Origin of the sequence: Flexithrix dorotheae DSM 6795, assembly GCF_000379765.1 — a bacterium.
Classification (GTDB): Bacteria; Bacteroidota; Bacteroidia; order Cytophagales; family Flammeovirgaceae; genus Flexithrix; species Flexithrix dorotheae.
On sequence record NZ_KB903431.1, the window covers coordinates 57672 to 173014 of the forward strand.

Annotated in this window: 92 protein-coding genes (2 of these 92 cut by a window edge); 41 read left to right on the forward strand and 51 right to left on the reverse strand. The window is 36.4% G+C overall.

The annotated features are described in order from the left end of the window. The 3 genes in view from A3EM_RS0104105 to A3EM_RS0104115 are tightly spaced (each overlapping or abutting the next) and all read left to right on the forward strand, a layout consistent with a single transcriptional unit that may run on beyond the window. Window positions 1-1152: the 3' portion of an oligosaccharide flippase family protein gene (locus A3EM_RS0104105; RefSeq protein ID WP_020526901.1), read on the forward strand. The gene continues 276 nt to the left of window position 1, outside the view; only the last 1152 of its 1428 coding nucleotides appear in the window; its start codon lies off the left edge, out of view; its stop codon occupies window positions 1150-1152. Further along, the gene (locus A3EM_RS0104110; protein WP_020526902.1) at window positions 1149-2054 is read left to right on the forward strand and encodes a hypothetical protein; all 906 of its coding nucleotides are present in this window, start codon (window positions 1149-1151) and stop codon (window positions 2052-2054) included. The genes A3EM_RS0104105 and A3EM_RS0104110 overlap by 4 nt, the downstream gene beginning before the upstream one ends. Beyond that, window positions 2054-3271: a glycosyltransferase gene (locus A3EM_RS0104115; protein WP_020526903.1), complete on the forward strand. Its 1218-nt coding sequence runs from the start codon at window positions 2054-2056 to the stop codon at window positions 3269-3271. Before A3EM_RS0104110 ends, A3EM_RS0104115 begins: the two co-directional genes overlap by 1 nt. Here the strand turns inward: A3EM_RS0104115 and A3EM_RS0104120 are convergent. Then, a complete protein-coding gene (locus tag A3EM_RS0104120; RefSeq protein WP_020526904.1) occupies window positions 3261-5306 on the reverse strand; it encodes a T9SS type A sorting domain-containing protein in 2046 nt (681 codons plus the stop codon). The genes A3EM_RS0104115 and A3EM_RS0104120 overlap by 11 nt on opposite strands. Before the next feature lie 206 nt (window positions 5307-5512). On the opposite strand from A3EM_RS0104120, the gene A3EM_RS0104125 reads away from it, so the two are divergent. The 5 genes from A3EM_RS0104125 to A3EM_RS0104145 are packed head-to-tail and all read left to right on the forward strand — an operon-like array spanning window position 5513 to window position 10197. Then, a complete protein-coding gene (locus tag A3EM_RS0104125; protein WP_026210088.1) occupies window positions 5513-6226 on the forward strand; it encodes an FkbM family methyltransferase in 714 nt (237 codons plus the stop codon). After that, window positions 6219-7052: a glycosyltransferase gene (locus A3EM_RS41475; protein ID WP_020526906.1), complete on the forward strand. Its 834-nt coding sequence runs from the start codon at window positions 6219-6221 to the stop codon at window positions 7050-7052. The genes A3EM_RS0104125 and A3EM_RS41475 overlap by 8 nt, the downstream gene beginning before the upstream one ends. Window positions 7053-7062: 10 nt before the next feature. Next, on the forward strand, window positions 7063-7953 hold the full coding sequence (locus A3EM_RS41480; protein ID WP_020526907.1) for a glycosyltransferase family 2 protein: 891 nt from the start codon (window positions 7063-7065) through the stop codon (window positions 7951-7953). A 14-nt stretch (window positions 7954-7967) separates the two neighbouring features. Beyond that, window positions 7968-9344: an O-antigen ligase family protein gene (locus A3EM_RS0104140; RefSeq protein ID WP_020526908.1), complete on the forward strand. Its 1377-nt coding sequence runs from the start codon at window positions 7968-7970 to the stop codon at window positions 9342-9344. Then, complete coding sequence (locus tag A3EM_RS0104145) at window positions 9337-10197, forward strand: glycosyltransferase family 2 protein (protein WP_020526909.1); 861 nt, start codon at window positions 9337-9339, stop codon at window positions 10195-10197. Before A3EM_RS0104140 ends, A3EM_RS0104145 begins: the two co-directional genes overlap by 8 nt. Before the next feature lie 2 nt (window positions 10198-10199). On the opposite strand, the gene A3EM_RS41485 is transcribed toward A3EM_RS0104145, so the two are convergent. Then, window positions 10200-12383, reverse strand: a complete 2184-nt coding sequence (locus A3EM_RS41485; RefSeq protein WP_020526910.1) for a PQQ-dependent sugar dehydrogenase — start codon at window positions 12381-12383, stop codon at window positions 10200-10202. A 601-nt stretch (window positions 12384-12984) separates the two neighbouring features. Between A3EM_RS41485 and A3EM_RS47445 the strand changes: the two genes are divergently transcribed. The 6 genes from A3EM_RS47445 to A3EM_RS0104175 all read left to right on the forward strand — a co-directional run bounded on the left by A3EM_RS47445 (window position 12985) and on the right by A3EM_RS0104175 (window position 21235). Beyond that, on the forward strand, window positions 12985-13773 hold the full coding sequence (locus A3EM_RS47445; RefSeq protein WP_281169803.1) for an O-antigen ligase family protein: 789 nt from the start codon (window positions 12985-12987) through the stop codon (window positions 13771-13773). An 85-nt stretch (window positions 13774-13858) separates the two neighbouring features. Continuing rightward, window positions 13859-14365 carry a glycosyltransferase family protein gene (locus A3EM_RS48115; protein ID WP_020526912.1) on the forward strand — a complete coding sequence of 169 codons (507 nt, stop codon included), beginning with the start codon at window positions 13859-13861 and terminating at the stop codon, window positions 14363-14365. An 87-nt stretch (window positions 14366-14452) separates the two neighbouring features. Next, window positions 14453-14998 (forward strand): glycosyltransferase, encoded by a 546-nt coding sequence (locus A3EM_RS48120; RefSeq protein ID WP_020526913.1) that lies wholly within the window; start codon window positions 14453-14455, stop codon window positions 14996-14998. A gap of 73 nt (window positions 14999-15071) precedes the next feature. Then, window positions 15072-15473 (forward strand): hypothetical protein, encoded by a 402-nt coding sequence (locus A3EM_RS0104165; RefSeq protein ID WP_020526914.1) that lies wholly within the window; start codon window positions 15072-15074, stop codon window positions 15471-15473. Between the two features lie 196 nt (window positions 15474-15669). Further along, a complete protein-coding gene (locus tag A3EM_RS0104170; protein WP_020526915.1) occupies window positions 15670-20007 on the forward strand; it encodes a CusA/CzcA family heavy metal efflux RND transporter in 4338 nt (1445 codons plus the stop codon). Between the two features lie 76 nt (window positions 20008-20083). Further along, entirely contained in the window at window positions 20084-21235 is a 1152-nt protein-coding gene (locus tag A3EM_RS0104175; RefSeq protein ID WP_020526916.1) for an efflux RND transporter periplasmic adaptor subunit, read from the forward strand. A 10-nt stretch (window positions 21236-21245) separates the two neighbouring features. Here the strand turns inward: A3EM_RS0104175 and A3EM_RS0104180 are convergent, their stop codons facing one another. Both A3EM_RS0104180 and A3EM_RS0104185 read right to left on the reverse strand, forming a co-directional pair. After that, window positions 21246-25334 carry a two-component regulator propeller domain-containing protein gene (locus A3EM_RS0104180; RefSeq protein ID WP_020526917.1) on the reverse strand — a complete coding sequence of 1363 codons (4089 nt, stop codon included), beginning with the start codon at window positions 25332-25334 and terminating at the stop codon, window positions 21246-21248. 36 nt (window positions 25335-25370) lie between these two features. Continuing rightward, a complete protein-coding gene (locus A3EM_RS0104185; RefSeq protein WP_020526918.1) occupies window positions 25371-26354 on the reverse strand; it encodes a hypothetical protein in 984 nt (327 codons plus the stop codon). A gap of 397 nt (window positions 26355-26751) precedes the next feature. Between A3EM_RS0104185 and typA the strand changes: the two genes are divergently transcribed. Both typA and A3EM_RS41495 read left to right on the forward strand, forming a co-directional pair. Further along, entirely contained in the window at window positions 26752-28548 is a 1797-nt protein-coding gene (gene typA, locus A3EM_RS0104190; protein WP_020526919.1) for a translational GTPase TypA, read from the forward strand. Between the two features lie 386 nt (window positions 28549-28934). Then, window positions 28935-29579: a porin family protein gene (locus A3EM_RS41495; protein ID WP_020526920.1), complete on the forward strand. Its 645-nt coding sequence runs from the start codon at window positions 28935-28937 to the stop codon at window positions 29577-29579. Window positions 29580-29663: 84 nt separating this feature from the next. Here A3EM_RS41495 and galU read toward each other — a convergent pair whose 3' ends face one another. Both galU and A3EM_RS0104205 read right to left on the reverse strand, forming a co-directional pair. Further along, window positions 29664-30533, reverse strand: a complete 870-nt coding sequence (gene galU / locus A3EM_RS0104200) for a UTP--glucose-1-phosphate uridylyltransferase GalU (protein WP_020526921.1) — start codon at window positions 30531-30533, stop codon at window positions 29664-29666. Between the two features lie 87 nt (window positions 30534-30620). After that, the gene (locus A3EM_RS0104205) at window positions 30621-31616 is read right to left on the reverse strand and encodes a mevalonate kinase family protein (RefSeq protein ID WP_020526922.1); all 996 of its coding nucleotides are present in this window, start codon (window positions 31614-31616) and stop codon (window positions 30621-30623) included. A 257-nt stretch (window positions 31617-31873) separates the two neighbouring features. On the opposite strand from A3EM_RS0104205, the gene A3EM_RS0104210 reads away from it, so the two are divergent. Beyond that, window positions 31874-33208 carry a PhoH family protein gene (locus A3EM_RS0104210; protein WP_020526923.1) on the forward strand — a complete coding sequence of 445 codons (1335 nt, stop codon included), beginning with the start codon at window positions 31874-31876 and terminating at the stop codon, window positions 33206-33208. Window positions 33209-33976: 768 nt separating this feature from the next. On the opposite strand, the gene rsxA is transcribed toward A3EM_RS0104210, so the two are convergent. The 12 genes from rsxA to A3EM_RS0104290 all read right to left on the reverse strand — a co-directional run bounded on the left by rsxA (window position 33977) and on the right by A3EM_RS0104290 (window position 47771). Beyond that, a complete protein-coding gene (gene rsxA / locus A3EM_RS0104225) occupies window positions 33977-34549 on the reverse strand; it encodes an electron transport complex subunit RsxA (protein WP_020526926.1) in 573 nt (190 codons plus the stop codon). Between the two features lie 280 nt (window positions 34550-34829). Then, window positions 34830-35456: an electron transport complex subunit RsxE gene (rsxE, locus tag A3EM_RS0104230; protein ID WP_020526927.1), complete on the reverse strand. Its 627-nt coding sequence runs from the start codon at window positions 35454-35456 to the stop codon at window positions 34830-34832. A 6-nt stretch (window positions 35457-35462) separates the two neighbouring features. Beyond that, on the reverse strand, window positions 35463-36041 hold the full coding sequence (locus A3EM_RS0104235) for an RnfABCDGE type electron transport complex subunit G (protein ID WP_020526928.1): 579 nt from the start codon (window positions 36039-36041) through the stop codon (window positions 35463-35465). Window positions 36042-36053: 12 nt separating this feature from the next. After that, complete coding sequence (locus A3EM_RS0104240; protein WP_020526929.1) at window positions 36054-37055, reverse strand: RnfABCDGE type electron transport complex subunit D; 1002 nt, start codon at window positions 37053-37055, stop codon at window positions 36054-36056. Window positions 37056-37059: 4 nt separating this feature from the next. Beyond that, entirely contained in the window at window positions 37060-38397 is a 1338-nt protein-coding gene (gene rsxC / locus A3EM_RS0104245) for an electron transport complex subunit RsxC (protein ID WP_020526930.1), read from the reverse strand. 13 nt (window positions 38398-38410) lie between these two features. Beyond that, window positions 38411-39334, reverse strand: coding sequence for a Fe-S cluster domain-containing protein (locus A3EM_RS0104250; protein ID WP_020526931.1), 924 nt, complete (start codon window positions 39332-39334; stop codon window positions 38411-38413). A 42-nt stretch (window positions 39335-39376) separates the two neighbouring features. Further along, the gene (locus A3EM_RS0104255; protein ID WP_020526932.1) at window positions 39377-39796 is read right to left on the reverse strand and encodes a SoxR reducing system RseC family protein; all 420 of its coding nucleotides are present in this window, start codon (window positions 39794-39796) and stop codon (window positions 39377-39379) included. A gap of 1644 nt (window positions 39797-41440) precedes the next feature. Then, on the reverse strand, window positions 41441-42511 hold the full coding sequence (locus A3EM_RS0104260; protein ID WP_020526933.1) for a response regulator: 1071 nt from the start codon (window positions 42509-42511) through the stop codon (window positions 41441-41443). A 211-nt stretch (window positions 42512-42722) separates the two neighbouring features. Beyond that, window positions 42723-44321 (reverse strand): sensor histidine kinase, encoded by a 1599-nt coding sequence (locus A3EM_RS45505; RefSeq protein WP_020526934.1) that lies wholly within the window; start codon window positions 44319-44321, stop codon window positions 42723-42725. Between the two features lie 513 nt (window positions 44322-44834). Continuing rightward, entirely contained in the window at window positions 44835-45479 is a 645-nt protein-coding gene (locus A3EM_RS0104275) for a hypothetical protein (protein ID WP_169513324.1), read from the reverse strand. Window positions 45480-45793: 314 nt separating this feature from the next. Continuing rightward, window positions 45794-46249, reverse strand: coding sequence for a response regulator (locus A3EM_RS0104285; RefSeq protein WP_044237547.1), 456 nt, complete (start codon window positions 46247-46249; stop codon window positions 45794-45796). Window positions 46250-46271: 22 nt separating this feature from the next. Next, entirely contained in the window at window positions 46272-47771 is a 1500-nt protein-coding gene (locus A3EM_RS0104290; RefSeq protein WP_020526938.1) for a sensor histidine kinase, read from the reverse strand. A gap of 208 nt (window positions 47772-47979) precedes the next feature. Here A3EM_RS0104290 and ispG point away from each other — a divergent pair, with 208 nt between their 5' ends. Both ispG and A3EM_RS0104300 read left to right on the forward strand, forming a co-directional pair. Further along, the gene (gene ispG, locus A3EM_RS0104295; RefSeq protein ID WP_020526939.1) at window positions 47980-49977 is read left to right on the forward strand and encodes a (E)-4-hydroxy-3-methylbut-2-enyl-diphosphate synthase; all 1998 of its coding nucleotides are present in this window, start codon (window positions 47980-47982) and stop codon (window positions 49975-49977) included. A gap of 21 nt (window positions 49978-49998) precedes the next feature. After that, on the forward strand, window positions 49999-50628 hold the full coding sequence (locus tag A3EM_RS0104300) for a chloramphenicol acetyltransferase (RefSeq protein ID WP_020526940.1): 630 nt from the start codon (window positions 49999-50001) through the stop codon (window positions 50626-50628). A gap of 19 nt (window positions 50629-50647) precedes the next feature. Here A3EM_RS0104300 and A3EM_RS0104305 read toward each other — a convergent pair whose 3' ends face one another. Then, a complete protein-coding gene (locus A3EM_RS0104305; RefSeq protein WP_020526941.1) occupies window positions 50648-51034 on the reverse strand; it encodes an ACT domain-containing protein in 387 nt (128 codons plus the stop codon). After that, window positions 51034-51624: a DUF4202 domain-containing protein gene (locus A3EM_RS0104310; RefSeq protein ID WP_020526942.1), complete on the reverse strand. Its 591-nt coding sequence runs from the start codon at window positions 51622-51624 to the stop codon at window positions 51034-51036. Before A3EM_RS0104310 ends, A3EM_RS0104305 begins: the two co-directional genes overlap by 1 nt. Before the next feature lie 227 nt (window positions 51625-51851). Here A3EM_RS0104310 and nifJ point away from each other — a divergent pair, with 227 nt between their 5' ends. The 11 genes from nifJ (at window position 51852) to A3EM_RS0104375 (ending at window position 68512) form a co-directional block, all read left to right on the forward strand. Beyond that, complete coding sequence (gene nifJ, locus A3EM_RS0104315) at window positions 51852-55058, forward strand: pyruvate:ferredoxin (flavodoxin) oxidoreductase (protein WP_020526943.1); 3207 nt, start codon at window positions 51852-51854, stop codon at window positions 55056-55058. 94 nt (window positions 55059-55152) lie between these two features. Next, the gene (locus tag A3EM_RS0104325) at window positions 55153-56196 is read left to right on the forward strand and encodes a dihydroorotate dehydrogenase-like protein (protein WP_020526945.1); all 1044 of its coding nucleotides are present in this window, start codon (window positions 55153-55155) and stop codon (window positions 56194-56196) included. Between the two features lie 153 nt (window positions 56197-56349). After that, a complete protein-coding gene (locus tag A3EM_RS0104330) occupies window positions 56350-56859 on the forward strand; it encodes a flavodoxin (protein WP_020526946.1) in 510 nt (169 codons plus the stop codon). Window positions 56860-57087: 228 nt separating this feature from the next. Then, window positions 57088-58146, forward strand: a complete 1059-nt coding sequence (locus A3EM_RS0104335; protein ID WP_020526947.1) for a hypothetical protein — start codon at window positions 57088-57090, stop codon at window positions 58144-58146. 253 nt (window positions 58147-58399) lie between these two features. Beyond that, window positions 58400-58900: a hypothetical protein gene (locus tag A3EM_RS0104340; protein ID WP_020526948.1), complete on the forward strand. Its 501-nt coding sequence runs from the start codon at window positions 58400-58402 to the stop codon at window positions 58898-58900. 78 nt (window positions 58901-58978) lie between these two features. After that, window positions 58979-59173, forward strand: coding sequence for a hypothetical protein (locus tag A3EM_RS0104345; RefSeq protein WP_020526949.1), 195 nt, complete (start codon window positions 58979-58981; stop codon window positions 59171-59173). A 62-nt stretch (window positions 59174-59235) separates the two neighbouring features. Next, complete coding sequence (locus A3EM_RS0104350; RefSeq protein WP_044237465.1) at window positions 59236-59850, forward strand: RNA polymerase sigma factor; 615 nt, start codon at window positions 59236-59238, stop codon at window positions 59848-59850. Between the two features lie 132 nt (window positions 59851-59982). Next, window positions 59983-61044 carry a FecR family protein gene (locus A3EM_RS0104360; RefSeq protein ID WP_020526952.1) on the forward strand — a complete coding sequence of 354 codons (1062 nt, stop codon included), beginning with the start codon at window positions 59983-59985 and terminating at the stop codon, window positions 61042-61044. Window positions 61045-61322: 278 nt separating this feature from the next. Continuing rightward, complete coding sequence (locus tag A3EM_RS0104365; protein ID WP_020526953.1) at window positions 61323-64694, forward strand: SusC/RagA family TonB-linked outer membrane protein; 3372 nt, start codon at window positions 61323-61325, stop codon at window positions 64692-64694. Between the two features lie 141 nt (window positions 64695-64835). Beyond that, window positions 64836-66410, forward strand: coding sequence for a RagB/SusD family nutrient uptake outer membrane protein (locus A3EM_RS0104370; RefSeq protein ID WP_020526954.1), 1575 nt, complete (start codon window positions 64836-64838; stop codon window positions 66408-66410). A gap of 248 nt (window positions 66411-66658) precedes the next feature. After that, window positions 66659-68512 carry a glycoside hydrolase family 13 protein gene (locus A3EM_RS0104375; protein WP_020526955.1) on the forward strand — a complete coding sequence of 618 codons (1854 nt, stop codon included), beginning with the start codon at window positions 66659-66661 and terminating at the stop codon, window positions 68510-68512. 264 nt (window positions 68513-68776) lie between these two features. Here A3EM_RS0104375 and A3EM_RS41505 read toward each other — a convergent pair whose 3' ends face one another. From A3EM_RS41505 to A3EM_RS45510, 7 genes are read right to left on the reverse strand one after another with little or no spacing between them, the layout of a single operon-like run. After that, window positions 68777-69961 (reverse strand): hypothetical protein, encoded by a 1185-nt coding sequence (locus A3EM_RS41505; RefSeq protein WP_020526956.1) that lies wholly within the window; start codon window positions 69959-69961, stop codon window positions 68777-68779. 13 nt (window positions 69962-69974) lie between these two features. Further along, window positions 69975-71066, reverse strand: a complete 1092-nt coding sequence (locus A3EM_RS41510; RefSeq protein WP_020526957.1) for an adenylate/guanylate cyclase domain-containing protein — start codon at window positions 71064-71066, stop codon at window positions 69975-69977. Window positions 71067-71087: 21 nt separating this feature from the next. Continuing rightward, a complete protein-coding gene (locus A3EM_RS0104390; RefSeq protein ID WP_020526958.1) occupies window positions 71088-71783 on the reverse strand; it encodes an ABC transporter ATP-binding protein in 696 nt (231 codons plus the stop codon). A gap of 34 nt (window positions 71784-71817) precedes the next feature. Then, window positions 71818-73032, reverse strand: a complete 1215-nt coding sequence (locus A3EM_RS0104395; RefSeq protein ID WP_020526959.1) for an ABC transporter permease — start codon at window positions 73030-73032, stop codon at window positions 71818-71820. A gap of 55 nt (window positions 73033-73087) precedes the next feature. Beyond that, window positions 73088-74314 carry an ABC transporter permease gene (locus A3EM_RS0104400; RefSeq protein ID WP_020526960.1) on the reverse strand — a complete coding sequence of 409 codons (1227 nt, stop codon included), beginning with the start codon at window positions 74312-74314 and terminating at the stop codon, window positions 73088-73090. A gap of 27 nt (window positions 74315-74341) precedes the next feature. Beyond that, complete coding sequence (locus A3EM_RS0104405; RefSeq protein WP_020526961.1) at window positions 74342-75088, reverse strand: outer membrane lipoprotein-sorting protein; 747 nt, start codon at window positions 75086-75088, stop codon at window positions 74342-74344. Window positions 75089-75090: 2 nt separating this feature from the next. Beyond that, complete coding sequence (locus A3EM_RS45510) at window positions 75091-75687, reverse strand: TetR/AcrR family transcriptional regulator (protein WP_020526962.1); 597 nt, start codon at window positions 75685-75687, stop codon at window positions 75091-75093. Window positions 75688-75994: 307 nt separating this feature from the next. Here A3EM_RS45510 and A3EM_RS0104415 point away from each other — a divergent pair, with 307 nt between their 5' ends. After that, window positions 75995-77386: an MATE family efflux transporter gene (locus tag A3EM_RS0104415; protein ID WP_020526963.1), complete on the forward strand. Its 1392-nt coding sequence runs from the start codon at window positions 75995-75997 to the stop codon at window positions 77384-77386. A gap of 35 nt (window positions 77387-77421) precedes the next feature. Then, window positions 77422-78582: a DUF819 family protein gene (locus A3EM_RS0104420; RefSeq protein WP_020526964.1), complete on the forward strand. Its 1161-nt coding sequence runs from the start codon at window positions 77422-77424 to the stop codon at window positions 78580-78582. Between the two features lie 431 nt (window positions 78583-79013). Here A3EM_RS0104420 and A3EM_RS0104430 read toward each other — a convergent pair whose 3' ends face one another. From A3EM_RS0104430 to A3EM_RS45515, 7 genes are all read right to left on the reverse strand, one after another. Continuing rightward, window positions 79014-79943 (reverse strand): helix-turn-helix domain-containing protein, encoded by a 930-nt coding sequence (locus tag A3EM_RS0104430; RefSeq protein ID WP_020526966.1) that lies wholly within the window; start codon window positions 79941-79943, stop codon window positions 79014-79016. A 198-nt stretch (window positions 79944-80141) separates the two neighbouring features. After that, window positions 80142-80471, reverse strand: a complete 330-nt coding sequence (locus A3EM_RS0104435; protein WP_020526967.1) for a tetratricopeptide repeat protein — start codon at window positions 80469-80471, stop codon at window positions 80142-80144. A gap of 109 nt (window positions 80472-80580) precedes the next feature. Beyond that, the gene (locus A3EM_RS0104440; protein ID WP_020526968.1) at window positions 80581-81306 is read right to left on the reverse strand and encodes a PspA/IM30 family protein; all 726 of its coding nucleotides are present in this window, start codon (window positions 81304-81306) and stop codon (window positions 80581-80583) included. A 78-nt stretch (window positions 81307-81384) separates the two neighbouring features. Beyond that, on the reverse strand, window positions 81385-81777 hold the full coding sequence (locus A3EM_RS0104445; RefSeq protein ID WP_020526969.1) for a YbjN domain-containing protein: 393 nt from the start codon (window positions 81775-81777) through the stop codon (window positions 81385-81387). A 213-nt stretch (window positions 81778-81990) separates the two neighbouring features. After that, entirely contained in the window at window positions 81991-84378 is a 2388-nt protein-coding gene (locus A3EM_RS0104450) for a S9 family peptidase (RefSeq protein WP_026210092.1), read from the reverse strand. Window positions 84379-84487: 109 nt separating this feature from the next. Next, window positions 84488-84745 carry a Rho-binding antiterminator gene (locus tag A3EM_RS0104455; protein WP_020526972.1) on the reverse strand — a complete coding sequence of 86 codons (258 nt, stop codon included), beginning with the start codon at window positions 84743-84745 and terminating at the stop codon, window positions 84488-84490. 247 nt (window positions 84746-84992) lie between these two features. Next, window positions 84993-86564: a LamG domain-containing protein gene (locus A3EM_RS45515; protein WP_020526973.1), complete on the reverse strand. Its 1572-nt coding sequence runs from the start codon at window positions 86562-86564 to the stop codon at window positions 84993-84995. A 519-nt stretch (window positions 86565-87083) separates the two neighbouring features. Here A3EM_RS45515 and A3EM_RS41525 point away from each other — a divergent pair. Next, the gene (locus tag A3EM_RS41525) at window positions 87084-87638 is read left to right on the forward strand and encodes a ferritin (protein ID WP_020526975.1); all 555 of its coding nucleotides are present in this window, start codon (window positions 87084-87086) and stop codon (window positions 87636-87638) included. Window positions 87639-87824: 186 nt separating this feature from the next. After that, window positions 87825-88589 (forward strand): S1/P1 nuclease, encoded by a 765-nt coding sequence (locus tag A3EM_RS0104480; RefSeq protein WP_020526977.1) that lies wholly within the window; start codon window positions 87825-87827, stop codon window positions 88587-88589. 37 nt (window positions 88590-88626) lie between these two features. Here the strand turns inward: A3EM_RS0104480 and A3EM_RS0104485 are convergent, their stop codons facing one another. Both A3EM_RS0104485 and A3EM_RS47450 read right to left on the reverse strand, forming a co-directional pair. Next, on the reverse strand, window positions 88627-89214 hold the full coding sequence (locus tag A3EM_RS0104485) for an RNA polymerase sigma factor (protein WP_020526978.1): 588 nt from the start codon (window positions 89212-89214) through the stop codon (window positions 88627-88629). Between the two features lie 230 nt (window positions 89215-89444). Continuing rightward, window positions 89445-89603, reverse strand: a complete 159-nt coding sequence (locus A3EM_RS47450) for a hypothetical protein (RefSeq protein ID WP_020526979.1) — start codon at window positions 89601-89603, stop codon at window positions 89445-89447. 16 nt (window positions 89604-89619) lie between these two features. On the opposite strand from A3EM_RS47450, the gene A3EM_RS0104495 reads away from it, so the two are divergent. Both A3EM_RS0104495 and A3EM_RS0104500 read left to right on the forward strand, forming a co-directional pair. Next, window positions 89620-89973, forward strand: coding sequence for an MmcQ/YjbR family DNA-binding protein (locus A3EM_RS0104495; protein ID WP_020526980.1), 354 nt, complete (start codon window positions 89620-89622; stop codon window positions 89971-89973). A 153-nt stretch (window positions 89974-90126) separates the two neighbouring features. Continuing rightward, window positions 90127-90990, forward strand: a complete 864-nt coding sequence (locus A3EM_RS0104500; RefSeq protein WP_020526981.1) for an alpha/beta fold hydrolase — start codon at window positions 90127-90129, stop codon at window positions 90988-90990. Here the strand turns inward: A3EM_RS0104500 and A3EM_RS41530 are convergent. Genes A3EM_RS41530 through A3EM_RS0104520 form a run of 4 tightly spaced genes read right to left on the reverse strand, consistent with a single transcriptional unit; the run spans window position 90987 to window position 93899 of the window. After that, complete coding sequence (locus A3EM_RS41530) at window positions 90987-91415, reverse strand: gamma-glutamylcyclotransferase family protein (protein WP_083925175.1); 429 nt, start codon at window positions 91413-91415, stop codon at window positions 90987-90989. The two genes, A3EM_RS0104500 and A3EM_RS41530, sit on opposite strands and share 4 nt — an antisense overlap. A 7-nt stretch (window positions 91416-91422) precedes the next feature. Continuing rightward, window positions 91423-91965, reverse strand: a complete 543-nt coding sequence (locus A3EM_RS0104510) for a protein N-terminal glutamine amidohydrolase (RefSeq protein WP_020526983.1) — start codon at window positions 91963-91965, stop codon at window positions 91423-91425. A gap of 25 nt (window positions 91966-91990) precedes the next feature. Continuing rightward, entirely contained in the window at window positions 91991-93031 is a 1041-nt protein-coding gene (locus A3EM_RS0104515; protein ID WP_020526984.1) for a glycosyltransferase family protein, read from the reverse strand. Window positions 93032-93035: 4 nt separating this feature from the next. Beyond that, on the reverse strand, window positions 93036-93899 hold the full coding sequence (locus tag A3EM_RS0104520; RefSeq protein ID WP_020526985.1) for a histidinol-phosphatase: 864 nt from the start codon (window positions 93897-93899) through the stop codon (window positions 93036-93038). 249 nt (window positions 93900-94148) lie between these two features. Between A3EM_RS0104520 and A3EM_RS0104530 the strand changes: the two genes are divergently transcribed. Beyond that, window positions 94149-97514, forward strand: coding sequence for a VCBS repeat-containing protein (locus A3EM_RS0104530; RefSeq protein ID WP_169513325.1), 3366 nt, complete (start codon window positions 94149-94151; stop codon window positions 97512-97514). 71 nt (window positions 97515-97585) lie between these two features. After that, complete coding sequence (locus A3EM_RS0104535; RefSeq protein ID WP_020526987.1) at window positions 97586-98596, forward strand: FAD:protein FMN transferase; 1011 nt, start codon at window positions 97586-97588, stop codon at window positions 98594-98596. On the opposite strand, the gene A3EM_RS0104540 is transcribed toward A3EM_RS0104535, so the two are convergent. From A3EM_RS0104540 to A3EM_RS0104575, 8 genes are all read right to left on the reverse strand, one after another. Beyond that, window positions 98593-99372, reverse strand: coding sequence for an SDR family NAD(P)-dependent oxidoreductase (locus A3EM_RS0104540; protein ID WP_020526988.1), 780 nt, complete (start codon window positions 99370-99372; stop codon window positions 98593-98595). The two genes, A3EM_RS0104535 and A3EM_RS0104540, sit on opposite strands and share 4 nt — an antisense overlap. Before the next feature lie 88 nt (window positions 99373-99460). Further along, window positions 99461-100477, reverse strand: a complete 1017-nt coding sequence (locus A3EM_RS41535; protein ID WP_020526989.1) for an SIMPL domain-containing protein — start codon at window positions 100475-100477, stop codon at window positions 99461-99463. Window positions 100478-100765: 288 nt separating this feature from the next. Then, window positions 100766-103036, reverse strand: a complete 2271-nt coding sequence (locus A3EM_RS0104550) for an NADP-dependent malic enzyme (protein WP_020526990.1) — start codon at window positions 103034-103036, stop codon at window positions 100766-100768. 119 nt (window positions 103037-103155) lie between these two features. Next, window positions 103156-103893 carry a hypothetical protein gene (locus A3EM_RS0104555; RefSeq protein WP_020526991.1) on the reverse strand — a complete coding sequence of 246 codons (738 nt, stop codon included), beginning with the start codon at window positions 103891-103893 and terminating at the stop codon, window positions 103156-103158. A 43-nt stretch (window positions 103894-103936) separates the two neighbouring features. Then, window positions 103937-104515 (reverse strand): DUF6940 family protein, encoded by a 579-nt coding sequence (locus A3EM_RS45520; RefSeq protein WP_020526992.1) that lies wholly within the window; start codon window positions 104513-104515, stop codon window positions 103937-103939. Window positions 104516-104656: 141 nt separating this feature from the next. Continuing rightward, window positions 104657-105733 (reverse strand): hypothetical protein, encoded by a 1077-nt coding sequence (locus A3EM_RS0104565; protein ID WP_020526993.1) that lies wholly within the window; start codon window positions 105731-105733, stop codon window positions 104657-104659. A 163-nt stretch (window positions 105734-105896) separates the two neighbouring features. Further along, a complete protein-coding gene (locus A3EM_RS0104570) occupies window positions 105897-107057 on the reverse strand; it encodes an RtcB family protein (protein ID WP_020526994.1) in 1161 nt (386 codons plus the stop codon). A gap of 337 nt (window positions 107058-107394) precedes the next feature. Further along, window positions 107395-108486 (reverse strand): slipin family protein, encoded by a 1092-nt coding sequence (locus A3EM_RS0104575; RefSeq protein ID WP_020526995.1) that lies wholly within the window; start codon window positions 108484-108486, stop codon window positions 107395-107397. A 982-nt stretch (window positions 108487-109468) separates the two neighbouring features. On the opposite strand from A3EM_RS0104575, the gene A3EM_RS0104585 reads away from it, so the two are divergent. Together A3EM_RS0104585 and ttcA are read left to right on the forward strand one after the other, a co-directional pair. Then, window positions 109469-111202 carry a phytanoyl-CoA dioxygenase family protein gene (locus tag A3EM_RS0104585; RefSeq protein WP_020526997.1) on the forward strand — a complete coding sequence of 578 codons (1734 nt, stop codon included), beginning with the start codon at window positions 109469-109471 and terminating at the stop codon, window positions 111200-111202. A gap of 78 nt (window positions 111203-111280) precedes the next feature. Next, window positions 111281-112075: a tRNA 2-thiocytidine(32) synthetase TtcA gene (gene ttcA / locus A3EM_RS0104590; protein ID WP_020526998.1), complete on the forward strand. Its 795-nt coding sequence runs from the start codon at window positions 111281-111283 to the stop codon at window positions 112073-112075. An 8-nt stretch (window positions 112076-112083) separates the two neighbouring features. On the opposite strand, the gene A3EM_RS0104595 is transcribed toward ttcA, so the two are convergent. After that, entirely contained in the window at window positions 112084-113319 is a 1236-nt protein-coding gene (locus A3EM_RS0104595) for a serine hydrolase domain-containing protein (RefSeq protein WP_020526999.1), read from the reverse strand. Window positions 113320-113977: 658 nt separating this feature from the next. On the opposite strand from A3EM_RS0104595, the gene A3EM_RS0104600 reads away from it, so the two are divergent. Then, a complete protein-coding gene (locus A3EM_RS0104600; protein ID WP_020527000.1) occupies window positions 113978-114586 on the forward strand; it encodes an RNA polymerase sigma factor in 609 nt (202 codons plus the stop codon). A gap of 119 nt (window positions 114587-114705) precedes the next feature. On the opposite strand, the gene A3EM_RS0104605 is transcribed toward A3EM_RS0104600, so the two are convergent. Together A3EM_RS0104605 and A3EM_RS0104610 are read right to left on the reverse strand one after the other, a co-directional pair. Then, window positions 114706-115278: a gluconate 2-dehydrogenase subunit 3 family protein gene (locus A3EM_RS0104605; protein WP_020527001.1), complete on the reverse strand. Its 573-nt coding sequence runs from the start codon at window positions 115276-115278 to the stop codon at window positions 114706-114708. A gap of 53 nt (window positions 115279-115331) precedes the next feature. Continuing rightward, window positions 115332-115343 carry the 3' end of a GMC oxidoreductase gene (locus A3EM_RS0104610; protein ID WP_020527002.1) on the reverse strand. It continues 1665 nt past the right edge of the window, so 12 of the gene's 1677 nt are visible here — the last part of the coding sequence; its start codon lies beyond the right edge, outside the window; its stop codon occupies window positions 115332-115334.

A 115343-nucleotide genomic window follows, 5' to 3' on the forward strand; every position in this document is an offset into this window, starting at 1 on the left:
TTTTTTTTCTTAGCTTCTCTTATCGTCTTTATAATAATTCCCAAAGAGGCGGAATCAAACACTAAATTAATTATTTTTTTGACTTGTTCCCCTTATCTTTTTACTCCTAGTCTGGATATTGTTAGTATCAGGTATTTTCACTATAAGGAAAAACCATTACAGATTACCTTAAGGTCAAGTATTTTAGGGTTTATTGGTATTTCTATTCAGTTATATACCATTGTATTTTTAAAGTTAGGGTATCTTGGATGGTTTTGGAGCCAGTTTTTTGTTACCATACTGAACTATATCTCTTATTGCTATCCTGTGATTATAAAAGGAAAGTTATTACCTATCCTAAATTTTAAATGGTATAGAATAAAAAAATCTTTAAAGCTTTCATTACCACTAATTCCCCATAACTATTCCTTTTATATTTTGAATTCAAGTGACAGGTTGGTAATGCAAGGCCTAAATGTGGGAATTAATCAAATTGGTAAATACAATGCGGCAGGTACACTATCAAATTATTTTTCCCAGTTTAGTGATGCCTTAAGTTTTGCCATTTCTCCAACTTTTATGAAGTTTTACGCTAAAGGTGACGATATTTCTAAAATTAATTATAGGAAATTATTATTTATACTTCAATTTGGAATGATACTAATAACTTTCCTTACCAGTATTTGGCTAAAAGAAATTTTTATTATCCTTATTAAAAATGAGGAATTACAGCAGGCTTACCAAATTGGAATTATTTTAATTATGAGCTTTAGCTATAGACCTATGTATATTGCTATTAATTCCCTTCTTTTTTTTGCAGAGAAAACAAAGTCATTCCTTAAAATTTCATTAGTTGGGGCATTGATCAATATAATTCTTAACCTAATTTTTATTCCATATTTTGGAATTTTGGCGGCAGCTTTAACAACTTATCTATCTCTTCTTTATGTTGGTTATTCCGGGTATTTTTTGAAAGAATACAAGCAGCAAAAACAATTAAAGGTTTATCCTGAATTTTTAATTGTTTTAACTTTAATTATTACCATAGCTGCGTATTTTTTGGGTAGTATGGATATACATGTGAAATTATTAGTTACAGCCATTATATCCCTTTGCCTGGGATTTTTTCTGATAAAAAACTATAAGAAAATCATTCAAATAAAAAAAGTATGAGTGAGCAGGAATTAATTGACTTATCGAATGGAAGCAAGACTGAATTAAAGCAATTTAGTCAATTATATGGTTACGGAATTGAGCTAAAAAAGTATGGGTTATATCCCAATTTATTACCCTTGCCTGTGCATTGTAATCATGGGATAACTTTTCTTGACTACCCCGTGAAAACTGATTTGGAGAATGGTTTACCCGTAATGTTGGTTTTCTCAGAAAGAATGCAAAAAATCTGGCTTAGGTATTCTAAAAAGCCCTGTTATGTTGTTAAGAATCCTTTTGCTATTTATAAGGATAGGAATAATATTAAAAAAGATGTGAATGCTAAAGGATCAGTTTTCTTTTTTTCTCATTCGACTGCCCATACTAATGTAGAAATAGGATTAGAAAATATAATATATGAACTAGAAAAACTTCCTGAAAAATTCAAACCAATTACTATTTGTTTTTATTACCTTGATATTCTTAAAGGAGCTCACAAATATTTCATGGATCGGGGATTTGAATGCGTGACAGCAGGGAATCCCTTACATCCAGATTTTATTAAAAGGTTTTACAACATTATAAAATCCAGGAAATACGGTTTGTCAAATTCAATTGGATCTCATTTATTTTACCTTGTCGATTTAGGATTACCATTTTCTCTTATAGGTAATCCGCCAATATATAAAAATATTTCAGATCCAAATTTTAATAAAGGAGTTTTAATAAATAATTCAGACCATAAATCATATGTAATAAAGCTGTTTACTGGATTATTTGATAAAATTTCACCAGAACAAAAGGAGCTTGTAAATAGCGAGTTGGGTTTAAAAAACAGTATAGGTCGTTTGTCTTTTATTTTTCTTATTTATAAAACCCTCCTGTTTCATTCAATGAATAAAATACTTAATAGAAAAATCTGATGAAAATTTTACATATTAATACCTATGATAGAGGAGGAGCAGGGATTGCGTGTATCAGGTTGCATAAGGGTTTATTGAGTTTAGGATTAGATTCTAAACTTTTGGTTTTAGAAAACCCGATTTATAAGGAAATTCCTCGTATAGAAAGCTTTCAGGGACAGCTAGGTGGTGCTTTTGATAAGTTTTTATTTAAGCAAAAACAAATATTTTACAGGGCAAAGCTTAAGAGGAAACTGAAGGATAAGCCAAGAGGTAATGAAGATTTTATTTTCCCAAATACACCTTTTGATATAACTAAAAATAAGGCTTATCAGGATGCTGATATTATTAATTTACATTGGGTGGAGCATTTCTTAGATTTTAATTCATTTTTTGTTAATAATACGAAGCCAATAGTTTGGACCCTTCATGATATGTATCCTTTTTCAGGAGGATATCCATATAAAAAGGGATTTCCAAAGTCAAGTTATATCAGGCAGATTGCCAAAAACGAAATTTTGAAAAAGAAAGCATTAAAGCAAACTAAATATCCTCCCATTATTGTTACCCCCTCCCAATGGCTTGGAAATGAATCTAACTCTAGTGAGTTATTTTCAGGGTTTGATCATAAAGTTATACCATATGGCCTTGATACAGAGGTTTTTAAACCTTTAGATAGTCAAATTGCGAGGAAAATATTAGACCTTCCACAGGATAAAAAAATTGTTTTATTCGTTTGTGAATCCTTATCTAATCAGAGGAAGGGCTTTAATTACTTAAAGAAAGCTATAAAAAAATTAAGTAATGAGGATGTAATTTTATGTGCTTTAGGTGAAAACGATGGTTTAAAAAATGAATTGAAAAACTTTTTTTCATTGGGTTTGGTGAGAGATGAACGATTCATAAGAATCGTATACAGTGCAGCTGATGTTTTTGTTATCCCATCTATTGAAGATAATTTACCAAATACCGTTTTAGAATCCTTAGCTTGTGGAACTCCTGTGGTGGGGTTTAATATTGGAGGTATTCCAGATATGGTAATTCCAAATGAAAATGGCTTAATATGCGATGAAACTTCACCAGAAGGGTTATTGAAATCAATACGAAAGATTATTTCAGGTGAAGTTGTATTCAATAGAGAAGTAATAAGGAAAAAGGCAATCCAAAATTATGAAATGAAAAAGCAGGCATTAGCCTACAAAAATATTTATGAGTCTCTGATAAAAGTTAAACCTTAATTAGTTTTGTAATTCCATAATCTTTCCCAGTGGATAACCTTACAATGTACATTCCATTTTTTAAAGGTAAATTACTTAATTTAATATAACCTAAAAAGCTGAAGTCAAAAACATTTTCTAATACTTTGGCTCCATTTAAATCAAAAAATTCACAAATTATCTTTTCGTTATTGTGGGGGAAATTATAAATTATTGTAACGTCTTCTTTTACTGGATTAGGGAAAGGAAAAATTTCAAATTGGTGGGCTTCGTCAAATGAAAATGGACAATTATCAATTATTAATTTGCCTTGGGATAAAAATTTATATTCTTTTTCAAGCCCACTTGATTTTAATATATCTCCAGAATTAGTAGTAAATAAGCTTAAAATATTATTTTCACCAAGTGAGGGGCTGAAATGGTAATCTTGATCAGCATTAATTATTAAGTTGTCATAAACGGATATTAGATCAGATCTTTCGTCCAGATAAATTCCTGCAACGGGCCAACCTTCAAGGCCTCCCACGGACCACTCGGATTTATTTACATTTTTTATCAGATTACCATATATTTTTGTTCCAGGCTGTTTGGAAAGCGTATATATGCCTGCTCCATCACTTAGCAGAGTTACTGCATTTTCAATTCTATTATTTCTAATGATGTTATCTTTTAGGTTAGTGTCATCACTCGTCCATCCCCACCCCACACTTATTGCAGAGTAAGGCACATTAAATATATAATTATTTTCAATAGTAACAGAATCAGCGTAGCCAACGAATACACCTACTCCGGATTTATAATCACTTCCCACTTTCGTAATGAAATTATTTTTAACTAAAACATTTCCTGAATAAATGCCATTTATATCCATTTTTTCCAAGTCCCAGTCTATTACTATCCCGTTACTTGCAATTTCTTCAATTTGATTAGCCAGAATTTTGGATTCTCTAACCCCACTGTGAAAGATAATGCCTGATCCTCCGAGGTTTTTTAAAGTATTTCCTTCCAGTACCAGTTTCCTTGTATCTTTTACAAATATAGCCCCATTGGAAGGTTGATTTTTTCCATATTTTGTATAATTACTTGCCTGACTGGTTACAAAACCAATTTCAGTAGGTAAATTCCAGTTAGAATGAGAAAATGTCAATCCTTTAATTGATAAATTGTTTACAGGCTCTTCAAGGCTTCCAATGATAGACAATAGTGTGTCTGTGGCAGGAATGATAAAATTGTTTTCCAAACTATCAGTCTGATCAAATTCAGGAAGGAAATATAAGGTGTGTGTGGTTTTATCAAAATACCATTCATTTGCCTGATCCATAAATTGATAATTATTCTCAAAATGATACGAAACATTTCCAGATCTTTGAGGAAAATCAAATTTAAATGTTTCTTCTCTTTCTCTATCAAAAGGTGTGACGTAAATTGTACCCCAATTATTTTCAATCTCGTTAAGCCTGTAAATCTGTAAACCCCAGTGTTTCTGGACAAACATTTCTGTTGGATTATTATCAGACAGGAATTTAACGTTGGCCACATCTGGTTCATTAACAATAATTTTCTTAATATTTTCATCCCAGTCAACAATTCTGAAGAAGGCACAGGGATTGGGGGTTCTGGCCCTTATTGCTTTTTGATCTTTGAAATAAAGTTGTCTGAAATTGCTAATTGGAACCGTTGCTTTATAAATTCCTTTCTCATGTTTTTTCCATCCATTCACTGGAATGCCACCACTGATTACTGGTCTGTCTCCAGGGAATGCTTCCAGGCTAAGTATTCCATTAGGTAAATTGTGGGAAGAATTTATATGAATTGGTTTATTAATAAAATAATGTCCTTCTTTAATATAGATGGTTAGGTCTCCTTTTATACTATTTTTGTTGAACTTTACCCATTCGATTGCTTTATCAATTGTGTTAAATGGGTTTTTCAATGTACCAGTTCCTTGTATATTGTTGGATTGATTGACATAAATATGATCTTGGCTAAAAAGAATCTGAGAGTAAAAAAGAAGGAGAATAAGCAGTGATTTTTTAATATTGAAAATGGCTTTCATAAGTTATTGTTAGTTAGAAACCTTGTAAAAAAGATAGCAATATAAATGAATTGAAAAATTTTTATACTGATGCTCTTTCATGGGAGAGTTTTATCTTACAACACTTTGTTTAAAAAGTGGTGAATAAGTTCAATTATTATCAAAGAAAATAAATTTTCTGTTAATTTTGGGACTTCATCATTTTTTTGCTACCAATTTTATTTGTATTGAAAAATCTTATAAAGAAATTCCTGATTAAGTCTGGCTTAAGCAACAAACTTATTTTTACGGCTCTTTCCACCGAGTCTGCTTTACAAAGGATATCAAAAAGAAAAATTGAAATTAACGCTGTGATTGATATAGGAGCATCAAATGGTTCATGGTCGAAAGTTGCCATGGAATATTTTTCTGATGCAGAATATTTTTTGATTGATGCCTCCGATGAACATATTGAAGGTTTAAAAAAGTTTAAGAAAAGCCATAAAAATGTAGATTATATTATTGCAGCAGCAGGGGAGAAAGATGGGGAAATATATTTTGATAATTCTACCTTATATGGAGGAAAGGCCTCAAAGGAAGCGCTTAACGAAAACTTTAAAAAAATAAATGTTAGAAGTGTTGACAGTCTGGCAGGAGAATATGATTTAGAGGGACCATATTTATTAAAACTGGATACTCACGGGTTTGAGCTTCCCATATTTGATGGTGCTACGGAAGTATTAAAGCATACCAATTTAATTGTAGTAGAAACCTACAATTTTAATATTACCAGTGAAAGCATGTTGTTCCACGAAATGTGTGCCTTTTTAAAGGAAAAAGGGTTTAGGTGTATTGATATATCTGAACCTTTATTCAGGCAATATGACAAATCTTTGTGGCAGTTTGACTTATTTTTTATTCCTGAGTCAAGGAAGGAGTTTGAGGTAAATACTTATGAATAAAGTTGGAAAAATTACGATACTCACCCCTTGCTATAATAGTGAAAAATATATAGAGGAGACTGTTGGTTCTGTGATCAATCAGAATGCTGTTATTAAGGGTAAGGTAGAGCTGGAATATATTATTTGCGATGGTAATTCAACAGATAAAACTATAGCACTAATTAAATCTTTCAATTCCAGTCAGATAAAGATTATTTCAGAACCTGATAACGGGATGTATGATGCACTTGCAAAGGGATTGCAATTGGCTACAGGTGATATAATAGCCTATTTAAATGCAGGGGATTATTACCAGAAATATGCTTTTGATACTGTTATTGAAGTATTTGAAAGTAACCTGGACATCAAATGGATTTCTGGATTAATTGTCTATTATAATGAAAATTCCCAAGTTATTGATGTAAAGACTCCGTTTAGGTATAGGAAGAGTTTAATAAAAAGTGGTATTTATGGAGAAGTACTTCCCTATATTCAACAGGAATCGGTTTTCTGGAAATATTCTTTAACTAATGGTATAAATTTAGAAAAGCTAGGAAGCTTTAAACTGGCAGGTGATTATTTTTTATGGTATTCCTTTTCCGAAATGGCAGAACTATTTATTGTTAATTCTTATTTGGGAGGATTTAAAGTCCATGAAGGACAGCAGTCGGAACTGATACAGGAATATAATAATGAGAAAAGTAGCTTTTGTGAAAGGAAAACGGTTTCCAGTTATTTAATGGCTTTAATCGATCTGGTTTGTTGGCAATTTCCCTCTTTTTTGAAAAAAAAACTAAATGCATCTTATTTTATTTCCTTTGATTTAGAAGCGAAAAAATGGATTTAAAAAAAATAAAATGATTGATTCGGTAATTGGAAGTGTATATAATAAGGTAATTGATGAAAATCCTATAATTTCATTTATAATTGCTGTTTACAATGGCGAAAAATACCTTGAAAAAGCTATTGAGAGTGTCCTGAAACAGTCCTATAAAAACATCGAATTAGTTGTAATTGATGGTGGATCACATGATAAATCTGTTGAGATAATTAAAAAATATGATTCATCTATAAAATATTGGGAAAGTAAGCCAGATAAAGGCATATACAATGCATGGAATAAAGGTCTGAAAAAAATAGATGGTGATTGGGTTTGCTTTGTTGGGGCAGATGATTTTTTATGGGATGAAAAAGTGGTTGAAAATTTAATTCCCTCACTTCAGGAAGCTGGCATGAAGCAAATAAGGTATGTGTACGGCAAAATAAAATACCTGTCGGCAGATAGTCTTGAATTAATTGAAGAACTTGCTGAACCTTGGGAAAATTCTAAACGGAAAATCCGTGATAAAATGACCCTTTCACATTGTGCATCCTTCCATCATAAAGACATGTTTGAAGAGCATGGGTACTTTAATGAAGACTTTATTATCGCTGGAGATTATGAGTTTTTGCTTAGGGAATTTGGAACTCTGGAAAAAGAAGCGCTATTTGTTGATTCTTTAACTATTGCAGGTATGAGAAGCGGAGGAGTTAGCGGAGATTTAAATAAAAGATTAACCTTAGCAAATGAGTTTAATTTAGCAAGAAATCTAAACGGAATAAAAGGATTTTCTAAAGATATTTTTTTGTGGAAAATAAGGATTTGGGGGATAATAATCCTAGAAAAAATCTTTGGTAAAGGGGTTTCTAACCAATTGGCTGATATTTACAGAATTATTAACGGTAAAAAAAGAAGATGGTCTAAATAATTTCAAATAATAAAATGATTTTATTTCCAATTGGCTGGATAATAATCCCTTTAAGCATATTCTTTTTTGTGTATTTTCCAAAAAGGCTTCTTTATCTTACCGTTTTTTTCATTCCCTTCACGGGTACTTCGGTATTCAAAATTTCATTATCAGGTATCGATGCTGATGGTATCCGGGTTTCCATGTTTCTGGGAACGCTTTGCTTATTACAGTTCATTTTAACAAATCTTAAAAAGTTTCGGAAAGTAAATGAAAAAATAAAATCTACTACTTTTATATTAATTCTAATTTCTTTATCAGTAACTATTTCAGCCTTTATGCCTGCTATCATTAATGGTTCCTTGAAGGTACTTGATCCTTATGGGGAAGGTCTAGTTTATTACGCCAAAGAAGTACCTTTAACTTTTAGATTTCAGTATATTACGCAATATTTATTTTTTCTTTTTGGATTACTTTTTTCACTTTATCTAAATAAAATAACAGTAGGCAAAGACCTGCTTACTAATGTGATTAAAATTTACTTGATATCAAGTATTTTTGTAAGCTTTTGGGGGTGGTTTGAATACTTTTGTTTTTTTACAGGGATAAAATACCCCGGGTTCTTATTCAATCAAAATTCAGTGAATTTTTCTAGTATTCTGTTAGATGACAATGGTTTTCCCAGGATTACTTCAGTAGCTCTGGAGCCTTCTATAATGTCTCAACAATTACTCACAGCGCTGCCATTTCTTTTTTGGGCATTTTACTTTAAAGAAAAGATACTTTCAAGAGTATTTGACTTTATCGGGGTATTATCAATTTCACTGGTGTTGGTGTTTTCATTAAGTACTACAGCATATGTAGGGTTAGCCTTAATGTTCCTATTCGCCATAATTATTCTATTCAGGGAGGGAAAAATAAAAAGATGGTTTGTTTTTTTGCTTTTCACTATAATTACAGGAATTGGGTTTGTTTCTCCTGTTTTAGTTGAAAATGTATTACTTAAACTTGGTAGTTATTCGGGGATTGAAAGGTTCAAGTCACTAGAATATGGGTGGAAATATTTTTTAGAATACCCAATATTTGGAATAGGCTGGGGGGTATTTCCAAGTTGGGATTTAATAACATGTACTTTGGCTGGAGGTGGATTAATTACCTTTTTCCTATTTGTTTTACTTTTTACAAAAAACCTGTTTAAACAATCAAAAATTGTGAAAAAAGTAGGCGATTACAGTAATTCAAATTTTTCAAGACCTATACTTACAGGAATTTTTCAATCTACAATAATGCTTTTAATTGTTAGCCAAATTTCCGGATTCACTTATTATGCTATGTATTTTTGGTTTATTCTTGCTATTTCCATTTCAATGAATCAACTAAATTTAATTTCTAAAAATAAAATAAATGGATAGGTTTAAATTTTCATTAATCATTCCTACTCTGAATAGATCAAAAGAACTGATAATCCTACTTCATTCCTTAAAAAAACAAAGTTTTGATGATTTTGAAATAATCATAATCGATCAGAATAAAGATGATAAAGTAAATCAAATTATTACAAAACACGGTGATGGTTTAAATATAAATATTAAAAAAATATCAAAATCGGGAGCCTCTATAGCAAGAAATGAAGGAATAAATTTGGCAAAAGGCGATATTATTACATTTCCCGATGATGACTGTGAATACGCTGAAGGCTTGCTTAATGAAGTAAGTGATATATTTAAATCTCGAAGAGATTTGGATGGCATTACTTTAAGCTCAAAAGATAAATCAGGAGAGGGGGCAATGGTGAGGTTTTCTGATGAACCAGGTGTTATTAACAAGTTCAATGTGCTTAAAAAAATGGTTGAATTTACTGTTTTTGTGAGGAAAGAGAGCCTTAGTGAAATACGGTTTGATGAGACTTTTGGACCTGGAGCAAAAAGTGGATACTGGTGTGATGAAGGGCCTGATCTAATACTTCGGCTGTTGGAAAAAGGCTGTAGATTCGAGTTTTTCCCTAACCTTGTTATTTATCACCCCAATCCTACAAGAAAGTTCAATAAAAAAATATTTAAAAGGTCCTACAGATATGGATTAGCGAGAGGGAGATTTATTAGGTTACATAAATATCCTATTTGGTTCGCCTTTTATATTTGGGGATTATATTTAGCAGGAGTAATTCTGGGTTTATTGCATTTCAATCTTAAGGAATCATATTATTATATAATTGGTCTAAAAGGACGGGTTTTAGGCTACTTTTTTCATAATAGGAATATTTAAAATTATTCAATAACAATTTTTTGTATCATATTAATATCTTTATTTTTTAATTGCAAAATATAAAGTCCTGAAGGGATTTTAGAGACATCAATAAAAAAATCGCTAATTCCTGCTGGAATTAATTTAGTTTCATTTACAATTTCTTTCCCTGAAATACTAATTAATGAAAAAACTAAGGTTTTAAATGTTGTTGAATTGAAATCGAAAATCAATTTGTCAGTAACTGGATTAGGGTAAATTTCAATTTCATTTGGCATCTCTTTAAATACTGCTGTAAATGTTTGAGCAGTTGGAGGTGTTGTTATTTCCTGAATGATTTCTCCACCATGTTCCCAATGATCAAAAATATACGCAATACTATCTACAATTTGTGGGGAAAATGATCCTAGCTCACGGATTACTCCAGAAACGCCATCAAATGTAATTGGCGATTTTAGCTCTTTATGGCCATCTAAAGAAAGCCATAGGTTTACTGGTTTAGTATTTAATGTTATGGTTGAAATATTGGGGAAATACTCCTTATAAACCCGATCTGTTAACCCCCCAGAATCTTCCACTTTCAAATATAATCTATACCAAACATCACTATCTACTTCTCCTACTGTGGGAATTACAAAAGACCCTTCTTTAGATCCCGTGGCTATTGGGGGACCATCATGGGTATGATCTTCATGATGAAATACTACAGACCAGGAAAAAGTACTATCTGCCATTTCCCCATCTTCTAAATCTATTCCTTTACCAGAAAAATAAATTGTATCTCCCGCAGTATAAAGTGTATCCATTCGTGGTATCATGATCTTGGCAGTTGGTCTGGCATTAAACCCAACAACAGAAATTGAACTTTTCTTACTTTCAATTTCTCCCCATTCATTGCTAATTACTACGGAATATTTCCCTGCATCAGAAAAAGAAGCCGATGCTATAATTAGATCACTCGAAGTCTCCCCAGGAAGAATTACTCCATCCTTTTTCCATTGATAGGAAATTGGTTCTTTGCCAGATACATAAACACGTAATGAAAAATTTTCTTTTTCAGAAGTTTGGAAGGAGTCGGGATTTCTTAAAACCTGTGGTTTTTTTTCCTCAGTATAAATGATCTTGTGCAATTTGCCCGCTGACCTTTCGAGAAAGTACAAATTCCCATCAGAACCTGTAGTTAAAGAAACATTACTTCCTCCAATATTTTCAGCAAATGTGGAGACAGAAGAATCTGCTAAATCCAGCAGTTTAATCCACCTGTTACAATAGTCCATAAAATAGTATTTATCCTTGTAATCTGATGGATAATTAGAACTTTCACCTAAAAAAAATGTTCCACCAGAGATGGCGCAGCCTTTTGTGCTAGACTCTTCTGATTCATGTGGATATGCATAAAGTGGATTTTTATATTTATCATCATTTCCATTCCCTTCAAATATTGGCCACCCAAAATTTTGATCTGGTTCGGTAATGTCATTTATTTCTTCCCAGCTTTCTTCCCCAACATCATTCACGAATATTCTTCCAGTTTTGGGGTGGATATCCATGGTATATGGATTTCTAAGTCCCCAACTCCAAATATATTTAAGGTTTTCATTGCTGTGGTTATTATAAGGATTGTCCTCAGGAATAGAACCGTCAGAGTTTATTCTAATCACTTTCCCATGATGATTCCAGTATTGAGAAGAAGGTCCATGGCCGTTTTCCCCATGTGCAATATATAATTTTCCATCTAGTCCAAATCTCATTCCTCCACCATTGTGGATTGTAGAAGGGCCCAATGGGGTAAAATCGAGCAAGTTTTCTATTGTTGACACATCTGCGGTGTCATTTACTGCTTTTACTTTGATTAACCTGTTATTTACTCCTTTTGGAAGTGTATAAAAAAGATAAACAAAACTGTTTTTTTCAAAATTAGGATCTAGAGTTATACTTTCAAGACCTTGTTCAAAAGGAACCAGATTGGCATCTAATTCAATAAAAGGCTCTTTTTGTAAAATTCCATTTTTTATTACTCGTACAGTACCTTTCTGCTCCCCTATTAAAATTCTATTATCAGGTGTAAAAACCATCGAAGTGGGTGAACTTAATCCATCCACCAAAGGAAAAGTGAAAAAATTTTCGAGGAGTTGTTGTCCAAAACAGGTTGTGGAAAAAAACACAAGTAATACAAAAAATATTTTTTTTAATAATAATATTTTCATTTGAAAAAAATGAGATTAAAAAGGAAAAAACAGTTATTGCTTAGGGCTTTTAAAAGTATTATATACTTTGATTTTGTTTAAATATTAGGTATGCTTGCGACCAAATTATCGGTAAAAATACATCATCAAAATTTAATTTTTATATCATTTTTTTAACTTGTTCAAATTGACCTGGAATTTTGACTTTAGAAAAGATTTTCAAAAACTGGAGATTTTAACCCTTTTTTTAGTGGTTGTTACATTACCACTTCCTTTTGATAATCTTATAAGCAGGGTTATAATCGCGTATGTTATTTTTGGTTTGATAAAATTTTTTTATTTCAAACTGAAGGTTAAAAAGATCCCTTATTTATTTTACCTTTTGATTGGATTATATTTGGTTCATTTAATACCTTATTTCACCTCCGAAATCTTCCGTCCTGTTAATTTTGATCTGGAAAAAAAAGCTTCCATTCTGGCTTTTGCCATTATTCCAGGATTATTACTTCCATATAATAAAAAAATACTAGACAGATTGTTGCTTTTATTTTTGCTTACTACTACAATTTTGGCATTGATTACATTTAAGGATGGTTTTCAAGTGGCTTGGAACAATGTGGAAATGCAGGAAAACTTAATTATTCACAGACCCTATTTTGGGATTTATTGTATTTTCAATTTTTTAATTTCCATTTCATTTATTCTAAATAGAAATTACAGGACAGTTTTTAAGGCGATAATTTTATTAACTGGATTATTTAATGTAGTCTTTATCTTTATTATCCTGGCCAAAATGGCAATAATTTCCTTAGGTATAATTATTTTATGCTTAATCGGATACTTTTTTTGGATTAATAATTCCTCCAAAGTATTGGTTGGATATACAGCAATTTTAATTTCCATCACTATTTATTTAGGTGCTATTAATCCTTACATATCTAAGGCTGTAAAAACGGTGTTGTCCGGCAATGAACTTTCTTGGGAAGAATATGATAGTCGCCTTGTCAACAGTTTGAATTTGAGGGTTTTGAAATGGAACTGCTCAAAAAAAGTCTTGAAGAACAACTATCATTGGTTAGTTGGAGCAGGTACTGGAGATACACAATCTTTGATAGATAAATGTTATAAGGAAACATTAGGAGAAAATCATTTTTTTCTTGAACACAGCTATAATCCTCATAATATGTATTTAACTATTTGGTTAAATACAGGTTTAACAGGACTTTTATTGCTTTTATTAATTCTTGGTTGGGGATTAGTTTTTTCATTAAAACGAAAAAATCTACTGTTTTTTGGGTTTATGCTTTTAATTATCCTTTCAGGAGCAACAGAAAGCATTTTAGATGTTCAGAAAGGAGTAGTATTTTTCGCTTTTTTCTTTTCAATCTTTTCCCTAAACCAACAAAATTAGCTACGTTTGAAACCAATATTGGCAATCTTAATCTGTATTGCTTTTTTTGTAATTAGCTGTAAGGCTATATTTTAATATTTTTACCTTGGAGGGAAATCAAATTTCTAAATTAACAAACCCGAAAATCGCCATTGTTCATGAATGGTTTGTGGATCATTCTGGTTCTGAGAAGGTGCTGGAACAGATGTTGAACGTTTTTCCCGATGCGGATCTTTTTGGGGTGGTGGAGTTTCTGCCGGATGATCTGAAATGGTATATTAAAAATAAACCTGTTAAAACCACTTTCATCCAAAGGCTTCCTTTTGCAAAAACAAAATACAGAAATTACCTGCCTTTAATGCCTTTTGCTATAGAACAACTCGATGTTTCTGAATATGACATCGTAATTTCCAATAGTCATGCTGTTACAAAAGGCGTTATAACCAATCTTAATCAATTGCATCTTTGCTATTGCCATTCCCCAATCCGGTATGCCTGGGATTTGTACCACCAATACCTCCGGGAGTCCGGGCTCAATAAAGGTCTGAAAGGTTTTATTGCCAAGAAAATTTTGCATTACATCCGAATGTGGGATTTGTCAACCGTGAACTGAATTGACCATTTTATATCTAATTCTGCCTATATTGCCAAAAGAATTAAAAAGGTATATAATAGGGAGGCTACGGTTATTCATCCTCCTGTGGATACAAGTGGATTCGAGTTTTGTGCCGAAAAGGAAGATTATTTTATTACTGCTTCCAGAATGGTGCCTTACAAAAAGATTGATCTAATTGTAGAAGCATTTAATGAATTACCAGAAAAAAAACTTGTGGTGATAGGTAATGGGCCTGATTTTGAGAAAATTAAAGCTAAAGCTGGAAGCAATATTGAGTTGATGGGATTTCAAAAATTTGAGGTACTAAAGGAAAAAATTAAAAAAGCCAGGGCTTTTGTATTTGCGGCAGATGAAGATTTTGGTATAATGCCTGTGGAGGCCCAGGCTTGTGGAACTCCAGTAATCGCCTATAGAAAAGGGGGGGCTTTGGAAACGGTGGTGGATAATGAAACAGGATTATTTTTTGAAGAACAATCTGTAGAATCCCTAAAAAATACGGTTCTAAAATTTGATCAGGGGAGTAATAAATTTAAGCCTGAGGATATAAGAGCGCATGCCCTGAAATTTGACAATAAAGTATTTCGTGAAAGTTTTGAAAAGTTTGTAATTGAGGCCTGGAAGAATAAATAAAGAATAATAGTTTACTAACTAAATTCTTTTTCCGAAAAAATTGTTTTTAATTTGTGTCAGGATAGTCTTAAAAATGATATTTAGGAAAATTTCATATGGATTTCATTTTATAGCAATTTTGTTCCTTCTGGGGCACATGATGGTTCCTCATGTCCATAATAATATCAAGGAAACATCGATTCTAGAACCCTGCCATAGTGGAGATAAGGGACTTCTGGGAATGCTTGAACATGTTTTCTCCATAAATCTTGGGGGAGATCATCTTCAGGAGCTTGTAAAGGACGAAGTGGCAAAATCTAACCTAAAGGATTATTCTCAGCCTATTCTTTGTCCTAATTTCATTGAGCAGGATTTCTTCGTCTTTTCGGCTATTCAGGCCAATAATCTTGATTTTTGGGATTCAATCATTCCTTTTAAGAATCATATATTTTTAAATTCTCCCGGCCTCAGAGCTCCTCCCTATTTGTTCTTATAACCACTTCTTTTGATCATTATTTAATTATAGTAATACCTTGATTTCAAGGGTATTATAAGATGTTTCTTTTGGATAAACCAATCTGAAAGTTAATGTTTTGTTGTAACCTTATAATTTCATTTTAGGGGAAATGAATTTGTTCAAAAGAAGGACCTTTCTGAAATTCTTATTTTGAAATACAAAATCAAACCAATAAATGATCAATAAAATCATCAGGTTTTCCATAAACAATAAACTTGTCGTTGGTCTTTTTACTTTTCTTTGGATAGGGGTAGGAATATATTCCTTACGTCAGCTTCCAATTGATGCTGTTCCTGATATTACCAACAATCAGGTTCAGGTAGTGACCATTTCTCCATCTCTGGCCCCTCAGGAAGTTGAAAAATTTATCACCTATCCCATAGAAATATCTATGGCAAATGTGCCGGGAGTGATAGAAATCAGATCCATTTCCCGATTTGGGCTCTCTGTTGTGACCATTGTATTTAAAGATAATATTCCAGTCCTGGAAGCCCGACAACTGGTGGGAGAAAACCTGAATATTGCAAAAGGGGAAATCCCTGAAAATTTGGGAAGCCCTGAACTCATGCCGATTACCACAGGATTGGGCGAAATTTTCCAATATACTGTAGATATTAAGCCCGGTTATGAATCAAAATATAATGCCACTGATTTAAGGACAATTCAGGATTGGATTGTAAAAAGACAATTGTCGGGGACAGCTGGAATTGTAGAAATTAGCAGTTTTGGTGGGTATTTAAAGCAATATCAGGTATCTATTGATCCCATTAAAATACGTTCCTACGATGTAACTATCAATGAAATTCAGGAGGCATTGTCCTTAAATAATGAAAATACAGGAGGTAGTTATATCCAAACAGGGCCCTATGCTTTTTATATCAGGGCTGAAGGATTATTGAAAAGCATCCGTGATATTGAAAATGTGGTGGTAAAACAGCTTGAGGGTCTGCCATTACTGATAAAAGACATTGCTCAGGTAGAAATTGGGCATTCCCCCAGGTTTGGAGCCATGACCAAAGATGGAAAGGGTGAGGTAGTAGGAGGGATTACCCTGATGCTAAAAGGGGAAAATGCTTCTGAAGCCATTCAAAATGTAAAAGAAAGAATTGCTCAAATTACCAAATCATTACCGGAAGGAATTGAATTAAATCCTTATCTGGACAGGGCAGAGTTGGTAAGCAAGGTTATTAAAACCGTACAGAAAAATCTTATCGAAGGAGGGCTTATTGTTATTTTTATTTTGGTTTTACTGCTCGGTAGCTTTAGAGGAGGATTAATTGTAGCCTCTGTAATTCCCCTTTCCATGCTGTTTGCCTTTTCTTTAATGAATATTTTTGGTGTTTCTGCAAATTTGATGAGTCTGGGGGCAATTGATTTTGGAATTATTGTTGACGGGGCGGTAATTGTGGTGGAAAGTATCATCCATCACCTTCATTTAAACTTTAAAAACAAATCTGTTTCACAGAAAGATTTGGATAACACTGTTTACCTTTCGGCCAGTAATATCATGCGCTCTGCGGTATTCGGAATGTTAATTATTTTAATTGTATTCTTTCCTATTATGAGTCTGGTGGGAATTGAAGGAAAGACTTTCAGGCCCATGGCTTTCACCGTTTCTTTTGCTTTAATCGGAGCCCTGATACTATGCCTCACCTACGTGCCCATGATGGCTTCTGTATTTATGGAAAAGGAAATCTCGAAGAAAATTACCCTGGCCGATAAGATTAATAATTTTATTCATCGATTGTATAAGCCATTTATCCGAAATGCTTTAGCATATAAAAAAACTGTCTTACTTACTGCAATGCTTCTGCTTGCAATTAGCCTTTTTGTTTTTACCCGATTGGGAGCCGTATTTATTCCTACCCTTGAAGAAGGGGACCTGGCCATGCAAATGAATATTCCCCCGGGAAGTTCTCTGAATGAAAGCATTAAAATTTCCACCAAGGCCGAGCAGGTTTTATTAGCCAACTTTCCTGAGGTGAAAAATGTGGTATCCAAAATTGGAACTGCTGAAGTTCCTACGGACCCCATGGCTATTGAAAGTGCAGATATTATGATTATCCTGAAAGATAAGGACAACTGGACAAGTGCGGCTACTACAGAAGAATTGGCAGGACAAATGAAGGAAAAACTGGAAGTTATTACTGGTGGATCTTTTGAGTTTACCCAGCCAATCCAGTTGAGATTCAATGAACTGATGACGGGTGTAAAATCTGATATTGCCCTTAAAATATATGGAGAAGATATTGATTTACTTTTTCAATATGGCAATAAAGTAAAGGATCTAATACAAAATATTCCAGGAGCGGCTGATGTAAAAGTAGAACAGATTGAAGGACTTCCACAAATTTTTATCGATTACAGAAGAGATAAAATGGCCAGGTATGGATTGAATATTAAAGACTTAAATGAAACTATAAATGCGGCTATGGCCGGTGGAAAAGCAGGAATTATTTATGAAGGAGAAAGAAAATTTGATTTGGTAGTCAGGTTAAATGAAAATTACCGGAATGATTCCAGGATCTACGAAAAACTTTTTATCAGAACAGCAAGTGGGATGCAGGTACCTCTAATGGAGGTGGCTAATATTCGAAGGGAAGAAGGACCAATGCAAATTTCAAGGGATAATACACAACGGCAGATTTCTATTGGTATCAATGTGAGAGGAAGGGATATTCAAAGTCTGGTAGAAGAAATTAAACTGAAACTGGATGGGAACTTAAATCTTCCTCCAGGATACTTTATAACCTATGGTGGACAGTTTGAAAATTTAAAAACAGCTATAGAAAGGCTTGAAATCGCAGTTCCTGTAGCTTTAGGGTTAATCTTTATCTTATTGTATTTCACGTTTAATTCCCTTTCTCAGGCGCTAATTATTTTTTCTGCGATTCCCTTTTCTGCTATTGGTGGAATCATTGCCCTTTGGCTAAGAAATATGCCTTTTAGTATATCTGCAGGTATTGGCTTTGTTGCCTTGTTCGGTGTAGCTGTACTGGACGGCCTTGTGCTTATTTCTTGTTTTAATCAACTGAAAAAGGAGGGTGTTTTTGATTTAAAGGAACGAATTTTAAAAGGAACTGCTCTGCGAATAAGGCCGGTAGTAATGACTTCACTGGTCGCTTCTCTTGGTTTTTTACCGATGGCGCTTTCAACCTCTGTTGGTGGTGAAGTACAGAGACCGCTGGCTACTGTGGTAATAGGTGGATTAGTATCTGCCACCATTCTTACCTTATTGGTTCTACCAGTGATTTACAGTTTTGTGGAATCCGGTAGTTTTAGCAAATTCCTTAAAAAATCTTCAGTAAAAACAGCTGTTATTTTGCTGATTTTAACCGGTGGGTTTATAGCTTATTCTCCTGCTAAAGCGCAGGAATTAAAAACAATTTCTCTGCAAGAGGCTATTGGCATGGCAGTAGTCAATAATCCGAAAATGAAGGATGCAGAATTGAAAATTAAAGGCACTTCTTATTATAGGAAATCTGCTTTGAATTTTGGAGATACTGAGCTTGAATATACTAAAGGCCAGATAAATGATGCCATAATTGATTATCAGTTTTTTATAAAACAAAACTTTGGAATGCCCCTGGAACATTCAGCTAAGGTGAAATTTAATAAACAGGAAGTGAGAGTTTATGAAGTGGAACGAGAAAATATTAGGAGGGATTTGGTGAAAAATATTACCCTGACTTATTATGAGTGGGTTGGATTATTGAATAAAAAGGGGATAATAAATCAATACCTTCAGTATTTCGATGAGATGGTAGAAGTGGCAGATCTTCGGTATGAAACAGGAGATTCGAATTTGCTATCCAAAATTGTAGCGGAAACCTGGAGAGAGGAAACAAAAGTAAAGCTCAATACTATCAATGCAGACATTGAAGTACAGGAAGGCAAATTCCAACAATTGATATTCACAGAGGGGAATTTTATACCCGATACTTCCAATACTACAAAAGCGTCCATGTTACCCCTCCAAAATTTTCAGGATTCTCTTGAGGCGAGTAGTCCTTTAGTAAAGTTGATGGAGGAAAAATATATACTGGCTCAAAAGGAATTAAGCATTGAAAAATCCAGAATTACCCCAAAATTGAGTCTGGGCTATTTCAATCAGTCTTTATTAGGGGTAAATAATTATGATGGCTGGCAGGTGAAATTAGCATTCCCTCTTTGGTTTGTTCCTCAAAAAGGAAATATTCAGGCTAAAAAAATAGAAATTGACAGAGCTGCTAACTTATATGTGTATAGTCAGTTTCAGTTGAATAAAGAATTGGAAATCAGGCTGCAGGAATACAGGAAATACAGCAACAAACTGGATTATTTTGAAAATACTGCTTTAAAACAAGCCGAAATAATTACGGGAAAATCCGGGGAATTATACCAGCTTGGGGAAATTGGATATTATGAGCATATTCAAAATTTATCCAAAGCTGTGGAGATTCGTCTGGACTATTGGGATACACTCAAAGAATATAACAAAACCATTATCCAAGTCAATTATCTCATAGAGTAGGTCGGGATATGTGAATCTGGAAATTTAAAAAAGCTCAAAAATCTGAGGAATCAATGCCTCTTTAAAAATATTAATTATGAAAAATTTACTCACTTTAATTTTGGCTCTAGTGTTTATTGGCTGTGCAAAAGAAGCTCCTGACCATCATGAAAATGACCATGATCATGATGAAAATACCAAAAATGTAATTTTTACATCAGAGCAATTGGAAATGGCCGAAATAAAAACTGCCAAAATACAGGAACAGGAAATTTCAGATGAAATTAATTGTATTGGTATAATTGATCTTCCACCACAGAACAAAGCCACTATTCATCCTCAAATCCAGGGTTTTATAAAAGAAATCAGAGTTTTAATAGGAACCAAGGTGAAAAAGGGAGAACTGCTGGTAGTTTTGGAACATCCAGATTATATCAAACTTCAGGAGGCCTACCTTGAGGTTTTATATCAGTTTAAGTTTGCTGAAAAGGAGTTTAGCAGACAGAAAACCTTGTCGGAAGGGAATGCCACAGCCAAAAAGCAATTCGAAAAAACTGAATCAGAATATGGTTTACTTAAAGCCAAAAAAGCATCACTTGAAGCTCAGATGAAAATGGCCGGCTTAGACTTCAAAAATTTAACTCCGGAAAAAATTACCAATCAGGTAAATATTTATGCACCTTTTTCCGGCTCTATTTCTAACGTTTTTGTGCAAACCGGGCAGCATGTTACCATTGAGGAAAGAATTCTGGATATGATAAATAAAGAGCACATTCATCTGGAACTTCAGGTTTTTCCCAGAGATGCGGTGAAAATTGCCCTGGGGCAGGAAATTAAATTTGAAGTACAGGGTTTGCCGGAAAGGAAGTTTGCCGGAGAAGTTTTCCTAATTGGAGAAACAGTGGATCAGCATAATAATGCGATTAATATTCATGGTCATATTGAAGAAGAATTGGATTTGTTTAAACCTGGAATGTATGTAAGTGCCACTATTAAAGTAAATGCGCAAAAATTGCCAGTGGTGCCTGAAAATGCGCTGATAAATGATGAAGGACAATATTTTGTTTTTGCCAAAACCGGGGATTCGGAATTTGAGAAAATGCCGGTAGAAATTGGACTGGTAAATGGCGGTTTTGTGGAGATTTCATCCGGTTCATTTCAAATGATAAAGGGAATGGAAATAGTAACGGAAGGAGCAAATTACATTAAAGCTCAGATGCATGGGATTTCCGGAGGACATGACCATTAGAATGATTTTATTACTGCCCCTGAAGTGAAAACTGCTTGGGGGGCATGCCATATTTTTTCCTGAAACAACGGCTGAAATATTGGAGATCATTAAAGCCTACATCATATGCGGTATCGGAAACTCTTTGACCCTGCTGTAATAACTCTGCTGCTTTTTTCAGTCTTATATTTCTGATAAATTCATTTACCGATTGCCCGGTCAGTGCCTGAAGTTTTCTATAAAGCTGAGGTCGGCTAATGCCTACTTCCTTACAAAGCACTTCTACTCCAAATTGAGCATTGGTCAGATTTTTATTCACAATTTTAATCAGGTCATCAAGTAATTTCTGGTCTATTGGGTTAAGTCCTGGTTGCTTTTGTGCAAAGGCATGATTTTGATTAAATTTTTGTTGAAGAGCCTGCCTTGAGGTAATCTGATTTTTCACTCTGGCCTTTAATTCCTGAATATTAAAAGGCTTGACTACATAATCATCGGCTCCGTTTTCCAGTCCTTCAAGTTTGTGTTGCTGAGATGATCTTGCTGTGAGCAAAATAAGTGGGATATGACAGGTCCTTTTATCAGTTTTTACCTGACTGCAGAATTCAATCCCATCCATTTCCGGCATCATGATATCACTAATGATTAAATCAGGAATTTTCTCCTGGGCCAACTCCAAACCTTCCCTTCCATTTTTGGCCCAGCTTATTTCATAGGCAGATTTAAACTCTTCCGAAATATATTGGAAAATGTCTTCATTATCTTCAGCAATAAGTAGTTGAGGATGCTTTCCGTTTACTTTATGTTGCTGGAGGGATTTTTGGGTTTTCTTCCCCATATTCTGGGGTAAAGTTTTTTTGGATTCAGGTTGTTCTCTTCCTAAAATGGTTTCACTCAAATAACTGGATTTCCCTATTGGAATCAGGATGGAAAATGTAGTTCCTTCATTCTTTTTGCTGGAAACCTCAAGTTTACCTTTGTGTAATTTCACCAGTTCTTTGGAAAGTGAAAGTCCAATTCCAGTTCCGGGCTGATACCTTGATGCCCCATTATCTTCCTGATAAAATCGCTTGAATATTAAATTCAGCTTTTCTTCGGAAATGCCTTCTCCGTTATCTGATACAATTATTTTTACCTGATCCGGATGGCTTTCCGAAATTAAAATTTGAAGAGAAATTTTTCCACCATTTGCAGTAAATTTAAATGCATTGGAAATTAAATTGGTGAGCACTTTATCGAGTTTGTCCCCATCAAAATATCCCCAAATTTTTGGTTGATTGGCAAGGAAATCAAAATCTATATTTTTATCCAGGGCCATCCATTGGAATGACTCATGGATATTTTTTATAAACATGACCAAATCTCCTTTCTGAATAGAAAGTTTGAGTTTTCCCGCTTCCAGTTTTCTGAAATCCATTAGTTGATTCACCAGATTTTTTAGTTTCTGGGCATTTTTGTAGATTAACTTAATGGCTCCCTCGTCCAGTGGGTTTTTGCTGGAAAGCATATTTTCCAATGGACCAAGTATGAGGGTAAGTGGAGTCCTGATTTCGTGGGAAATATTGGTAAAAAAACGCAATTTTAGCTGATGAAGTTCTTCTGATTGTGAGTGCTTTAACCGCTCCATTTGCAATTCCCCTTTTATTCTCTCCCTTCTCACAGTAAGCTTGTAGGATATAAATAGAAGCAATACCAGCAAAAGTGTATAGATAAAATAAGCCCATTTGGTTTTCCAGAAGGGCGGTAGTACTACAATTTTTATTTCAATTCCTTCTTCATTCCAAATCCCATCATTATTGCTGGCTTTTACCCTGAATTTATACTCGCCCGGAGGAATGTTGGTATATTTTGCTTTTTTCTCTGTATCTTTTTTACTCCAGTTTTTATCAAAATTTTCTAGTTTATAGGTATACTGATTTCGTTTACTATTCGAATAATTCAGGGCTACATATTCAAATGAAAAAGTGGATTGATTGTGATTGAGGGTAATCGACTTTACTTGATTTAGCGGTTTTGATAATGGCCCTTCTTCAGTTATGGGAACGGGCTCATTGAAAATATTAAATCCTGTAAAGGCTATTTTTGGAACAGAGGGATTGTCCTGAATACTATCCGGATGGAAATGTAATATTCCCTGACCGCATCCAAACAACATTTCCCCATTAGGAAGTTTTAAACTTGACTTGGGTAAAAAACTGGTGGTTAACAATCCGTCTTCCTCATCATAATTTCTTACAAGGTTATTTCGGTAATTAAATTTGATGATACCACCCTCAGTGCTTAGCCAAAGATTTCCATGATCATCCTCCAAAATACCATGAATCCTGTCATTGCTAAATCCATCGGAGATAGAGTATCTTTGAAAAGAGCTATCCTGCTCATTCCATTTGTTTAATCCGGCATGTGTCCCAATCCAAAGGTTTCCTTTACTATCTTCAAAAATGGTTTCGACAAAGTTATTACTGATGCTTGAAGGATCATTTACCTTATAACTAAATAGGGAAAATTTACCCTTATCTGGATCGAACTTACTTATGCCCCCTCCATAGGTCCCTACCCAGAAAGTACCTTGGCTGTCTTTAAACAATACACTGGTATGATGGCTGTAAACCAGGCTTTCCGGGTTTTCAGGATCGTTCTCATACCTTTTTAAAAGCTTTCCCTGGCTGTCATAATGATTTAACCCCAAAACACTTCCTGCCCAAATTTCATTATTTTGATCTACTAAAACAGATCTTAAATCCCAGTGATGTCTTAACTGTTCAGGGGATTTTGTAGTGGAAATGATAGAATTGTTTTTGGTGTCATATAATATCATTCCAGTGTTGGAGGCTAGGGCAAATTTTTGCTGGTTTATTTCAGCGATCTCCTGGATAGGGGAGTTGAGGGTAAAAAACGCTCCAAAATCTCCTGAACTTTTCAAATTGCTTTCATGGAGCTTTATCATGCCTCCAGGGTTGCCGGCCCAAATATTTCCGGTTTCATCCCGATGAAGAGAATGAATGATTTTTTCAAGTGGATTATGCTTTTGTAAAAGATAGTTAAATTGTTTGTTGTTCGGATCAATTTTAAACAATCCGCTGTTTGAACCCAACCAGATAATTCCATCATTCGCTTTAAAAAAACAACTGATATGATTGCTTTGTAAGCTGTCCTTATGATTGGCCTGCTGATGATGTTCAACAAGTTTTTTAGAAATGGGATTCACCGCTAACAGACCTGAATAAGAACCTATCCACAACAGACTATCATTTTCACAGTGGAAAAAAGTTGCCCTCTGATTGTTGTTAGCGGAGGGTAAGAAAGGCATTTTCCTAAATAAGTAATTATTTTCTGAGGTTTTGGTAATTATTTCTCCGCCATGTTCGGAAGTTCCAAGCCAAATTTCCCCATTTCCCATATTTTCTATGCCCCAAAAATTATTATTTTCAGGGGTATGACGATCATCTTTATTTGCGATAAATCGTTCGACTTCACCTGTGTTTTTGTCTAAAAGGTTCAGCCCACTCCAGGTGCCCACCCAAATTTTGCCATCATCATTTTCTCCTATAGAAAGTACATTATTGTGGCTAAGGGTTTTAAGGTTTCCGGACTGGTGTTTATAAACTTTAAATTTACCCGTTTCCCAGTTATAATTGTTAATTCCTCCTCCATCAGTGCCAATCCAGAATTCGCCTTCGCTATCTTCAAAAAAGCTGATGATTTCGTCAAAACTGAGGCTTTCAGGGTCATCGGGATTGTGGAAGATATGCTTAAAATCATCGTAACCCTTGGGTAAAATATTAATTCCTCCTCCATAAGTTCCTATCCATAAACTGCCGGATTTATCTTCATAAATACACCTGATTTTATTATCGCTAATACTATTAGGATTGGTAGGGTCGTGCCTGTATACTTTAAAATTATAGCCATCGAATTTGTTAAGGCCATTTTCGGTGCCCACCCAGATAAAACCTTCACTATCCTGAAAAATGCAGGTAACAATATTGTTGGACAGTCCATTCTGGGAATTGAGTTGCTCAAAGGCAATAGATTTTAGTTCCTGACCATGTAAATGGTAAGCGGGCAGGGTAGGAATGAGATATACAGCGATTAAAGTTAGTTTAAGCCAAAAATTGAGCATTTACAAATTTAAGCATATTCGTCTTTATCCCGGGTATTAATTACGGCCTTTTCTTTTTACTGTAATTTTGTATTTGAATTTGGGAACCCCACCAATGGGAATAGTATAAAAGGGCAGAGATTCACCATATTGGTTGGTCATATAAAAAACAATGTTGTTGTTTAGCTTTTTTTGTTTTTGTGATTTGATGAATTGGATATCCAAAGAGGTGTTGTGTTCTTCCTTATAAATTTCGTGGGTACTGGTTGCCCATTGTCCTTCCCTGGAAGATTTAAATAATACTCCGTTTTTAGCTACAGAAATTACCCTGATTAAGCCATCATTGTCGTGATCGAAATTATGTTGTTTAATGGATATAACCCTTTCATCTACATAAGGATATAAATGGCTGACTTCCTTGGGATTGTCGTAAAGCCTGAATGTATATTCAAAAGTAAAAGCATTTCCCCCTTCCACTCTTTTGTTAAGATTGCCTTCAGTACTTAAATAATAGGTGTACAAATTCCCGTCATTACCCGATATTCCCTCTGCGATTAATTTAAAAACATAGCCACCTAATTCCTCTATAAATTCACCTTCTTTGGGATTAAATGGTCCAAAGGTAAACCAGTTGTTGTCATATTTGGCGGATACGCCAAAGGTTTTGGTATCCAGTAGATAGCCGCTTTTAAATCCTGAAACCGGATCGATATTTTGAGCGGCTTCGTTGGAATAAGCTCCTTTTCCCCCATAAAGCGAAAACCGTGTCTGCGTATCGAAATAGTCAAATAATTCATCGTTTTCCCCACCAGTATCCGGATCGAAAATTCGGAAATATACCGGATCTACCTGTGTAGCAGGAATGCTGAAAAAGAATACCTGGCAATGGTCATCGTCACCGTAAGCCTTGGGTGCATTTGCTCCAAATGTGACCAAAAATGAAATGTTTTCGTCTTCAGCAGGAACTGGCTGAGCATTTAGCTTAAAAAAATGCAGGAATAAGATAATAAGGATATTTATGCTTAGTTGTAATTTCGACATAGCTTGAGAAGAAGTAGGTCAAAAATAAAAACGGTATTATTTGGTGACTACTTCCTGATTGTAAGTAAAATTTTTTCCAATTAAAAAAGTCTAAGGACTTAGTAATTTTTTTTAACTAAATAATGGGTCCGGTGCCACAGATATGATTAAAAAAATAGTTTAGCCTTGATAACCAGTTTGTTAGCCAGTAGGAAAACCTTCGGGATGTCTTCCGGGACCTCCCAGGATCATTTGGTATTGGTTTTCACCGGGAATTATTTTTAATCTAAACTTATCAAATCTACAGCTTACCAAAACTTAATAATTTGCAAATCTATAATTAACATCAACTTTTTTTACTATTTTCTAATAATTAATATCTACTTTTGCGCCCTTAAAATATGACCTTAAATTTCTTATGGATAATATCAGAAATATTGCAATAATTGCCCACGTTGACCATGGCAAAACTACACTTGTAGATAAGATATTGCATGAATGTAGCATTTTTCGAAGTAATCAGGATGTTGGAGATTTAATTCTTGACAATAATGATCTCGAAAGAGAAAGAGGAATTACTATTCTTTCTAAGAATGTTTCTGTAATGTATAAAGATACAAAAATCAACATTATCGATACTCCCGGTCACGCAGATTTTGGTGGTGAAGTGGAAAGGGTGTTGAAAATGGCTGATGGCGTATTATTATTGGTAGATGCTTTTGAAGGCCCTATGCCACAAACCAGGTATGTATTGCAAAAAGCAATAGAAATTGGTTTAAAGCCAATTGTGGTCATCAATAAAGTGGATAAAGAAAACTGCAGGCCAGACGAAGTTCATGAGTCGGTTTTTGATTTGATGTTCAACCTGGATGCTACAGAAGACCAGCTGGATTTTCCTACAATTTATGGTTCAGCCAAAAACGGCTGGATGTCAGAACATTGGGAAAAACAAACTGATAATGTTTCTTATTTATTAGATTGTGTGGTAGAACATATTCCTGCTCCTAAACAAGTGGAAGGTCCATTACAATTACAAATTACTACCATTGATTATTCAACTTATGTAGGTAGGATTGCCATTGGAAGAGTAGCCAGAGGGGAATTGAAAGTAAATGAGCCCATTGTATTAATTAATAGAGCGGGAGAAATTTCCAAATCCAAAATCAAAGAAGTTTATGTTTTTGATGGATTGGGCAAGGCAAAAGCAGACCGAGTAGGTTGTGGTGATCTTTGTGCCATTACCGGAGTGGAAGGGTTTGATATTGGAGATACCATTACAGATCCGGAACATCCTGAGGCTTTGCCTCCAATTGCTATTGATGAACCCACCATGAGCATGTATTTTACCGTAAATAACTCTCCGTTTTTCGGAAAAGACGGTAAATATGTGACCTCCAGAAATTTAAGGGACAGGCTTTTCAAGGAAACTGAAAAAAATCTGGCCTTAAGAATTGAAGAAACTGATTCTCCGGATTCTTATTTGGTATATGGTCGGGGTGTACTTCACTTATCAGTTTTAATAGAAACAATGAGAAGGGAAGGTTATGAATTACAAATTGGACAGCCAAGGGTAATTATTAAGGAAATTGATGGTAAAAAGCATGAGCCTGTTGAATTATTGACCGTAGATACTCCTGAAGAAACCTCCGGAAAAGTAATTGAACTGGTAACCCAAAGGAAAGGGGAGCTGGTGATTATGGAACCCAAAGGAGATTTGATCCACCTGGAGTTTAATATTCCTTCCAGAGGGTTGATCGGATTGAGAAATTATATTTTAAATGTGACTGCAGGGGAGGCGATAATGGCTCACCGGTTCACCAGCTTTGAACCATGGAAAGGGGATATTCCATCGAGATTTAGCGGGGTAATGATCGCTTTTGAAACAGGATCTTCTTTTGCCTATGCTATTGATAAACTTCAGGATAGGGGTAAATTTTTTATTGAACCAGGAGAAGAAGTTTATGGAGGACAGATTGTTGGAGAACATATCAGAGCTAATGATCTTTCAGTAAATGTGACCAAGTCCAAAAAGCTTTCCAACGTAAGGGCTGCCGGATCTGATGATAAAGCCAAGCTTGCTCCGGCTATTAAATTTTCATTGGAAGAAGCTTTGGAATATATTCAGAAGGATGAATATGTAGAAGTTACACCTAATCATTTGAGGCTTAGGAAAATACACTTAACCGAAACCGAAAGGAAAAGAGCGGTATATTAGTCCTTAAGTAATCAACTGAAGATATAATTGGACAAACGTTCATTTTAATTACCTGTCATTCATTCTAGAGTGATTAGGTTTTTGAAATGAACGTTTTTTTTGAGTTTATTTCTCCATTTTCAGCGGTATGGAATACTTCTGAATTTATTGTTTACCTTAACAATAATTAAGGTATTAATTTTGTGATTTGTAACGAATAATTGGTTTATCCGTTAATGCTACAGATTAAAATCTGAATTGGAATTCACTTTTATTTGAAATTGAGGATTGTGTTCTACAATTCGAATAATTGACTTCCACAGTGGATGGGGAAATGTTTCTACATTTACTTTCCATTTAAAAATTCACAAAAACAGTTATTTTAATTTTCACGAAAAAACTAAATAATGAAAAAACTATTTTTTGCTTTATTGGTGTTAGTTACCATTCAGACTGCGAATGCCCAACTTTTAAAATTTGGTTTAAGAGCCGGACTTAGTTCTTCCTCAGTAAAAGCCAATGATTTATTGATAAGCAGTCAGGATGAATTAAATGAATTTTTATTGAAAACAGGGGATTCTAAGGTAGGATACCATGTGGGTTTAATGTCACAAATTAATATCCCAATCTTACCATTTGCCATTATGCCTGAATTATTATTAACCAATACTGGTGGAGAATATCAGGTAAAAGATGTTGCCTCCGGAGAAATAAGAAAAGCTGATGTTTCATTCGCCAGACTTGATTTTCCAATCCTTCTGGCTTTTAAACTTGGCCCACTCAGGTTAAATGCTGGTCCGATCGGGAGCATCATTCTTAGTGAAGATAATGGTTTGGAAGACATCGGTGCAGATGTTTCTCAATCCTTTAATGGCGCTACCTGGGGTTATCAGGCTGGCCTTGGTGTAGATCTTGCCAAAAAAGTTGCCCTAGATTTAAAGTATGAAGGAAATTTATCTGATTTGGGAGATAAAATAACCGTTGGAGGTAAAGATTATAATTTCGATACCAGAACCAATCAGTTAATCCTTAGTTTAGGATACTATTTCTAAAAGAATATTTGTTATAAAAAAAGCCCTCAGAAATTTCTTCTTCTGAGGGCTTTTTTTATACTTTAGATTTTAATTCCTTAATCTTTATTTCAATCCTTTTACGGTTTCTTTTAAAAATTCTGCGAACGGTTCGGCAAATTCTTTCCTTCTTAGGGCAAATTCAACAGTGGTTTTTAAGAAATCAAGTTTGTTACCGATATCATACCTTTTTCCTTCAATGGTATCAGCAATTACTTTTTCCCTTTTGGAAAGCAACATCAATGCATCAGTTAGTTGCACTTCATTGTTTTTTCCTCTTGGAGTTTGCTCAAGAGCTCTGAAAATTTCCGGAGTTAAAATATATCTGCCGGCAATAGCCAGGTTGGAAGGGGCTTGACCTACTGGGGGTTTTTCCACAAACTGAGTGACTTCCATGATATTATCGCTCAATTTTTCTCCACCTACAATTCCATATCGGGAAACTTTATCTTCAGGAACTGTTTCCACTGCTAAAATAGTAGATTTATATAAATCATATGCATCTATAAGTTGTTGAGTAACAGGAATTACCGAGTCAATTATAGTATCTCCAAGCAATACCGCAAATGGTTCATCCCCGGTGTGGTGTCTGGCATAATAAATTGCATCTCCAAGGCCATTAATTTCTTTTTGTCGGATGTAATGGATATTAGCCATATCACCAATATGCCTCATTTCATTATATAGTTTATCCTTTTCTGATTCCTCCAATCTTGCCTCCAGTTCAGGATTGCGGTCAAAGTGATCTTCAATAGCTCTTTTCCCTTTTCCCGAAATAATTAAAATATCTTCAATCCCGGCATCTACGGCTTCCTGCACCACATATTGAATAGTAGGGGTATCTATAATGGGAAGCATTTCCTTAGGTTGAGCTTTAGTAGCGGGTAAAAATCTGGTTCCGTATCCTGCTGCTGGTATTACTGCTTTTTTTACCATTTTTAGTTGTTAAGTTTTTTATGAAAAATATTTTATTTTAATGACAATCCTTAATCTCAAAACCTTTTTGGTTTAATAAGGATTTTTTTAAACTATATAAGGTTTAATCACTCTGGCATTAATTTTCTTCATTTCCAATACCAGTTTGGTTAAAGTTTCATCATCCTGATACATGCCGATAATTGATCCGCCAGAACCTGTGAATTTGGCAGAAGCACCACAATTTCTTGCCGACTGCACCAATTCTATATTGCTATCAGTAATGTTCATGATTTTGGCCCTCAGGTCAAAGTTAGTATTGATGAGTTCATTTAACAATCCGTAGTTCTTTGCTTCAATGGCTTTTTTCCCTTCTTTTGCAAGCTCTCCAATTTCCCTTAAAGTATCCACTACCAAAGCTTCACCTTCTTCATATCTTGTTTTGATATTATTTAAAACTGTCCCGGATACTTTTCCCAAATCTACCTTATATGCTATATAAAGATTGGGCAATTGACCCGGATCGATTCTCTGGTATTTTCCGTATCCTTTTTCCTGGAGATGCTTTTTTTCAAAATCCATATACACGCAGCCCTCATAAGCCTGAATTACCCTGTCTTGTAATCCTGCATTAATGCCCAGTTCTTCCTGTTCTATGGAAAGTACAATGCTGGGTAATTGTTCCAAAGGAATTTCTACGTCATAAAACTTCATTAAAGCTCTAATGGTGGCGGTAATAATGGCACTGGAACCGGCCAGGCCTACTTGTCTGGGGATGGAAGAACCGTATCTTATGGTAAAATTCCTACTGGGAATTTTCTTTCCATTGTTATACAGGTACTCCCCAAATTTTTTAATGGCAGCTTTTACCAGTCTGGTGCCTCCATAATATCCGGTAAGGTTTACCGATTCAATTAAATGAAAAATGTTTCTGAATTGGTTTTTATCCTCTTCCTGAGGTTCAATGCGAAGTTCTGGTGTTTCATAAAGAGAGATGTGGGCACCAAAGTTCCTCACGGAGATGGAAATGGTTTTGCCAAAGTACCCATCAGAAGGATTTCCCAACAAACCGGCTCTGGCATAAGCTCTGGATTCAATTATCATAAAATTCTAAAATATTTTATATGTTTGGTTATGAAGTTGTCTAAAGTTTTAATTTATTAGCGAAAATGGAAGATAAAAAAGGCCATTTATAACATAAAGTAATAACTTTAAACCACTCCTTTATTAAGTGGACTAAAAATCACAATTTTAAGGGTGAAATCCCAATGTTTATATTCGTTGTTAAGACTTATTATTTTTTTAATGAAGCACCAAAGCTTCCCAATTTGACCAACTAAGTAAAACCAGAGAAGGAATAAATGCCAAGGAAAAAGAAGACGCCAAAGATTTTTGTGCTGGACACATCGGTATTACTGTATGATTACGCATCAGTTTCAAATTTTGAAGAAAACGACATTGCCATTCCCATATCAGTGCTTGAGGAATTAGATCACTTTAAAAAAGGGAATGATATCATTAATTTTAATGCCAGAGAATTTATCCGGTTTATGGATAATATTTCCCTAAACGGAACCCTGCATGACTGGATTCCCTTAGGGAAAAAGGGTAGTGGAAGTATTCAGGTAATAATGAATGAATCCAGTACTCCCGATGCAAGAAAAGTATTCGGTGCAGACAAAGCCGATCACCGAATTCTTAATGTAGCCATCCAAATGCAAAGTGAGTTTCCCGAGAGAAAAGTCATTTTGATAAGTAAGGATATAAACCTTAGAATTAAGGCCAGGTCCCTGGATATCAATGCAGAGGATTATACAACGGGTAAAATCAAGCATGTGGATGAGCTTTATGCGGGCAAATCCATGATTGAAGAGGTGAGCAGTGAGGCTATAGACAAACTGTACTCTGAAGGTTCAGGAAGTCCTGAGGAATTTGGAATTTCCGAGCCTAAACCCAATCAGTATTTTATCCTCAAAAATGCCAGTTCTTCTGCGCTGGCTTATTTTAACCCGGAGACCAAGATGGTAGAAAGGGTGCATAAAAATTCTGCCTATGGCATTAAGCCAAGAAATGCAGAACAGGCATTTGCCCTGCACGCTATTCTGAATACCAATATTAAACTGGTAACCCTTCAGGGGGTGGCAGGTACAGGAAAGACGCTCTTAGCGCTTGCCGGGGCAATTGAAAGAAGGTCAACGGTGCATCAGATTTATCTGGCAAGGCCAATTGTGCCTTTAAGCAATAAGGATATCGGATTTTTGCCCGGAGATATTAAATCCAAGCTCAACCCCTATATGGAACCGCTTTTTGATAACCTGAAATTGATCAAAAGTCAATTCAAGGAAACCGAAAAAGAGTTTAAGCGGATCAATGAGATGCAGGAGAATGAAAAATTGATTATCACGCCCCTGGCATACATCAGAGGACGAAGTTTATCCAATATTTTCTTTATAGTGGATGAAGCCCAAAACCTGACTCCGCATGAGGTGAAAACCATTATCACCAGAGCAGGGGAGAACACCAAGATCATTTTCACCGGAGATATTTTCCAGATTGATACGCCATATCTGGACACTCAAAGTAATGGATTATCCTATTTAATTGACAGAATTAAGGGACATCCACTGGCCGCACACGTAAAACTAGAAAAAGGGGAGCGGTCGGAATTGGCTAATCTGGCTAATGATCTTTTGTAATCTGTAATTGCAGATAAAATAATTATTGAATGATGGCGCAGGGGATTTACCTTGTGCCATTTTTATTTCTGCAATTCCATTCAGGGGCAATGGAATTGCGATTGGGTTAAGATTAGTATTTTTAATGCTTTATGAATGGCATTTAAAATGCCGGTGGTTTTGTTGGTTTCGCCATGCAATTGCTCACTAGTGGGATCCTTGTTGACTGAGATGATAGATCTTCTGGTGGCTAAATTTAAATTATTTGGACCTAAGAAGGGCAATTCGATTCTGCTTCGTGTTTTTTTATATTAATCCTACCCAGTATTTCAGGAATATGTAAATTATTATAATGGAAAACAAGGATATAAATAATTCCATTGATTTCCTTTTGTAAGCCATTATAGCAAGTATTGTCATCTGGCCAATTGAGGTCAGGTCTGCATTGAAATCTGGCGCATTTGCACTGGCTCCCCAACCGAGAAATATAAATTGGAAAAAAATTGATCCATAAACCAATGAAATAAATATCAGCACATTGAGACTCACAACAAGAAAAACACGAAGAATAATATTTTTAGGTAGTTTCAAATTTATTGGAATCTAAAAATGCATCAATTTGGGAATGTACCTCAGAAAATCAAGTGATCTAAATTAATTGTTTTTTACATACTACCGGGTCAGAATGGCTAAAGAGTTTCTTTATATTTTTGGAGCTAAATTTAGCAGAAAATATAAGTAGAAGTATAACATCTACTTATAAGATAGTTTTTATTGAATTCTGCTTGCTTAGACCATCCCGGCAAAGCCCATAAAAGCCATGGATAAAATTCCCGCTACAATTAGCGCTGCGGGAACGCCTTTCATGCCTTCTGGTAATTCAGTCATTTCCATTCTTTCTCTTAAACCTGCAAATAAAATAATGGCTAGCCCAAAACCTATTGCACTGGCAATGGCAAAAATTACACTTTCTATCAGGTTGTAATCATTTTGTATCACCAGAATGGCTACACCCAAAATGGCACAGTTAGTTGTAATTAAAGGAAGGAAAACGCCCAATGCCTGAAATAGGGCAGGACTCACTTTTTTTAGAATAATTTCCACCATTTGGACAAGCGAGGCAATCACCAGAATGTAGGCAACAGTTTTAAGGAAGGTAATCTCAAAGGGAACCAGAATAAAGTGCTGAATCAGATAAGTGACAATTGTGGCTACTGTCATTACAAAAAGCACTGCTCCACTCATACCCAATGCCGTAGTCGTTTTATTGGAAACTCCCAAAAACGGACATATCCCCAAAAATTGAGATAAAACAATATTATTGACAAAAATAGCGGAGATAAAAATGATGAAATATTCCATAATATCAGAATGATTAATGCTTTTTAAATTCCTTAACTTTTAAACTCACTCTCATTTGAATAAAGGTGGCTGAGAAAGGCGATTGTATCGCCAGTTTTGCGGAAAGTTGCAAACTTTCTTTTATTTAACAGGCTTAAGTAAACGTTTCGCTTGATACTTAAGCCATCTGCGGAATAAACTGAAAATTCAACTTTAACCGCATCTCAGATGCTATCTTTTTTCTTCTCATTGATATAAAAGCGTTGAAAAATTCTACGCTTAGCTGGGTTTTTAAAATTCCCTAACTACTAACCTTCACCCTTTCCTTCTTTTCTTTTTTCCGTTTGAGCCAACCCATCAAGGCAATTAAAAATCCAAGTGCTATAAAGGCTCCTGGTGCCAATACAAAAACCAACAATCCATCACCAGGAAAAAATTTAAATCCGAATAAAGACAGACTTCCAAGAATTTCCCTGACTGCTCCAAGTAAAGTAAGGGCAAAAGTAAATCCCAATCCCATTCCCAGCCCATCTACCAAGGAGGAAATTGCATTATTTCTGGAAGCAAATGCTTCTGCTCTGCCCAGTACAATACAGTTTACCACAATCAGGGGAATAAATAATCCCAGTTGTTCGTGCAACCCGGGTAAATAGCCTTCCATCACTAAATCCACAATGGTTACAAAAGAGGCAATAATTACAATGAATGAGGGAATCCTGACTTTATCCGGAATCAGGTTTTTGATCATTGCCACTACAATATTGGACATTACCAACACAAAAGTAGTGGCCAGCCCCATGCCTAATCCATTGATAGCGGTGCTGGTTACACCGAGGGTTGGGCATAATCCAAGCAACAAGGTAAATACCGGATTTTCTTTGATAAAACCCTTTAGAAAATTTTGCTTTTGATCAATTACCTTTTCCATGGCGATTTAATTTTTTTGTTCTTGTTGAAAAGCATCATAAGCAATTTGAACGGCCTCACAGAATGCTCTTGAGGAAATGGTCGCTCCGGAAATGGCATCCACTTCTCCACCATCTTTAATTACTTTCATATTATAAGTTTCCGGGTTTTGATCAATAAACTGATTTTTAAATTTTTCCTCACCCATTTTGGAGCCGAGTCCCGGAGTTTCTTTATGGCTTAAAACAGAAATATTATTAATTTTTCCGTCAGCTTTGAATCCTACCATTAATTGTATTTCACCACTATAGCCTTTATTCGAACTGGTTTTAATGGCTATGCCCAACAATTTCACTCCTTTTTTTACCAGGTAAAATTCCAGACTGTCTTCACCATTGGGCATGGGTACTTTTCTTAATTCTTCCAGAGGCTGATTGTCAAAATCTGGTAAAACTGCTGCAATGGCCTGCTTTTTCTTTTCCATTCTGGCCTTCTGGATAGGAGCTTTGGTAAATTCATAAACAAATCCCAAGGCTGCTGAGGCTACTAAGGTCACCACCAGAAGGGTCAAAAACATATTGAAAAATGATGATTTTTTCTTTCCCATGGCATTAGTTTTTTAACTTAAAAATCCCTTTGCTCCAAACCGATGCGGTTTGATGTATTTATCAATAAGCGGTACGAATGCATTCATAATTAATATGGCAAAAGATACGCCTTCCGGATAGCTTCCGAATGCCCGAATCAGTACGGTAATCAGGCCAATTCCCACCCCAAAAACTAACATTCCCTTTGTGGTCATGGGAGAAGTGACATAGTCTGTTGCCATAAAAATAGCCCCCAGCATTACCCCACCAGTTAAAACATGAAATAACGGATCGGCATGTTGGGTAGGATCGATCAACCAGAGTAAGCCCGAAAAAACGAAAATGCTGCTTATCATTGCTACCGGAATATGCCAGGTAATGATTTTTTTGTAAAGCATGTAAACTAACCCCAGCAATAAAGCAAAGGCAGAAATTTCCCCAAGTGATCCACCCTGAAAACCCCAAAACAATTCAGAGTAGGAGGGGGCAGAAACCATTAAGGTTTCCATGCTTTCTCCATTACCCAGGCCTTCTTTTAAACTTCCCAAAATAGTGGCTCCCGAAGCACCATCAATTTCCATAAAACCATTGCCAGGAACGGGCCAGCTCGTCATTTCAACAGGAAAAGAAATGAGTAGGAATACTCTGCCTACCAAAGCCGGATTGAAGGGATTATTCCCCAATCCGCCAAATGACATTTTACCTATCCCAATCGCCACCAGACTACCAATTACAATAATGTACCATGGAAGACTGCTGGGCACATTGAAAGCCAGCAAAATACCAGTAATAATTGCTGACCCATTCCAGACATCGGGTTCTCTTTGTAGCAAGTATTTGGCAATTGTAAATTCGAAAATTAAACAGGAAATAACAGCCAGACTGGTTACATAAATGGCTTCAATCCCGAAATTGTAAATGGAAAAAAGCAAGGCTGGTACCATGGCAATCACCACTCCATACATTAATTCCTTCACCGACTGCTCCTGATGAACATGGGGAGAGGGAGAAACGGTCAAAAATTTGGTACTCATCGCTTTAGTTGTTTAGTTTCTTCACCATTATTTTTCCCAATCGCATATAATCCACAATTGGTCGATTGGAGGGACATTCGAAAGAACAAGAACCACATTCTATGCAATCCATAATGTTGTCTTCCTTCGCTTTTTCGTAAAATCCTTTTTTGGCCAGTAACATCATATGGAATGGCTCCAAACCCATAGGGCAGGCTTCTACACATTTTCCACAGCGAATGCAATTGTATTCTTTGGCTCTTTTGGCTTCATATTCGGGAATGATCAAAATCCCTGAAGTTGCCTTGGCAATGGGAACTGAAATATCCGCAAGGGCTTTTCCCATCATTGGGCCACCACTTACCACTTTTCCCGTGTTTTCTGGTAAACCGCCAGCAGCATCAATTAAATGGCTGACCGGAGTGCCAACCCTTACCCAGAAATTCGAAGGTTTTTCCAAACCCTTTCCGGTAACTGTCACCACCCTTTCTATTACTGGTTTATTTTTCTGAACGGCCTGATAAACCGAGAAAGTAGTTCCTACATTATGCACCACACAGCCCACATCAATGGGCAATCCACCCGGAGGAACTTCACGGTTTAATAAAGCCTTAATCAATTGTTTTTCACCACCTTGTGGATATTGGACCTTTAAAGAGGCGATTTTTATTCCCCGGTAATCTTTGCTTTTTTTCTTTAGTAATTTAATGGCATCTTTTTTATTATTTTCAATTCCGATGATGGCATTTTCCACGCCAAGAGATTTCATTAGGATTTGGGTACCGACTAATATTTCTTCAGGTTTTTCCAGCATTAACCGATGATCTGCAGTAAGATAGGGTTCACATTCCACACCATTTACAATCAAATGATCAGCTGATTTTCCTTCTGGCACAGAAAGTTTTACATGGGATGGAAAAGCGGCTCCTCCCTGGCCAACCACACCCATTTCCATGATTTTCGCTAATATTTCTTTTTTATTCAGTTCTATTTCTTTTACCAAACCCGGAGTTCTGTCAATGCCCTCTTCCCAATCATCTCCCTTTACCCTGATGGCAATCGCCATTTTTTTGAATCCGCTGCTATCCATTATTTCTTCCACTTTTCCTACTTTTCCTGAAACTGAAGCATGAATGTTAGCCGAAACAAATCCTTCATGAACTGCAATGATTTGCCCTGCTTTTACTGTATCTCCTCTTTCCACTAATGGTTCTGCAGGTTTGCCAATATGTTGGGAAATAGGAATGTAAACTATTTTAGGCAGGGAAATCTCCTGGATATGGGATTTTGCAGATAACTTGTTGTCATCGGGATGAACACCGCCCTGTGGGAAAGTTTTAAGATGGTTCAGTAAGTTTAGCATAATTCTTTAGGTTTTAGGCTTCATCTTTTTTATCATTCTCCTTTTTTACCATTCCAATAATATCTACATCCTCCTTTTTAGCAGTTGCCTTGGCTTTCCTCGGTGGGCGTTCTTTTTTGGGAGGAAAATTAACAGCTATGATATTGTGGGCATCGCAAACATCTACGCATTTCCTGCACAACTTACACAATTCCGGGTCAATTCTGGCCAGGTTATTTTCTATAGTTATGGCATCGTATCGGCATACCTCATCACATTTGGCACAGCCGGAACAGGCCACTTCACAAACTTTTCTGGCAGCTCCTCCTTTGTCCGTATTCACACACCCGACATAGATTTTCCGGTTCCTTCTTCCCTGGGGCCAAAGCTCCATAATTTCCTTGGGACAAGCCGTAACGCAGGCATTACAGGCAGTACACTTATCCTCAATCACCACAGGCAGCCCTGTTTTTTCATCCATATACATGGCATCGAACTGGCAGGCATCTACACATTCTCCCAAGCCCACACAACCATAAGCACATCCGGTATCACCGCTATATAAACTGGCGGCTATGGTACAGTTTGGTGCACCATCATAAATATTTGTTTTTTTGCGGTATTCCACCGATCCGGTACATCTCACTACAGCCACATAAGGATCGCGTTCTTCCACTTCCAGTCCTAAAATTTCCGCCACCTGTTTCATCACTTCATTTCCGCCAACCGGGCAATGCAATTCAGATAAATCATTTTTACTTACAGCTGCTTCTGCAAAGGCCCGGCAACCCGGAAATCCGCAACCGCCACAATTGGTGGTCGGTAAAACTTCTTCCACATTACCGATTTTTGGATCTTCATAAACTTTAAATTTCCTTGAAACAAAATATAGTATGATGGCTGCAATTGCTCCTAAGGCGCTGAGAGAAAGGATGGTATAAAGAATTGAATCACTCATTTGCTTAAGGTTTATGTTAATCGGGAAGAAAGGTATAAGTGTTTACAAATGTTCCACCCGATAGGAAAATGTAGATTTCATCCGTTTTCTTAAAAAAAATAGCAGAAGGTAGTACGGACCTAAAACTAAAAGTGAGAAAAGCCCGGCTAAGCCTTCGTTTAGAGAAAATTTATTGGCTATAAATAATGCGCTTATAATTAAAAGGAAGGGAAAAATGTAGCCCCAGAACAAGGCAAGAAAGCCCTGAGAAGTGCTTAATAAAACCTTCACTTCCTGTCCTGTTTTAAAACTATTTTTGAAATAAGGAACTTCTACTTTTTTATCCATGGGGCTGTTTGTTCCACAAGCACTCTTTAGGCTACAGGCCGAGCAGCCTTCCATATCAACCAGGCTGATTTCCATTTTTCCGTTTGATATGTTTTTCACAATTCCCCGATGCGATATGTTAGTGCTTTGCTCCATGGGACTAGTTTTTTAGGACAACGTAAATGTAGCAATAAGCCCAGGGCAGTCACATGACAATTATTAGCTTTTAGGGTGTTTTTTGTCAGGGTGGGGGGATGGGAGTTAAAAAAAGAAAAACTGGTTCGAGCATTTGCCAGGACTTTCAAATAGCAGATGGCTTAAGTATAAAGCGAAGCGATTACTTGAGCCTTTATAATAAAGGAAAGTTACAAACTTTCCGCATGACTGGCGATACAATCGCCTTTCTCAGTCATCCTCGTTGCAAACGAGGATGATAAATGGTTATGTTATATGATATTTGAGCTTAGACATTAGCCCCGAATATTGAAAATTAATTAAAAGTATGGTTCCCAAACTAAATTCACCAAAAAAGGATGAAATTTTGTTAGTCTTTCAATAGCTAAAAAATTATTTTGTGATAATGTTATAATAAGCGATACTGCCTTCAAAATTAGTGTGGGAAAGATTGTCAGATACTGGTGAATTTTTTCAAGTCCCTACTGGGAAAGGGTTAAAGATACCTTTTATACTTGCTCGGAAAACCTTTTTGAAGGCAAGATTTTTTCGTCTATTTTTCATCGACTGGAAAAATAGACAAAAGCTAACTCCACATGCTCTGCTTATATTTTAGTATTGAAAGTATATTTGAAAATTTTATTTCGAAATTTTGCAAGAAAATGAATTTTCTACTAAGACATGAATGGAAGTGCTATGTTCATTTTTTCTTGATAAAAAACGAACCAAAAAATCAAGAAAATCTTAAGCTTCCCCCCGCATGTCCATCGCACCTCCCCGCCAGATTTTCGGTCCCGCCCACTTTAACTCTTTAAATATTAATTATTTATGTTTTGATTTTAAAAAATTATACAAGCTCTGAAGTTTTGAGTGAAAGGTAATCAGTATAGTCAAATAAGTTGCAAAGACTTCCAAAAAAAAGATATAGCAACTTTTATTAATTCTTAATATTCTACCCTACAAACGAGGATGAAAAATGTGTTTTAAAACAGTTTCCAATACAGTGGGAAAGTTAAAAATTCAATCACCTCTGTGGTTGTAAAAAAACATGAACAACTTCGCTTTTCATGAGAAGCTCTTCATGTTAAATCCCTATGGGATTTTGTTTCCAAACTGGCTTTGAGTTGTGTTTTATACTAAAAATATTTTTGCCACAATGGCAAAGGTTTTAATACGAATAACTTTATTTCTTAACTTCAAATGCTATTTTCCTTTTTTCTGACCATGCGATTTCGGCCTTGCTCCAATAGCGTTAAGCATTTCATGGAATTTAGCGTTAAAAAAACATCCGTGTTTGAGAACCACTTTGTAAAAGTTGTTCGAGTTCGGATGGTTTTAGTGAAATGTAGCTATTGGTGCACAGCCTTTATTTTTTGCTACTTTTGGATCAAGCCAAAAGTTGAGAAAGCAAATAGGTATAAAATCATCTAAATGGTAAAGGGAATGTTGAAAAAGAAACCTTAATTATTTTATGCAAGACCTTGAAGCAGGAATACGCAGGGTTTTGTGCCGAAAACCCTGCTGGGAAAGTCGAAAGCATATTTTTAAAATTATTTCTGCTCAACTGATTATTAACATTGTCAAGCAGGGTCTGCTTTTCTCAACTCTGTATTTTCAGAAAACCCTTTACCTCCTCAAACTAAAGCCACCAATCACATTCTGAAGTCCTCTTTTGTTGATTATACTGATTTTCTTTCCTTTGATCTCAATTAGTTTTTCATCTTTAAAATCCGAAAGGGTTCTGATTACCGATTCAATGGCTGTACCTACAATTCCGGCCAGGTTCTCCCTGGTGATTGAAATGGCATTTTCCTTATCTTTATCCAGTTTCTCTTCCAGCATCAATAGCGCTTCTGCTACTCTTTGCCTTACAGAGCTATAGGCTAGCGTAAGGAGTTGTTCCTCTTTTTCCAGAAGGTCATTGGAGAGCATTTTGATGAACTTGTTGGCTACGTCCCTGTTATTGTAAATCAATTTGATGAAATCATCTTTGGGAATTACACAAATTTCTGAGTCTTCCAGCACCATGGCAGATTCTGCATGATTTGAGCCTTCAAGCAGGGAAATATAACCTATGAAATCTCCATCTTCAAAAAGACCGGTGATGTAGTCTTTCCCATCGGTATTGGTTTTGTAGGTTTTTACCTTTCCTTTATTGATAAAATAAAGTGCATTGGCAAGGTCGCCTTCCAGGTAAATATTGTTTTTGTTTTTATACTTCCTGATTTTGCGCTCTTTAGATAGATTTTTTAGTTCTGCCAGGTCTCCTGCTGTATCCATAAAGGCATTCAGCCCGGACATATCTTTCTTAAAATCTTTTTGGAATAATTCTCCCTTCCGCAGCCTTGTTTCTACCGCATCCAATAATTCAATGTCATCAAATGGTTTAGTAAGGTAATCATCTGCACCTAAAGTCATCCCTTTTCTAAAATCACCTTTATCAGACTTGGCAGTAAGAAATATAAAGGGAATTCGGGCAGTGGATGGAGATTTGCTCAGAATGTGTAATACCCCATAACCATCAAGTTCAGGCATCATGATATCGCAAATTATCATGTCTACGGTTTCTTTCTGAGCAATGGTTACCCCTTCCTTACCATTGGCAGCTGCCACCACCTGATAATTGGCCAGCTCCAGAATTTCGGAAATGTTCTCTCTTACATCCTCATTATCTTCAATGACTAATATCTTTTTCATAATTTTAAATTAATAATTCCTGAAAACAACACTTTTGGGTGATCCAAAAACACTGATAAAATAAGTCTCAGCAGGGTTTGCATTTCTGCGATTCTGCTTTTAATTAAGCACTATATCATATGCATGGTTTCTCTGAGGAGAAGACCCTGAAAAGATATTTGGTGTTTTGGTTTATATTTATTGCAATACTTTTCATCAGTAAAATTCAAATTTAGTCGGGGAGTATGACTGTAAATTTACTTCCTTCATTTAATTTACTATCAAATTCAATTTCTCCACCAATCAAATCCAAGTATTTTTTTACAATGTTCAATCCTAAACCCGTGCCCTGAATATTAGTGGTATTCTTTGCCCTGAAAAATCTTTCAAACAAATGAAGTTGTTCTATTTCCGGAATACCAATACCATGATCCTGCACAAGTATTTTTACCTGTTTTGATTCAAAAGTCAGTTTTAAAATTACATCCTTTCCATTGGGAGAGTACTTTATGGCATTGGAAAGGAGATTCATCAGCACATTTTTCAACAATTGCTCATCCACAAATATTTCCCGTTTATCCCCTTCCACCTGGAGTTTTATTTCCTGCTCCTTGGTTGCCATCTGTTGGATTTCATCTTTGATCACTTCACAAACCTCCACAATATTCGTCCAGACAGGAGTGTTATGGATTTTCCCTTCCTCAATTCTTCCGAGTGAGAGAAAATCGTTGAGCAACCTGTTCAGGTGATTCACATTGGTTTTTATCCTTTCCACATGCTTTACCCTTTTAGGCTGAGCCGTTTCATCATGATAGCGGGCAATTAAAGAGGACGAGGAAAGAATAGTACTCAATGGTGTTTTGAATTCATGGGAAGCCATGGTCACAAACCTGGATTTCAACTCATTCAGTTCTCTTTCTTTGGCAAGTGCTTTTCGGATTTCCTCCTCCGCTTTTTTCCTTTCAGTGATATTTTCAGCTACCAGCAAAATCTGGTTGATTTCATCATCGGGGCCGGGGAGGGGAGAAGTATGGAACTCATATTGCCGGTCGTCCCATCCCACATCAAAATTGAGTACCTGACCCTCAAATACTTTTTTAAATTGACTGATGATATAATCTCCTTTTTCCCCGGTAAAAACCGAGGAAATTTTCTTTCCAATTAAATCTCGAGTTTCAAAACCAAGTTCAAGTAATTCTCTGCCATCTACAAAGACAAATTCCATCTCCCGGTTAAGCACATTGATTGTACCGTTAGGGAAATTTTTGGCTATTGACCTGTAAAGGTTTTGACTTTCTCTAAGGGCTGCTTCGGCAATTTTTCGCACCCTCACCTGGTCCTTCAGGTTCTGGTTGGTGTATTCCAGTTTCTTTACCGTATTGGCCAGTTCTATCGTCCTTTCCTCCACCCGTTTTTCCAGAGCCACATTCAAATGCTGAATTTGCCGGAGATTTTTGCTGTGCTCAATGCTGTATCGGATGGAGCGTTCCAGATCGTATTTGGAAAATGAACCTTTCACCAGATAATCCACTGCTCCGGCCTTTAAAGCCCTGTCATCCGTTTCAGAATCCCCTTGTCCGGTTAAAAGAATAAAAGGAGAACTTACCCCTTTTGCCACCGATTCCTGAATAATTTGCAAGCCATCTTTTTCCCCCAAATGATAATCTACCAGATAGACATCATGATTTTCCTTCTGGATTTGCAACATGGCATTTTTGTATTCCGAAACCCATTCCAGAATATAATCCTTGTTGGGAATATCGTCCAGGAAGTCCCTGGTGATTAAAAAATCGTCCTCATCATCATCAATTAAAAGTACCTTTATTCCCATCTTATGTTAGTGACCTACTATTGTCCTCCGAAAGGACATGCTTTTGAGTTTAGATTTTAGTTATATATACAATTAGCTTGAATCGTGTAAGAATAGCAAGCTTAAATTATAAACTTTATGAGAAAAGTCATCTTTTAGCATGAGAAATGTGGTGGGGGAATGATAGAAGTTGTTTCTCTTTCTGGTTAAGGTACCAACTTTTGCCTCCTACTGCAGGAAGAGGTTTATAACCTCTTCCTGATATTTTGAGAATGGCAAAAAAGCCAGGTTTTGTAAACTGGATTAATGGTAAGTATTAATTTTTTTTAAGCTTCTAAAATCTACATCTGGCAAAAGTTTGCAACTTTTGCCTTTTAATAATTTTCAGTTTGCAACTGAAATTGAATCTAAAGAAAAAGACGTTTTTGCAAATTTGACCGAAGTCACAGACTTCTACGTTTTTTGCAGTCAAATTGATTTAAAGATCCAGTTGAAAGAATTGAACCTGCAGCGGGTTTTGAAATTACGCTATTGTTAATTTTCTAATTTGTGATAATGACTTAAAAGTTTGGTTAATTCATCTCCTTTTCCTTTTGATATTTTTTCTTCCCTGGCAAATTCTAAGAGTTCTGAAGAATGCTGATCCAGGTTTTCAATAAGATCTTTTGCCGAAATAATTCTGGAAATCTCAGTATTGGACATCATAAGGTAATGTTTGTCTGTGCCCCTTACAAATCGGTCAGGTTTGGGAAATCCAAAGGCCCTTCCAGTTGATTTCTTGAAAAAATCCTTTTTCATTTTAGTTAAAATAGTGGGATATAATTCAGGCGTCCAAACTTTTACAAATCCAGATAAATCAGTCATTTCGTTCTCTTCTAAGTAGATAAAAACCTCATCTTCCAAAACTACTCTATCAATATTGCCAGCCATGGCAAAAGCATAAATTGAATCATTTTTTATAAATTCAAATTCATCATTGTGCAGATTCAATCGCAACGGGAGTTGAATCATTTTGGAATCATTATAATAAACCTTACCCATTTTAAAATCATCGTAAAGGTAACGTGAACCTTCAAAATACTCTATATCCGGTGACTTCAGTCCACCACCAAATAATTCATTATTACAATTGATGGTTTGAGCAGAAGAATAAAAAAAAGTCAGATATAATAAAGGCAAAAACAGGATTTTAAGATAACCATTCATAAGGTGATAATAAATACGTTGATACTTCACACAACATAATGATTTTATTAGTGAAGTCAAAATATATGGATTGTCATTCTCCTTGGCTAAAGGTTGCAACTTTTGCTTTTAATAATTTTCAGTTTGTAACTGAAATTGTATTGGATTAGAGAGTTGTTTTGCCTACCTCACCGAAGTCACAGACCTCTACGGCTTACTTTCATATTAATTTTAAGATTTAACAATTCCATTGCGGGTATGAAACTTAAACCAGTAAATGTTGGAAGAGAAAGGCTTACAATCCTCAATTACTCCCCAACGGGCAATTCCCCGTTTTCGAACCAATATTCTATTACATTATCCAGAATTTTTACCAAATCGGAAAAGGAATCTGGTTTGCAGATAAAAGTGTTTGCCCCAAGTTTATAGCATTTGGTGATGTCTTCCTTAGCCCTCGAGGTGGAAAAAATGACCACAGGAGTCAGTGCGTATTTTTCTTCCTTTCTGATTCTTTCCAGTGTTTCGCAACCATCCATTTTAGGCATATTCAGGTCGAGAATGATCAGCTCCGGCTCAGGATTAGTTTGTTCATCTCCAAAGTTTCCTTCATGGTGGAGATAATTAATTAATTCTGCCCCATCCTCTACAAATTTTACTTTATGATTGGCCTTCAGCTCCAATAAGGCATCATTAAAAAACATGCGATCTTCAGGATCGTCTTCGGCATATAATATTAATTTCGATTTTTTCTTTTCCTCTTCCATTATCATTATATATAGTCATCAGTTAAGGATTCACCGCTAATTTAATCATAAAAACCGCTCCTTTTCCTTCTTCGCTTTCTGCATCTATGCTCCCTCCGTGCCGTTCAGCAATTTTTTTACAAATAGACAAACCAATGCCTGAACCCGGAAATTTTCTACCCTGCAATCGCTGAAAAATATTAAATATTTTATCCAGGTATTGTTCATTAAAGCCTATCCCGTTATCTTTTACTTTTATCAAAACCATATCAGGATTTTCTTTATGAAATGTCTTTTCTTCCCAAACTTTAATTTTGGGGATAGTCTCTTCCTGCACAAATTTTAGTGCGTTACTCAATAAATTCTGAAAGAGTTGACGCATCTGGGTGGGGTCTGCATGAATTGTGGGAAGTCCCCCAATTTCCACTTCTGCATTTTTTTTCTCAATACTTACTTCCAGGTCACTGATTACATCTTTCAAAACTTCATTTAAATCAACTGCTTTGAAAGATTCCCCTCTTGTGGAAATTCGGCTGTAAGAGAGCAGATCGTTTATCAGGGTTTGCATTCGCTCCGCAGAATTCCTCATCCTTTGGAGGTAATCTTTGCCTCTGTCACTTAATGTCTCTTTTTCCATCGCCTCTACTCTTTCCCCAAAAGTTCGTATTTTCCGCAGTGGTTCCTGTAAGTCATGGGAAGCCACATAGGCAAAGTCCTGTAATTCCCTGTTACTTTTTTCCAGATCGGAAGCATATTTTTTGAGTTGTTTTCGGCTGTTTCTCAGGGCATTTTCGGCAATTTTTCTTCTGGTAATATCTTCCATAAAAATGATGAGTCCGCCAATTTTTCCATGGTCATCTTTCCAGGGGTGTATTTCCCATCGCATCCAGTCTTTCGAGCCGTCAATTCTTAAAATCAGGTCCTCCTCACACTTTCTAACTTCTCCTTTTAGGCAGGTGGCATATACTTCACTCCATCTTTCCTGGTGGTTGGGAAAAACTTCTTTATGATTGGTTCCTATCAGGTTTTTATCCAACCATTCATAATCCTGTTTCCACCTGGCACTCACCAAAATATAATTTAAATCCCTGTCCGTCATGGCCAGAGGAGCGGGGGTGTTTTGCACAAAGTACCTCAGTCGTTCCTCACTTTGCAGGATTTTGTTTTCGGCATTCTTTCTCTGGGTAATATCAATGATAAAAGCAATTGCATAAATGTCACCTTCAAACTCACTGTAGCTCAAACTCACTTCTATGGGAAACTCAGTGCCATCCTTCCGAAGGGCAAACAAGTCCAGGCCTTTACCCATTTTCCGCTGATGGGGATTATGGAAAAATTCAGTCCGCTGGTTTACATGTCCCTGTCTATACTTATGGGGAAGTATCTTTTCTACTTTTTCTCCTAAAAGTTCATCTTTTTTATAGCCAAACATCCCCTCAACCGTAGGGTTAGTCAGTACAATGTTCCCTTGCCTATCAGTTATTAATATACCTTCTGCTGAGGAATCGAATATGCCTCTTAATACTTTTGGATTTTCTAACATCCCTTCTCAAACAATTTGCTTCTTCAATGATTTAAAGTTATAAATCAAAGCATTTATTTCCGCATTTTTATATTAAAAAGAACATGATTTTAGAATTGTTTTTCGTGTGGCGATAGTTCATTTTAAATATAAAGTTGAAGTATTTCTCAATCATTTTTATTATCAGAACATTACTGATATTTTTGTCCAAAACAAGAACAAGGGATCAATGAATCAAAAAACCGAAATTCATCCATTTCAATATTGTAATAGTTTAACTGAATACCAGCGCAGGAAAACCATAGAAGTGAAAATAGGCGATATTCCAATGGGTGCCCATCATCCAATAAGGGTGCAATCCATGACCACCATCGATACCATGGATACCATTGGTTCTGTGGAACAAACTATCCGAATGGTAGATTCCGGTTGCGAATATGTGCGAATTACGGCTCCAAGCATCAAAGAAGCCCAGAATCTGGAGAATATTAAGAATGAGCTGCGTAAAAGAGGATACAATGTTCCTTTGGTGGCCGATATTCATTTTACCCCAAATGCAGCAGAACTGGCGGCCAGAATTGTTGAGAAAGTGCGGGTAAACCCGGGAAATTATGCCGATAAAAAGAAATTTCAGGTACTTGAATATGATGATAAAACCTATCAGGAAGAGATAGAGCGAATTCGGGAAAGGTTTACACCTTTGGTAAAAATCTGTAAAGAATACGGCACTGCCATGCGGATTGGCACCAATCATGGTTCTCTGTCCGATAGAATTTTAAGTCGCTATGGCGATACGCCAATCGGAATGGTAGAATCAGCTTTGGAGTTTCTGAGAATTTGTGAAGATGAAAGTTATAATAACATCGTCATTTCCATGAAAGCCAGTAACACACAGGTGATGATTCAGGCTTACCGGTTGTTGGTCCAAAAACTGGATGAAGAAGGTTTACAACCCTATCCTTTGCATTTGGGGGTAACTGAAGCCGGAGAAGGGGAAGACGGAAGAATAAAATCAGCGGTAGGAATCGGAACGCTGTTGGAAGACGGGTTGGGTGATACTGTAAGGGTTTCTTTAACTGAAGAACCCGAGTTTGAGGCTCCGGTGGCAGCAGCTTTAATCAATAGATATACAAACAGAAAAGAAAAATCTACTGCAATTCCTCCAATAGCAGTGGCTCCAAAAGACCCTTTTGGTTATGAGAGAAGGAAAACAGTTGAAGTTCAGAATATTGGTGGAAGTAATGTGCCCAGGGTAATTGCTGATTTTAGCAAGGTGGACGAAATATCCATGAACGATTTAAAAAATATTGGTCATTTCTACCTTCCAGCTACAGACAAATGGGGTATGAATGATCAGGGAAGTGATTATATTTATTCAGGCAAAAATAAAATCAGTTTTATGCTGCCGAATGGCATAAAGGAAATTGTGGATGCTGAGGTTTGGGAAAATGTAACAGATCAGCAAAATACACTTCCTTTATTTACCAAAGCAGAATGGCAAAAAGCTACAGCCAGACATTCAAAAATCAATTTCATAAAAGTTGGGATAAAAGATATTGATGAGGATTTTGAAAAAGCAATAGCGGGTGCAGAAAATGTGGTTTTAATTCTGGAAACTACTAATGAACATGCGATGCCTGAATTGAGAAGGGTGTTTTTTGAATGCTATCAAAAGAAAAACCCGGTACCTGTGGTGATAAAAAGGCAATATGCTGAAATGTCAGAAAGTGATTTACAACTGTATGCCTCTACGGATATTGGTGGGTTGCTTTGTGATGGATTTGGAGATGGAGCTCTGATCGGGACAGATTTGCTGGAAAAACCCAAAGCAGAATTACTTTCTGTTCTAAAAATGTATAATGCCACAGCTTTTGGTATTTTGCAGGCAGCCAGAACCAGGATGACTAAAACCGAATATATTTCCTGCCCTTCCTGTGGAAGAACCTTATTCGATTTGCAGGAAACTACTGCCATGATCCGGAAAAGAACGGATCATTTGAAAGGTGTAAAAATTGGAATAATGGGTTGTATAGTCAATGGACCAGGGGAAATGGCGGATGCAGATTATGGTTATGTGGGTTCAGGAAAAGGCAAGATTACCTTATACCGGGGACAAGAAGTGGTAAAAAGAGGAGTGCCATCGGAAAAGGCTGTGGATGAATTGATCGAACTTATTCGGGAAGATGGAAACTGGCTGGAGCCGGTGGTTGGGGAAACCGTTATGTAAAATCAAGTTTAAACCTGAAAAATGGAATTAATAGATTACAAAAACTGGAATAGAAGAGAACATTTCGAATTCTTTTCAAAGTATGATGAACCATTTTTTGGGTTGGTAACTGAGGTGGAATGTACCCAAGCCTATCAAACAGCGAAAGCCAATGGCTGGTCGTTTTTTGCTTATTACCTCCATCAGTCCATCCGGGCAGTAAACCAGATTGAGGAATTTAGATACAGGATTATTAATGGGAAGGTCGCTAGGTTTAAGGAAATCCATGCGGCTTCTACCATTGGCAGACCCGATGGTACCTTTGGTTTTTCCTTTATGCCTTTCTCTGAGGATTTTTCCGTATTTAAAGCCGCACTGAATCAGGAAATACAGGAAGTTTTGAATTCCAGTGGACTTAGAGCTAATGAAGATGCCATCCGCCCGGATGTAATTCATTATTCTACTCTACCCTGGAATAAGTTTACAGGATTAACCCATGCCCGGAATTTTAAAAAAGGAGATTCCGTTCCCAAAATTAGTTTTGGAAAAGCTTATATAAAAGATGAAAAACGATTCCTGCCAGTTTCTATAGATGCCCATCATGGATTGGTTGATGGTTTCCATGTTGCCAAATATTTGGAAATATTTCAGGGGTTTTTGGAGAATGAATAATATTATAATGTGTGGTGCTCTAAAAACTTTTCAAAATCCCCATCGCCTTCTCCTCATCTTCCTTCCCCACAAAAATATGATCATGGTAGTATCCTGCCATCACATTACAACTAATATTTGCCTGAGCAAGGGCTTTGGAAAAGGCAGCAGTCAGGCCGATTGCATTTAAGGAAGAATGAACCTCCAAAGTGATCCAGGAGGCAAGGTAATCATAAGTTAAATTGAATTGGTCGGCAATTTCTTTTTTTACAATAACAGTAATTCCTTCCTTTTCCCTGAAAGTTCCAATGATTTTTTCCGAAGGAATATTGGAAATGGATTTTACCGAGGAAAATACGAAAGAACCCGGATTCAAAACCGGGTTCATGTTTTTAAGTAGCTTATCTATATCGGTTTCTCCAGCCATTAAATTCCCAAGGCTTTTTTGATCACATTCAATTCTCTTTCGGGATATTCCATTTGCAAGGCCAGATCATGTCCTTTTTCTGTCATTTTGCCCCAGGTTTTTTGTACAATCTCTACCAGCTTTTCATCTGTGTTTTTCTTGGCAAAATCGGGGAAATAATATTGTAGAAAAACCAAACAGATTACATCCTCCAGCTTTTTGGATTCCGGGTCAGTTTTGAGTTTGTTTTTACTCAATAATAATTTTACCTTTTTTATGGTCTCCTCATCATATCCCGTTTGGGTCATGATTTTAGCAGCTTCTTCACCGTGGAAAATTTTGAGTGTGGTTCGCCATTTCAGGTAGCCTTTGCGGTCCATCGGGTAATCACTTCTGGGAATGGTCCATCTCTTTATATGCTGACATCTTGCGGCAAGTTGAAGGGCTTCTGAAGGCGCTTTTTCATAAGCCAACAGCATTTGGGTCATTCTCTTGGCGTATAATAATTCCTTAGGGTATGCTGTTCCCTCAACCACTTCCTTGTTGGGGTCCAGGCTATTAGCCTCATCAAAAAGCTTAATCGTTTTTTCAAATCTTGCTATATCTTCCATGGTTTAAAATTAGGAATTTAATACTTCATATGCATGCAACTTAAAATCAAATATTGACATTTCCATCTTTTCCATTTGATATAAGTCATTTCTGCTACTGACAATCCTCATTCTTAAATGTTTATCATATCTCTACCTTCATCCTTATAATGAGCGAGCTAAAATTTTTTGAAACAGCAAACCCATTGAAACATATCCAATTCTGTTGACCATAAACCATAATTAAAATGGAAAATGAGAAAAAATTTATCACCTGCGATGGTAATACAGCAGCCACCAATATTGCCTATGCTTTTAGTGAAGTAGCGGCTATTTACCCTATTACCCCTTCATCTGATATGGGAGAAAAAGCAGATGCCTGGTCTGCCATGGGTAAAAAGAATCTTTTTGGGGAATCAATTGATGTTGTGGAAATGCAATCGGAAGCAGGTGCCGCTGGTGCCATCCACGGAGCCCTGACCGGAGGAGCCTTAACCACCACTTTCACCGCCTCCCAGGGCTTATTGCTGATGATCCCGAATATGTTTAAAATCGCAGGGGAAATGTTGCCAACCGTTTTCCATGTTTCGGCCAGATCGGTTGCCTGTCAGGCACTTTCCATTTTTGGTGACCACTCTGATGTGATGTCAACCAGGAGTACAGGATTTGCCATGCTGGCTTCCGGAAATGTGCAGGAAGCTCAGGATATGGCAGCCATTGCTCATTTAGCTTCTTTGGAATCAAAAATCCCATTTTTACATTTTTTCGATGGTTTCAGAACTTCTCATTCTATTCAAAAAATTGAATCGATTGATTATGAAGTATTGCGGTCGATGTTGGATATGAAATTTGTAGAGGAATTCAGGTCTGGAGCCTTAAAACCTGAAGATCCTGTATGTAAAGTGGGTGCTCAAAATCCTGATGTTTATTTCCAGGGAAGGGAAACTGTGAACAAATATTATGATGCCTGCCCTGATATTGTGAATAAATATATGAAATTGTATTTTGAGAAAACAGGTCGGAAGTATGAGTTATTTGAATATATAGGGGACCCAAAAGCTGAAAAAATCCTCATTTCCATGGGATCTTCTACTGAGACTATTGAAGAAACTATAGCCTATTTAAATAAGCAGGGCGAAAAAGTCGGAGCAATAAAAATTCACCTGTACAGGCCATTCTCAGTTAAAGATTTTGTAGATAAAATTCCTGCTTCTGTCAAAAAAATAGCAGTGTTGGATAGAACTAAAGAACCCGGAGCCATTGGAGAACCGCTTTATCTGGATGTGGTGACTGCGCTACAGGGAAAACCAATTAAAGTAATCGGTGGAAGATATGGACTTTCTTCTAAGGAATTTACCCCTGCCATGATCAAAGAAGTATTCAAACATCTGGATAATGATGGCTGGCATAATTTCACAGTGGGAATCAATGATGATGTGACTAATTTATCACTTCCAATGAATGGGGAAATTGATACAGAACAGGAAGGTATCGTAAGGTGTAAATTCTGGGGTTATGGTTCTGATGGAACGGTAAGTGCCAATAAAAATGCCATTAAAATTATTGGAGATGGCACAGGTTTGTTTGTGCAGGGGTACTTCCAATACGATTCCAATAAATCGGGTGGATATACGGTTTCCCACCTAAGGTTTGGGAAAAAGCCTATTCAATCCGAATATTTACTGACCAATGTAGACTTTGTGGCCCTTCACCGCCATCAGTATATTGGCAGATATGATATCCTGGAAGGTATCACCGAAGGAGGAACTTTTCTCATCAATACCAGTAAAAAACCTGACGCTGTATTCAGCACTTTTACCAAAGAAATGCAGGATACCATTAAGGCTAAAAAAATCAAAGTTTTTGCCATAGACGGATCGAAAATCGCCAAAAGTGTTGGGCTTGGTGGTAGAATCAATACCATTATGCAAACCGCTTTCTTTAAGTTGTCCGGAATTCTTCCTGAAAAAGAAGCCATTGCCATGATTAAAAAATACATGGAAAAACAATTCAGGAGGAAAGGACCGGAAATAGTGGAAATGAACCTTAATGCTATTGATGCCGCAGTTGATGCTGTTTTTGAAGTTCCAATTCCTCAGGAAATAGAAAAATTTGCCCAACCTGCATTGGTGGTTCCCGAAGATGCCGGAGAATTTGCCAATAAAATAATGGATCCTGTTCTTAGACTAAAAGGAGATAGTATTCCTGTTTCCATGATGCCATTAAATGGGGCTATTCCAACCGGAACCAAACGATTCGAACGAAAAGGGAAGCCGGGAAATCCAACCAAATTTGTAGAGAAACTTGATTTTTGTCCGAGTTGCAATATTGCAGATCCTTATTTCGAGTATCCCGGATGCTGCAATGGATGTGGGGAAGTTTGGTACATCCATCTGGTGACCCAGCTCTACGGTGATAGAATGATGATTGCCAATGCTACAGGTTGTTCCTCTATTTACGGTGGTACATTCCCATCTACTCCTTATACTAAAGACAAAAACGGCAGAGGACCTGCATGGGCCAATTCATTGTTTGAAGATAATGCTGAATATGGGTTTGGTATGCGTCTGGCGGTTGATTCCAACAGGAAACAACTTAAAAGCAATGTGGAACAGCTATTTGATTTGGGAACCACTTTAGAGCTCAATACAGTGCTGAAAACTGCCCTTGAAAATTGGGGCAAAGTGGATGATGAAGCAAAAGCCAATGCCGAAAAAATAAAGCAATTCCTTCCGGATGCATTGGAAAAAGCTTCGGATAAGGCCAAACCAGTGATTAAAAAGATCATTGAATTACAGGATTACTTTGTAGATAAGAGTGTGTGGATTTTTGGTGGTGATGGCTGGGCCTATGATATTGGTTATGGTGGCTTGGATCACATTATGGCCTCTGATAAAAATGTGAATGTATTAGTACTAGATACTGAAGTTTATTCCAATACGGGAGGGCAGGCCTCTAAAGCTACTCCAAGAGGCGCTGTGGCCAAATTTGCAGCCAATGGTAAACAGGCAGGGAAAAAGAATCTGGGGATGATGATGACTTCTTATGGTTCCTGCTATGTGGCTTGTGTGAATTATGGAATGGACAGAGAACAAACTGCAAAAGCGTTGGTGGAAGCTGAAAAATTTGATGGTCCATCTATCGTGATTGCTTATTCTCCCTGTATCGCCCATGGTTATGACATGAAATTCAATAAGAAGCAAGCGGAAAAAGCTACACAGTCTGGCTACTGGCCAATGTACCGCTTCAACCCTGAATTGCTTGAAAAAGGCGAAAATCCATTTATTTGGGAAACTGAAGAAGCGACTATGGAATTCAAGGATTTTTCCGGAAATGAAATTCGATACAAAACGCTTCAAATGGCGAATCCCGAAGAAGCCAAACGCTTACAGAAATTAGCGAAAATGGATAACGAAAGGCGATTCCACGATTTGAAACACCTGTCAGATAACTAAACTTAAAGGTTGGGCTGTGGAGCACTGGTAAGTACTTCACAGCCATTAATTCTCCAAAAATGTCTGATTTTTTTAAATCCAAAACAATTTTGAAATGGCAAATCTGAAAACAAAATATATGGGGATCAATCTCAAAAATCCTGTGATTGTAGGGGCAAGTAACCTGGTGCAGGATGTGAAAAATCTCCAGAAAATAGAAGAAGCCGGTGCTGCGGCTATCGTTTATAAATCTCTTTTTGAAGAGCAGATTCAACTTGAATCTCTGGAAATGCAAAATCAGTTGGATTCTTATCAGGACTGGGACCCTGAACATGCTACTTTATTTCCCGACCTGGAACATGCCGGCCCTGCCGAATATATAATGCATCTAAAAGAGGCAAGGGAAGCTGTGAAAATTCCTTTAATCGCCAGTATTAATGCGGTTTATGAAGATTCCTGGGTGGAGTATGCTAAAAGACTTGAGGCCACTGGTGTGAATGGGCTTGAATTGAATTTTTATGCCAACAATACAGATTTTTGGAAAGCTGAAACTGACATTGAAGCTGAGCAAGTGGATATTTTGAAAAAAGTGAAAGCAGCTGTAAAAATTCCGGTAAGTGTAAAATTGAGCCCGTTTTATACCAATACCTTGAGGCATATTGCAAGGTTGGATAGAAGTGGGGCAAGTGCTTTTATTTTATTCAACAGGTTATTTCAGCCTGATATTGATATTCAAAAAGAGGAACATCATTTCCCCTACAATTTCAGTTCCCAGAATGATAATCGTCTGGCCATTCGCTATGCCGGGTTATTGTACGGTCATGTGGGAGGATCTATTTGTAGCAATACGGGTATCCATACCGGAGAAGATGCCATTAAAACTATTTTGGCAGGAGCTGATACGGTTCAGGTAGTGAGTGCGCTTTACAAAAAAGGCATTGGATATTTATCTACCATCATATTGGAAATCGAAAAATGGATGAATGTCAAAGGTTATCAATCCATTAAAGATTTTCGGGGAAAACTGTCTGCTAAAAATGATCCATCTCCATTTACCTATAAAAGGGCACAATATGTAGATATCCTTATGAAATCAGAAAACTTCGAGACTTTCCATCCCAAAGGTAATGAAGAAATTTCCTGGGAAGACAGATGGTAAGTACTTGTACTTTTTTTATGTAGAGTAACAATTTCTCATTATCAATTAGTAAAGCTCTACTTCGGGGTGACAAGTAATAAGACAGTTATTCCTTTTCAACCACTTAAAATTCAAAAACATTTAATTAAAATTTAATTTTTAAAACATAAAGCAATGGGAAAAATAGGCATATTTTATGGCTCTACTGAAGGTAATACAGAAAGAGTTGTAACTAAAATACAGGAAAAATTGGGGGGTGAAGGTGTCGCAGAGTTGGTGAATGTAGAATCAGCTTCCGCAGAGGATTTCGATAGCTACGATAACGTAATTCTGGCGTCTTCTACCTGGGAAATAGGAGAGTTGCAGGAAGACTGGGACAATTTTATCGATGAATTGGAAGATGCTGATTTTGATGGCAAAAAAGTAGCTTTTGTGGGAACAGGTGATGCAGATGGATATCCGGATACTTTTCTCGATGCCATGGGATTGATTTATGAAAAAATTGAAGATAAGGATATTACGCTGGTAGGACTTTGGCCCACCGATGGCTACAATTTTGAAGATTCTAAAGGATTAAAGGATGGCAAATTTTTGGGTCTGGCGATAGATGAAGATAACCAGGCCAACCTGACGGATGAAAGAGTCGCAAAATGGGTGGAGATGATTAAGCCAGAAATGGTTTAGCGCTGAGCTTAAAGCATGAACTGAACTATCATTAAACTTAACATTTTAGGGCAGGGTCATTTTTTCAATACCAGTCCGGGTTATTTATTCAGGAAATATTTAACCTTTAGCAGGCCTAACACATTTTTTTTGACCCTGCTCTTTCTATTTAAAAATTATGGACAATCTACTACTAACAGGTCTCCGGATTTTTGACAAAGAAATATTTACTTCTAAAAACATTTAATCATGGCAGCAATTACCACAAAAAAACCTGTGTATCCGATTAGTGCTTCTCTTAGAAGATTTTTGGTGAATCACCATAGGGAAATTGAAGTGCCAATTACTTATTCCGATTTGTTCCATTATACCAGTTCCATCAATCTTGAAGACAAAAATGGAAATGATACTTATTGGGAAACTGTATTTTATTCGCAGGCAGATAATGAGCATATTCAGGCTTGTTTGAAGCAGGTTTATGCACTTATGAAAGCTGATGGAGATACTTCCATTATGGACCACTTGTATATAGACCGAGTGGACTTATGTATGTATGGCAACACCAAACCTTTCCGGGTTAGGATTGTAAATAAGTTAAATGACCTGTTTGACTATTTTTACATTAAACAAGCGGATGCTTCAAGAATTTATGGTTTGGAACTGGAACACCTTTTATCTCCAAATAAAATTAATTATCTTGTAAAGGGGAATACTTTACTGGAAGAACACATTCCCGGAATTCCCGGTGATTCCTTTGTGAAGCATTATGTTATTCCCCAAAAAGTAAATGCAAGACGGCTGGCAAAGGAGTTTGTGAAGTTTAATGAAAGGTGTCTGGTGCAGCTTTTAGGCGATATTCGGGGAGATAATTTTGTAGTGGAAATCATTCCCGATTTTGATGAAGTGTATTATCGAATGCGTGCTATTGATTTTGATCAGCAGGCTTATGATGGCAGAAAATCCATTTATATGCCTCAATTTTTTAAGGAAAATTACCCAATAATTGACCTTGGTCTTAAAAATATGAAACCTGAAGTTGAACTTCAATACCAAAAGGAAGAGCGGAGCAGAATTGCTAATAGAATCAGGACTTCAGAATTACAACTAAATGCTTTGGTAAAAACCATGTCAAATGACAGAATTTCTACCGAAGAAAATGTAGATCAATTGAAATATGAACTGGCAGAATTATATAATGATTCGGAATTTATTGCCTGCCGAAACATGGGTGAAATTCTAAACTCCAGCTTGAGAATGATTATGAAAAAGCCTGTTAGGTCTGTGGGGAAAGTTACTTTCAACATGTAAAAGAGGCTTTTCAATCTCTGATTTTCACCTTTTCGGTATTATTTAAATTTGGGCATATTTAAATTTTTGATTTTTTGTTAAAATCGTCCCTGGAGGCGAATGTACAGTTCAGGAAATTTGGTTCAGTGTGGTATTTCTTAATTGCTTTGCTGTTACCCAAGAAAATCTTTCTAAAAAGAATATTTAACTGAACAGGTTTATGCTTAAATTTAATATGTAAATAAGCGCTTAGCTATCTCAAACCCAAAAAACTATGGAGAGTGATATTATTTATATCGAAAATCAAAGATTCAGATCTGAGTGGTTGTGGGGAGTCTTATTACCCACTACCAGTATTTTTGTTTACGGTGCCATCAGGCAGGTATTTTCGGATATTCCCTTCGATTTAGTCCGAATGGATAACTTTTTACTGTTGCTTTCCTCGGGATTCCTCTTAGGATTAGTTTTCCTGTTTTACAGAATGGAATTAGAAACAATTATCAAGGAGGATGGCATTTACTTAAACTTCTGGTTAATCCAGTCCGATGTAAAGTTTATTCCATTTAGTGAGATTTGTAGCTATAAGCCAATTACTTATAATGCCCTGGAAAACGGAGGAAGGGGAATTACCAGAAGCCGAAATGGGCAGACCTTTTCTATAAGTGGTAACAAAGGAATAGAACTCCATCTGTTAGATGGCTCCAATATTATAATTGGAACACAAGATCCGGAAGATTTCATCAGAAGCCTCAACAAACTTAGAATTCATCACTAAAGTGCAAAGGGCTTAACCTTCATAAGGTTAGGCCTTTTTTATTTGGAATGCTTATTTAACCCAAAAACAGGTCTCAGCATGGTAGACGTTTTGGTGATCATAAGCACTTTTGATGATATTCTTCCCATACACATTCTTTCCAGAGAAAGTTATACTACCAGGGCATTGGATAAAATTGAATTGGTTGTTGAGGATAAGGTCTTTACAGCATATATTATCATTCTTCAGTATTCATGTTTTTTAAAGGAACAAATTAGAAAATCAAATAAATGAGATGTCCACAATCATAAAGATGCAGTCTTTTCATAAATCTCTGCTTCTTTGAATTTATATTTGTGGAAACTAGTAACCATTCAGGAAACGAATTAATGGAAAAAAGTCCCCGGAAAAAAAACCAAAAGACATTATGGCAAAGATTCCAGTCAGGGGATGAAGATGCATTTTTCGAAATCTACCAGGAAAATCATGCTTTGTTATTTAACTACGCTATAAGATTGTCCTCCAATGAAGAACTCTCCAGGGATTGTATTCATGACATGTACCTTGAACTTTGGGAGAAAAAGGGAAAACTAAAATCCTTGGAAAACTTTAAACCATATCTTTTTAAATTTCTCCGGAACATTGTTATCGACAAAATTAAGGAGCACCATAAATTAATCGGTGAGAGTAATGGAAAAGAACCGGATATGGTAATTTCCCATGAGGATTTTCTTATTGGAAAGGAATATAAAGAACTGCATGTCCAAAAAGTTACGCAGGCCCTTCAATCTCTTTCCCCCCGACAAAAAGAAGTGGTCTACCTCAAGTTTTATAGCAATTTAAGCTATAAAGAAATTGCAGAAGTTTATCAAATCAATTATCAATCTGTTCGGAATCTGATGAGTGAATCCCTGAAAAAAATGAAAGAATTACTTTTGTTTTTAGTTTTTGTGTTGATTTTTTGGTGTTGATAATCAGGGGTTTATATATTTTTTTAATTTTTTTTTAAAAATATCCAGTACAAAATCAAAGGAATTCAGAGATAGATATAAAGGTTGGGAAATTGAACTGTTCCAAACACCTTTAAAATATTTCAATAAATCGTGAAAGACTACAGACAATATACTTTAGAAGATTTTTTAAGTGATGAATCCTTTCAGGAATATGTGAGGAAAAGTTCTGCTGATGCGGTGGCATTTTGGGAAAACTGGAAAAAATCTAACCCTGGTCAACTGGAGATCGCAGAAGAGGCAGAGCGGGTTTTGTCGGGTATAAACTTTCAGACTTATAAACTGGATGAATATAAATATCAAAAAGATTTACATAGACTAAGAACAGCCATTCAGCCTAAGGATAAATTTTTAACGACTAGGGATAAACGTGAAAATGTAATCAATTTCAAAATTTCGAGGAGCGCTTTGCAAATTGCAGCTTCATTGTTATTGCTGGTGGCTGTTTCTTTCATTTTTTGGAAAAGTGATCTTCTTGATTTTGGGAATAGAGAAGAGAACCTTTCAGCGGTAGAATGGGTTGAAAAAGTAGTAGATAAAGGAGAAAAAGTTACTTTGACCATGAAAGACGGGTCAAAAATTAAATTGAATTCTGAGAGTAAATTAAGATTTCCTGAAAACTTTGCTCCGGATAAAAGGGAGGTATATCTCGAGGGAGAAGCTTTTTTTGAAGTAGCCAAAGATTCTAACCGACCTTTTACCATATATTCAGGAAATCTTTCCACTACAGTATTGGGAACTGCCTTTAACGTTAGGGCCTATTCCAATGAGAAGGAAATGAAGGTGGCTCTACTGGAAGGAAAGGTGAAAGTAACCAATCAGGTTAATGCAGGTGAAAATATGTTGCTAAGCCCTATGGAGATGGCATCATTAAATAAAGAAAAAAACAATCTTGTAAAAAAAGAGTTTCTGTTTGAAGATGAGTTGGGTTGGAAAGACGGGTTACTACTATTCAAGAATGCAAACTTCGAAGAAATCAGGCTTAAACTGGAAAGATGGTATGGGGTTAGTTTTATTATTCAAAATAATCCTAAACTGGTGAAGGGTTATTCAGGGAGATTTGAAAATGAATCCCTTGAAGAAGTACTGGAAGGGATCAGTTTCACCTCTGGTTTCAAATTCAAAATGGAAAAAGGCAATGTAATTATCAACTAAGGAAAGCTAAGAGTTAATACGAAAACTCCATTTCCATGTAATTACAGTTATTACATAATAAAAATCAACTACTAAAAAAAATATGAAATATGAAGACAAAACTACATTCCCCCCCTAAATAAAGTTTAGAAAAAAAAGCCAGTTACCAGATAGTAACTGACTTCATTCCTTCATCTTACAATTGCTCGGTTTTCCCTTAGCCTCGGTATTCAAAGCAGATTGTAAGGGTGGGTGCACTTTGACAAAAAATTAATTTCTCATCAAAACATTGTAAAAATATGAAATTGAATGTAATCCGACAAATCTGGCTTATGTCGAAATATGCAATATATGGAATGTTAATTCAGGGCTTGTGTTATAGCTTCATTTTAGCCAAAAGCGGGCATACACAACCTGTGAGTATTGAGGATGTATATCTTTCTATAAAAATGGAAGATGTGACCTTAAAGCAAGCGCTTTCTGAAATTGAACGTAAAAGCGATTTTTACTTCTCTTTTCATGAAGTTACCCTTGAAGATAAACGTATAACAATCAATAAACGCAGAGAATCTCTTGCTAATTTACTAAGGGAAATTTCCAGCGAAACCAACCTGAAGTTTAAGCGAGTAAATGATAATATTCACATTAGTGAAAAGGAGGGAGATCCACTGGCTAGGGTGGAAGAAGTGCTGAATCCAGTTCAAAGAGAAGTTTCCGGAAAAGTGACCTCAGCCGAAGATGGAGAGCCACTTCCCGGGGTAAATATCCTGGTGAAAGGGACTATGAATGGTACTGTAACTGATTTTGATGGAAATTTTAAAGTAAATGTAGAGGCAGAAGAAGACATCCTTGTTTTTTCTTATATCGGCTTTATTTCCAAAGAAGTTCCTGTGGCCAACCAATCTAATATGGATGTGGCACTTGAACTGGATGTGACCTCACTTTCTGAGGTGGTTGTGGTCGGTTATGGCCAACAAGAAAAAAAGGATGTGACGGGTGTGATTGAAGAAGTAAATTCAGAAAGTTTTAATAATGGTGCGATTGTAAATCCTGATCAGTTAATTGCCGGAAAGGTAGCTGGTGTTCAAATTATATCCAACTCAGGTGAGCCAGGAGGTCAGACTTCCATCAGAATCAGGGGTGGAACTTCCCTTTCAGCAAGTAACGAACCATTGTACGTAATTGATGGCGTTCCGGTAGATAACTCTCCCCATAATCCTGGTGGTTTTCAAAGCGGAAGAAACCCGCTAAATTTTATCAACCCCAATGATATTGAAAGTTTTACAGTGCTGAAAGATGCTTCTGCTGCTGCTATCTACGGTTCAAGAGCTGCAAATGGGGTAATCATTATTACAACCAAAAAAGGAAATAGAGGAGGCAAAGGAAGCATTTCTTATGATGGCTGGATGTCAGTGGCAAATCCAATAAAAATGGTGGATGTTTTGAGTGCAGATGAATTCAGAAGTGTTTTAACAGAAAGAGCTCCAGACAGGGTAGATATTCTTGGAAATTCAAATACAGACTGGCAGGATCAGATTTACCAAAATGGATTTGGTCAGAATCACGCAGTTAGTTTTTCGGGCGGTGGAGAAAATACTGGTTTCAGAGCATCTATCGGGCATTTGGATCAGGATGGAATTGTAAAAACCTCTAATACAAAACGGACAAGTCTTGGTATCAATTACAATCAAAGGCTTTTTGATGACAAATTGAAAATTGATGCTAATGTGAAGGTTTCTGATACTAAAGACAGGTTTGCCCCGAATGGCATAATTGGAGGCGCAGTAAGAATGGATCCAACGCAGTCAATTTACGATGCAAATAGTGAGTGGGGTGGATATTTTGAATATGAAAATGATTTGGGAAATAAAAACCCTGTGGCAGAACTAAACCTTACTGAGGATTACGGAAAAACATTCAGAAGTTTGGGTAATGTGCAATTCGATTACGAATTACCATATATTGATGGATTGAATGCCAAGTTGAATTTGGGATATGATATTACTTCCGGGGAAAGAAAAAGATTCCTTCCAAGTAACTTAAGGTCTCAATACACTGACAATGGAGAGATCAGGAGGGCTAATTTTAGAAAAGAAAGCACGTTATTGGATTTCTTCCTGGATTATAACAAAAGACTGGATGGAATCAATAGTAACCTTAGTGCTACTGCAGGTTATTCTTACCAGGACTTTTCCAATGAATTTCCGGAATTCAGAGCATGGGATCTGAGCTCAAACCTTTTAGGCTTCAACAGTGCGGCTCCTGCTTCCAACAACTCTTCTGCAATCAATATTTTGGAAAACAGATTGATTTCCTTCTGGGGTAGAGTGAATTACGGATATAAAGATAAATACCTTTTAACCTTAACTTTAAGAAGAGACGGATCTTCCAGATTTGGTGAAACCAACAAATGGGGTACTTTCCCTTCAGCAGCTTTCGCCTGGAGAATTTTTGATGAAAATTTTATGGAAGGAATTGCATCCGGTTCATTCCTGTCTGATTTGAAATTTAGAGTAGGATGGGGAGTGACTGGTAATCAGGAGATTGGTGATTATAAATTCCTGCCAACTTATACTTATGGTGATAACCTGGCGCAATACCAGTTTGGCGACCAATTCTATACCACTGTGCGGCCAAATGGTTACGATCCTAATCTGAAGTGGGAAGAAACTGAGTCTTTAAATATAGGATTAGATTATGAATTGATAGATGGCAAATTATACGGTTCTATTGAATACTATCAGAAAAATACAAGTGATTTGCTTTCCAACATTACTGTACCTGCAGGTTCTAATCTTACCAATATTATCCTGACCAACATTGGTTCATTGGAAAATAAAGGGGTAGAATTTACCATCAATAGCGTGGTGATTTCCAAGCCTGATGTTACCTGGAATTTAGGTTTTAATATTTCTACCAATAAAAATAAAATCACCAAACTGACCAATTTTGAAGATCCTGATTTTAAAGGATATCCAACAGGTGGAATTTCTGGTGGTGTAGGAAATAATATTCAAATCAACAGGGTGGGGGAACCTATTAATTCTTTCTATGTATTCAAACACAAGAGAGATGCCAACGGTAATCCACTTTTAGATGGTGTGGATCATAATGAAGATGGGGAAATTAACCTTGCTGATATTTATGAAGATACCAATGGAGATGAGCAGGTGAACGATTTGGATAAGGTAACTTATAAAAATCCTGCAGCTGATGTGAGCTATGGCTTAACTTCTCAGTTGAATGTGAAAAACTTCGATTTTAGTTTTACCTTGAGGGGAAATGTAGGCAACTATGTTTATAATAATGTGGCTTCTAACGGTGCTTATTACAACCGGATTATTACTGAAATTACCCCTTCTAATCTGGTAAGTTCGATTAATGAAACCAACTTTACTTCCCCACAGTATTTTTCTGATGTTTATATTGAAAATGCTTCATTCCTGAGAATGGACAACATGACTTTAGGATATTCTTTCAACCAACTTCAGAATATGAAATTGAGATTGTATGGAACTATCCAAAACTTGTTTGTAATCACTGATTACACTGGTCTTGATCCTGAGATTGGAAATATTAGTGGCAATACTGGTACACCTAGATTTGGTATTGATGATAATGCTTATCCAAGAGCGAGAACCTTTATGTTAGGTTTAAGTCTTGGCTTTTAAGAATGAAGTTTTATTCAGAATTAATTAACTGCATTAAACGGTTGAGTAGAATTAAATATCTTTAATTAGTACTTCAACTATAAGGTAAGGAAATGAAAGTTCCCATATTAAATAGTAGTGATACTTAAAATTGAAAAAATCATGAGTAAAATATATAAAATCTTTTTATTTGGATTAATTGTGGCTGTAGGAGTTTCCTGCACCGATTTGGAGCTTGAACCCCAAAGTTCAACCACAAATGCCATCGTATTTGATGACCCATCTTCATATAAATCATTTCTGGCGAGAGTTTATGCCGGATTGGCGGTTACCGGACAACAGGGGCCTGCCGGAGATGGTGATATTCAGGGAATTGATGAAGGTTTTTCCAGCTATTGGAGACAATACTGGGGAGCCCAAGTACTTTCCACAGATGAAGCCGTAATTGGATGGGGTGATGAAGGTTTACCTGATTTTCACAATCACAGCTGGACTGCCGCAAATCAGTTTGTAACTGCTCTTTACAACAGAATATTTTTCCAGATTGGAATGGCGAATGAGTTCTTAAGAGAAACAACTGAAGGCAAATTGGCTGAAAGAGGAACAAATGACCAGTTGAAAGCTGAAATTAATCGATACAGAGCGGAAGCCAGGTTTTTAAGGGCTTTTAGTTACTGGCATGCGATTGATTTGTTTGGAGATGTTCCGTTTTTTACTGAGGAGGATGCCTTGGGTATAAATGCTCCTGACCAGGCTACAAGAACTGAAGTTTTTAATTTCATTGAATCAGAATTAAAGGCCATAGAAACTGCTTTAAGCACTCCCGGACAAGGGGAGTATGGTAGAGCAGACCAGGCTGCAGCCTGGGCCTTATTAGCCAAAATTTATTTAAATGCCGGAGTTTATACCGGAACTGACAGAAATACAGATTGTGTCACATATTGCAACAAAATAATAGCTGCTGGTTATGCCCTTGATGAAAATTATCAATTGACCCACGGGGCTGATAACCATACTTCTGATGAAATTATTTTCTCCATTAATTTTGACGGAGCTAATACCAGAACCTGGGGAGGAATGACTTTTATTACCCATGCTGCTGTAGGTGGAGACATGGATCCTGCCGCTTATGGAATTGATGGTGGCTGGTGGGGCTTGAGAACCACAAGTAGTATTGTTGATTTATTCCCTGATATTACAGGAGAAATGGATTCAAGGGCTATTTTCTATACAGAAGGACATACTAAGGAAATTGAAAATATCTTTAACTTCTTCGATGGTTATGCTGCCCCTAAATTCACAAATATTGCCTCTGATGGATCACCTGGTTCCAATGCTACTTTTCCAGATACCGATTTCCCTGTTTTCAGACTTTCGGATGTGTATTTAATTTATGCTGAAGCGGTATTGAGAGGTGGAACTGGTGGAGACAGAGCAACTGCTCTTGGCTTAATCAATATGTTAAAGGAAAGAGCTTATGGTGATAATACAGGAAATATTACCGATGCACAATTAACTCTGGATTTTATTAAGGATGAAAGAGCCAGAGAATTGTATTGGGAAGCTCACAGAAGAACTGATTTGATCAGATTTGGAGAGTTTACCGATAATGGAATCTGGCCCTGGAAAGGCGGTGTGCAAGAGGGGAAAGAAACAGAGAGTTTCAGAAACCTTTATCCAATACCTTCTTCGGAATTATTGGCCAACACCAAATTAAAACAAAACGAGGGCTATTAATCAATAGCTAATTATTCAAACTACAACAACGTAAACGCAGGGCCTAAGCCCTGCGTTTTTTGAATCTATTTGTTGAATTTCATTCTGGAGGTTATGAAGCACTCTTGCTTTTTAACGGGAAAAATAGAGTGCCCTATCAGGGTTTCGTAACAAAAAAACTGGTGTTTTTGACCTCATACTTAATATACAAAAGGGAAGAATTATTTTCCCTATCCTCCTCCGACTTCTAAATCTTAAATTTTACAATAATGAAATTGACCAAACTACTCATTCCAATATTTTCTGCCATACTTATATTTTCAATTAACATTTTGGCTTTGGGGCAGAATAAAATTGACAGGCTTGAACCGGCTTTCTGGTGGGCTGGTATGGTAAACCCCAACCTTCAACTGATGGTGTATGGGGAAAATATAAGTGATTTAAATCCGAAAATTGAATACCCCGGTGTCAGGATAGAAAAGGTGGTGAAAGTGGAAAATCCAAACTACCTCTTTATTGATTTGAAACTGGACAATAATGTAAAACCTGGTAACTTTGATATTGCCTTTCAGCAAAAGGGCAAAACCAAAACCAGTTTCAATTATCAGCTTTTAGAGAGAGAACCTGGAGCATCCCAAAGAAAAGGGTTTGATCCTTCGGATGTAATTTACCTGATTACTCCAGACCGATTTGCCAATGGCAACCCGGATAATGATGAATTGGACAATTTGAAGGAAAAGAAAAACAGGGCTGAAAAATTTGGCAGGCATGGAGGTGATATAGCGGGAATCTCCAAAAACCTTGATTATATCAAGGGACTGGGCTTTTCGGCTATCTGGCTAAATCCTATTTTGGAAAATGACCAGGTTGATTATTCTTATCATGGATATTCTACTACCGATTTTTACAAAGTGGACGAAAGATTTGGGTCTAATGAATCCTACCAAAAACTGGCGAAGGAGGCCAGCCAAAAAGGAGTAAAGCTGATTATGGATATGATTTTGAATCATTGTGGATCGGAACACTGGTGGATGAAAGATTTACCCTCTTCAGACTGGATTAATTTCCCCGATGAATATGTTCAAACCAATCACAGAAGAACCGTAATTCAGGACCCTCATGCTGCTGAAATAGATAAAAAAATCATGTCAGATGGTTGGTTTGTGAAAACGATGCCTGATCTCAATCAGAAAAATGACTTAATGGCTACTTATTTAATTCAAAACACCATCTGGTGGACGGAATACTTAGGGTTAGCCGGAATAAGAATGGATACATATCCTTATCCCGATAAAGATTTTATGTCGGAATGGACTTGTAAAATGATGGAAGAGTTTCCAAATTTTAACATTGTGGGAGAAGAGTGGAGTGAAAACCCTGCCATTGTGGCCCACTGGCAAAGGGGAAAGGTAAATGCAAATGGTTATTCTTCTTGTTTGCCTAGCGTAATGGACTTTCCATTGCAGGCTGCCTTAAGAAGAAGTTTAATAAGTGAGCATAACGGATTTGTGGAGTTATACGAAATGCTGGCCAATGACTTTGTGTATGCAGAGCCGGAAAATCTGGTGGTCTTTCCTGATAATCATGACATGGATCGGTTTTATGCACAGGTAGGTGAAGATGTGGATTTGCTTAAGTTGGGTTTAACTTATATGCTTACCACAAGAGGAATTCCCCAAATTTATTATGGTACAGAGATTCTTATGAGTAATCCCGGAGATGGAGATCATGGTATTATCCGAAGTGATTTCCCCGGAGGCTGGGAAGGTGATGAGATCAATGGGTTTACCGGAAAAGGTTTAACTGAAGCACAAAAAGAAATGCAGGAATGGCTCAAAAAAGTAATTACCTGGAGAAATGGTCAGGAGGTAATTCATAATGGAAAACTTTTACACTTTGCTCCACAGGATGATGTTTATGTGTATTTTCGGTACTCCGGTGACAAAAAAGTGATGATAGTACTGAATAAAAGTGTGGAGGAAAAAACACTTCAATTGGAACGATTTGGAGAAATTATTGGAAAAAGTACAGGTGGTTCAGAACTATTTGCGGGGAAGGCAGTTTCATTGGAGAACACTTTGGTAATACCTGCAAAAGCGCCATTGATAATTGAGTTAAATTAATGAAAATGGCCGGGTACTACATTAAAGTCGTTAATAGTTAAATGGTACCGGGATCTTGGCTGGACTTTCCAGCTAGGATCCTTTTTTGCTTCTAGGAATGATTATTTTTTAATTAAAATGTGCGTTGCTAATCATGATTTGATGTTTAAGCATCAGTGCTCCAAACCGGGTACTCCACACTAGGAACTATTATTTTCGAGAAAAAGCAGTCTCTCTATCAGTCTTTTATGGCAAAATAATTCACGGTTAATTTTGAATGACTACTTAAAAACTCCATTTAAACCTGCCAAAAAGAAAGGTCCCGCCAGGGCCATATTGGGATTCTTCAGTGCCCTTAAATATTTGTCCTGTGAGGAGGAAATAGAAATTTTCCGTAATAGAAATATCTACATTAGGACCGAAAAAAAAGGAATTGTCATTGGGGCTGTACATGGTGGCTGCTCCTGCAGTGATTAGGGGAGTAATGGGATAGGAGGCTTGTGTAAGCCAGTTGATTCTGGTGAAGGATAATGTTCTAACACTCAATGGCTGGAATAGTGAAATCTGGCCTGGAGCTCCGGTAGCTCCATCGGAATTGTAAATAGCCTCGGTTTGGATAAAAAGGGAGTTTTTGAAGGTATAATCTAAAGACATAGAGGCAACCATGGTCCAGAATTCCTGACTGTAATTTTGGTAGGGTCTTAAGAAAGTGAATTCCCCTTTAAACCCTGCTGTTTTGATCTGACCGGACCACCCCAAACCCAGTGCCACATCCTGAGCAACCCTTCCCCCGAGAAACTGGAAATCATAACCTCCTTTATTGATTTTTAACATGCCCACCGCTTTGGTAGCTTCTGCGCTGTCTCCTAGGGCATAGGCAAATTCTACAGAGGAAGTTGCTCCGGTATAATATCTAATCAAAGCAGCATCAGAACCCGGACGTTCTTCATAATCGAAATCGAAAAAATCATAGGCATTGAATACATCATTCGGATTCCAGACATAAGTTTGCCCCCAGTTAATTCTTTGCCGTCCAACTCTTACCTGCCAATTGCCCTGACTCCAGTCCAGATAAACCCTGTCCACAATGGTATGGATAAAGAAGGATTCCTGCTCCACCCAATTAAATGACAAATCCATATATCCATAATCTCTTGCAATAATATCGGCATATCCGGGAATGGTTTTTACGGTTTCCCCATAGAATATACGATTCCTGAATTCCGCCACAGCAGTTAAACTATTGCTGGCATACCATTTAAAATTCATTCTGTTGTGTATGATATTATTGGTGAGCCATTCCCCATTAATATTTTCATAAGAAACCGTTTGGAGGTATTTCAAATAGCCATTCATTACCCAGTTGCTTGGCTTTTCTTCTTTTGGTTCTTCTTCTTGAGAAAAGGAGGGAAAATGGACCAATACTGTCAATAGCAATAAAGTGACATTTATGGCAAATGTTTTTCGCATTTAAAGGTAGTTTTTAGTTTAAGGATTCATTAGGAATCACAGCGAGAATTTTTAATGGATTTTGTTTGCCTCTCAACTGGATATTGCCCATCAGTTCAGTTTTGTAATGGTTAAAGCCCATTATCTCTTTCTGTAGATGTTCTGAGATGAGGATGTTATGGTGGAATTCATTACATCTTTCCTGAATTCTGGCTGCCGTGTTCAGTACATCGCCATGATAGGCAATTTCCCGTTTAATTTCCCCCACTTCGGCTACTGTCACTTCGCCCATTTCTATTCCAGCTTTAAAGACCGGAAATACCCCAAATTTTGAAAAATATACCGACCTTCTGGAGGCGAGTTTCTTTTCATATTCAAAAAATAGTTTAATGAAATTCAGGTTTTTTAATCCATTTTCCATGCTCCAGGTCAGGACGACTTCATCCCCCACATACTGGTAAATTTCTGCATTGTATTTTATCACAATATCGGTAATGTCATGAAAGCAATATTGCAACAATTTGGAGTACTGAAAATGCCCTAATTGCTCCGCAATTGTAGTAGAACCTTTCAGGTCCAGAAACATAAATAATCTTGACTCTTTTTTGGGAGTATGGTATTTCCCTGTTACAAAATTCCAAAGATTCCCAGGGCCGAACTTCTTGTTGATTAATACAAGGAAATTGATGATAAAAATGAAAAATACGAAGTAAATGGTAATGGAAAGGTAAATCCTGATGTCTAAATTTTCGATCGTTAAGGTGAATATTTCTTCGGGCAAAATGCCTAATAAAGTATAAGCAGTAAAAAAAATAATGTAGACAATGATCAGGGAGACAAGGTATAAAAGAGATTTAATCAGAATGATAAAGGAGAAAGATTTTTTTCTAATAAAAGTCTGTTCCGAAAGTGTATTGATTAGTGCGAAAAAGAAACCGAAAATAAGGCCAAAAATTGAAGGTTCCAGATAAACCATCCAGCTATTATCATAAGGTTGGAGCGCCTGCCAGTCCACAAGACTATCTAATCCCCAAATGACCACAACTGAGTAAAGGTTCATGATAAACATCCAGGCTAACATGATAAATATCCAATCCTGAAGTATCAGTTTTTGTTTTGCATTCATAACCCGATTGAGATAAAGTAGTTAGGCAATTGCGGTATTGATTTTATCTTTTACAATAGCGCCATCATCAATGGTAATCACTCGCCTTGCCTTGTCAATGACCCTTTGGTCGTGAGTCGCAAAAATGAAGGTAATATTAGATTCTTTATTCATTTTTTTCATGATATCCAGTAGATCATTAGTAGATTTTGAATCGAGATTGGCAGTGGGTTCATCTGCAAGAATAAACTTGGGTTTTGGAGCCAAAGCCCTGGCTACAGCTACTCTTTGTTGCTGTCCACCAGATAGTTTGGAAGGTCGGTTATGCATTCTTTCTCCCAGGCCGACTTCTTTTAGCAATTCCATGGCTCTTTTTTCATATTCGCTTTTTGATCTGTTTTGTAATTGCATGATGAACTCTACATTTTCCTTGGCAGTCAGTACCGGAAGAAGGCTGTAATCCTGAAAAACAAAACCAATATTATGTAAGCGGAAATCTATGAGTTGTTTTGAGGAAAGAGATTGCAGATCGGTCTGGTTAATGAGGATTTTTCCTTCTGAAGGAAGGTCCAAGCCTCCAAGCATATTGAGCAGGGTAGTTTTTCCAGAGCCTGAAGGGCCTACAATTGCGGTGAATTCCCCTTCCTCAATTTCCAGGTTAACTTTATTAAGGGCATAAACCGGGATAGTATCGGGGTTGTATATTTTGGAAACATTATTTAGCTGAATGATACTCATTATTGATATACTTTAATTTTTTAAAGATTTTGCCTTAGCCATGAATGGCTTCTATTGGTTTTAGTTTTAAAGCTTTAATAGCCGGGTAAATGGAGGAAAATAATGCTGTAAAAAATACCATCAAGATCAGTTGAAGGTAAAATGCTCCTGAAAGCTGTGGGTAAATAATCTGGCCTACTCCATAAGCCGCCAGTCCTTCCCCTACCACAGAAAGATTTATGCCCTGATTACCGAGCCAGATAATAAGGCTTGCACTGATAATTATCCCGATAAAACCTCCGATGAGGGCAAGGAAAATCGTCTCGAAAACGATCATCAGAAAAATCTTCATTTTATTCATCCCTACAGCCATTAATACTCCAATTTCCTTTACCCTTTCGAAAATTGCCATGAGCATGGTATTGAGAATTCCAAAAGCCAGCGCAAATAGAATGATTCCCAAAAATAGGAAATTCATTTGCCCGGTCATATCAGAAATATAAGCCAGTTCCGGCTGAACTTCTTTCCAGCTTTCTATTTGTAAATCTTCGGATAGGTTGCTTTTTAAGTCGGCAATGACCGGAGTTACTTCTTCCGGGTCATTTACTTTTATGGCAATTTCATGGTTGACACCTTCCATTAAAGTGAGTCTTTGTAAATCTTCCTGACGTACAAAAGCGGTGGCTTCATCGAACATGCTGGAACTGGTTTTGAAAATGCCTACTACTCTGAATCCGGCATCTACTGCATTGCCATCGGTATCCAGTAAACTCAAAATGATTTTGGATTTTACCCTCACCTTCAGTTTATCAGCGGTTTTCTGGCTAATCAGAATGGGATTCCTTTTGATGCCTTCAAAGTATGCCCCATCCACAACAGATTCCCAAATCGTACTGATTGATTTTTCAGCTTCGGGATTTATGCCCAATAGCTGAACTCCGGCTGAACCGTTGGCCGTCCTGATCATCAATTCTGAAATGGTTCTGGTGGAATAGGCTTTTATTCTGTTATCCATTTCAATGACAGACAGAATGTTATCAGGATTTTTTAGGAAATAATGAATATCATAATCATCCGTAAATCCTTTTTGATGAATCTGAATATGGGCCGTCTGGGTATCGATGGCAGTTCTCATCTTTTGCTCAGCCAGCCCATTAAATACGCCCACCGAAAGCACTCCACCTGTCAGCCCAATGGCAATGGCCATGATGATTACCAGACTTCTGAGCCGGGTTCTCCAAACATTTCTCCATGATATTGCAGCAATCATTTTTTAATATTTAAAGCATTCATAAATATGGTCAATAGTGACATAGTACAGGCATTTACCTATGTGATTTAATCGCATAAATGGGATTGAGAAACTTAATTTTAAATAAAGGATAAATAATACAAATCCCCACGATCAGGAAAATAGCCAGCCCCTGGGAATAAAAAATAACCGGATCCAGCGAGAATGGGATAATAGGTTCAATTCCCATTTTCAGCATGCCATCTGCGGCATCTCCGGTAAGTTGTATCGTGTATTGCTGCATGATTAATAAAAGGGGAATTCCCGCTCCAAAGGAGATCAGAATGCCAAATATCCCAATTAACAAGGCTTCTATGATCACAATAATCATTAACCGGGATTTGTGCATACCCACAGCCACTAATACTCCAAATTCTTTTAGTCTTTCAATGGTCATCATCATGATGGTACCAAAAATTCCAAATGCAATTACAATGTAAAGAATGCCCAGCATAATTACTCCACCTGCATTATCAGCCAGAATAATTTGTACCAGTTCAGGTTGAATTTCTTCCCAATTCATTACCTCATACTTTTCCCCCAGACCTTGCTTTAAGGTGGCCTGAACCTCAGGGACATATTTGAAATTATCCAGAACTATTATAAAGGCATTCCCCAGTTTTTCCGCTCCGCTATAAGTTTGACAAACCTGCAGAGGCATGTATACCATTCCCTTATCCATTTTAGGATTAGCCAGTTTTACAATTCCTTCTATAGGATATTTCCCCACAGCAGTGCTGCCATGATAGCCCTGGCCTATGAACACAATTGTATCATTTACCCCCAATTTCAGAAAATTACTCAGACCGCTTGATATAATCACACCATTGCTTTCAGAAGTCAGGTATTTTCCTTCAATAATTTTCTCACTCAATCTGGTCATTTTATCCTCTTCCTCAGGATTTATCCCAATAATCATGGAAAATTTGTTGAGCTTCTCTGAAGCAGCCAGTCCGGTTGTTTCCAGTCTTGGAAAAGCATTTTTTACATGGGGAACCGACTCAATTGCATTTTTCAGACTGTCGGATAATTCAATCAGGTCATTGATGGATTTGTCTTCCCAATAGCCTGCTTTATGTACCTGAATATATCCGGAATAGGATTCCACACTATCGATAATCATTTTGGAATACGAACCCAATTGCATGGAGCGCATGAAAAGGGCAAGCAGGACAGCAAAAAAAATAGAAGATACAGTGATGATAGTTCTCCTCTTATTCCTCCATATATTTCTCCAGGCAAGTTTTAACAGGGTTTTCATATTTGATTGAGGGTTAATATTCTTGGGTTATCTTACCTTTTTCATATTTTGCAGGGAGAAAAAACTTTCAGCGATTGGTTGATTGTATTCAATTTTCTGATAGGTAATAATCGTCTGGTTTCCCGGTTTGTCTTCTGGTTGCATGACCAATTTTGTAGGGATTTCACGATCACCCATTTGCTTTACCCCACTGGAAGTCATAGTGTTAATTAGAAATTCATCTTCATCATAAAATTCAGATTTCATCTGAAAATATTCTTCTTTGCTAATCCACATGTAAATCTTTCCCCAAACCACCGGGGCATCAGGCTTAGGTACCAGTTTTATTTTATGACATTCATAACCATTAATGGTTTCACTTCCTTCAAAAGAATGATCATAATCCACTACAATGGAAGATTGTTTCATCAAATCATCATTCGTGAAATCTGAGCCCATCCAGGACTGGTTCATCATGGAGGGCGAAACTTTTATGCTTCTTTCAATCGCAGGCATCCAGTTCCACAAATCTTTCATTCTTTTAAGGGAAACAGTTCCTTTATCTTTAGCCGGAGCAGTAACTAAAACCAGACTGTAGTCTTCTCCTTTTAGCCAGCTTTTGAGTGACATGGACCTTTTCCAGTCAGGTCTGACAATGGTCATGGTCATTTCCGCAAATTGCGTATCACCTCTAAATTTCTGATCTGCTTTATTTACAATTTCTTTGGCTGTTTCCTGTCCGAAGCCTATAAGGGAATTACAGATAAGGAAAAATAGCAAAAACGGGATTTTCATTTTTATTTGGTGTCTGATTGATTTCCTAATATTTTTTCTATTATAAATTCAGTTATTTCATCTATTGGATAATCATCCATCACAAAAAGATAATGGAGCCCTATGCCATCAAATAATGCTGCAATGGCAATAGCCTCCATTTTTGGATTTTTCTTACCTAATTTACTAAATAACCCTTCCATGAGTATTATGGATTGTTGAGTAAGGGGTTTAAGAATATCCTCAATAATTTTATTATCATGCATCTGAGTGATAAGAGAAGAAAATAGCTGCCAGTATAATTTTTGTTCCTTCATGGCTTTCACAGTAACCCTGATCATTTGTTCTAGTTGTTCCCTGGGGTTTTCGGCTTTAAAAGCCTCCAAAAACAAGCTTTGTAATTCATTTGTACCCTTTTGGATAATGGCTACAAGCAATTCCTCCTTGCTTTTAAAATAATGATATAATATGCCCTTGGCTACCCCTGCTTCATTAGTGATTTGGCTAATAGAAGTACTATGAAATCCTTTTTTAGAAAATAATTGCAATGCCGTATCCATTAGCAACTCTTTGCTTTTTTCCCGCATGGAGGCAAACTGTTCTTCTGTTCTTGGAGACATTTAAGCTATTTTAATAATTTATTACTGACCGGTCAGTCAAATATAAAATTTGTTTTTTTAGGATGCAACTTTTTTTCTTCAGTATCTATTTTATGGATAAGTTTGATTCTTTGAAAGATTGGATTACTTTAGCCTGACAATAAGGCCACATCCCAAAAAGAACAGTTGCTACAAAAGCTAAACTTGTGATTATTTGCTACGCAGGCTCAATAAAGGGCAAAGTTTGTATCAGGCAAAAAAGCATAGTGATTAATAATTCCACTTTTTACCAATAACTAATTTTTTTTCAACTAAAGGTTTAAGCTCTATGAGCCTAAAAAAAATATGGCATTATCTTTCAATAGCCGTTTCAGGAAGTGAGAAAAATTTCACATCTGGAAGCATAAACAGAGCTATTTTTATGTTGTCCATTCCCATGATTCTGGAAATGGTAATGGAATCCCTTTTTGCAATAGTAGATGTTTTTTTTGTAGCTAAAATAGGGGTGAATGCAGTGGCAACCGTAGGTTTGACTGAATCAGTCCTTATGCTCCTTTATTCCATAAGTATCGGATTAAGTATGGCTACCACAGCCGTAGTGGCGAGAAGAGTGGGGGAGGGCAAACCTGCCCTGGCAGCTAATGCAGCTTTTCAGTCACTTTTTATTGCTACTATTTTGTCTGTTGTAATTGGAATTACCGGAGTGATTTTTTCAGCTGATATTTTACGTCTGATGGGTGGAAGTGAAGAATTGGTGGAGGAAGGCGTGGGTTACACCCGCATTATGTTTGGTGGAAATTTTACCATACTTTTCCTGTTTCTGATTAACGCTATTTTCCGGGGAGCCGGGGATGCTTCATTGGCCATGCGCACCCTGATTTTGAGCAACGGGCTCAATCTGATTCTCGATCCCTGTCTGATATTGGGACTTGGCCCTTTTCCCGAGCTGGGTTTGGAAGGAGCTGCAATTGCGACCAATATTGGTAGAGGTTGCGGGGTGCTCTTTCAGTTTTATTTTTTAATCAGCAGAAAGGCCGTTATCAAAATTGGGTGGGAAAATGTAGTGATAAAATGGGAAGTCATCAAAAAGATCATTTCAATAGGTTTGGGAGGTATTGGTCAGTTTATTATCGGGTCAGCCAGCTGGATTTTCATGGTCCGGATAATTTCTCAGTTTGGAAGTGAGGCTGTAGCAGGTTATACCATTGCCTTCAGAATAATTATCTTTACTATTCTGCCCTCCTTTGGAGTGGCAAATGCTGCCGCCACATTAGTAGGGCAAAACCTGGGAGCCAAAATGCCAGACAGGGCGGAGAAATCAGTCTGGTTGTCCGCTTTTTATAATATGCTATTTTTGTTGTTGGTGTCTATTATCTTTTATACCTGGGCCAGGGAATTTGTCATGATTTTTTCTACAGAGCCGGAAGTGATTAGGCATGGCGTAGCCAGTTTGAAAATTATTTGCCTTGGTTATGTGTTTTTTGCCTACGGAATGGTGATCAGCCAGGCTTTTAATGGGGCAGGAGATACCTCTACACCTACAATTATCAATTTTATCTGTTATTGGGTAATTCAGATTCCTTTGGCTTATTTTTTAGCGATAAATTTCCATTTAGGATCATCTGGAGTGTATATTGCAATTTCTGCATCACTTTCAATACTGGCAGTAATTTGTATTTCCATATTTAAAAAGGGAAAATGGAAAACAGTTTCTGTTTAGTAGAAGATCTGTTTTTGAAAATAAACTAAACTTCAATGACTTCGAACCCGGTATTCGTTTTAGGTATTTTATGCCTGATTATTATCATTTCAGAGTGGCTAACCAAAAAAGCATACTTCAGGCATTTTGGTACAGCACTAATGGTGATTTTATTTGGGGCGACTTTTTCTAATCTGGGGGTAATTCCCTCTGCATCTAATTCTATTCCCCTGTATAGTGGAATCTTTAAATATCTTGCCCCGCTTTCCATTTTCTATCTCCTTTTGGAAGTAAACCTCAAAAGCCTGAAAAATGCAGGTTTACCCATGCTATTTATGTTTTTTGTGGGAGTAGTGGGCACGGTAACCGGAGTTTTAATTGGAATGCAGGTGGTTTCAGGACAGGAAGTTTTTGGAGAAAACTTTCGGCCCCTTGCTGGCATGTTTACCGGAACTTACATCGGTGGAAGTGTAAATTTTAATGCTTTGGCATTGCACTATAAAATTGCTGAAAAAGGAAATGTATTTGCCGGAGCCGTGGCGGTGGACAATATCATTACTTCTGTTTGGATGATTGCCTGTATTGCTATTCCCAAGGTTTTACAACGGTTTGTGCCCAGGAATAAGATGATCGAAACGGAGCCTGAAAAGGAAAGTGGAATAGATATGGAGAATTATGATAACCAGATGATCAATTCTAAAAACCTCGCTATTTTATTAGTATTAGGCTTATTTACTATTTTGGTTTCCGATTTTCTGGTGGAGTGGATAAATGGCCTGGCCGGTATAAAATTACCTTCCATTTTAATACTGACTACCATTGCTCTTATCATGGCTCAAATTCCTTTTGTCCATCATTTGCCAGGAAGCAGGTTATTAGGACTTTTCAGTGTATATCTTTTTCTGGTAGTAATCGGAGCTTACTGTGAATTTGCCGCTTTAAGCCAAATCGGAGTATTGGCCCTTAACTTATTAATATTTACTTTAATTCTTGTAAGTATTCACGGGTTGCTGATTTTTGGGATTGCCTGGCTGGCAAAGATGGATTGGGAGTTGGCAGCTATTGCTTCTCAGGCAAATATTGGGGGAAGTTCCACAGCCTTGGCCTTATCAAAAGGGCTGAATAGAAATGATTTATTCCTGCCCTCCATTTTAGTTGGGGCTTTGGGAAATGGTGTAGGAACCTATCTGGGGTTTTTAATTGCCGCTACTTTGTGAAATTTGAGTTGAACTTTCTGTTTCAAATTTTTGAGGAATTTCAATTTTTGATTCCTGTTTTAAGTTGTTTTTTGCAAATAAATTAACAAGCACAACAAAGAATACAAAAAGCGCAAAAAATACATACCGCTTCATAACCAAAAGGATTAATGAAAGAAAAATATAAGTTAAAGCAGTAGAAGTTTTATCATATAATGAATTAAGATTCCAGAAAAATTGTATTGCAAAAATATATATTTCACCCAATTAAAAAGACTTTTCTTCCTAAAAAATATCCGTAAAGTTCAATTTGAATGCTTCATATAATACACCTGTAAAAACGGATTAGTTTAAAATCTATTCTTAACAATTGTGAATATTTTAATTGAAAATACAATAAAATGGTACTGGAAAAGGAGAAATTTCTGCACAAAAAATTCAGATTTTAATAATTAAGCATCCATTAATGATTCTCTTCTTCTCATTTTCCCGGCAGGAATACCAAACATCATTTTAAATCTTCGGCAAAAATAGGCCGTGTCTTTATAGCCCACTTCCACACCAATATTGCGGATGCTTTTCTTGGAAGTTCGAAGTAAAGTTACAGCCCTTTCCATTCGTTGGTACTCAATGTAATCCTGGGGATTAATCCCGGTTAGCATTTTAAAGTACTGTCCTACATAATCTTCAGATACATTGGCTACGTTGGCAAGGGTTTTATTGGACAAATCTCCAGGAAGATTTTCTTTGATATAATTGAAAATTTCAATTAATCTGGGGTCCTTAAAATAATTGCTGTTAGTGGCCAATTGTTCCAGGAACATTCCTTTACCTAAAATGTGGCGGAAAAGCTCAATTACAAGCTCATCTGTGTAAATGTTGATCAACCTGGATTTACCCGGTGCATCATTTACCATTTCATAATTTATTTTGGACATTAAAGTACCAATTACCGGTTGGCCTTTAATGGAAAATGGAGGGATATCCAGAGAAGGAAAGAAGTTTACAGAATCAAAGGCTTTCACTTCGAAAGTTACGGAAATGAGTGTTGCTTCCGGTTCTTCAGTTAATATGTTATTAGTTGAATTTCTGGATCGAAGAAAATTCTCCTTTTGATTAATAAAATCCTCATTGGAAAGTTTAGTGGCTTCCCCTTTCCCCAAAAGCAGGCTGGTATTTTTACCCCCCGGTATAAATAGAATATCGCCAACATTTAGGTTTTCCTGGTCTTCTCCAAATTTTGCAGTTCCATTCCTGATTAAAATCAGGGTGTTTTGAAAATCGTAAAAATTGGAAATATTTACCGATCTGATAATGTCAAGATAGCTCGATCGTAAAAACTTAGTAGTTAAAGACTCGAGGATTTTATTGTAATCTTCCATGAATTTTAGCGGACTCCAATCTAAAATTAAAATTATTTTAAATCAATAGGATATTGGTAAAATACTATTTTATTCACTAAAAGTAAGGAATTTCTTCAAAAAATTAAAAAATCAATAAGAAATTTAATTTAAAAAATAGATTGCAAAAATTGCACTCAGAGTATATTTGAGTGATTTTGGTGGTTTGGATAATCAGAATTATTCGTCTTCGTCATCGTACAAAAAATTATTGTAAGCGCTTTGAAGCTCTGCCAAGGCGTGTAGTTCCTGCTTTTCCTGACAAATGGCAATCCCTTTTTTATACACTTCTTCTGCCTTTTCCCGATTTCCCAATTCAACAAACAAGTGCGCAGCATGGTAGTAAGTAGCCACATAATCAGGATGCTCATTTAATAATCTGGTAAAATATTTTAATGCTTCCTTTGGTTTTTCGAAAACAAGTTCACTGGCAATGGCATAAATGGTAAAAGGATCATGAGGATCATTTTCCAGAAATTCATACAGTTTTTTTAGCCTTTCCTCTTTCATAAAAATTCAGTTTCTTAAATGGATTTTTAAAATTAAGCATAAAAAATCCCATGAAAAATGGAATGGCCATTTCCCATGGGATTTTTTTATATCGGGGGAATATTTTTATTTACTCTCCTTCCTTCTTTCCAGAGGCTAATTTTGCCTTAAGGGCCAATAAAGCATCGGACTGAGTGCTGCTTCCTCCACCATCTCCAAGAAGTGCTTTATCAATTTCGTCATCTACACTAGTGGTCATATCTGCCATTTCTCCGTAAGATTCGGCTAAAGCCTCCTGCTGATCCACTTTTTCCTTCATTCTTTCCAACATACCCAGGGTACTTGAAGAATCGATGCTGGCCAGTTGTTTGTTTAGTTTGGAAGATGCTTCACTTACTTTGGCTCTCGCTTTCAAAGTTTTCAGCTCATTTTCCCAGGTGGAAATCTGCGTTTTAAGTCTTTGAACGTTTTGCTCCATTTTAGCCACATTAACTTCCTGCGTTTGAAGCAGTTTTTGAGTAGTAGTAGCCCTTTGTAAAGCTTGTTCTTTTTTAGTAAGTGCCTGAGAAGCAAGCCTGTCGGCTTCAGCAGCATCAATTTGGCCTGATTCTGCCTTACCAATTAAAAGGATTGCCTTTCCTTCATAATCTTTAGCCTGTGATTTGGCTTCTTCCAATTCCTTTCTGGATCGGATGGTCACTGCCTTTACTTCTGCCAGTGACTTAAGGCTTTCGTCCAAATCTTTTTTTAAATCCCTAATGCCCTGTTCGGTCATTTTTACAGGGTCTTCCAGTTTATCTATTGCTGCATTGGCTTCTGCGGAGGCCACTCCGAATAATCTTTTAAATAATGACATGGTTATTTTTTGATTTTTTATGTTAAAAACTTTCTAAATTTTGACTAAATAACTTTTCCAATATTTACTTAGTATGGCTTAGTTTTTAGCAAATCCAATTAACTCCTTGTAATATTCACTTAATAACAAACTAAGGGAATTAATAGAACCTTCCAGTTCATTTAAATCCAGGTTTTCCAGCTGAAGTGTGTCCCGGAAAAGTACTTTTTTACCAGAATCGTCCAGCACAAATGCACCATGAACTATTTCCCTGTTCTTTTTGAGTAGGCTTTTGTATAAATCCAGCGATTCGTTGTTTACATTAAACAAAAATTGCTCAAGGATAAGGATAGGATCTTCGCAATCAACCATTAAGTTTTTAATTCCTTCATCTTCTTTCTCTACCATCACTAACTCTTCGGATGCATCCTCAAAAGTGATATCATACTCTAATTCTCTAAGGTAACCTTTGACTTTTTCAAAATTACTCATAAGTAAAAAATAAAATTTGGTTAGATGAATAAATACCCGATTTTTGAAAATGTTCGGGCTATTACTTGAATGATAAAATAATTATCAACTTTCGGTTAGTTGTTATTCCTTGGAAAAAATTACAAGAAATTCCAACTGTTTTAAAAAAAAGAAAAAACTGAAAATTTCAGACAGGAGTTCATCCCTGTTTCAGCGTTTAAATATACTAAAAATTTACTTCAGGGTTTCTTCAAAAAGCCTGAAAATTCTTTTGTATTCATCGGCCCAGCTGCTGGCTTCTTTGAAACCATGTCCTTCCAACGGAAATACCGCCAATTCCCAATCATCTTTTCCCAATTCAATAAGCCTTTGAGATAGCCTGACGACATCCTGAAACTGCACATTGGTATCAATCATTCCATGTAACATAACCAGTTTATCTTCCAGGTTCTCAGCATGATAGATGGGTGAACTTCTATAATAGGCAATGCTATCAGCTGCTGGGGTATTGAGAATATTGGAGGTATAACCATGATTATAATGAGCCCAATCAGTTACTGAACGCAAAGCCGCTCCCGACTGAAAAGTACCCGGAGAAGTAAATAGTGCCATCAGGGTAATAAATCCGCCATACGAACCTCCATAAATCCCGACTTTTTCGGGATCAATTCCATGCTCATTGATTAGGTATTTCACTCCATCAATCTGATCACTCAGGTCTTTTCCTCCCATAAACCTGTAAATTCCGGTCCTCCAATCTCTTCCATAGCCTGCACTTCCCCGGTAGTCAATGTCCAAAACAGTGTAGCCCTGATCTGCCAGAAAATTATGAAACATATACTCCCGGTAATAGGAACTCCACCATTTGTGTACATTTTGCAAATAGCCCGCTCCATGCACAAAAATAACAGCAGGTCCATTATTTTTCGGTTCATTTGGCTTGTATAATCTTGCCGCAACTTTTTCCCCATCTTCTGCAGTAAACTGAATGATTTCGGGCTCCCGCCAGGAATACTGGTTAAATTCAGCAGTGGTGGAGTTGGTGACTTTTGTGGCTACTGCTCCTTTTTCGTTGGACATCACATATAATTCCCAGGGCTTATTGCTGTAGGAGTACCGAATGGCCAGTTTTTTTTCATCCGGGGAAATACTTACCTCATGTTTCCCAGGCATAGAAGTAATTTGTTCCATTTTTCCCGATTTGATGGAAAGCTGGTAAAAATGTTGCTCAGCCGGACTAATTTTATTACTGGTAAGGTAGAAGGATTTTTTGTCCTGGGAAAGTTGAGCATCCAGAATTTCGAAATTGCCTTCTGTGAGGGCTTTTTTCTTTCCGGAAGTAATATCCAGCGTATAAATATGAGCATAACCAGTTTCCTCTGACTGGAACCAAATGGTTTTGGAATCGAACCACCCTATATTGCCCATAGAAAAATTCCAGCTGGAAATACCGGGGCCAGCTATCCATGCTTCATCTCTTTGTCTGTCAAGCAGGTTTAATTTCCCTGTGGATAATTCCAGTTCCATAATCCACCTGTCTTTATTATCAAGAGCCCGGATTACAACAACTGCTTTATTTTCAGCAGAATAGATTGGTGAAAGGATGACGACCTCTCGGGGATTTTCATATTGATCTTTATAAGGCTGGTCACCATCTTTTGGGTGGTAATCTTTCAGAAATTCAGGTTTATCGTAAATGCCGGGAATCTGCTTGATATCTACCACATAAGTTGTATCTTTTTTCCTATCGTAAATGCTAAATTCATAAGTAGCTTCTTCGGAGCCCACCTTTGGCCGGGCATTTAGATTTTTAGCATATCCGGAAGTGGTTACATAGTCCATTACTCCCGTATTTCCTCTTTCTTCAGGTTCAATGGCCAGCCGGTAGGTTATAAATTGTCCATCTGGACTAATGGATACGTCCTGCAAAGATTTATTCCCAATAAATATTTTTTTCGGCCGATCGGGACTAAGTTTTTCCTGTTTTTCTTCCTGATATTCTGCTTGTGATTTCCTTTCTCTCAAAATCTGGAAATAATTCAACTGGTCCTTTTCAAGCCAGGTTTGCTGTTCGTTTAGCTTGTTTTCTTTTTCCTCATTTCCATTAATAAAATTGGTTAACTGTTGAATACTTCCATCATTCACATCCCAGGCAAAGAAATTACTTTGGTATTTGTAATAAACTTTGGTTTCATTACCTGAAAATTGTGGTTCAGATTCCGCTTCGAAGGTATTGGTAATTTGCAGGGTGTGGTTAGAACTTAAGTCCTGAAGGAAAATATCCCCATGTTTAGTGTAAAGCCTTTTCGAATAATTTTTGTCGTAATTTCCAAATTGGCCAGGCAAAGCTTTTTCTTCATCCAAACTTACTTTTATAGGGGTATTTCCTGAAAGATCAGTTTTATATAATTGGTTGGCAATTTCATTTTCGGGATTCCAGCTAAAATAAATGGTTTTGCTATCTACTCCCCAGAAAATGTTTTCGGGTAGATGGCCCACAAAGTCTGGCCCTTGCATGATTTGCTCTATGGTTAATGTACTTTTAGCGGTATTTTGGGCAATTGCAGTAGAGATTGTCCAAATTAAACTCAGACTGGTAATTAGTGTCAGCAGTGTTTTCATTTTGATATATTGTCAGTTTATTGTTGTAGCGATAATATTACCAAAAAAAAGACTGAAGCACCAACCTTGCGGATATATTTTACATGAATGGAGGTTTTGGGGTATGGTTTTAAAATGAACAGAAATCCCTTCCTTTAAAATTGATTCCATTAAGGGAAAGAATTTGATCCAGTCTCAGTGTAGATTCATTTTCAAGCACTAAAAACTCTTCTCCATTTTTGGCATATAAGTCTTTGCATCTGATATGCATTTTTTGTTCAATCCCTTCTTTTGAAGAAATAATTAATTCGACCATTTCATTTTTGGTAATGGCTGCTTCCAGGTGATCGTAAAGGGAGCAATTGATTGGTTGATAGTGTTTTTTCATGGCGATTCTAGTTTTTTAGAATAATACTAAAATTGGATTTTTGTTTAAATAGTTCATATAGATAGAAAAATAGGAGAAATGATTTCAATCTTATCATTTCTCCTGAGAAAAGTACCTAATTTCTAATAATTTTAATTTACTGATTGTTTTTCTAATGCACAATCTAGAATTTCTGTGCAGTGAATAAATCAGCCAATTTTAAGGAAGCAAATTTTGATTCCTATTGTGTTGGATAATTAAAATTACTTTAGTTATCTAAAGTTTTACCTGGGCAAATTTGAAGAAGTTCTTTAATTTCTGATTGTTGTAATGCCCTGTTATATATTCTAATATCATCTATTACGCCATTTAAATAATATGGGAATGATACGTTCTGGTGTTTCCCTATGGTTATTGGAGCAGTGTTCGAACCTAATTCTAAATTTATCTTTTGACTAAATTCTTCTTGGCCATTTATATAAAGTTTCATGTATTCCCCATCGTAAATTCCAGTAACAAAATACCATTCTCCAGTGACAATATTGGTCTTTCCTCCATAAGAATATCGGATTCCATCTTTTCCTATTAGTCCAAACTTAAATCTCATTTTATTGGGATCAAATTGACCACATCCATTATTTCCGATATTATCATCATAGTATAAACCCCAGCTTCCTATTTTTTTTTCATCCCCTTTTTCAATGATCCTATTGGATTCACAATTGTTTGTATTGAACGATTTAGCTTTTACCCATGTGGAAATGGTAAATTCCTCATTAAATATAAATGAAGAGGAATTTGGGATTTCAATAAAATCGTTAACACCATCAAAATAATAGGCAGAATTATCCAGAAATTGTCTGTTAGGTGAGGGAGTAGGCCCATTTAATTCTCCATTATTACCATTTCCACTTTCATCTAACACATTTTCATTAAAAGGATAATAGGCAACTAGGCCCGAATCCAATTTATCTAATACTGTTATGTATGCTTTTTTAGTTAAAATACTTGATTTATTTTCATTACTTGCTATAAGAGTTACATCATAATTTCCAGGGTATTCATAAGTAATTTTAGGATTTCTTTCAGTAGAAGTAGAAGGTGTACCCCCTTCAAAAGTCCATATCCAATTTGTAGGATTTCCCGCTGAGCTATCGGAAAAAGTTATGGTTTGGCCTTGGTATATATTACCTAAATCGGAACTAAATGACGCCTTTAATTCTGGATTAGGTTTTAATACTGTTATATATGCTTTTTTAGTTAAAATACTTGATTTATTTTCATTACTTGCTACAAGGGTAACATCATAATTTCCTGGGTGTTCATAAGTGATTTCAGGATTTTTTTCTCTTGAAGTAGAAGGTGTTCCCCCTTCAAAAGTCCATATCCAATTTGTAGGGTTTCCCGCTGAGCTATCGGAAAAATTGACAGTAAGGCCTTGGGTAATTTCTTCCTTATCCACACTAAAAGAAACCTTTAGTTCAGGAATAGTTTTTATTACCTTTATATATGCTTTTTTAGTTAAAATGCTTGATTTATTTTCATTACTTGCTACGAGGGTAACATCATAATTTCCAGGTTCTTCATATGTTATTTTAGGATTTTGTTCAGTAGAAGTAGAGGGTAATCCTCCTTCAAAAGTCCATATCCATTTTGTAGGGTTCCCTTCTGAGCTATCTGAAAAATTAATTGTTAGACCTTCAGAAATTTCTTCTATATCTGCAACAAAAGAAATTATTATTTCAGGTGTTGGTTCCTCATTCTCTTCACAGCTTGTGAACAAAAAGATTAATGGAATAAAACATACGATAATCTTTTTAAATATTCTATGATGATTCATGTTTTCGTTGTGTGTTTTTTTCTAAAAATAACGATATGTGTTTCTGTTGTATTATTTGTTTTTATTATTTTATATTTTTTTAATGATTGGGTATAAAACAGTTAGGTTTGTTTGTTTTTGTTTATTATGGGTTGGTTTTTATGGTTTTTGCGGAATTTGCTTTTAAAGCGATTTTTGGGTGGGTAAAGCTACTTTTAGATCGATTTATGTGTAGGTAATCTGATAAATTTAAAACCTAAATCAATTAAGCTTATTTTAAAAATTGCCTGGTTCCAAAACTATAATAGTCGTGTATTTTAAATTGAATAAATTTTGATCCTGAACCAATCTTTATTTAGATTACTTTTAAAATAGATTCTTTTATTTATTTAGAAACAAAAGATTGATTTGTTCTGTTTAGTTTTGGTAAGAATACAAATGATTGGCCGTTTCAAATTTTTATACATCCGATTTAATACATAGATAAAATGAGAAAAACAAAGACGAAGCTGATGTATTAAATCATAAAATTGAATTACAATGAAAGCGATATTAACAAAGAAAACTTCCCTCATCAAGGAAATAGAAGGGAAATTGAATGAGCAAATAAGATTAGAGGGAACGTCTTCCCAATATTATTTATCCGCAGCTTCATGGTGCGAAAAAGAAGGATATCAAAATTCAGCAGAATTCTTATATACCCATGCAGAGGAAGAAAGAATGCATATGATGAAACTCATCAGGTATGTGAATGCTTCCGGAGGTTATGCAATTGCTCCGGAAATTACAGATATTAAAACAGATTTTCATTCGCTTAGAGAGGTTTTTGAACTGACACTGGAGCATGAGATTGCCGTTTCCAGGGCAATTAATAATCTTGTGGATTTCTGTTTTAAAGCTAAGGATTTTGCCTCATTCCAATTCCTGCAATGGTATGTTGCGGAACAAAGAGAGGAAGAGGAATTGTCCAGAAGAGTGATTGAAATTTTTGATATCATAGGAGAAGAAGGGCAGGGCTTATGGATGATTGATCAGGAGATAGCCAATGTGGCTGGTGGAACTGGTGGAGTAATAGATCCTCCTCCTGCAGTCTGAATTTTTTAATTTATGAATTTTAAAGCCGGTTATCCGGCTTTTTTTATTTCCAGCGAATTTTTTCAAATTAATTTTTCGAGAAATTTATCTGCCAAATCATATTTTTATTCCACTTTTTTATAATTTCCCCACTCCAAAATTCATGTGGCTTATTTAAATTTTTGTTTAATTAATATCAATTTTTTGATGAAAAAGTATTTTCTGGTTATTTCATTTTTAGCGCTCTCATTGCAGTGTTTTTCCTGGGGACAAACCGGGCATAGAATTGTCGGACAAATTGCAGAGTGGAATTTGACTCCTAAAGCCAGAAGGAATATTGCCAAAATAATGGGTAATGAGAGTTTGGCAATGGCCAGCAATTACATGGATTTTATTAAATCAGATCCGAAATACAGACATCTCAATCCCTGGCATTATGCCACTATTCCCACCGGCAAAACTTATGAAGAGGCGGGGACTCCGGAGGAAGGAGATGTGATTGTAGCCATTAACCGGTTAATGGTGGAATTGGAATCCAAAAACTTTTCAATGGAGGATGAACTTTTTGCACTTAGATGTCTGATTCATTTGATTGGTGATATCCATCAGCCATTGCATGTGGGAAATGGTGAAGACCGTGGTGGAAATGATGTGGAATTAGAATATTTTTGGGAAAAATCTAACCTCCACAGGGTTTGGGATTCGGGAATTATTGATGCCCAGCAACTGAGTTATACTGAATATGCTGAAAGCATAAAATATGTGGAGAAGGATGAAATAAAAGCCTTACAAAGTTCCAATGTGCTGGATTGGGCTTATGAATCTGTGAGTTACAGAGATAAGGTATATGACTTACCAGAAAATAAAAACATTAACTATAGGTATAATTTCGATAACCTGGCAATTGTAAATAAGCGACTGCTACAGGCCGGAATACGGCTTGCCGGAGTGCTTAATAGAATATATGGCTGATGGCTACGGCTACCTTTCGGATAATTTCCTGTATTTATCAGGATAAGGTTAACTCATTCTGAAGTAATCTTGGTGCAATTTTTTCCAAAATTGATTTCATTCTCCGTTTTCCGTTTTGGATATAGCTTTTAATCTTTCCCAGGTCGTAGCCAGTTATTTTACGAATTTCCTTGTAGCTTTTTCCTTTCAGGTAAAATAGTTCTAAACAGATCTTTTGTTGAGGAGAAAGGTATTTCAAAACATAATAAATGGCTTCTTCAAGGGCTTCAAATTCTGCTTTGTCCTTTTCTTCTGCATACTCCATAGATACATAAGCTTCTTCCCTTGTCTGGATGATGGCTTTGTCTTTTTTTTGCCTTCCAACTTTTGATAAACAAAAATTTCGGACAAAAATAAAAATCCAGGCGTCCAGGTCTTTGATGTGCTGGGTTTTCAATTTTAATATTAAGCTTTCCATGATATCCATAAATACATCCTGCTGATCTTCAGGGTTTGGAAAATAATGCCTGCAAAGCTTTTGAATCTTTCCCTGGAAAGGATGTAGCAGACGGACCAGGAATTGGGAATCTTCGGTGGTTTGGTAAAGGTGAAGGAGTTGATAATTTGAAAATGGTGTGGTAGTCATAGCGTAAAAAATGTAGGTTGAGCAAAAAAATATGACTCTATTATTCACGGTAAAAAGCTATTGTGGTTAAGGAGTTGCTGTTAATGAATGTCAAGAAAAGGAGGTTTTTTCTGTTTCCTTATGGATTTTGGAAGTGACTAAAGTCTTTATTAGTGAACGACTCCAATAACCATAATTAACCTGTTTTTAATTAATGCCATGAGTAAAAAATGAGTCCGGTTTTACCTATACTATTGAGCCAGTCTAATTAGGGAAAATTGCCCAGCCTGCTTCAGGATTTCCACAAAACTACTTTCCATTTCCACTGCGGCATGCTTCCCTAATTTTCTTTTTAAAAATTCGGTTTTTTCTTCATTTTTATGAATTTTTTTCTCATTTTTCTGTTTCAAAGGATAGCTTAAAATTATGAATATTGAGGAATATCGGGACTATTGCCTAAACAAGCCAGGGGTAACAGAAGAAACGCCTTTTGATGAGATTACGCTGGTTTTTAAGGTAATGGGTAAGATGTTTGCTCTTACTGATATTACAAATTTTGAGAGCATTAATCTAAAATGTGACCCGGAAGAAGCAATAGCTTTAAGAGAAAAATATGATGCCGTATTACCCGGATATCACATGAATAAAAAGCATTGGAACACCATTAAAACTGATGGAGAACTATCTGATAATGAATTGAAACACTGGATTGACCATTCTTATGATCTGGTGGTCTCAAAACTTCCCAAAAAATTACAAGAAGAACTAACCGAATTGTAATTAACACAAGTGCTCATTCAAACATAATATAAGTGAATAAGTTATGTTGTAAGATAAAGTACTTAGTCCACTAACGCACACTTTTACCTTTAATGCCTGTTACCGAACCAACTAAGGTAGTTGGATCTCATTTTTTTGATAAATTTTTTTATTATGTTTTATAAGGATATAGAGGTAGGCGAAATCAAAGCAAAATTTGCTGATCACTCATCGAAATTCACCATAATTAACCAACAGGAAATTCACTATAAAGATCAGGGAGATGGAGATGTCATTCTTATGATTCATGGTAGCCCTGGCTCTCTTTTTATATGGAATAAATGGGCCGAAATTTTAAGTAAAAATTACAGGATAATTCGAATGGATTTACCTGCATTTGGAATTACGGGACCCAATAGGGAGAATGATTATTCTCTTAACTATTATATTAATTTTGTGAAATCTTTTGTAGATAAATTAGAGCTTAAAAAGTTTCATTTAATTGGGAACTCATTGGGTGGGCAAATCACGTATGAATTCACGGATAAGTTTCCTGGTTTGGTTGAAAAAATGGTATTAATTTCGCCTACGTCATTCAACCATGTATACGAAACCAGTATGTTTCCCGCAATGAAGATTATCCAGTCTCTGGTACCCAAAAGCGGATTGAATTTTATTACCCCCAAATCCTGGATTAGACAAAGTTTGAAACAGATTTATTCGGATCAAAAACTAATTACTCCGTCTATGGTAGATCTGAATCATTCTCTTCTGCTAAGGGAGGGGAATAGAAAAGCATTGCTGGGCAATATTATTGAGCAGTCTACAAACAAGGAAAATAAAGTTAGTGAAATTACTACTCCTACGCTTTTGCTATGGGGTGAGAAAGATAAAATTATACCCGTAGTAAATGCCAGTAATTTTAAGTCAATGATTACCAATGTGCGTTTAATTACTTACAAGGACGTAGGGCATTTCCCATTTGATGAAGTCCCGGAACAATCGGCAAAAGATGTGGAAGAATTTTTGAAATTTTAGCGAGGGTTTTCCTTTAGATATTGGCGAAAATCCCCTGAGGAAATTCTGGGCAGATTATGGCTTTCTGCCAGGCTGGAGTAAGCCCAGCACAGGTATTCTTTAGCTTGTGTAGAAACTTTTATTTGTTTTCTTTCATACTCATTAGGTTGTGGGAATTCATCTCCCACACCTTCGTATTTATCCAGTACTTCAAAAACTTCTTTTACTTTTTCAGTATGAATTTGAAATATTTCACCGTGAATTTGTTGGATAGAATTGTCCTTAAGTACAGCAATTGGATAGGGGAAATGCCAGTTCGTAACAATATATAAAATTCCGCTTATGGTGCCTTTTTCTACAAACTCACTGTTTTTCCGAAGAAATTCCGCCATTTTATTGGGGAAGTTATGCATCAGTGTACCGTAAACGAAGAGGTAAGTATTCATGCTTTTACTATTTTGAGATATAGTTTATTACCTCCTCAAGATTAAGAATTTCCCCGAATTTTTTAGAATTAAAATCAATAAATTCCGTAAAGTTTGGCTTTAAGTGGTTATTAACCGGAGGCCAGGGTGGGGGAGGTTTCATGAAATTACCAGACGTTTGCCTCATATGTGACCTGTCTGATGAAAATTGAGTAAGGTAGATATTTGTTTCTATAAATTTAAAAAGAGGTGGATAAATAAAATGATAAATATGCTCGGGTCGAAATGATTGCTTAAAATAGACAATGGCTTCTTCAGGAAAGGAAAGCAGGGTATTGAAATCCATGATTTTCCATTGGTTATCGTAAATTAAAAATATGGCATGGTAATCCCAAAAAAGCACTTCTTCCGGACCAGAAGCCTGATCCTGATGCCAGATTGGGAATACTTCGTGAGGGGATGAAATAAACAAAACATAAGAACTGGAAAATTGATCGCCAATTTCTCTGGCCAAATGCCAGATGTTTTCCTCACAAAAAAATGGTTGATATTTAAATTTTGATTTATCCAATTACCCTTTTTTCCTGCAAAGAAAATTAATTATAGGCAAAAGGTAATCTAAATTTATGGTGTTCCCTGGATGGATCAATCGTTTTTGCTTTTTCCAGCAGCCTGTCTATTATTTCCTCTGTAATGTCAGGATAATCTACCTGAATAACTTCTCCATGATTTATCCAGTCTGAAATTTTAGGTAAATTCTTTTTTTTCAGATTTTTAATCACAGGAACTCCCATGTACTTAAGGGCAGCGGCATTGCACTGTTGTTCATACTGTCCTTTCATAGGAATAACCATCAGTTTTTTCTTTAAAAATAAGGCTTCAGCAGGGGTTTCAAAACCAGCTCCACAAAGTACACCAGCAGATTGGGTAAAACTTTTTAAAAATTGTTCCTCACTGATGGGATAGATCGTTACATTTTCATGATGGGAAATGGCTTTGCTTCTTTTGGAAAAAACTTCCCATTTCACCTGTCTGAGTTGACTCAGCCTGTTCACCAGTTTTTTTTCTTCATAGGCAGGCAGGTAAACTGTATAATGCCCGTGGTTTTCCGGAAATCTTTCCCTAATCTGCTTTCGGATTACAGGCGTATAAATGTCCTGATCAAAATTGTCGAAGTGGAAACCAAACCTGAAAAGAGTGGGGGCATAGTTGTGTAAAACCCATTTGCTAAATGGGGCAATGCCTTTAGGTTGAGGGGACTTTTCGGAAAGGACTGCACTTTGATGACTTAGGGCAATACATTTCTGCTTTTTAATAATTGAAGCCCAGGCCGTAAGTGGTTCAAAATCATTGATTACCAAGTCATAATCCTCAATGGGAATATGTTTGAGATCCTTCAGGAAACTTTTAGAATGTAACTTTTTGGCAGTGGCTATCCAGTCTATTCCACCATTTTTTCCGAATACAAAACTCAATCCTTTCAGGTTGAATTTAATTTCATATGGAAGTTTGATTTCCGACTCACTTCCACTTACTAAAAGATCAAGTTCTCCTTTTTTTTGCAGTATAGGAATAATATCCCTGGCACGGCTCAAATGTCCATTACCAGTCCCCTGAATAGCATACAATATCTTCATAAGTTCAAAATATCAGTCCATTCTCATTAAATTCAAAGGCTTTAAATTTACCATCTACCAGAGCCATCATTTGTTGGAAACCCATGTTTTTCAACAGTTTGGCAGTATCCCGAAAACCTTTATCAATTTCACCCGGAAGATGGGCGTCTGAGTTCAACATGATTGGAATTTCCTTCGCATTAATCTGTTCTAAAATAGCTTTTGAAGGGTATGGCTCTATGGTAATTCCTTTATAAATCCCCCTGGTGTTCACTTCAATAATTACTCCTTTGGCCTTTACTAAATCAAGGGTTTTTTCCACTTCATTCTGATACCACAATTCATCTTCTCCAAATAAATGTCCTCCTTCATTCTGAATTTTTATTTTATCCATATGCCCCAGAATTGTGGGAGTTTCCTGTTCCAGCATTTCCCTCATGAGTTGGTAGTAGGTTCTGATCATGAGTTTCACATTTCCCCCGTAAATTTTGTTTAGCCCTTCCAAAAAAAACTGGTGTGGGCCGTCAATTTCACAATACCTTCCATCTGCAAAAGTGCCGGTATAATGGATAGAACCAATTGTAAAATCCAGATGGCTTTCAAGAATGTGGGCTGATTTAGGGCCAATCACGTCTGGAATAAAATCCACTTCCAAACCAAGATAAAGCTGAATTTTTGATTTGTATTTTTCCTTTAAGACTAAAATCTCTTCGCAATAGTTTTTGAGTCTGTCGGGGTTCATGTTCCATCCATGCCCGCCTTCAAAGGGAGAGTGACAGGAAAAACCATAAGCTTTTAATCCAATGGCAATAGCTTGTTGTACGTATGCTTCGGGTTCAAATTTGCCATCACTATAATGTGTGTGGCTATGATAATTGGTCCAGGACATAGGCTCAAATGAAGTGCATAATCATGTCTTCAGGGTGAAATTAAGATTAATTTTTGGGTAATTTTTCATTTTGCCAAAAAAATAATTTTGGCTGTTTTTTCCACAAGATAAATCCGTATTTTCGCATAAAGAATATGCTGATTCACATTGATCAATAAAATAATCAGAAAATATTCTATATGTTTAAGGTAAATAAAAGAGTGCTATTTGCCAGATATCAAATAAATAATGAGAATAAGTATTATGAAAATGGATTTACGAAATTTTTTGCTGGTTTCAATTCCGGCAATTTTCTTGTTTTTTTCCTGTGAATCTCCTCAAAAGGAGGAAACCTCCAAAGAACCTAAGATTTTCACACTGCTTGATCCACAGGCTACCGGGATAACTTTTGAAAACCGACTTCAGGAAAATGATTCCATCAATTACTTTACTTATCCCTACATCTATATGGGTGGTGGAGTTGCCGTTGGTGATATCAATAATGACGGATTACAGGATCTGTATTTCACCGGGAATATGGTTTCCAACAAATTATACCTGAATAAAGGGAATATGAAGTTTGAGGATATCACTGAAAAAGCAGGTGTGGGAAGCGATGATCGCTGGGTGACAGGTGTGACTATGGCAGATGTAAATGCGGATGGGTTTTTAGATATTTATGTAAGTGTTTCGGGTATTTTTACTACCACTAAAAATCAGCTTTTTGTAAATAACGGAGATATGACATTTACGGAGAGCGCAGAAGAATTTGGAATAGCTGATGCCGGAAACTCAACCCAGGGTACTTTTTTCGACTATGATAAAGACGGTGATCTTGATTTATATGTGGCAAATTATCCGCCCACATCTTTCAAAACTCAGAATTTAACATATAGGTTTTTTATGGATGAAATCACCAACGAGAAATCGGATCATTTGTACAAAAATAATGGAGATGGTACTTTTACCGATGTCACTGAAGTGGCTGGTTTATCCACATTTGGTTTGTCTTTAAGTGCAACCATAGGGGATTTCGATCAGGATGGCTGGCCTGATATTTATGTTTCAAATGATTTTGCCACGCCCGACTATTTCTTTTTCAATAATGGTGATGGCACCTTTACCGATAAAGTTAGACACACTACCCAACACGTTGCCTTTTATGGAATGGGGGTAGATGTGGCAGACTATAATAATGATGGTTTGCTTGATCTGATGCAGGTAGATATGACTCCTGAAGATAACAGGCGATCAAAAGCGAATATGGCCAGCATGAATCCTCCAAAATTTTGGGAAAGCGTTAATCTAGGCTTTCACTACCAGTATATGCAAAATTGTCTGCAATTAAATAATGGTATTGGGAATGATGGCTTGCCTCACTTTAGTGATTTATCAAGACTGGCAGGGGTGGCTTTAACGGATTGGAGCTGGTCGCCACTTTTTGCCGACCTGGACAATGATGGATGGAAAGATTTGGTGGTTTCCAATGGAACCCGAAGGGACATCAATAATAAAGATTATTTTAAAAAAATAGATGGGAACTCCTATTTTGGAAAGCAGGAAGACAAGAGTAAGGATTATCTGGAACTCACCCATAAAATGCCATCTGAAACTATTGATAATTATGCCTTTAAAAACAATGGCGACCTTTCTTTTCAGACGGTAACTAAAGATTGGGGATTGTCATTTAAAAGTTATTCAAATGGTTCCTCTTATGCCGACCTGGATAATGATGGTGATCTTGATATAATCGTAAACAATATTGATACAGCCATTGCCCTTTTTGAAAACAAAACTGTTGATTTAGGCCTGGCTAATTATTTAAGGTTTGAACTTGCAGGATCAAAAGAAAATAAGTTTGGAATCGGAGCAAGTGTTACCTTGGAAAATAATGATTCTATACAGTATCAGGAACATACACTGACAAGAGGTTTTCAATCTTCGGTAGAACCCAGGATTCATTTTGGCGTAGGCCAATCAGAAGCCATTCAAAAAGTAATTGTGACCTGGCCTGATGGTAAAAAACAAGTTTTAGAGAATGTGCCTGTCAACCAGGTGGTTAAGGTAAATTATTCTGATGCAAGTTTACCAGAAAACAGGATTCAGGAGCTTAAGCAATCCCAACTGTTTACAGACATTACGGAGGAAATTAAATTGAACCACAGTCATGTGGAAAATAATTATGATGATTTTGAAACGGAGGTTTTGCTACCGCACAAAATGTCTCAGTTTGGGCCAACAATCGCAGTAGCTGATATTAATGGGGATCAATTGGAAGATTTCTTTATTGGGGGAGCAAAAGATACTGCAGGAGTATTTTTCCTTCAGAATACCGATGGAACTTTTACAGAAATGATCAGCAAAACTTTAATTGCCGATGAAAGAAGTGAGGATATGGGATGCGCATTTTTTGATGCAGATGGTGATGGTGATGCCGACCTTTATGTAGTAAGTGGTGGAAATGAATATAAGGCTTCCCATCCACTTTACCAGGATCGGTTATACCTGAATGATGGAAGTGGGAACTTTGAAAAGGCTGAAGGTGCACTTCCTGAAATGATAACAAGTGGTTCGAAGGTCATTCCTGCAGATTTTGATAAAGATGGTGACCTGGATTTATTTGTCGGAGGAAGACAAACCCCTAAATCTTATCCTTTGCCAGCCAAAAGTTATATTTTGAGAAATGAAGGTGGCAAATTTACTGATGTGACCGCTGAAATTGCTCCTGACCTGGTGGAGCCTGGAATGGTAACCACCGCACTTTGGGTAGATTATGACAATGATGAACTTTTAGACTTAATTATTGCCGGGGAATGGATGCCAATTACTTTCTTCAAAAATCAGGGTGGTAAATTTGAAAATATGACAGCCGCTTATGGTTTTGAAAAATCTACTGGCTGGTGGTTTAGTCTGGCTGCCGGGGATTTCGATCAGGATGGAGATATGGATATTGTGGCTGGAAATAATGGCTTGAATTACAAATATCAGGCTAATGAAAAGGAATCTTTTGATGTTTATGCCTATGATTATGACAAGAATAAAAAACTGGATATTGTTTTAGGTTATTATAATGATGGGGTACAATATCCGGTAAGAGGAAGGCAATGTTCTTCCGAGCAGGTTCCCGCCATTGAATACAAATTCAGGGATTACAATTCTTTTGCTGATGCCAATTTGCAGGAGATTTATTCTACTCAGGATTTGGAGGCTTCTCTCCATTATCAGGTTTGGAACTTCGCTTCCAGCTATATTGAAAATAAAGGCAATGGAAAATTTGAGATGAGGAACTTGCCAAATGATGTTCAGGTTTCTGCGGTTAATGGAATGTTGGTAGAAGATTTTAATCAGGATGGAAACCTTGATTTATTAACCACCGGAAACCTTTTTGTGGCAGAGGTAGAAACCACTAGAAATGATGCTGGTTTTGGAAAGCTTTTACTCGGTGATGGAAAAGGAAACTTTAAAGCTATGCCTTTTACAAAGAGTGGTTTTTATACACCTTACGATGCCAAGGATTTGGCTATGGTTAACACTGCCAATGGGAAATTGGTTTTAGTTGCAAATAATAATTATAAAACCCAGGCTATCAGGTTGAATACCCAACCTGCAGCTTCACAGGTTACTCAGGCATATTAAAAGAAATTAATACTTTTATTAAAAAAGGATCACTTTTAATTTAGTGATCCTTTTTTTAGTTTATGTCAAAAATGTATTTTAAAATTCTAATTGATTTTTTAATTCTGATGCCTCTCTTTTTCAGCGGGCAGGGAAGTTCTTTTTTGCAGGAAGAGCAGATTTTTAGAAAGGAGTTGTTGCTCATGGGGAGTAGATTTGAAATTGTAGTGGTTGGAAATAATGCTGAAATTGCGAACTCCAAAATCCAGTTGGGAATTCAGGAAATAAAAAGAATTGAAGCCTTGATTTCCTCCTGGAGAAAAGAAAGCCAGACCTCTTTAATCAATGAAAATGCAGGTATCCGGCCGGTAAAAGTAGATTCAGAATTATTTGATTTGATAAAAAGAGCACAAAAAGTTTCCCAGCTTACCCAAGGAGCATTTGACCTTACTTTTGGTTCCCTTGATGAAAAACTCTGGCATTTTGATATGGACATGACCAGCCTGCCTGATAGTGCAATTGCACATGAAATGGTAAAATTAATTGACTATAAAAATCTGGTTTTGGATGAAAATGAAAAATCGGTTTTTCTAAAATACAAGGGAATGAAAATCGGGTTTGGGGCAATTGGTAAGGGATATGCAGCCGAAAAAGTAAAAGCTTTATTGCTGAAAAATGGTGTGAAAAGTGGGATTGTGAATGCGGGTGGTGATTTAACCGCCTGGGGTAATCAGCCAAATGGCAAACCGTGGACTATTGGAATTGCCAATCCTAATTTTAAAAATCAGGCCTTTTCCTGGTTAAATATTTCCAATAAGGCTGTAGTTACTTCTGGAAATTATGAAAAGTTTGTGGTAATTGATGGAAAACGATATACCCACCTCATTAATCCAAAAACAGGATTTCCAGTTTCAGGTTTAAAAAGTGTAACCATCATTACCACCAATGCTGAACTGGCCGATGCACTGGCTACTGCCGTTTTTATTATGGGAAAATCCTCTGGTCTGGCTTTAATTAATCAGTTAAATGGAATTGACTGTATTATAATAGATGATAATGATGAGTTACACTATTCCAAAGGGATTGTGTTGAATCGAAATTAAGCGCCTCCCTCTGGCAACGGACTATGAATTGTCCAGCCTCCATCTACCATTAAAGTTTGACCCGTGATATGTCTGGCTTCATCACTGGCCAAAAACAACACTGCTGAAGAAATGTCTTCTGTCCTGGCTGTTCTTTGGTTAGGCGCTACTTTGTTCCAGTTTTCCTCATAATTGGGATCGATTTCCAAAGTTCTTTCGGTAATTGTGGCTCCCGGTCCTACGGCATTAACGGTAATTCCATATTTGCCCAATTCAAATCCAAGTGTTTTAGCCATCATACGGATTCCTGCTTTTGTAATGCCATAGGCAGCGAGATTGTTATGGGCCTGAACCCCGGTAACAGAGGACATCAAAATAATGCGCCCGCCCGATTTTTGGGCAATCATTTTTTTTGCTGCAAATTGAGACGAGAAAAAAGAGCCTCTCAGGTTCACAGAGGTTAGTTGGTCAAAACTTTCAGGGGTGCATTCCAAAAAGGCCCCATAGTTGGTAATTCCGGCATTGGCTACCAAAATATGAATACCGCCAAATTGCTCTGCAAAAGCATGAATTTTTTGTTCCAGATCATGAACATCAGCAATGTTTCCCGGGTAGGGGAATACCTTTTCTTCACTGAAATTACTGTTAATTTTTTCAGAGGCTTCACTGGCTAAAGCACTATCCATATCATTAAGTCCGACAATTGCCCCGGCCTTGGCAAATTCCAGACAAATATCATAACCAATGCCTTTTCCTGCTCCTGTTACAAAGACCTTTTTTCCTTCAAATTTTTTCATTTTCTAGTATTGTAGTTCGACTCAAATCTATTAATTCTCAGGTCTAATTATTTGTATTTATTTTATTAATTGTGAAATGATTTTTCCATTACTCAATCTCCAGCTTCTTCATTTCTCCATTTGGGGACACTAATATATATTCCTTTTTATTTTTAGATTCAGGCATTTCCAGGGTATATTTCACTTGCATGGTATAAACATACTGGACAACTGGCTCAAGAATTTCAGGATTAATTACGATATGAAACTCAGAGTAAGGAATTTGATCATAGGCCACAGTTACGGGTTTTCTAATGGTTGAAACTCCGGAGTTCTTTTTAATGGCATCAACAGATTGGCTTACAAAAGCTTCGTAATCAGAATATTGAGAGTCTGGATAAATGGTCTGGGTATGTTCCTTCACCACATGAAATTCATCTTTAAAATTTATATTCAGTTTTTCAAAAGTTTTTAATTCTTTATTAATATAACCAACCGATCTTTCTCTCAAGGTATCATAAACGGCTTCTGTATTATCCACAAAGAAATCTATTTTTACCAGATCATAGATTTCATTTTTGGCGGCCAGTGTTACCAAATCATCAATCTTATTAATGTCAGTAAAAGCGATATGCACATTTTTTTGCATTTCAAATCCTTTGGGAACTTCGTTATAATTACTAGGACTAAATAGCTTTTTCTCAACTTCAAATTCAAAAGTGGGAATCAGATAAATCATGTCGATGTAAATATCATTTTCTGTTACGGCCAATTGTGTTAAATCACTGGTGAAATTCTTGATTCTTTCGTTGATCAATTGATCGGTTTCCACCGCAGTTTTCCCCACCTGTGTCAGATTGAATACAGCAAGGAACCTGTTGGCTTTTACATTCATCAGCGTTCTTACTTCAAATATCATTTCATTTTCTTTTGTGTATTGAGTAATACCTCCAATGTTGCTTTGATTGGTTTGAAAAGACTGGAAATCACCTCCTTGCCTTCTCATCATATAATCGCTTTTAGAATTTGATTTAAAGGTGTTTTGATTCATATTCCTTTGGGCATGAGCGGGTTTGAAATCACCAAAAAAGGCAATTAACAAAAAAGATAAAAGAATGGTTTTCATAAGGGATTTGGGTTTTTAGGATAGTTAAGTAATTGATTTCTTTAAAGTTAGGGAATTTTATCAATACTCTGAATCTTACTTTTAAGTAGTAATTCAAAATTAACGGTGTATTATTTGGCTATAAAAGACTGCTAGAGAGATTACTTTTTCTCAGAAATAATAGCACCGGGTGGGGAGTACTGGTGCTTAAAAATTGTTGAGGAATAATTTTTCAGGGATAAAAAATATATAAAAAAACAGGCATCGTTTTTAACAATGCCTGTTTTGTATATGATAAAAGCGCTAAAATTACCCCTGTGCATCAATAGTGGCTATGGTAATCATATTTACCACCTCCCTTACCGAACTTCCCAGCTGGAGGATGTGCACTGGTTTTTTCATGCCTAATAAAATAGGACCAATGGCCTCTGCATTTCCAAGAGTCTGCATCAGTTTGTAGGAAATATTTGCAGCAGATAGGTTAGGAAAAATCAAAATGTTGGGTTCTCCATTTACCAAGTCACAGAAAGGATAATTGTCTTGCAATGCTTGTTTATTGAAGGCAATATTGGCCTGAATTTCCCCATCTACAACCAACTCAGGATCTTCTTTTCGAAGAATTTCCACCGCTTTTCTTACTGTTCTCACTTCATCATCATCGGATGTGCCAAAGTTTGAGTAGGAAAGCATGGCAATTCTGGGTTCAATATTAAAGCCTTTCTTTACTGATTCAGCCGTGAGTCTTGTAATATCCACTAATTCCTCCACTGTAGGTTTAGGAATTATGGTGGTATCAGCAAAGAAAACAGGCCCTTTTTTGGTAAGCATCAAGTACATACTGGATACCTTTTTCCCTGTTTGATAAGTACCAATGATCTCTAAGGCAGGTTTTATAGTATCCGCATAATTTCGGGTAATTCCTGAAATTAAAGCATCGGCTTCTCCCTGATCTACCATCATGGCACCAAAATAATTTTTCATCCTCATTCTAATCTGAGCCTCATAAAGGTTGTAACCTCTTCTTTGTCTTTTCTTAAAGAGAATCTCTGCATACTTTTTGGTGGTAGGAGCGGTTTCCTCACTTCTCGGATCAATCATTTTTACCCCATCCAGACTTAAATGATGTTCTTGAATAATTTTTTTAATTTTTGTAGGATCGCCTAAAAGGATAGGAGTAGCAATGTCCTCATCCAGGGCAATTTGGGCTGCTTTCAAAATTCTGGGATCTTCAGCCTCCGCAAAAACGATTCGTTTAGGGTTCTGCTTTGCTCTCTGGGTGAGAACTCTCAATAAATTATCATCATTCCCCATTCTTTTAATTAGAGAAGTTTCATAGGCGTCCCAATCGGTGATTTTTACCTGAGCAACTCCGGAATCCATGGCAGCTTTAGCAACAGCTGGAGTTACGGTAGTCAACAATCGGGGATCGAATGGTTTAGGAATAAAGTAATCCTTTCCGAAAGTGATGGCAGTTTCATTGTAGGCTTTCACAACAATATCAGGCACAGGAGTTCTGGCTAAATCGGCAATAGCCTTTACAGCAGCCAGTTTCATTTCTTCATTAATGGAAGTGGCTCTAACATCCAAAGCACCTCTGAAAATGAAGGGGAACCCCAAAACATTATTAACCTGATTTGGAAAGTCAGAACGACCAGTGGCCATTACCAAATCATCTCTGGTTTCCATTGCCAGGTTGTAATCAATTTCCGGATCCGGATTAGCCAGTGCAAAAACTATAGGATCTTTGGCCATACTCAACAGCATTTTTGGCGTGACCACATTGGCCATGGAAAGACCAAGGAAAAAGTCACAACCCTCCATTGCTTCTTCTAATGTATTGACATCTGCATCTGTGGCAAATTCCTTTTTTACCCCCGAAAGATTATCACGGTCATTTCGGATTACTCCTTTACTATCACATACAATTACATTTTCTTTTCTTACGCCTAATTCAATGATGATTTTGAGGCAGGAAATTGCACTTGCACCTGCTCCCGAAACTACAACTTTTATATCTTTAAGCTTTTTCCCCACAACTTCAACCGCATTTAATAGACCTGCTCCGGAAATAATAGCAGTCCCGTGCTGATCATCGTGCATCACGGGGATATTCATTTCTTCTTTGAGCCTGCGTTCAATTTCAAAACAATCGGGAGCTTTAATATCTTCCAGGTTGATGCCTCCAAAAGTAGGTTCCATGGCTTTCACAGTATTCACAAAAGCATCGATATTTTCCGTATTCAATTCGATGTCGAATACATCAATTCCGGCAAAAATTTTAAATAAAATACCTTTTCCTTCCATCACCGGTTTAGAGGCTTCCGGACCGATATTTCCCAGACCCAAAACTGCGCTTCCATCAGAAATTACTGCTACTAAATTTCCTTTGGCAGTATATTTATATACATCTTCTTTATTGTTGGCAATTTCAAGACAAGGAAATGCTACTCCCGGAGAATAAGCCAGAGCCAAATCTCTTTGGGAATTGGAGTCTTTGGTGGGTACTACTTCGATCTTGCCGGGAATTTCTTTATTGTGATATTCTAAGGCGTCTTCTTTTCTGATTTTAGTAATTGACATGCGTGGTTTATGTTTAAAAAATATAAGGTTAAGTTTAAGGAAAATCTTAAAAAATAAAGCCCTAAAGTTAATTGATTGAATTGGAATTCCTATATGGAAAAAGTAAAGAAAAAAGGTATTTATTTAAGGAATTCCCGATAATCATTTTTTATCAACCATGTACTTCTTAGGGGTACAATTAAATTTTCATCTTCTTCATAAAGATTTTCAATATAATTGTTTAAGGTGTTTTGTGTAATGGCTTCTGGATTTACTCCTTGAAAATAATAGACAAATTCTTTTCCTGGATCTTCTTTAAGGATTAATAGTAATCTTTGATATTGTTGGTTGTATAAACTGATCCCAGTTTTGTTGGCATCTTTTAATTTAAATGTTCCTGAAATGGTATCTTCACTAGAAATACATCCTTGTTCAAGTTCTTGAAAAGGGATTGTATTCAAAAGTTTAAAGTTATAGTCTGCCTTAATACTGAATCTTAGAAAGGTGGTGTAGCAATCGGGAGCTCCACAGTCTAAACTGTGTAAATCAAAAGGAATATTTATGCGTAGACTATCCTTTTCCTGATAAACTAAATTTCGAATATACAGTTCCTGGAATATACCGGATTTTAAAAATTCATTTTCTTTCTGGTCCAGGATTTTTTTCCGTATTGAATCTTGTAATGAATCCCAGTTTGGAAGTGATTTTGAGTTTTTAATAAAAGTTTTATCGATTGGTTTATATTCTGATGAATTAATTTCATTTGACTGTAGTTTTTTTATTTCATTCTTAGAAACAGTCACTTCCTTAACCTCCTCTTTATTGCAGCAAAAAAATAAGAATGTAAGGAAAATTATATGTGAAAATTGTTTTACCATTTATTTCTTTTGGTTGCACGGAAATATTCAAATATAAATAATCTTATCTTGCCTTATAATCCCTAAACCGGTAATATTTTGGGTGGGAATCGATTCTGGCATGCAGCCAGAAAACCCCCATGCCGGCAGTACTTAGCCATTTGGGCTGATGGCCGATTTGTTTTGAATATTCTTGTCCAACTTTTTTCCAAAAAGCATCAATTTGATCTTTTAACCCACTTCTTATAAACTTTGCCAGGTGGGTGTAATTTTGATGCTCGGCAATAGGGCAGGGAACAATTAATTGCGCATCTCCCCCGAGGTTGGGAAATGAAATGATTGAATTCTTTTTGGAAAACTGATTGGCAAATGCTTGTGAGTCAGGTTTTTGAGAAACCAAAGTTGAGCTTTTAACCAATACAAATTCATATGGTTTGTTTAAGTCTTTTTTAGACACAGGCTGGTTTTCCCAATAGAAAGCCGGGAATTGGCAATTCATTAAAATCTCATTGTAAAAGTTGCGGAAATTTCCGGAGGTAGTTAAACCTTCTATAAAATCCTGATAAGAAATGGGTTTATCCTTAAGGATTAATTGATACTTTTCAACATTATCATTAAATAAAATTTTATTAACCTTCCACATGAAATAGTAATACTTTTTAATTGGGATAAACAAGTATAAAAATAAGAATGACTGATCATTATTACCAGTCATTCTTATTCTTAAAGGTGGAATTACTACTCTACCTGCTCTTTTCTCAATTTGAAATTGGGAGAAACCTGTTTATTCTACAACAATAATTGGCATGGTAAACTTTCTATTTCCTGACTTTACTTCAATAATATAGTGATTGGGCATTAATTTAGTTTCAGGTGTAATTTGTATAGGGCCTCTTGATACATTTTCCAGGCTTTGAGAATAAATTAATTTTCCTGAAAGTGAATAAAACAAAACCTCTGCTTTTGCTTCAACTTGAGCGAAATTTACGTAAACCTGTCCTCCCTTGTTATTATAAGTGGGGTAAATTTCAATTGTTTGTCTGGTCATTAAGGAAACTACAACCACTTTGCTATAAGAAAATGAACTATCAATATCCACATTTTTTAACCTGTAATAATTATTTCCAAGGGAAGGATTGGTATGTTCGAATGAATATTTATTTCTGCCCGTTAATTGATTTTTTCCTTCAATATTAGCCAAACTAATAAAGTTATATCCGTCTGTAGATTGTTGGAGGTCGAAATGACTGAAATTGATTTCTGATCCAGTTTCCCAGTTTAATTGGATTTTTCCACTTATTTGTTTCCCAGAAAATGAATACAATTCGATAGGTAATAAACCAGGGTTAACGCCATTCTCATCTAAAGCGACTTCCCCATTTAATCCATCGCCATTAAGACAATAAGGAGGTGAATCTCCCGCAGAAGGAGGATCATTAGAAGTACAACCACCGCCTCCTTTTCCAATTGTTTGTCCACAAATAGATAATTGATTACTTGCACTTCCTCCTGTTATTTTTCCTCCATTTTCAATAAGGATATAATTTCCACATCCTGAACTGCCATTTGTCAGGTCTAATTTATCACTGGAACTTGGAAATGTTAGTATACCGCCACTTTGAATTCTGAGGTTTCCATTAAATTCCTCATCATTGTCGGTTACTTCTACAGTGACTCCATTTGTAATAATGATTTCATCTCCAACGGCTGGAAAAGACCCGGTTTCATCACATACCATATTATCCCAATCAATGGTACACGGTGAGCCTCCGGAGCAGGTAATAGTACAATTTTGAGCGGTGAGTTGGGATATGAATATAATAAAATAAAAAACGATTAAGTAATAAATTTTCGTAACCATACATGAGTTGAATTGCTTTTTTTTTAATTTTCCTACCTTTTAGGGTAGGTAAAGTTTGCTTGTAATATGGTTAGAATAGTAGCTAAGTAATAACTTTATAAGAGCCTTAAATATTTCTACCCTCGAACAAATCTTAAAAAAAAGGTAGAGATTTAAACCATCCCTAACCTTTTAAAACCGCCAATGGGGTAAGTTCTATCATAATTTCTGCCAGATCTGTCTGGTTGTTCATGACCTCACCAATATCCTTGTATGCACCCACTGCTTCATCCAGATCTTTTTTGTTTCTGATCCCATGGACCACCCCGAGTTTTTCCAGTTTCTGGATTTCTTCCTGCAAATCCAGCGTTTTTTGAGCCTGCTTTCTTCCCAGTTTTCTACCAGCTCCATGTGAACATGACATAAAACTTTCAGGGTTACCCAAACCTTTCACGATAAATGATTTAGTTCCCTGTGATCCGGGAATCATGCCCAATTCACCAGTTTTGGCTTGTGTGGCTCCTTTTCTATGAACCAGTACATCTTTACCAAAATGATTTTCCCATGCAGCGAAATTGTGGGATTTGTTAATAAGCTCTCCACAATCAAACTCTCCCGCCACATATTGGAGTGCTTCCACCATTCTTGTCATCATTAGTTTTCTATTGGCTAATGCAAATTCAACACAATAGCTCATTTCAGCCAGGTAATCTTTTGCTTCTTTGGTTTCTATTGGCAGGAAAGCCAAATCCATTTTTCTGGTAACAGTTGAATGCCATTTTTCATTCAGGTTCAAAGCCCGTTGGTTATAATGTTTGGCCACGCCATAACCCAGATTTCTACTTCCCGAATGAATCATGATCCAGATAAATCCATCCGAACCTTGTTGAATTTCAATAAAGTGGTTTCCCCCGCCAAGTGTTCCAATCTGTTTTAAAGCTTTGGAATATCCTTTTTTTACAATTTCCAGTGACTCAGCTCCTTCTGGCATTAAGGCTTCATCCTGGGCTTCATCATGCCAGTTCATTCCCAGAGGAATTAATTTTCTGGCTTCTCCTAATGTTTTTTTAAGTGTTTCTTTTTCAATGGATTGTAAGCTGGTTTTCATGGCACACATCCCACATCCAATATCCACACCAACAGCATTGGGTACTACTACGCCTTCGGTAGCCAAAATAGACCCTATGGGCATTCCATAGCCCACATGGCTATCGGGCATTAGGGGAATATGTTTGAAAGCAAATGGCAAGTTTGCCAGGTTTTTAGCCTGAGCCAATGCTTCATCATCTAAATCATCCAACCACATTTTGATTGGGAGTCTTTCTGTGGCAACTACCTTTTTCATTTTATTATTGAATAATATTTCACAAACTAATTGAAATTGAGGTGAATTTCCCCTCCTCTTAAAAAGTACATGTACTTAGTCTCCCCTCCCGGATTCGAACCGGGACTTCCTGTTTTGGGACAGTCAGGCTGTAAATGCGCTTCCCTACTTCACCAATAAAATTGGTTTTTCGGTGCTTCTGCAAATTCTATCCATTTTGGAGTTTGCCCAAAACGGCATAATCCTGTCACTCCACGGTTCCGTAATCTCTTTTACCGCAGCTCTTCCTTTTAAGCTAAGGGGAGTTTTTGAGAAGTGAGATTTTTATAATCTCACTTCTATATTATTGGTTTAATAATCACCCAAAGAGTTTCCTTAAATCTTCCACCACCTTATTCCCTCCGGAAACAGAAATGTTGTCAATTTTCTCTGCTATCTTCTCCATATATTCCATCTCCTTGAGTTTGAACAACATTTGGTTGTCCTCCATCAATTTTGCCGTGTTGAGCAAACTTCTGGTAGAAGCAGTTTCTTCTCTTCTGGTAATGATATTGGCCTGAGCTCTTTTTTGAGCCACCAAAACCTGATTCATAATATCCTTAACCTCACCGGGTAAAATGATATCACGAATACCGCAGTCAAGGATTTTTACGCCTAAAGTATCTGCTTTTGCAGCTACTTCTATAAGTAATTTAGCTGCCACTGCTTCCTTGTTTTCCATCAACTCATCAAGTGAATACCTGCTAATGTATTCCCTTAATGCCATTTGCATCATGATATAAAGCTGGCGCTCGAAGTCTTTGTTATCTATGAGTGCTTTCTCTATATCAGTTACCTGATACTTGGTTTGGAAATTTATTCTCAAAGCAGCTTTGTCCCTGGTCAATAGTTCCTGACCGGAAACCTCAATTTGTTGTTGTCTCATATCCGCTTTTAGCATGGCCAAAGGTTTTGGGGTATTCCAAAAATGATATGTTCCTTTTTCCAGCATTTTCACAAATTTCCCATCTTCGAAAAGCATCCCTTCCTCATAAGACTCTACCACAAATACCCTGGTAAAGGGAATTACCGCTTTGTTCTGCAATATTTTTCTGGGAATATTAGGTGAAATTTCCTTTTCATTTAAATCAATAATTTGGAAATCATAAGCTTTCCCTTCTTTCCAGAAAGCATATCTTCCTGGAGTAAGCACCCATCTGAATAACCCTCTTTCACTCACTAAAGCGATTTCATTATCATTAATCTCCACCAGGTTAAGCATTGCAGCAAGTTCCTCGTCCTGAAGTAAAAGATCAATTTCTATTGGAGATTTGAATGAGGTAAACAAATCAAAAAGCTCTACCTTTTCACCAAAGTTTAACCAGTGTTTTCCCGATTTAATTACCCTTTGGTAATCACCATTTTTAAACACCAAACCAACTTTTCCAACATTTACGCTTACTCTTTTCATGATATATAATAGTTTATAATATTCGATCAATAACAGAAAATGGTCTGGCTATCAATTAAAAGCGGAATTGCAATTAAGTGAAGTTTGAGAAGTTTAGTTTTCCGGATTCTGTTAAAGATGTTATCGAATAAAAAGTAATTCCTTTATAGATAAGCCTTTTCAAATCCGAAAAAGTAAACCAATCGCCTAAACGGTATCCCTGCTTTTCAAGGCTTTTAACTGATTGTGTTTTCATCCGAAGATGAATCCACCAGCCAGACCGTATCTGTTTTTTAATGGTGGTCGATTTTTGCAAGTGACCTTCTTGATTAAATTGGATTAAAAGTCCAACACTCTACCAATTGAGTTACTACAATTTGGCTGTAGGCGGGATTCGAACCCGCAACGGAAACTGATGCTTTACCACTAAGCTACCTGGCTATACCAGAGAGGGAGTCGAACCCTCGTTCCTCAGTTGTGAGTGAAACAAATGAAGCAATGTTGCAGCATATCAAAAGCTATTGCGGATGATACTATGGCGCATTTCGAAGCGCTCATCAGGTCAGCCATTGTCATTTTTCCACGTGCTTCCTTTTCAGGGAAGATCTTTATTGCTAATTGCATTATTTCTTTGTTTTCAAATGTTTGATGATTCAAAGATGGAAGAGTACTGCGCATCCTTTTTGCGTAGTATAAATTCTTTTTTTAGATTTAGGGGAATAACTTGATGGAATTTGTGTAAAATGCTTATTTACAATGTTTTAAGGAGTTTTAAAAAACAATAAAAATACTACTGGACATTTTTAAAAATTAGGATATAAAACTAATAATATTAATTTCCTCCCCCTAGCCCCCTCAACGAGGGGGAAATGTGTTTTTCCCCTCTGGAGGGGATACAGGGGAGGTTTTTAACTCTTTTTATAAGAAGTAGCAAAGTTGATCTCGGATGGAAAATTTTCATCTTAAATTAATTTTGTCCAGTAGTATGATCAATAAAAAATAAATGCCAGTTAACCGAAATGCCCTGATCCGCTATAAAACCATTGACAAATGTCTGCAGAATCATTACAGAAAATGGACCCTGGATGATTTGATAGATGCCTGTTCAGATGCCTTATATGAATATGAAGGCATTGATAAAGGGGTAAGTAAAAGAACAGTACAGGCAGATATCCAAATGATGCGCAGTGATAAGCTGGGATATAATGCTCCAATCATTGTGGTAGACCGGAAATATTATGCTTATGAAGATAAGGAATATAGTATCACTAATATCCCATTAACAGATCAGGATTTGGGAATGCTATCTGAGGCGGTGGAGTTTCTAAAACAATTTCAGGGATTTTCCCATTTCAGTGAACTGGATGGGATGGTGCAGAAACTGGAAGATCATATTTATTCCCAAAAAATGCATTCCAGACCGGTGATCGATATGGAGAAAAATGCCAATTTAAAAGGGCTGGGGTTTTTGGACTCCTTATATAAGGCAATCATTAGAAAAAATGCCTTGGAAATTACTTATCAATCTTTTAAGGCAAGAGTACCGGGAGTTTTTGATTTTCATCCTTATTTATTGAAAGAATTTCGGAACAGATGGTTTCTGATTGGCATAAAAAGATACGATGGTGATTTACTCAATTTGGCTCTGGATAGAATAATTGATTTAAAAGTTTCTGAAAGACCTTATATTGAAAATGAGAGATTCCAATTGGATACCTATTATAAAAATGCCATTGGGGTTTCGGTAAGTCCTAGTCTCCGGCCTGAAAAAGTATTGTTGCATTTTAGCCACAGGCATGCTCCCTACGTCATTACCAAACCTTTTCATCATTCCCAGGAAGTAGTGGAAAGTGATTTGTATGGAGTTACCATTTCCCTTGACGTACAACATAATTTTGAATTGGAAAAAGAAATCCTGGCTTTTGGAGACGGGGTAAAGGTACTGGCACCGAATCGCCTAAAAAGGATAATAAAAGACCGGTTAGTGGGAGCAGTAGACTTGTATCAAACAGATCTGAATGATAAAGGATTAAAACCAATGGTGAAAAAACTGGTACATAAGGGTTATGCATTGGTTACTCAAGTTTATTCCAACAGAGAAGTCAAAAAAATGAAAGCCCTGGTAGATCAGTATTTTGCTCAGGTTGAAATTAATCCCTATTCTCAAAGGAAACTTTTGAAGGCAATCCCCGAACTAATCCCTGTGATATTTAATAAAAATTTAAAAAAGATCATAAGGTCCATTAATCCAAAAGTTTTCCTTACCAAATCCATATATTTTGATAAGTCTCCACAAGCTAACTGGTATGTGACCTGGCATCAGGATATTCCTATAAATGTGAAGGAAAAAATTACTACCGAAGGATTTTATGGCTGGACCCAAAAAGATGGTGTAATCAGCGTTTGCCCTCCGGAAGATATTTCTCAAAAGATTTTTTCTATCAGAATACACCTGGACGAAACCAATGAAAATAATGGAGCACTTAAAGTTATCTCTGGTTCTCACAAAAAGGTATTGAAGGATGAAGAAATTCAGTTAATAACAGAGAATAGCAGCCCGGTAATTTGTGATGTAGGCCCAGGGGGAATTCAGGTAATGAAACCCTTAATTTTGCATGCTTCTTCAAAATCGAAGCAACAGAAAAGGAGAAGGGTAATTCATTTGGAATTTTGCGACATGGATTTGCCTCAACCCCTAGTCTGGGCAGAGAAAGAACCTGTTGATCTTCAAGATTAATATTTTGAATTTAAGGACAGGACGTTCATTTTTGCAGTCAGTTTAAAATTGAGGCTATAGGTATAAAGCATTTAATCGATGGAAGTAGAAAAATTGGAATTAAGTCATAAAAAGTTGGTCAGAGGATTGCGGAAAGCAGTTTGGCAACTTCAGGAAGAATTTCAGTTGATTGAAAGTGGGGATAAAGTAATGGTTTGTCTGTCCGGTGGAAAGGATAGCTATACCATGCTGGACTTATTATTAAACATGCAACATGCCAGGGGAAATGATTTTGAAATTGTAGCGGTAAATCTCGATCAGAAACAGCCCGATTATCCTGAACATATTTTGCCCCAATATTTAGAAAGCCTTGGTGTAAAATATCACATTCTTGAAAAAGATACTTATAGTATTGTAAAAGATAAAGTTCCTGAAGGCAAAACGATGTGTAGTTTATGCTCCAGGTTGAGAAGAGGAAATTTATATAGTTATGCGGATGAAATTGGCGCTAATAAAATCGCTCTGGGCCATCACAGGGAAGATGTACTGGAAACCTTTTTCCTCAATTTGTTTTTTGGAGGGAAAATAGAAACCATGCCTCCAAAGTTTGAATCGGATGATGCCAGACATATTATAATACGTCCCATGGTTTATTGCAAAGAATCGGAAATTGCCGAATATGCCCAATTGCGGGAATTTCCAATTATTCCCTGTAACCTCTGTGGCTCGCAACCCAAAATGCAGCGACAAATGATAAAAGCCATGCTCGATGGCTGGGAAAAGGAATACCCGGACAGAAAAGGCATTATTCTAACCGCCCTGAAAAATGTGCACCCTTCCCATCTGCTGGACAAGAAAATTTTTGACTTTGAAGGCCTAAAGGATTTGATATAATATTGAGTCTATTCAATCAGGCTTTTTATTTCATTATAAAACTTTTGCATGGTTTGATTACCACGGGTTTGTGTGAAATAGCATATAATTAAATCTTTTTCGGGAATAACAAATGCCACGGTGCCATCTGAACCACTATGCCCAAAAACAGGTTTTTGCCCATTTATTGGTTTTGTAAGAATTTGCATCTGCATACCATAACCATAAGAATTTAGCTTTTCAGATTTTATAGATAATGGAGTAGGTTCTAATGCCTTTTGAATACTTTCTGGACTTAGAATATAAAGAGAATCAGTTTTTCCATTGTCAGACCACATTTTTAAAAACCGAGCATAATCAATTGGAGTAGAGAATAAACCACCTGAGCATCTGAAATATTTGTATTCCAGAGTAGAATCATTATCCCAGTATTTATGGTTTTCCTTTGTGATGGGAATTTTCATATATGCACTTGAAATGTCAGCTCTTTTTTGGTGCATTGTTAGGGTATCTGAAAAAGTGTTTTCCAACTTAAGGGGTACTATAATTTTCTCCCGGATAAAATCTTCGGGAAGTTGGCCCGAAACCACTGAAATAATTTGTCCTAAAATTCCAGAATTTATATCACTATATATATAAGATGTATTAACCGGATTTTGTGGACCAATTTTGCCAATAGTATCAATAGATGCTTTTAGGGATTGAAACCTTCCAGGAAAGGGAAGTCCATCTTCAAATCCTGAAGTATGAGTTAAAAGATGATAAATATTGATTTTCTCAGTTTTGGGGTTTTGGAAATTTTTGATGTATTTGCTCACCGGGTCATTTATTTCAAGTTTCTTCTTATCAGCCAACATTAATATTGCTGTTCCGATAAAGGGTTTTGTCATAGACCGGATTCTGAAAATGGTGTTTGGTGTTAAAGGAGCTTCTTCTTCAAAATCCTTCCAGCCAATACTGGCATGAATGATCACTTTTCTACCCTTTATCATCAACCATTCTGCTCCAACAATTTCTCCCCATCTTACCCAGCCTTTTATTTTTTGGGTAATATGGTTGTACTCTTTTTGTAAATCTATTATTTCTTTCTCTTGAGCGCCATACTCAAAAAAATGATGAGAGGCTTTAACTTCAGAACTGGAATGATCGAATACAGGAATTTCTACATCGGAAGGGACTTTCTGGCAGCCAGATAAAAAAAATCCGATTAATAAATACGAAACAAGTTTTTTAAATAAGAAGCTTTCCCGCCTAAAATGTGACATGAGGAAATTGGGATTGGTAAATAATTTTATGATTAGTAGGTATTTGAAAAATTAAATTACTGACACTTTGAAAAAATTGGTGAAAAAATTAAAAAAATGAATTGAAATAAAGCAAAAATCTAAAATCAGGAAATTAGTGGAGGGTGGAATTGGTGTCAACTTTAAAAAAAAATTGGATTCCGGGACTGAGAAATTTCAAATGCACACTAAAAAATGAAGAAATTATTTCGTGACCATCTGGCTATATATGTATGGAAATTGTTGGATTTTGAAACTTTTTTATAAAAAGTGATTCTATTGAGTGGGTTGTTTACACCAGATTTTTAGTCTAAAACAATAATTTTTCACTTTTTAAATATTTCAATAAAAGATTGCATTTTAAAGGTCTTTAGCATAGTAATCTTTAATTGCAAAAGGTAAACAGCTGTTTTTGCTCGGTAAAACCATGATTTTTCGGGACTAATTTTTTCAAGGTCAATTTTAATTTACCTTAAAAATTCCTGAGAATCTGTTTTTTAACCAAATATTTTAAGGTGGCTTATCATCTAACTGACACTGTAAGGTTTTCGCCAGTTTTGATATCACTTTGGTATTTATTCCCTCTATCTTAGCAATACGAAATCACAAAAAAATACAATCGTTAACTAAATGTAAAACAATGAGGAAATTCAAAATAAGTGACTGCGAATTAATTACTAAGTATAAAAAAGGTGACGAGAAAGCTTTTGAAGAGCTGGTAACAAGGCACAAAAATAAAATTTATACTACTATTTTACTAATTGTAAAAGATACTGAAATCGCAGAAGATTTACTACAGGAAACATTTATTAAAGCGATTAAAACTATCCAGTCTGGTAGATATAATGAGGAAGGAAAATTCTTGCCTTGGATTTCAAGAATTGCTCACAATATGGCTATCGACTACTTTAGAAAACAAAAAAGATATCCTACTATTGTAATGGAGGATGGAAGTAATGTTTTCAACACTTTAGAATTCTCTGAAGATTCATTCGAATCGCTTCAAATTAAAAAAGAAACACATGCAAGATTGAGATCTTTGATCCAAAATCTTCCTGATGCTCAAAAAGAAGTATTAATGATGAGACATTATATGAAAATGAGCTTCCAGGAAATTGCAGAGACTACAGGAGTAAGTATAAACACTGCCTTGGGAAGAATGAGATATGCTTTAATTAATTTAAGAAAGCAAATGACAAACATGAATCCTGAAGAAAAATCATTTGAAAAAAAGAACCAGTCACGATAAATGAATTTTACTACTTGATATAAAGCCAGGCTTTTTGCCTGGCTTTTTTTATACCCAAAAACAAAAAGCCCCTCCAGAAAATCAGAGGGGCTTTTTGTTTGTTTTAAAGAATTAAAAAATTAGATGGCCCAGGCCTTATCTCCTTTTTTGTAAGGCATGCACGGGTCATACCGACCTGGAGTTTCCACATATCTCAGTGCCTGAGTAGCTCCAATTTCTGACGAAAAATAGCCCCAAAGGGTCAGCTCTTTGATCATTCGGAAATAATGATTAGGGTCCTCTGGTTTTTTATTTTTGGAATATTCTCCTGCTTCCTTATCTAATTTTTCCAGAACTTCCTTTTTCTTTTCCGGTGTAAAGCTCAGAAAATCATCCCCACCATTTTCTTTTGCAAAGTCATTCAGTTTAGAAATTCCTTCTAAGAAAATCTTTTGATCTTTTTCCTCATAGCAATCAGTGACGATTACCTTCATAAATTCTCCAATTTTAGCAGCCTTTGCCCCCGGAGAAGATGCTGTATTAGGCAGAATGGTATCCCCAACTTCATCCAGAAAACTGATATTATTTGCTGTGAATTCAATATTTGAAAGTTGTGGAGTGCCTTCCTTACACCCATAAAGAAATATTTCCGCTCCAATGATACTTCCACCAAGGATCATGGAAACTCTGGATAATGCATCTCTTCTGTTCATAATTTAATAATTTTATTAAAAAGAGTTTTACTCAATTAAATCAGGGTTAATAATTAAAGATTCAT

What these genes read in the sequence shown, in the direction of transcription:
- A3EM_RS0104110 (WP_020526902.1), top strand. Translation starts at nt 1,149, where the DNA reads ATGAGTGAGCAGGAATTAATTGACTTATCGAATGGAAGCAAGACTGAA.
- A3EM_RS0104115 (WP_020526903.1), top strand. Translation starts at nt 2,054, where the DNA reads ATGAAAATTTTACATATTAATACCTATGATAGAGGAGGAGCAGGGATT.
- A3EM_RS0104120 (WP_020526904.1), bottom strand. Translation starts at nt 5,306, where the DNA reads ATGAAAGCCATTTTCAATATTAAAAAATCACTGCTTATTCTCCTTCTT.
- A3EM_RS41475 (WP_020526906.1), top strand. Translation starts at nt 6,219, where the DNA reads ATGAATAAAGTTGGAAAAATTACGATACTCACCCCTTGCTATAATAGT.
- A3EM_RS41480 (WP_020526907.1), top strand. Translation starts at nt 7,063, where the DNA reads ATGATTGATTCGGTAATTGGAAGTGTATATAATAAGGTAATTGATGAA.
- A3EM_RS0104140 (WP_020526908.1), top strand. Translation starts at nt 7,968, where the DNA reads ATGATTTTATTTCCAATTGGCTGGATAATAATCCCTTTAAGCATATTC.
- A3EM_RS0104145 (WP_020526909.1), top strand. Translation starts at nt 9,337, where the DNA reads ATGGATAGGTTTAAATTTTCATTAATCATTCCTACTCTGAATAGATCA.
- A3EM_RS41485 (WP_020526910.1), bottom strand. Translation starts at nt 12,383, where the DNA reads ATGAAAATATTATTATTAAAAAAAATATTTTTTGTATTACTTGTGTTT.
- A3EM_RS47445 (WP_281169803.1), top strand. Translation starts at nt 12,985, where the DNA reads ATGCAGGAAAACTTAATTATTCACAGACCCTATTTTGGGATTTATTGT.
- A3EM_RS0104165 (WP_020526914.1), top strand. Translation starts at nt 15,072, where the DNA reads ATGATATTTAGGAAAATTTCATATGGATTTCATTTTATAGCAATTTTG.
- A3EM_RS0104170 (WP_020526915.1), top strand. Translation starts at nt 15,670, where the DNA reads ATGATCAATAAAATCATCAGGTTTTCCATAAACAATAAACTTGTCGTT.
- A3EM_RS0104175 (WP_020526916.1), top strand. Translation starts at nt 20,084, where the DNA reads ATGAAAAATTTACTCACTTTAATTTTGGCTCTAGTGTTTATTGGCTGT.
- A3EM_RS0104180 (WP_020526917.1), bottom strand. Translation starts at nt 25,334, where the DNA reads ATGCTCAATTTTTGGCTTAAACTAACTTTAATCGCTGTATATCTCATT.
- A3EM_RS0104185 (WP_020526918.1), bottom strand. Translation starts at nt 26,354, where the DNA reads ATGTCGAAATTACAACTAAGCATAAATATCCTTATTATCTTATTCCTG.
- typA (WP_020526919.1), top strand. Translation starts at nt 26,752, where the DNA reads ATGGATAATATCAGAAATATTGCAATAATTGCCCACGTTGACCATGGC.
- A3EM_RS41495 (WP_020526920.1), top strand. Translation starts at nt 28,935, where the DNA reads ATGAAAAAACTATTTTTTGCTTTATTGGTGTTAGTTACCATTCAGACT.
- galU (WP_020526921.1), bottom strand. Translation starts at nt 30,533, where the DNA reads ATGGTAAAAAAAGCAGTAATACCAGCAGCAGGATACGGAACCAGATTT.
- A3EM_RS0104205 (WP_020526922.1), bottom strand. Translation starts at nt 31,616, where the DNA reads ATGATAATTGAATCCAGAGCTTATGCCAGAGCCGGTTTGTTGGGAAAT.
- A3EM_RS0104210 (WP_020526923.1), top strand. Translation starts at nt 31,874, where the DNA reads ATGCCAAGGAAAAAGAAGACGCCAAAGATTTTTGTGCTGGACACATCG.
- rsxA (WP_020526926.1), bottom strand. Translation starts at nt 34,549, where the DNA reads ATGGAATATTTCATCATTTTTATCTCCGCTATTTTTGTCAATAATATT.
- rsxE (WP_020526927.1), bottom strand. Translation starts at nt 35,456, where the DNA reads ATGGAAAAGGTAATTGATCAAAAGCAAAATTTTCTAAAGGGTTTTATC.
- A3EM_RS0104235 (WP_020526928.1), bottom strand. Translation starts at nt 36,041, where the DNA reads ATGGGAAAGAAAAAATCATCATTTTTCAATATGTTTTTGACCCTTCTG.
- A3EM_RS0104240 (WP_020526929.1), bottom strand. Translation starts at nt 37,055, where the DNA reads ATGAGTACCAAATTTTTGACCGTTTCTCCCTCTCCCCATGTTCATCAG.
- rsxC (WP_020526930.1), bottom strand. Translation starts at nt 38,397, where the DNA reads ATGCTAAACTTACTGAACCATCTTAAAACTTTCCCACAGGGCGGTGTT.
- A3EM_RS0104250 (WP_020526931.1), bottom strand. Translation starts at nt 39,334, where the DNA reads ATGAGTGATTCAATTCTTTATACCATCCTTTCTCTCAGCGCCTTAGGA.
- A3EM_RS0104255 (WP_020526932.1), bottom strand. Translation starts at nt 39,796, where the DNA reads ATGGAGCAAAGCACTAACATATCGCATCGGGGAATTGTGAAAAACATA.
- A3EM_RS0104260 (WP_020526933.1), bottom strand. Translation starts at nt 42,511, where the DNA reads ATGAAAAAGATATTAGTCATTGAAGATAATGAGGATGTAAGAGAGAAC.
- A3EM_RS45505 (WP_020526934.1), bottom strand. Translation starts at nt 44,321, where the DNA reads ATGGGAATAAAGGTACTTTTAATTGATGATGATGAGGACGATTTTTTA.
- A3EM_RS0104285 (WP_044237547.1), bottom strand. Translation starts at nt 46,249, where the DNA reads ATGGAAGAGGAAAAGAAAAAATCGAAATTAATATTATATGCCGAAGAC.
- A3EM_RS0104290 (WP_020526938.1), bottom strand. Translation starts at nt 47,771, where the DNA reads ATGTTAGAAAATCCAAAAGTATTAAGAGGCATATTCGATTCCTCAGCA.
- ispG (WP_020526939.1), top strand. Translation starts at nt 47,980, where the DNA reads ATGAATCAAAAAACCGAAATTCATCCATTTCAATATTGTAATAGTTTA.
- A3EM_RS0104300 (WP_020526940.1), top strand. Translation starts at nt 49,999, where the DNA reads ATGGAATTAATAGATTACAAAAACTGGAATAGAAGAGAACATTTCGAA.
- A3EM_RS0104305 (WP_020526941.1), bottom strand. Translation starts at nt 51,034, where the DNA reads ATGGCTGGAGAAACCGATATAGATAAGCTACTTAAAAACATGAACCCG.
- A3EM_RS0104310 (WP_020526942.1), bottom strand. Translation starts at nt 51,624, where the DNA reads ATGGAAGATATAGCAAGATTTGAAAAAACGATTAAGCTTTTTGATGAG.
- nifJ (WP_020526943.1), top strand. Translation starts at nt 51,852, where the DNA reads ATGGAAAATGAGAAAAAATTTATCACCTGCGATGGTAATACAGCAGCC.
- A3EM_RS0104325 (WP_020526945.1), top strand. Translation starts at nt 55,153, where the DNA reads ATGGCAAATCTGAAAACAAAATATATGGGGATCAATCTCAAAAATCCT.
- A3EM_RS0104330 (WP_020526946.1), top strand. Translation starts at nt 56,350, where the DNA reads ATGGGAAAAATAGGCATATTTTATGGCTCTACTGAAGGTAATACAGAA.
- A3EM_RS0104335 (WP_020526947.1), top strand. Translation starts at nt 57,088, where the DNA reads ATGGCAGCAATTACCACAAAAAAACCTGTGTATCCGATTAGTGCTTCT.
- A3EM_RS0104340 (WP_020526948.1), top strand. Translation starts at nt 58,400, where the DNA reads ATGGAGAGTGATATTATTTATATCGAAAATCAAAGATTCAGATCTGAG.
- A3EM_RS0104345 (WP_020526949.1), top strand. Translation starts at nt 58,979, where the DNA reads ATGGTAGACGTTTTGGTGATCATAAGCACTTTTGATGATATTCTTCCC.
- A3EM_RS0104365 (WP_020526953.1), top strand. Translation starts at nt 61,323, where the DNA reads ATGAAATTGAATGTAATCCGACAAATCTGGCTTATGTCGAAATATGCA.
- A3EM_RS0104370 (WP_020526954.1), top strand. Translation starts at nt 64,836, where the DNA reads ATGAGTAAAATATATAAAATCTTTTTATTTGGATTAATTGTGGCTGTA.
- A3EM_RS0104375 (WP_020526955.1), top strand. Translation starts at nt 66,659, where the DNA reads ATGAAATTGACCAAACTACTCATTCCAATATTTTCTGCCATACTTATA.
- A3EM_RS41505 (WP_020526956.1), bottom strand. Translation starts at nt 69,961, where the DNA reads ATGCGAAAAACATTTGCCATAAATGTCACTTTATTGCTATTGACAGTA.
- A3EM_RS41510 (WP_020526957.1), bottom strand. Translation starts at nt 71,066, where the DNA reads ATGAATGCAAAACAAAAACTGATACTTCAGGATTGGATATTTATCATG.
- A3EM_RS0104390 (WP_020526958.1), bottom strand. Translation starts at nt 71,783, where the DNA reads ATGAGTATCATTCAGCTAAATAATGTTTCCAAAATATACAACCCCGAT.
- A3EM_RS0104395 (WP_020526959.1), bottom strand. Translation starts at nt 73,032, where the DNA reads ATGATTGCTGCAATATCATGGAGAAATGTTTGGAGAACCCGGCTCAGA.
- A3EM_RS0104400 (WP_020526960.1), bottom strand. Translation starts at nt 74,314, where the DNA reads ATGAAAACCCTGTTAAAACTTGCCTGGAGAAATATATGGAGGAATAAG.
- A3EM_RS0104405 (WP_020526961.1), bottom strand. Translation starts at nt 75,088, where the DNA reads ATGAAAATCCCGTTTTTGCTATTTTTCCTTATCTGTAATTCCCTTATA.
- A3EM_RS45510 (WP_020526962.1), bottom strand. Translation starts at nt 75,687, where the DNA reads ATGTCTCCAAGAACAGAAGAACAGTTTGCCTCCATGCGGGAAAAAAGC.
- A3EM_RS0104415 (WP_020526963.1), top strand. Translation starts at nt 75,995, where the DNA reads ATGAGCCTAAAAAAAATATGGCATTATCTTTCAATAGCCGTTTCAGGA.
- A3EM_RS0104420 (WP_020526964.1), top strand. Translation starts at nt 77,422, where the DNA reads ATGACTTCGAACCCGGTATTCGTTTTAGGTATTTTATGCCTGATTATT.
- A3EM_RS0104430 (WP_020526966.1), bottom strand. Translation starts at nt 79,943, where the DNA reads ATGGAAGATTACAATAAAATCCTCGAGTCTTTAACTACTAAGTTTTTA.
- A3EM_RS0104435 (WP_020526967.1), bottom strand. Translation starts at nt 80,471, where the DNA reads ATGAAAGAGGAAAGGCTAAAAAAACTGTATGAATTTCTGGAAAATGAT.
- A3EM_RS0104440 (WP_020526968.1), bottom strand. Translation starts at nt 81,306, where the DNA reads ATGTCATTATTTAAAAGATTATTCGGAGTGGCCTCCGCAGAAGCCAAT.
- A3EM_RS0104445 (WP_020526969.1), bottom strand. Translation starts at nt 81,777, where the DNA reads ATGAGTAATTTTGAAAAAGTCAAAGGTTACCTTAGAGAATTAGAGTAT.
- A3EM_RS0104450 (WP_026210092.1), bottom strand. Translation starts at nt 84,378, where the DNA reads ATGAAAACACTGCTGACACTAATTACCAGTCTGAGTTTAATTTGGACA.
- A3EM_RS0104455 (WP_020526972.1), bottom strand. Translation starts at nt 84,745, where the DNA reads ATGAAAAAACACTATCAACCAATCAATTGCTCCCTTTACGATCACCTG.
- A3EM_RS45515 (WP_020526973.1), bottom strand. Translation starts at nt 86,564, where the DNA reads ATGAATCATCATAGAATATTTAAAAAGATTATCGTATGTTTTATTCCA.
- A3EM_RS41525 (WP_020526975.1), top strand. Translation starts at nt 87,084, where the DNA reads ATGAAAGCGATATTAACAAAGAAAACTTCCCTCATCAAGGAAATAGAA.
- A3EM_RS0104480 (WP_020526977.1), top strand. Translation starts at nt 87,825, where the DNA reads ATGAAAAAGTATTTTCTGGTTATTTCATTTTTAGCGCTCTCATTGCAG.
- A3EM_RS0104485 (WP_020526978.1), bottom strand. Translation starts at nt 89,214, where the DNA reads ATGACTACCACACCATTTTCAAATTATCAACTCCTTCACCTTTACCAA.
- A3EM_RS0104495 (WP_020526980.1), top strand. Translation starts at nt 89,620, where the DNA reads ATGAATATTGAGGAATATCGGGACTATTGCCTAAACAAGCCAGGGGTA.
- A3EM_RS0104500 (WP_020526981.1), top strand. Translation starts at nt 90,127, where the DNA reads ATGTTTTATAAGGATATAGAGGTAGGCGAAATCAAAGCAAAATTTGCT.
- A3EM_RS41530 (WP_083925175.1), bottom strand. Translation starts at nt 91,415, where the DNA reads ATGAATACTTACCTCTTCGTTTACGGTACACTGATGCATAACTTCCCC.
- A3EM_RS0104515 (WP_020526984.1), bottom strand. Translation starts at nt 93,031, where the DNA reads ATGAAGATATTGTATGCTATTCAGGGGACTGGTAATGGACATTTGAGC.
- A3EM_RS0104520 (WP_020526985.1), bottom strand. Translation starts at nt 93,899, where the DNA reads ATGTCCTGGACCAATTATCATAGCCACACACATTATAGTGATGGCAAA.
- A3EM_RS0104530 (WP_169513325.1), top strand. Translation starts at nt 94,149, where the DNA reads ATGGATTTACGAAATTTTTTGCTGGTTTCAATTCCGGCAATTTTCTTG.
- A3EM_RS0104535 (WP_020526987.1), top strand. Translation starts at nt 97,586, where the DNA reads ATGTATTTTAAAATTCTAATTGATTTTTTAATTCTGATGCCTCTCTTT.
- A3EM_RS0104540 (WP_020526988.1), bottom strand. Translation starts at nt 99,372, where the DNA reads ATGAAAAAATTTGAAGGAAAAAAGGTCTTTGTAACAGGAGCAGGAAAA.
- A3EM_RS41535 (WP_020526989.1), bottom strand. Translation starts at nt 100,477, where the DNA reads ATGAAAACCATTCTTTTATCTTTTTTGTTAATTGCCTTTTTTGGTGAT.
- A3EM_RS0104550 (WP_020526990.1), bottom strand. Translation starts at nt 103,036, where the DNA reads ATGTCAATTACTAAAATCAGAAAAGAAGACGCCTTAGAATATCACAAT.
- A3EM_RS0104555 (WP_020526991.1), bottom strand. Translation starts at nt 103,893, where the DNA reads ATGGTAAAACAATTTTCACATATAATTTTCCTTACATTCTTATTTTTT.
- A3EM_RS45520 (WP_020526992.1), bottom strand. Translation starts at nt 104,515, where the DNA reads ATGTGGAAGGTTAATAAAATTTTATTTAATGATAATGTTGAAAAGTAT.
- A3EM_RS0104565 (WP_020526993.1), bottom strand. Translation starts at nt 105,733, where the DNA reads ATGGTTACGAAAATTTATTACTTAATCGTTTTTTATTTTATTATATTC.
- A3EM_RS0104570 (WP_020526994.1), bottom strand. Translation starts at nt 107,057, where the DNA reads ATGAAAAAGGTAGTTGCCACAGAAAGACTCCCAATCAAAATGTGGTTG.
- A3EM_RS0104575 (WP_020526995.1), bottom strand. Translation starts at nt 108,486, where the DNA reads ATGAAAAGAGTAAGCGTAAATGTTGGAAAAGTTGGTTTGGTGTTTAAA.
- A3EM_RS0104585 (WP_020526997.1), top strand. Translation starts at nt 109,469, where the DNA reads ATGCCAGTTAACCGAAATGCCCTGATCCGCTATAAAACCATTGACAAA.
- ttcA (WP_020526998.1), top strand. Translation starts at nt 111,281, where the DNA reads ATGGAAGTAGAAAAATTGGAATTAAGTCATAAAAAGTTGGTCAGAGGA.
- A3EM_RS0104595 (WP_020526999.1), bottom strand. Translation starts at nt 113,319, where the DNA reads ATGTCACATTTTAGGCGGGAAAGCTTCTTATTTAAAAAACTTGTTTCG.
- A3EM_RS0104600 (WP_020527000.1), top strand. Translation starts at nt 113,978, where the DNA reads ATGAGGAAATTCAAAATAAGTGACTGCGAATTAATTACTAAGTATAAA.
- A3EM_RS0104605 (WP_020527001.1), bottom strand. Translation starts at nt 115,278, where the DNA reads ATGAACAGAAGAGATGCATTATCCAGAGTTTCCATGATCCTTGGTGGA.